Origin of the sequence: Streptomyces umbrinus (assembly GCF_030817415.1) — a bacterium.
Taxonomy (GTDB): Bacteria; Actinomycetota; Actinomycetes; order Streptomycetales; family Streptomycetaceae; genus Streptomyces; species Streptomyces umbrinus_A.
Genome location: NZ_JAUSZI010000002.1, coordinates 5,847,505 through 5,960,098, shown reverse-complemented (window position 1 = coordinate 5,960,098; position 112,594 = coordinate 5,847,505). Strand labels below are relative to the sequence as shown.

Below are 112,594 nucleotides of genomic sequence, written 5' to 3'. Positions count from 1 at the left end.
AAGGAGCTTCGGGCCGGTCTGGTGGCCGCGGTGCCCGCGGGCGGCGAGGGAAAGGCGACTCGGCTCCCGGAGGGGCGGGAGCCTGAGGCCCGAGAAGGCGTACTGGCGCGGGTGCGTGCCATGGCCGGGCCTCGGCGCGGGCGGCTGGTGCTTGCCCTCCTGCTCGGCAGTCTCGCGCTCGGCAGTGCCGTCGGCCTCATGGCCACCTCCGGCTGGCTGATCTCCAGGGCCTCCCAGCAGCCGCCCGTGCTCTATCTGATGGTCGCCGTGACGGCCACGAGGGCGTTCGGAATCGGGCGGGCCGTCTTCCGGTACGCCGAGCGGCTCGTGTCGCACGACGCGGTGCTGCGGATGCTCGCCGACACCCGGGTCGCCGTGTACCGGCGGCTCGAACGGCTCGCGCCCGCCGGGCTGCGTACCGCTCGCCGCGGTGATCTGCTCTCGCGGCTCGTCGCCGATGTCGACGCGTTGCAGGACTACTGGCTCCGCTGGCTGCTGCCCGCCGCGGCCGCAGCTGTCGTGTCCGCGGGCTCCGTCGGGTTCACGGCCTGGCTGCTGCCGGAGGCCGGGGCCGCCCTCGCGCTCGGGCTGCTGGCAGCAGGAGTGGGCGTCCCGCTGGTGACCGGTGCCGTCGCACGCCGTGCGGAGCGCCGGCTGGCCCCGGCACGCGGGGTGCTGGCGACCCGGGTGGCTGATCTCCTCACGGGCACGGCCGAGTTGACGGTCGCGGGTGCGCTGCCCGCGCGTACCGCCGAGGTACGGCGGGCCGACGGCGAGCTGACCCGTATCGCCTCGCGCGCCGCCACCGCCACCGCGCTCGGCGACGGGCTCATCGCGCTGGTCTCAGGACTCACCGTCGCGGCCACCTCCCTCGTCGGCGCCCAGGCGGTCCTCGACGGGCGGCTCAGCGGCGTGGCGATGGCCGTCGTCGTCCTCACCCCGCTCGCCGCCTTCGAGGCCGTCCTGGGGCTGCCGCTCGCGGTCCAGTACCGCCAGCGGGTGCGCAAGAGCGCGGAGCGCGTGTACGAGGTGCTGGACGCGCCCGAGCCCGTACGCGAACCGGAGCGGCCGCTCGAGGCGCCCGGGTCGCCGTTCCCCGTCGTGGTGAAGGGGCCTGGCCGCCCGGCACGCCGGACAGGAGCGGGATGCCCTTGCCGGGGTGGACCTGATGCTCGAACGCGGACGCCGGACCGCAGTCGTGGGGACGTCCGGGGCGGGCAAGACGACCCTCGCCCAGGTATTGCTTCGGTTCCTGGACGCGGATGCGGGGACGTACACGCTGGGCGGCGTCGACGCGTTCGGCATGGACGGTGACGACGTACGGCGGCTGGTCGGGCTGTGCGCGCAGGACGCCCATCTCTTCGACAGTTCGGTACGGGAGAACCTGCTGCTCGCTCGGAAGGACGCCACTGAATCGGCGCTGCGGGACGTGCTGGGGCGGGTGCGGTTGCTCGACTGGGTCGACGGGCTGCCCGACGGGCTGGACACGTTGATCGGGGAGCACGGGGCGCGGATGTCAGGGGGGCAGCGGCAGCGGCTCGCTCTGGCGCGGGCGTTGCTCGCGGACTTTCCCGTGCTCGTGCTCGACGAGCCCGCGGAGCATCTCGATCTGGCGACCGCCGATGCGCTCACCGCTGATCTGCTGGCCGCGACCGAGGGGCGTACGACGTTGTTGATCACGCATCGGCTGGCCGGCCTTGAGGCGGTCGACGAGGTGATCGTGCTGGACGGTGGGTGTGTGGTGGAGCGGGGGGCCTACGGGGAGTTGGTGCGTGGGGAGGGGGCGTTGCGGGGGATGTTCGAGCGGGAGAGTCGGGCGGAGCGGTTGGTTGGTGTGCGGTGAGGGTTGGTGCGGTGGTGGGTCGGCCGCGGGTTGTGGGGGCTGGTCGCGCCCACGCGGCGGAGCCGCAGATGTCACAGCCCCGCGCCCCTAAAAGCGGGCGGTCGTGCCCGTTGTAAGTGAGCCCGATGGCCCCTCGAAGCGGATGGCCGTGGTCCTTGGCCCGAAGGGTTCGGCTTTCCTTCGCAAATGGGACTAATTAGGCTCTGTGTATGCCAGTCGTGTCGAGCCCCGGTGGTGCCCCGGATTCTGATGATGTGCCGCGGCTGCTGGAGGCGATGCGGTCGGTGGGGAGTGGGCATGAGCTGCGGTCCACGCTGGAGCAGATCTGTGGGACCGCGGCGGAGCTGGCGAACGCGCGGTACGCGGCGATCGGCGTGGCGGCGGAGGACGGGAACGGGCTCGCCGAGTTCGTGTTCCAGGGGGTCGACGGGGAGACGGCCCGGCTGATCGGGCGGCTGCCGGACGGGCACGAGGGGCTCCTGGGGGCGCTCCTCCGCGAGCCCGAACCCGTATGGCTCGCGGAGCCGACGGAGGATCCCCGGTCGTGCGGGTTCCCGGAGCACCATCCCCGGATGCGCGGCTTCCTGGGGGTCCCCATCCGTGTGCAGGGGGAGATCTTCGGCAACCTCTACCTGGCCGAGAAGAGCGGCGGAGAGCCGTTCGACGACCACGACCTCGACATGGTGCGGGTGCTGGCCGGGGAGGCGGGCATCGCCATCGGGAACGCGCGTCTGTACGAGGCCGCCAAGCAGCGCGAGCGCTGGATCGACGGATCCGTGGCCGTCACGACCGCGCTCCTGTCCGGAGGGGACGCCGACGAGGCGCTGCAGGTGGTCGCCGAACAGGCCCGCCGGCTGTCCGACTCGGCCGCCGGACTCGTACTGCTGCCCGCGGCCGAGGGCGGTCTGGAGATCGTCGCCGTGGCGTCCGAGCGGCCGTCGAAGGCGCTGGGTCTCGTCGTGCCGGCCGAGAACGAGGTCGTGGGCGAACTCCTCGCGGGAGAAGCCGTGTTCGTCGAGGACGCGGCAACCGACCCGCGCATGCTCAGCGACCTCTCCCACGGCTACGGGCCGACGATGCTCCTGCCCCTCCAGAGCGGCGGCCGCGTCCTGGGAACCCTCGTCATGGCGCGCGCGGAGGGCGCTCAGCCGTTCTCGGAGACCGAGCGCAACCTGGCGACGCGGTTCGCTTCGCAGGCCGCTCTGGCGCTGATGATGGCGGAGGTGCAGCGCGACCGGGAGCGGCTCGCGGTCTACGAGGACCGCGACCGGATCGCCCGTGACCTGCACGACCTCGTCATCCAGCGGCTGTTCGCCACCGGGATGATGCTGGAGAGCGCCCAGCGGAGGTCCGCCGTGCCCGAGGTGCGGCAGGGCGTCGGCAAGGCGGTCGACGAACTCGACGTCACCATCCAGGAGATCCGCACCGCCATCTTCGCGCTTCAGCAGGAACCGGCCGAGGTGCCGACAGGGCTGCGGACACGCGCGCTGCGCGAGATCAACATGGCCGCCGTGCCGCTGGGCTTCAAGCCGTCGCACCACTTCGTCGGTCCCGTCGACATGGTGGTCGGCGAACTCACGGCCAAGAACCTCATCGCGGCCCTCCGCGAGGCCCTGTCCAACGCCTTCCGGCACGCGGGGGCGTCCCGTATCGACGTCACCGTGGACGCGACCGTACGACTGCCGGACGGGCGCCCCGGCGTACGGCTGACCGTCACGGACGACGGTGTCGGCATTCCCGAGGGCGGGCGGCGCAGCGGGCTGAAGAATCTGGCGCGACGGGCGGAGTCGCTGGGTGGGGACAGCTGGTACGGGCCGGGCAGCGGGGAGGAGAGCCGTGGCGCGTCGGTGGTGTGGGAGGCGCCGCACTGAAGGAACCCGGGCGCGATCGGCCGGTCCGGGCAGCCGCGGCAAGGTGACCCGCCGAAGTTCCCTGAACCAGGCCCCTGTTCGGCTCAGTGGAGTGGTCCATCCGTGACAACCGGTCCCCCAGGTGTACGACTTGAACAGGACCGGAGCCGCCTGAGCGCGACACGATCCTTGTCATGCGCTCACGTCGTCGCCATCCCCTGCTCGTCCCCGTACTGCTGTGCGCGCTGGCCGTCCTGGTGGCCCGGCCCACGTCCGCTGCAGGAGACGCCGACACCTCGGGCGGTCTGAACGCCGAGGTGGTGCGGCTGTACGACGAGGCGTCCCTGGCGACGCGGCAGTACGAGGCGGGCCGCCGGGCGGCCGAGGTGCAGCGGGGCCGGGCGCAGCGGCTGGAGCGGCTCCTCGTGCGTGAGCGGCAGGACATCGCCGCGCTGCACGGGGACCTCGGCCGGATCGCGCGCGCCCAGTACCGCAGCGGCGGCGGGCTCCCGCACACCGCGCAGATGCTGCTCGCGGACAGCCCCGAGGAACTGATGCGCGGTCAGCGTGCCGTCTGGCAGGCGGATCTGGCGGTCAACAACGCCGTCACCAAGAGCCGCAGGGCCGAGGCTCGGCTCGCCGCCGACGAGGAGAAGGCGGCGTCGGCCTGGCAGGTGCTGGATCGGCGCAACGGTGAACTCGCCGAGATCAAGCGGGGGATCGAGAAGAAGCTGGAAGAGGCCCAGTGGGCGCTCCAGGGGCAGGCGGACGCCTCGGTCGCCGCCGGTGCGTGCCGGGGTGCCGTCCGGCTCGACCAGCCGCGAACGGGCTTCGCCCAGCCGTGGGTCGCGCCGGTGGAGACGTACGAACTCTCCTCGGGCTTCGGCAACGGCGGTGATCGCTGGGCGAGCCGGCACACCGGGCAGGACTTCGCGGTGGACATCGGCACGCCGGTGAGGTCGGTGGGCGCGGGACGGGTGGTGAAGGTGTCGTGCGGCGGCGCGTTCGGCATCGAGGTCGTGGTGAAGCACGCGGGGGGCTACTACACGCAGTACGCCCACCTGGCCGCCGTCACCGTGGAACAGGGAGAGCGGGTCGCCGCGGGGCAGTGGGTCGGCCAGTCGGGCACGACCGGCAACTCGACCGGGCCGCATCTGCACTTCGAGGTGCGCCTGACGCCTCAGCTGGGCTCGGGAGTGGATCCACGGGAGTGGCTGGCCACGCGCGGCGTTCGGCTGTAGATCGACGTTCAGGAGAGGGCCGGTAGGAGAGTTGGTAAGGGGCGGGCGCCAGGACGCCGTCCCTTACCAGCGCTTCGCGCGTACTCGCTCGACTACCGGCGTTCCGCGAGTATCCGCTCGATCACGACGGCCACGCCGTCCTCGTTGTTGGCGACCGTACGACCTGAGGCTGCCGCGATCACGTCCGGGTGGGCGTTGCCCATCGCGTACGACGTGCCCGCCCAGGTGAGCATCTCCACGTCGTTGGGCATGTCACCGAAGGCGACGACCTCCTCGTGCGAGATGCCGCGCTCGGCGCAGCACAGCGCGAGCGTGCTGGCCTTGGAGACGCCGGGGCCACTGATCTCCAGGAGCGCGCTCGGGCTGGAGCGGGTGACGTTGGCCCGGTCGCCGATGGCCAGGCGGGCGGTCATGAGGAAGTCGTCCGGGGCGATCTCGTGGTGGAAGGCGAGGATCTTGAGCACGGGCTCATCGGCACCGGGCGCGTCCGGCGCCAGGAGTTTCTCGGCGGGCGCGAGGGTGTCGGGGGTCTCCATGTGCAGCTTCGGATACGCCGGCTCCTGGTAGAAGCCGTACGTCTGCTCGATGGCGAACACGGTCCCGGGCGCGGCGTCACGGAGCAGCCGAACCGCGTCGAGCGCGTTCTCCCGCTCCAGCTCCCGGACCTTGACGAAGCGGTGGGCGCCCGGGCCGCCGTGCAGGTCGACCACGGCGGCGCCGTTCCCGCAGATGGCGAGGCCGTGACCGTGGACATGGTCGCTGACGACGTCCATCCAGCGGGCGGGGCGTCCGGTCACGAAGAAGACCTCGATGCCGGCCTCCTCGGCGGCGGCCAGGGCGGCGATCGTGCGCGGCGAGACGGACTTGTCGTCGCGCAGCAGGGTGCCGTCGAGATCTGTGGCGATCAGCCGGGGCGGGAGAGTGGAGGCCGGGTTCCCGGGCCGTCGGGTCGCTGAGGTCACTTCCTCATTCTCCCGCATATGCGTGCACGGGCGTGCGGCGGTCCGCACATGTGAGTGCGGCGTGCCCTCACCTGCGGTGATGCCAACCCGGGCTGAGGCGGGGCCTCCTTGGGGGACACCTGCGGAGGACCGTCGAAGTGGCCGCCGCATCGGTCACAGGAGCGGGCCTCCAGGACCTGTCCGGCGACGCCGGCCCACCAGCGTCCGCGCGCCGGAGCCGGCCCACCAGCGTCCGTCCGCCGGGAGCCCGCCCATCGGAGTACGTCCGCCGGAGCCGGCGGCCGAAACCCGGGCACCGGAGCGAACCGCGCCGAGCCAGGTGCCCGAGCGAGCTGCAGCCAGGTGCCCGAGCCAGGAGCTGGAGCCAGGCGCCGGACAGAGCCTCAGCCGAGTTGCCCGACCGCCTCCATCGCGATGTGCTCGAAGACCTTCTCGTCCGCGGCGAAGTCCGGGTAGTCGGCGACGGGCCAGTGGATCACGATGTCGGTGAAGCCCAGCTCCATGTGCCGGCCCGCGAAGTCGACGAACGCGTCGAGGGACTCCAGCGGACGCGCGCGGTCCGGGGTGAAGCCGGTGAGCAGGACCTTGTCGAGCTCGTTCACGTCACGGCCGACCGTCTCGCACGCGGTGGCCAGCTTCTCGACCTGTCCGCGAAGGGCCTGAACCGACTGCTCGGGCGTGCCCGTCTCGAACAGCTTCGGGTCGCCCGTCGTCACCCACGCCTGCCCGTACCCGGCGGCGAGCTTCAGCCCGCGCGGCCCGGTGGCGGCCACCGCGAAGGGCAGCCGGGGGCGCTGGACGCACCCGGGGATGTTGTACGCCTCGCGCGCCGAGTAGAAGGTCCCGTCGTACGAGACGGAGTCCTCGGTGAGCAGCCGGTCGAGCAGCGGTACGAACTCGCCGAAGCGGTCGGCCCGCTCGCGCGGCGTCCACGGCTCCTCGCCGCTCTTCAGCAGTGTCGTGGCGTCGAAGCCGGAGCCGCCCGCGCCGATGCCCAGCGTGATCCGGCCACCGGAGATGTCGTCCAGCGCGATCAGTTCCTTGGCGAGCGTCACCGGATGCCGGAAGTTCGGGGAGGTCACCAACGTGCCCAAGCGCAGCCGGTCGGTCGCTCCCGCGGCGGCGGTGAGCGTCGGTACGGCCCCGTACCAGGGCCCCTCGCGGAACGTCCGCCACGACAGATGGTCGTAGGTGAAAGCGGTGTGGAACCCGAGCTGCTCGGCGCGCTGCCATGCGGAACGCCCTCCCTCGTGCCAGCGGAGGTACGGCAGGATCACGGTGCTCAGGCGCAGACTCATGCCTCAGAGCCTAAGCGGAGCCGCGCGGCACACCCCAAACGTCCGGTGGGCGGGACCCATGCAAGCCCACGGGGACGGGCCCCGGACAAGCCCGTGGCGATGGCCCCGGCAAGCCCGCTGCGATGGGTCTGGGCAAGCCCGCAGAACGGGACCGGGCAAGCCCGCAGAACGGGACCGGGCCGTCAGTGCGGGGCGGGAAACCTCAGGTAGCGCGGGGGCACGGCGGCCGTGAGCCAGACCCCGTTGGCGCTCACCCTGAACTCGTGGCCGTCGCGGTGCATGGCGGCCGCGTCCACGGAGAGCACGACGGGACGGCCGCGGCGGGCGGCGACGCGGGTCGCGGTCTCGCGGTCGGGCGAGAGGTGCACGTCGTGCCGGTTCATCGGACGCAGTCCCTCGGCGCGGATCGCGTCCAGGCTGTGGTCGACGGTCCCGTGGTAGAGGTGCGCGGGCGGGGTCGCCGCCGCCAGGCCCAGGTCGACCTCGACGGAGTGGCCCTGGCTGGCGCGGATCCGCGAGCCCTCGATCGCGAAGCGCCGCTTGTCGTTGTTCGCGACCACGTGGTCGAGCTCGTCCCGGGTGAACCGGAAGCCGTGCGCCTCCGCCGCGGCCATCAGCGTTTCGATCTCGACCCAGCCGCCCTCGTCGAGCGTCAGCCCGATCCGCTCGGGCTGATGCCGCAGATGCTTCGAGAGGTACTTCGACACCTTCACGGTGCGTCTTTCGTCCATCCCGCCAGAGTGCCTGGCGAGACGCTCGTCACGCATTTGATTTTGACCCGGAGGTTTGATCCACAGCCAAATGCGTTATCCACAGGGCCAGTTGGAGAATCTGTGGACAACTCGCCGACACTTTACGACGGTTCGTCAACTTTACTGAGGTCGGCATGATTTGCGGCGAGCGCGTCCAAGGCACGGGCTCTGACCTCCCGTTCGGCCGCCACGGCGATGAACTCGGCCGCCTTCTCCGCGCCGACGAGCCGCTCCACAGCGGCCATTGTCTCTGCGGGCACGGCCACGGAACGCGCCTCGTCCGAAGGGGCCGCGGGCTGCTCAGCGCCGAGGTGTCGGCGCAGATGCCGGTTGGCGAACAGCCGCATGGCCCGGGCGAGTTCGGCGTCCACCGTCTGGCGTGCGAGCGGCCTTAGCCGTCGTACGAGAGCGGCCGCTTCGGCGGCGTCCGCGTCGGTCGGCGGGTGCTCGCCGAGATACCGGGCGAAGACGTGCTCGCTCGTGAACTCCAGGAAGCGCGAGGCGATGTGCTCCACCTGGCCCCTCAACTCCCGCAGATGGGCCGAGATCGCGGACAGCGGAACGCCCGCCTCGTACAACTCGGCGGCCACGGCCAGCTCTTGGGGGCTCGGTACGAGGAACGTGTCCTCGTCTCCCGGAACGCGTTCGAGCACCCCGAGCTCGACGGCGTCGGCCACCGCCGTGTCGTCCGGGTGACCGCCGAACCGCTCGTCGAGCTCGGCCCGGGAGATACGGACCGCCTCCTCGTCCGTCCACGGCCCGTCCACCTCCGCGACCAGCCCGAGCACACCGCCGAGGCCCCGGCCCGCGTCCCAGGCCTCCAGGAGCTCCTTGATCGAGGCCAGCGTGTAGCCGCGGTCCAGGAGGTCGGCGATCTGCCGCAGCCGGGCCAGATGGGCGTCCGAGTACACATTGGCGCGGCCGCGCCTTTCGGGCCGGGGGAGCAGCCCGCGGTCCTGGTAGGCACGGATCGTCCGGACCGTGGCACCGCTGTGGTGTGCCAGGTCCTCGATCCGGTACGCGACGCCGGCCGGCTCGTCGTCCACGGTCCCTGCCTTCCCGAGTCCTCGTCGCTACCCGATGCCGCTACCCGGGGCCACTACCCGATCGCGGCTCTGCCGATCGCCCCCGCCGCCGTCCGGGCCGCGGGTGACTGCGCCAGATACTCGACCGCCCTGCGCATCGAGCCCTCCTGCGAGGGATGGTACGAGCGCCGCAGATAGCGCGGCACGGCGGAGCCGAGCTCCTTCCACCTGGGCAACAGCCCCTTGCGCACCGCCCGGTTGTGCTCCCCGAGCGAGTAGCGCGGCCGCCCGGCCGGCGGCGGGTCGTGTCGTATGAGGTAGGCGGCGCCCCCGCGCCCGTAGGCATAGCCTGAAGGACGCGGGGACCGCCGTGCCCGTGTTCCGCCGGGCGTACGGGGGCATCTCTACCCTGTTGGGGCCTCCTGGCCCATGAACCGTTCCTGGGCAGTGGCTGGCGAGAACCTGACCTCTGGCGCACCCCGAACGGTCTTGGGTGCACTGGTCGCCCGCTTTCGCAGTCGAGCGGCGACACGGATCCTGTCCGTGCTCCGGTCTCGGCCGGGCGGGGTCCCTCACGACCCGGCCCGGTGAATGCGGCAAGCGGCGCTTGGGAAGCCCTGAACCATCTCTCCGGTGGAGCAGGGGCCCGCGCGCTGACGCCCCGTTCGGCTGACCAGATCGCACGAGCGACGTTACCGGGGGAGGGCTCGTCCCTTGCAAGCCGATGGTCCGATCATCACCCGATCGGGGGACGGCGCGGTTCGCTAGCAGCGGCAGGCCCTCCTTGAAGACCTTCACGAACCACCGCTCCCCCGCCGGCAGCAGCAGATGCAGCACATTGATGACGTGGGTCGCGGTCGGCTCGTCCGGTATCCAGTGGAGCGGGGTCTCCTCCCAGTCGAAGGACACCCGCCGCGGTGTGATCGGGTAGTGGTCGCTCACGGTGGTGCCTTCATCGGTCACAGGGGTGGCTCCATTCGTGCGATCGCGCGCAGCGCTCTCGGCGTGAAGCGGGACATGAGGCGGCCGCCGCGCGCCTCCGCGGTCACGGGGACCACGGCCTGGTTGCGGACGACCGCGCGAAGTACGGCCTCGGCGACCTTCTCCGGCGGGTAGTTGCGCAGCCCGTACAGCCGCGCGGACTTCTTCTGGCGCCGCTTCTCCTCGTCGGCGTCGACCCCCGTGAAACGCGCGGTCGACGTGATGTTCGTGTTGATGAAGCCCGGGCAGATCGCCGAGACCCCGATGCCCTGCCCGGCCAGCTCGGCGCGCAGGCACTCGCTGAGCATCAGCACCGCCGCCTTCGAGGTGCTGTAGGCGGGCAGTGTCCTGGAGGGCAGATACGCGGCCGCGGACGCGGTGTTGACGATGTGGCCGCCCTGTCCGCGCTCGGCCATCTGCTTCCCGAAGAGCCGGCAGCCGTGGATAACGCCCCACAGGTTGACGCCGAGGACGTTGCGCCAGTCCTCCGCGGTGGTGTCGAGGAACGAGCCGGACAGCCCGATCCCGGCGTTGTTGACCAGGACGTCGACCACCCCGTACTCGGCGGCGACCTTCTCGGCGAGCTTCTCCATGGCCTGCTCGTCGGAGACGTCGACCGTCTCGGCCCAGGCCTGAGGGGCGCCGATGAGCCGGGACAGCTCCGCGGTGCGGGCCGCGCTCTCCGCGTCCCGGTCGACGGCCACCACGCGCGCGCAGGCCTCGGCGAACGCGAAGGCGGTGGCCCGCCCGATACCGCTGCCCGCACCGGTGACCAGCACCAACTGCCCGCCGAAGCGGTCGGCGTACGGGCCGGTCGCCGCGGATGCGGTCCTCCCGCCCTCGGTGGTCGTCACGAACTCGGTGATCCAGGCGGCCAGTTGGTCCGGCCGGGTGCGCGGGATCCAGTGCTTCGCCGGGAGCGTGCGGCGCGTCAACTGCGGGGCCCACAGCTCCAGCTCGTCGTAGAGCTTCTCCGAGAGGAACACGTCCCCGAGCGGCGTGATGAGCTGCACGGGCGCGTGTGCGTACGCGTCGGCGCGTGGCCTACGCAGCCGGGCCCGTACGTTGTCCCGGTACAGCCAGGCGCCGTGCGCGGCGTCCGTGGGCAGTGAGGGGGTCGGATAGTCGCTCCCGGGGACCTTCTCCAGGCGCCGCAGGATCTTGGGCCACTGCTTGCCGAGGGGGCCGCGCCAGGCGAGCTCGGGCAGCACCGGGGTGTGCAGCAGGTACACGTACCAGGACTTGGCGCCCTGGCCGAGCAGTTGACCGACCCTGCGGGGCGTCGGGCGGGACACGCGCTTCTTGATCCAGTGCCCGAAGTGGTCGAGGGACGGCCCCGACATCGACGTGAAGGAGGCGATCCGCCCCTCGGTGCGCTTGACCGTGGTGAACTCCCAGGCCTGGACCGAGCCCCAGTCGTGGCCCACCAGGTGGACCGGACGGTCCGGGCTGACCGCGTCCGCGACGGCCAGGAAGTCGTCCGTCAGCTTCTCCAGCGTGAACCCGCCGCGCAGCGGCTGCGGTGCCGTCGACCGGCCGTGGCCGCGCACGTCGTACAGCACGACATGGAAGCGCCCTGCCAGGCGCGCGGCGACCTCGGACCACACCTCCTTGGAGTCCGGATAACCGTGTACGAGCATCACCGTGGGCTGTGCCGGGTCGCCCAGTTCGGCGACACACAGCTCGACCCCGCCCGTACGCACCCAGCGCTCGCGCGCACCCTCAAGCGTCACTTGCCCTCCGCCCAGCGCCGCACGTGCGGCAGATCGTCGTCCAGCCAGGAGGCGCTCTGCTCGGGATCCTCGGAGTCGGTGACCACCAGGATCTCCTCGAACTTCGCGCCCGTGCCCCGGAATCCGAGGTGCGGCTCGACCGCCCACAGACCGGGCCGGGGAGGGTGGTCGGAGAACCTGTACGGCGACCACAGCGGGGACCAGCCGTCACGGTGGCCGTGGATCGCGTCGCTCGCCAGGCCCTTGAGCGACTGCGTGCCGAACCCGAACAGCTTCGGTGACCAGCGCCGCTCCCTGACCCGGTCGACCTTGTGCGCGATCACCCCGAAGGGATACGCCCGGTGCCGGTTCGCGTAGCCCTGGCGGACCATGAGCCGGTCCACGTCCTGGTAGATCTCGCGCAGCGGGCGCCGCTCGCGCACCTCGCGCAGGATCAGCTCGCGGTGCGCCTCCAGGTCGGCGAGGAGCTTGTCCTGCAGCGGGTTGGGCCCCAGCGAACCGGAGTACCCGATGTCCGCGGTGAAGCCCTTGTGGACGGGTGCCAGGTCGAGGATGAACGGCATCCCCGCCTCCAGGCGCCGGTTGGTGGGGAAGAACTGCAGCGGGATCCGGAAGTCGACGAACGCCGTACGGTCCCCGAACCAGGCGAAGGGCAGATGGAACCAGTCCCGCACGCCGCGCTCGCGCAGCCACTCGCGCTGCATCCGCGCCGCCTCGCGCTCGGTCACGCCCGGCTTCAGCTGCGCCGCTACCGCCTCCGCGCACTCGTACGCGAGCCGCTGTACCTCTCTGAACCCTCGCAGTTCCGCGCCGAGTCCGCCGCCCTTCCCCGAAGAAGTCCCTGGTGAAGCCGCTGCCGAGGTCATGCCACCGTCCGTCCCAAGCCGACTGCCGTACCCGCCCGCAACTTGACACTGATGAATGTGACAATTGTTGGAGGCTGCGTCAATAGGCGTGCACGCGACCTGTGGGCAACCGGGCCGATGTGGACAACCGGCCCAGATGGCCAACCTGATGACGCCTGACAGCCGGCCGGATGATCGGCCCTATGCGGACAATCGGGCCGAGACGGGCCTCGCGCGATGCCGTCCGTCCGCCGCCGGTTGTTCGACCTCAGGGGGACCCCTACGGGCCCGTAATACCCGAGAGGGACGCCGATACAGCTCCCAGGGTTGACGACCGGTGTGGTCTGCGCCACTACCTTCGAAATGTGACTGTGATCGCGACCGAAAGCCTGAGCAAGCGGTTCCCGAGGGTGACCGCTCTTGACCGGCTCTCCGTGGACGTCGGACCCGGTGTGACCGGACTCGTCGGAGCCAACGGAGCCGGCAAGTCCACACTGATCAAGATCCTGCTGGGTCTGTCCCCCGCCACCGAGGGCCGGGCCGAAGTGCTCGGACTCGATGTCGCCACCAAGGGCGGCGACATCCGTGAGCGCGTCGGGTACATGCCGGAGCACGACTGTCTGCCGCCCGACGTCTCGGCCACCGAGTTCGTCGTCCACATGGCGCGCATGTCCGGCCTGCCCCCGACGGCGGCCCGCGAGCGCACCGCGGACACGCTGCGCCACGTCGGCCTCTACGAGGAGCGCTACCGCCCCATCGGGGGTTACTCGACGGGCATGAAGCAGCGCGTGAAGCTCGCCCAGGCGCTGGTCCACGACCCGCAGCTGGTCTTCCTGGACGAGCCGACCAACGGCCTGGACCCGGTCGGCCGTGACGAGATGCTCGGCCTGATCCGCCGTATTTACACCGACTTCGGCATCTCCGTCCTGGTCACCTCGCACCTCCTGGGCGAGCTGGAGCGCACCTGCGACCACGTCGTGGTCGTCGACGGCGGCAAGCTCCTGCGGTCCAGCTCCACCACGGACTTCACGCAGAGCACGGCGATCCTCGCGATCGAGGTCACCGACACCGACGAGCATCCGGACGGCACCCGCGCGGTGCGCGACGTGCTCCACGCGCGCGGGATCGACACCCACGACGGCAGCGGACTGCCCGGCGCGGGCCACATCCTCCTGCTCACGGCGGAGGGCGAGGAGACGTACGACGTCGTACGGGACGTCGTCGCCGACCTGGGCCTCGGTCTGGTGCGCATGGAGCAGCGCAGGCACCACATCTCGGAGGTCTTCAAGGACAGCGACGAGCAGGCTCTCCAAGGCGGCGACGAACAGCGGAAGGAGGCGGTCGGCCATGGCGGTTGAGCAGCCCCCGGCACAGACCTCGGCCCAGGCCACGGCCCCGGCCCCGGCCCGCCCGGGCGAGCAGACCCGGATCCACAACATCGGCTACCGCAACTACGACGGCCCGCGCCTGGGCCGCGCGTACGCCCGCCGGTCGCTCTACTCGCAGTCCCTGCGCGGCGCCTACGGCCTCGGCCGCTCGGTGAAGTCCAAGGTGCTGCCGATGCTGCTCTTCGTGGTGATGTGCGTCCCCGCGCTGATCATGGTCGCGGTCGCCGTCGCCACCAAGGCGAAGGACCTGCCCGTCGACTACACGAGTTACGCGGTCATCATGCAGGCCGTCATCGGCCTGTACGTCGCCTCCCAGGGACCGCAGTCCGTCTCCCGGGACCTGCGCTTCAAGACCGTTCCGCTGTACTTCTCCCGCCCCATCGAGACCGCCGACTACGTCCGCGCCAAGTACGCGGCGCTGGCCTCGGCGCTGTTCATGCTCACCGCCGCACCGCTGCTCGTGCTGTACGTGGGCGCGCTGCTGGCCAAGCTCGACTTCTCCGACCAGACCAAGGGTCTCGCACAAGGGCTCGTCTCCGTGGCACTGCTCTCTCTCCTCTTCGCCGGCATCGGCCTGGTGATCTCGGCGGTCACGCCCCGGCGCGGCTTCGGCATCGCCGCCGTCATCGCCGTACTGACCATCTCCTACGGAGCCGTCTCCACCGTCCAGGCCATCGCCCACGAGCAGGGCAGCGCCTCGGCGGTCCCCTGGCTCGGCCTCTTCTCACCCATCACGCTCATCGACGGCGTACAGACCGCCTTCCTCGGCGCGTCGTCCGCGTACCCCGGCGAGGTGGGGCCCTCGTCCGGACAGGGCGTCGTCTTCCTCCTCGTCACCCTGGGACTCATCGCCGGTTGCTACGGCCTGCTGATGCGCCGCTACCGAAAGGTCGGACTGTGACCACGCTCACCATCGACCACGTGTCGCGCTGGTTCGGCAACGTGGTGGCCGTCAACGACGTCACCATGACGATCGGCCCCGGCGTCACCGGCCTGCTCGGTCCGAACGGCGCGGGAAAGTCGACCCTCATCAACATGATGGGCGGCTTCCTGGCCCCCTCCACGGGCAGCGTCACGCTCGACGGCCAGGCGACCTGGCGGAACGAACAGATCTACAAGCAGATCGGCATCGTCCCCGAGCGCGAGGCGATGTACGACTTCCTCACGGGCCGCGAATTCGTCGTCGCCAACGCCGAGTTGCACGGCCTCGGCGACAAGGCCGCCCAGCGGGCCCTCGCCACGGTCCAGATGGAGTACGCGCAGGACCGCAAGATCTCCACGTACTCCAAGGGCATGCGCCAGCGCGTGAAGATGGCCTCGGCGCTCGTCCACAACCCGTCCCTGCTGCTCCTCGACGAGCCCTTCAACGGCATGGACCCGCGCCAGCGCATGCAGCTCATGGACCTGCTGCGGCGCATGGGCGACGAGGGCCGTACGGTCCTCTTCTCGTCCCACATCCTCGAAGAGGTCGAGCAACTCGCCTCGCACATCGAGGTGATCGTCGCCGGACGGCACGCGGCGAGCGGCGACTTCCGCCGGATCCGCCGCCTGATGACCGACCGGCCGCACCGCTACCTGGTGCGTTCCAGCGACGACCGTGCCCTCGCGGCCGCGCTCATCGCCGACCCGTCGACGTCCGGCATCGAAGTGGACCTCCAGGAGGGCGCGTTGCGCATCCAGGCGGTCGACTTCCCACGCTTCACGGCACTGCTGCCGCGGGTGGCCCGTGACCACGGCATCCGGCTGCTCACGGTCTCGCCGTCCGACGAGTCCCTCGAGTCCGTCTTCTCGTATCTCGTCGCGGCGTAGGAGGCCAAGATGTACGACCCCACAGTCGCCCGGCTCACCTACCGCGGCCTGCTCGGCCGCCGCCGGGCCCTCATCCTGGGCGCCCTGCCCGCCCTGCTGATCGTCATCTCCGTGGCCGTACGCGCCTTCACGGGCACCGACGACCAGGTGGCCTCGGACGTCCTCGGCGGGTTCGCGCTCGCCACGATGGTGCCCATCATCGGCGTCATCGCGGGCACCGGCGCGATCGGCCCCGAGATCGACGACGGATCGGTCGTCTACCTGCTCGCCAAGCCGGTCAAACGCCCCACGATCATCTTCACCAAGTTGATCGTCGCCATCGCCGTCACCATGGCGTTCTCGGCAATCCCGACGTTCCTCGCGGGAATGATCCTCAACGGCAACGGCCAGCAGATCGCCGTCGCCTACACGGTCGCCGCGCTGGTCGCCTCCATCGCGTACGCCGCGATGTTCCTGCTCCTGGGCACCATCACGCGGCACGCGGTCGTCTTCGGACTCGTCTACGCCCTCGTGTGGGAGACCCTCTTCGGGTCGCTGGTCTCCGGGGCACGCACGCTGAGCGTCCAGCAGTGGTCCCTCGCCGTGGCCCAGAAGGTGTCCGGCGGCGACCTCGTCACGTCGGACGTGGGGCTGACCACGGGGACGGTGCTGCTGGTCGTGGTGACCGTCGCCGCCACCTGGTTCGCCGGACAGAAGCTGCGGACGCTGACGCTGGCCGGCGAGGAGTAACCGCTCCGTGGAGCCTCTTTTGATCTTGAGATCGGCTTTACACGCAGAACGGCACACTTGCTCAAGGGGATGCACAGCGAGGAGGAACGGGGATGGCAGCGCAGGCACCGCGGAGCGAAGGACAGGGCCCGGGCGACGGCCAGGGCCCGGGGGCGTCCGAGGACGTCTGGGACGAGCTGGTCCTGGACGACGACTTCATACGGTCCGCCGACACGGCGGAGCCGTCCGCGCGCGCCCGGATGCTCGCGGCCCGCTGGCGCGACGGCGGACCCGACCCGCAGCCGTGGCGTTCCGACGAGCCGCCCGCGGGCTGGTTCTTCAGCAAGGCACGGCGCCGCAGGTGGCGTCGCCGGTAGCCCGCCTCCCGGTCGCCCCCGGCTGCCGTTCGCCGAACGGCATGCTCGGCCGGTGATTTATTCGGTGGCGTCCAACTCGGCGTACGGGCACAGTGGTTATGTCCAAGTCGCCGGGTTCCTCCGGTGCCACGATCTGGGAGAGGAGCACGACGATGCCCGTCAGTAGCAGTTCGTCGAGCTCCCAGCAGGGCAGCCGACGGGCTCCGGAGTAGTTACCCCTCCGTCGAGTCCGTCCCACACGGGGAGCTGCCCGGGGCGGCCGCTTCGAGCGCGCACATTGGCGCGGGCCGCCCACCCGGAGGATTGGCCGAGCGGTAAGGCACCGGCTTGCTAAGCCGTGGTCGGGGTTGACCCCCCGCGCGTGTTCGATCCACGCATCCTCCGCGAGACGCTGTCGCTGTGACTCGGCGGAGTTCGAGACGCCGCTTCGCGGCGAGATTCCCCGCCGCCCGCCCCCCCTTCTATTTCTTTTGGGGCTGATCGCGTGCTGCCGTCGACTTCTCCGGCAGCTTCTTCGGCAGCGCCGGTGGGTGGGCGGTGGCGCTAGCCCAGCAACCTCTCCAGCACCACCGCGATGCCGTCCTCATCGTTCGACGACGTCATCTCGTCCGCCACGGCCTTGAGCTCCTCATGGGCGTTGGCCATTGCCACGCCATGGGCCGACCACGTGAACATCGGGATGTCGTTCGGCATGTCGCCGAAGGCGATCGTGTCGGCGGCCTTCACGCCCAGGCGGCGGGCCGCCAGGGAGAGGCCCGTGGCCTTGGACAGGCCCAGGGGGAGGATCTCGACGATGCCCTCGCCCGCCATCACGACGCTCACCAGACCGCCGGCCGCCGCTCGTGCCGCGGCCGCCAGCTCGTCGTCGGTGAGCTCGGGATGCTGGATGTACATCTTGGTCAGGGGCGCGGCCCAGAGCTCCGCGACATCGGTGAACGGGACGGCCTCCAGCTTGCCCAGCACCCGGTAGCCGGGGCCGATCAGGACATCCCCGTCGATGCCGTCGCGGCTTGCGGCGACGGCCAGCGGGCCGACCTCCGCCTCGATCTTGGCGAGCGCGAGGCCGGCCACCTGCCGGTCGAGGGTCACCGATGTGAGCAGGCGGTGCGCCCCGGCGTCGTACAGCTGCGCGCCCTGACCGCACACCGCGAGTCCCTCGTATCCGAGTTCGTCGAGGATGTGGCGTGTCCAGGGCACCGCGCGGCCGGTGACGACGAGGTGTGCGGCGCCCGCCACGGTGGTCGCGGCGAGCGCCTCACGCGTGCGCTCCGAGACCGTGTCGTCGGAACGCAGCAACGTTCCGTCGAGATCGGTCGCGACGAGCTTGTAGGGGAACGCCCCGGCCTCCTCGGTCGAAGAGGTCGAGCCGGTCGAGGCCGTAGACCCAGTGGCGCCGGTCACTTGGAGATCGGCTCCAGCACCTCACGGCCGCCCAGATACGGACGCAGCACCTCGGGCACCCGTACGGAACCGTCGGCCAGCTGGTGGTTCTCCAGGATCGCCACGATCGTGCGCGGTACGGCGCACAGCGTGCCGTTCAGCGTCGCGAGCGGCTGCACCTTCTTGCCGTCACGCATACGCACCGACAGACGGCGGGCCTGGAAACCGTCGCAGTTCGAGGCCGACGTCAGCTCGCGGTACTTGCCCTGGGTCGGGATCCACGCCTCGCAGTCGAACTTGCGCGAGGCGGACGAGCCCAGGTCGCCCGACGCCACGTCGATGACCTGGAAGGGCAGCTCAAGCCCGGTGAGCCACTGCTTCTCCCACTCCAGGAGCCGCTGGTGCTCGTTCTCGGCGTCCTCGGGGTTGACGTACGAGAACATCTCTACCTTGTCGAACTGGTGCACGCGGAAGATGCCCCGCGTGTCCTTGCCGTACGTGCCGGCCTCGCGTCGGAAGCACGGCGAGAAGCCCGCGTAGCGCAGGGGCAGCTTGTCGGCGTCGAGGATCTCGTCCATGTGGTACGCCGCGAGCGGGACCTCGGAGGTGCCGACCAGGTAGTAGTCGTCCTTCTCCAGGTGGTACACGTTCTCCGCGGCCTGGCCGAGGAAGCCGGTGCCCTCCATGGCCCGCGGGCGGACCAGCGCCGGGGTCAGCATGGGGATGAAGCCGGCCTCGGTGGCCTGCGCGATCGCCGCGTTGACGAGGGCGAGCTCGAGCAGCGCGCCGACACCCGTCAGGTAGTAGAAGCGCGAGCCGGACACCTTGGCGCCGCGCTCGACGTCGATGGCCCCCAGTGCCTCGCCGAGCTCCAGGTGGTCCTTGGGCTCGAAGCCCTCGGCGCCGAAGTCGCGGATGGTCCCGTGCGTCTCCAGGACGACGAAGTCCTCCTCGCCGCCGACCGGGACGTCGGGGTGCACGAGGTTGCCGAGCTGGAGGAGGAGGCGCTTGGTCTCCTCGTCCGCCTCGTGCTGCTCGGCGTCGGCCGCTTTGACGTCGGCGGCGAGCCGGCCCGTCTTCTTGAGCAGCTCGGCCTTCTCGTCGGCGGAGGCCTTGGAGATGAGCTTGCCGATGCTCTTCTGCTCGGAACGCAGCTCGTCGAAGCGGACGCCGGACGACCTGCGCCGCTCGTCGGCGGAGAGGAGGGCGTCGACAAGGGCGACGTCCTCTCCACGGGCGCGCTGGGAGGCGCGAACACGGTCGGGGTCCTCACGAAGCAGGCGAAGGTCAATCACCCCACAAGGCTACCGGTGCGGGGTTCCGACTCACGACCCGGTATTCCGTTCTGTCGCTTCTGTCACGTTTTGCGGGAATTGGTGAGGCGCTTCAATAGACGTCAATGAAAGGGGAGTCGATCCCTGGAACGGGGCAGGTGGGATTCGGTCGGTTGACTCGATTCCCTTGTGGGGAGCGGGACTTGAGAGCTGGGTTGTCCACAGAAATCCACACCCCGGAAAAGTTATCCACAGGCTGTGCGAAAGATCTGTGGACATCGGAAGTGATCGTTCCCAAAGCTGTGTGCAGAGCCAAGAATTCCCGGACCAAACCCTCCCTACACGCACTTTCGAGTGGAAATGGTTCGCTCTATGGGATTGGTCAACAGAAACGGGTGGACGAAGGGTGACCGATGGGGCTGTGGACGGACTTGTGGGCTGTAGGCCGATTTGTCGACTGAGTCGCGCTTCGTTGTCGACTTGTCCCCAGGTCGAGAAGCGTGCCTGTGGATAACTTCTGTGGACAGAGACAATCTGCAGGTAGGACTGGCCGAAACGGGCGGGCGGAGCCGACGGCTCCGCCCGGGAAACCGCACGGAAGACGGCCAGTGGCTGCCGGGTTGCCAACGGGTGTCCGCTCGGCGGCCGTGAGAGAAGCCCGCTCAGCAAGCCGCGGCCAGAAAGCCGCGGCCAGCGAACCCCGTTCAGCGAACTCCGCCCAGAAAGTCGCGCTTGGCAAAGCTCGCCCAGCAAGCCCTGCTCGGCGAGCCCGCTCAGCAAGGCCTGCTCGGCAAAGCCCGTTCAGTAAGCCGAGCAGAGCAAGCTCCGCCCGGTAACCCGCTGGGCACAGCCCGCCTAGAACCGGCCGTCCTGGCAGCGCGCCAGCCAGTCCGAGGCCGCCGCGAACTCGGTGTCGGACGTACCGGCCCGCGGCGCACGTACGTCCTTGGGGTCGACGTCGGCCTGCGGATAGGAACCGAGGAACCGTACCTGCGGACAGATCCGCTTGAGGCCCATCAGCGCCTCGCCGACGCGGCGGTCCGCGATGTGTCCCTCGGCGTCGATGGCGAAGCAGTAGTTGCCGATGCCCTCGCCGGTCGGCCGGGACTGCAGCAGCATCAGGTTGACCCCGCGGACGGCGAACTCCTGGAGGAGTTCGAGCAGCGCACCCGGGTGGTCGTCGCGCTGCCAGATGACCACGGAGGTCTTGTCCGCGCCGGTCGGCGCCGCGGGCCGGGCGGGCCTGCCCACCAGGACGAACCGGGTCTGCGCGTTCTCCGCGTCGTGGATCCCGGTCTCCAGGGCCTTGAGGCCGTACCGTTCCGCCGCGAACTCGCCCGCGAAGGCCGCGTCGTAGCGCCCCTCCTGCACCAGGCGGGCGCCGTCCGCGTTGGAGGCCGCCGACTCCCAGATGACGTCCGGGAGGTTGTTCTTCATCCAGTTGCGGACCTGCGGCTGCGCGGCCGGATGTGCGCTGACCGTCTTGATCTCCGAGAGCTTCGTGCCCGGGCGGACCAGCAGCGCGAAGGTGATCGAGAGAAGGACCTCGCGGTAGATCATCAGCGGTTCGCCGACGGCCAGTTCGTCGACGGTGGTGGTGATGCCGCCCTCGACGGAGTTCTCGATCGGTACGAACGCGGCCTCGGCCTCGCCGGCCCGGACCGCGTCGAGCGCGGCGGGCACGGACACCATCGGGATGAGCTGCCGGGTGGCCGACTCCGGAAGAGTCCGCAGGGCGACTTCGGTGAAGGTGCCCTCGGGGCCGAGATACGCGTAGCTGGCTGGCATGGCCTCACCCTAATGGGCCTTGCGCGGCAGGGCCCCCGCTTCCGGCCTCTGCCACCTCAGCCGTCCCAGCCGCCTCAGCGAGCTGATCTCACCCCTCCAGCAACTTCTGCCCCACGTACTCCCCTTCCGCCGCCCCGCCCGGCACCGCGAACAGGCCGCTCGACTCGTGCCGGATGAACGTGGACAGCGCGTCACCGCGGTCGAGCTTGCGCTGCACCGGTACGAAGCCGCGCAGCGGGTCGGCCTGCCAGCAGACGAAGAGCAGGCCCGCGTCCGGGACCCCGTCCGCGTCGATGCCGTCGTGGAAGGAGAACGGCCTGCGCAGCATCGCGGCACCGCCGTTCTCGTCGGGCCGGGTGATACGGGAATGGGCGTTGATGGGGACGACGAGCCCGCCAGCGGCGTCGGTCTTCTCCAGGTCCATCTCGGACGTCTCGGTGCCGCCGGAGAGCGGCGCCCCGGTGGTCTTCCGCCGCCCGATCACGTCCTCCTGCGCCTTGACCGAGAGCTGCTCCCAGTCGTCGAGGAGCATGCGGATACGGCGTACGACAGCGTACGAGCCGCCTGCCATCCACGACGGGTCGCCCGCGTCGGGCACGAAGATCCGCCGGTCGAAGTCGGACTCCGACGGCTTGGGATTGCGTGTGCCGTCGATCTGCCCCATCAGGTTGCGGGCCGTCATGGGCTGGGAGGTGGCTCCCGGCGAGCGGTTGAAGCCGTTCATCTGCCAGCGCACCTTCGCCGCCTGTCCCGCGTCCTTCTGGATCGCGCGCAGGGCATGGAAGGCGACGAGGGCGTCGTTCGAGCCGATCTGCACCCACAGGTCGCCGTTGCTGCGCGCCTTGTCCAGGTGGTCCGAGGAGAAGTCGGGCAGCGGGTCGAGGGCGATCGGCCGCTGCTTCTCCAGTCCCGTACGGGCGAAGAAGCTGTGGCCGAAGCCGAAGGTGACCGTGAGGGACGAGGGTCCGGCGTCGCGCGCCACGTCCGTGTCGGCGCTCGCGGACGCTTCGCCCGCCATCAGCCGCTGGGTCGTCGTCGACCAGCGCCGCAGCAGGGCGGCCGCCTCCTTGCGGCCCGCGCCCGCCGCGAGATCGAACGCGACGAGGTGGCCGCGGGCCTGCAGGGCGGTCGTGATGCCGGGCTGATGTTTCCCGTGAAACATCACCTCGTCCGCGCCGAGCGAGTTGAGGAGCGCGGTCTGGTCGGCGGAGGGCGCGGCGGCGTATCCGGCGGCCCCGCCCGCGGCGCCGAGCGCGAGGCCGGTGGCACCGGCGGTACCGAGCAGGCGGCGCCGCGAAATGACGCCCTTGGAGGGGGCCTTTTGGGAATCGGCCTCCCTAGGAGGGGCATTTTCGGAAGAGGCCCCCTTGGGAGCGGCCTTCGGGGCAGTGGCCTTCTGGGGGACGCCTCCCTGACCGGGTGCCCCTTCGGCGGGGGCACCCGGGGAGGACGTCTCCGGAGTGGACTGTTCAGCCATGGTGTCGTTCAGCCGATCTGCGCGTTCTTGTCCACGGTCACCTGGTCGATGTCGGAGGTCCGCACCGTCACCGCGATCGCCCAGTTGCCCGCCATCGGGATCTGTACCCCGGTCGCCGTCCAGTGTCCGGTGGCGATCCGGTCGGGGACCACGGGCAGCGGCCCGATGTCCTTCGCCTTCAGGGTGAAGGAGACCTTGACCTCGGGGATGTCGAAGGCCTTGCCGTTCGGCCGCTGTACGTAGACGTGCATGTCGTTGCCGCCGACGCGGGCCGGGTCGATCTCGACGCGCGCGAGGCCCTTGCCGTCCTTGCCTCCGGTGTCGAACGGGATGTCCACGGCCAGTGCTCCGGTGGCCTCCTGCGAGCTGGCGGCGGTGGCGGCCTCGGCCTCCTCCACCGTGCGTCCGGGTTCGGTGGACGTCAGCACGGTGGTGACGGCCAGCAGGACCACCGCGACGCCCGCCTCGGCGAGCACCGAGCGGCGCAGACCCGAGCGGAGCGGATCGGCGTCACGCCGGCGCTTCTCGCGCGCGGTGGCCACCGCTGCCCGCTGCCGGGCCAGTTGGGTGGCCCGCTTGCCGTCGCCGCTGCCCGCGGGCGTGGCGGCCGACTCCTTCTCGTCCTCGGTCTCGCGGTTCTCGTCCTCCGACCGCTCCGAGGTCGGGGCGGAGGTCTTCGCCGATGTCTTCGCTGCAGCCTTTGCCGAAGTCTTGGCCGAGACCTTGGCAGGCGTCTTCGCGGTGGCCTTCGCCGGCGTGGCCGCCGAGCTCTTCACAGCCTTCGCGGCCGGTGCCTGCGACAGCTGCGCCGTCCAGCGCCGCGATATCCACGCGATGCCGACGAGGACGACCACCAGGCCGATCTTGACGAGCAGCAGCTGCCCGTACGAGGTCCCGGTGAACGCGGACCAGGAGCCGAGCTGCCGCCACGACTGGTAGATGCCCGTCGCGGCCAGCACGGCCACGCTGCCGAACGCGATGCGGGAGAAGCGGCGTACTACGGCCGGCTCGATGGACGGCGCGCGGTAGAGCGCCACGAGCAGCGTCGACAGGCCGCCCAGCCAGACGGCGGCGGCAAGCAGGTGCAGCACGTCGACGGGCATCGAGATCCCGGTCTGGATACCGGTCGAGGCGTGCTCGGCCATGGCCCAGGTCGCGGCCAGACCCGCCGCCACGACGAACCCGCCGATGGCGAGCCCGAAGGTCAGATCGCCCTTCTCCTCGTCGTCCTCGCGCTTTTCGTACGCTCCGAAGAGCACGGCGATGAACAGGGCGCCCGCCGCGAGCAGCAGCAGGCGCGAGACCAGCGCCGCGCCCGTCTTGGTCTGCAGCACATCGCTGAGCAGGCTCAGGTCGAAGATGTCCCCGACCTTCCCGGAGCCGGTGTACGAGCCGCGCAGCAGCAGCATGGCGAGCGTGGCCCCGGTCAGCGCGAGCCACCCGGAGACGACCAGCCGCTGCACCGACCGCTCCCCGGTGCCCCGCTGCCAGCAGGCCAGCACGAAGGCCGCGCCGCCGACGAGGAGGATGAAGCCCGCGTACGAGAGATAGCGCGCGAAGCCGTAGAGCCCGCCCACCACTCCGCCGCCGGCCTCCTGGTCGGACACGGAGACGGAGGTCGTCGAGGGGGCCCCGATGGAGAAGGTGAAGGCGCCGGAGACGGGGTGGCTGTCCGCCGACACCACCTGGTAGGTGACGGTGAACGTGCCGTCCGGCAGGCCCGAGTGCAGCTTCACGGAGTACGTGTTCGTGCCCTGCTCGCTGGTCTTCCCGGTGTCGACGCGCTTGCCCTTGGGGTCGAGCACGCGCACCGATCCGTCGGACATCGCGACACCCTCGGAGAAGGTGAGCGACACCTGGGCCGGCGCCTCCTTGACCACCGATCCCTGCTGGGGGTCGCTCGCCGTCAGGGCGGCGTGCGCGGAGACGGGCGCGGACCCGGCGAGGAGCGCGCCGGTGACGGCGAGGAGCAGCAACAGCAGCGTCCGGACTCGGGGAGCGATGGTCTGGCTCACGGTTGGTCCCTCCCTCAGTGGTGAGACGTCGAGGACGACTGCATGGACGATTTGGTGGTCGCCGTGGGCCGGTAGGTGGGGGACTTCACCGGCATCTCGACCTTCATCGGCCCGGACTTGGTGAAGTGCAGCTCCAGGGACACCTTGTCGCCCTCCTTCGGCTTGCGCTTCAGCTTCTCGAACATGAGGTGGTTGCCGCCGCTCTCCAGGACGAGCTTCCCGTGACCGGGGACGTCGAGGTTCTTGACCTCGGTCATCGACTGCCCGGACGTCGTGTGGAGGGTGACCTCGCCGGCGACGTCGCTGGTGACGGAGGACAGCCTGTCGTCGGCTCCGCCGGCGTTGGCGACGATCAGGAAACCGGCCGCCATGGAGTCCGAGACCGGCTGCGGCATGTAGATCGCGGCGACGGACAGTTCGGGTTCCGAGGAGTCCGAGTCCGAGTCGCCGCAGCCCGCCAGGGCCAGGGCGGCGGCCACGACGAGGGCAGCCGCCGAGGCCCCCGTGGACGTGGACACCCTCCTGGCCGCCGTACGACGCGTCACGGCTTCTCGCCCTTGATCAGCTTGGGGAGGTCCTTGGTGTAGTCGTCGACGGTGGCGTCCTCGCCGTACAGCACGTAACCGCCGTCGGTCTTCGGGGAGAAGGCGATGACCTGGGTGCCGTGCATCGAGACGACCTTGCCGGTCTTGTCCTTCTTCGGCGCCTCGATGGAGATGCCGAGCGTCCGGGCGCCGCCCTGGATCGTGGCGAAGGAGCCGGTCAGGCCGACGACATCGGGGTCGATGCCCTTGAGCCACTTGCCGAGCGCGGCGGAGGTGTCCCGCTCGGGGTCGGTGGTGACGAACACGATGCGGAGCGAGTCCTTCTCGGCCTGCGTCACCTGTTTGTTCTGGGCGAGCTGCTTCTCGGCGACGGCGATGTTGTTCATCGTCAGCGGGCAGACGTCGGGGCAGTTGGTGTAGCCGAAGTAGATCAGTGTCGGCTTGCCCTTGGTCTCCTTGCGGAGGTCGTACTGCTTGCCGTGGGTGTCGGTGAGGACGAGGTCCGGCTTTTCGAACGGTTTGTCGAGGACCGTCGCGGCCTTGTCGGAGCCTGCCTCCTCGGAGACCTCGGCGACCGCGTTGTCGGCGTCGTCACCGCTGCCGCAGGCGGAAAGGGTCAGGGCGGCCGCGGCGAACAGCGCGGCCGCGGCGTACGTCTTCTTGCGCATAGTGCATTCTCCGGGGGGACGCCACCGCCGATCGCCGCTGTGCGGCGGGCCGGACCCCCGGCCGGAAAACGGATTCGGCCGGGGATCCCGGTGGGGCGTCCGAGGTTTCGATGGGTGGGACTTGGCTTACGCGGTGGTACGCCGACGACCGGCGAGCACGCCGAACGCCACGCCCGCCACGCCGACGACGATGCCCACGACGCCCAGTACACGGGCCGTGGTGTCGCTGCTGTCGGAGGAGGCGGCCTCGGTGGTCGAGGTGTTGGCGGCGGCCTTCGCGTCGTCGGCCTCCGCAGAGTCGTCGGAGGCGGAGGAGGCGGATCCGTGGTGGTCGCCCTCGGCGGCGGACAGGGCGAGCACCGGAGCCGGCGACTCGGGCTCCTCCGCGCCCTTCGTCGAGGTCTCGATCCAGCGCACGACCTCCTTGTTGGAGTACGTCTGGATCGCCTTGAACACCAGCTCGTCGGTGTCCTCGGGCAGCGCGCCGATGGAGAGCGGGAACTTCTGGAAGTAGCCGGGCTGGATGCCCTTGCCGTCGGCGGTCCAGGTGACCTTGGTGACGGCCTCGTTGATCTTCTCGCCGTGCAGTTCGAGCGGCTTGTCGAGCTTGGACTTGGTGACCTTGACGGTCCAGCCGTCGACGGCCTGCGGCATCACCGAGGCGAGCGGGTGGTCGGCCGGGAAGTTCACTTCGAGCTTGGTGGTCGAGGCCTTGTCGCGCTCGTTCGGCACCTTGAAGTTGACGGTCGCGTAGCCACCCTTGGCGGCCGTGCCCTCGGGCTGCACGCTGACGTGCGCGAACGCGGGGCCGGACAGGACTAGGACGGCGGAGGCGGCGACGGCACCGGTCGCGGCGATACGGGAAGCCTTCATGGCAGGGACACTCCACTTTCAGCACTGGTTCGGTGGCAGAACGGGGTTGCGCGTGCGAAAGAGCGGGCACGCGCGCGTGCCGCACGACGGTCCCCCGGGAGTGATACGTCCAGAAGTGGTGCGTCGCGTCAGGCGGCGAGGGTGAGAACCCTGTGGGCCGGCGGACCGCGCCGGACGACCGAGTGCTGAAGAGCGGTCGCTGGTACGGCCGGTGGCACGTACTCCGTGGCCCGCGGTACGCGCGGCGCCTCGGGGGACGTGCCCGGGAGACCCGCCAGCAGGGCGCGTACGAGCGCCAGGGCCCCGCGCAGGGAGACGAGCGCCCCTTCGGCCACTCCGTGCGCCGAGAGGCGCAGGAGGCGCCGCAGCGCGACGTCCCCGCGGCGCAGCAGCCATCCGGTGGCGGCGGCCGCGAGAACGTGGCCGAGCAACATGGACAGCGACGGCAGCGCCGACATCGGGGTCCCGGCGGCGGCCGACGCCATGGCGCCCGCCTGTTCGTGGGCCGCGTGAGCCGTGCCCGTGCCGCCCGCCCCGCCCGTACCGATCGCGTCCAGCCGGGCGTTGGCGAGGATCCGTTGCGCCTGGGCGGGGCTGAGCGTCGCGACGGACGCCCCGCACACCAGCCGGGCGGCCCGGGCCACGAGCGAGGCGTCCACACCCGCTGACGCCATCGCCGCCGTGCCGTGCTGGCCGAGCCCGAAGAGCGTGTGCAGTACGGCCTGGCCGACCGCCAGCAGCACGACGATGCCCGGCAGGGAGCGCTCACGCCCGGCGAGCGGCGCCGCGACGGCGAAGACGGCGAGGAATCCGGCGCCCAGCGACCACAGGGGAACCGTGGCGCAGGAGACGATCGCATGACCGGCCGCGGCCAGCACGACACAGACCGCGGTGAACACCGCGGCCCTCAGGACCCGGAGTTCACCTCCGGTGCACGCGCGCTGGTGGGGGGCAGTCATGGCGGGCTCATCATCGCACTGGGCTCACCCGCGCCACACGGCAGGTCCACAAGGTGACGTACGTTCCGGAAGGTCACGTTCTGACACCGGTAGTACGCACGTACACCGGCGGATGGCGCCGGCACATCCCCCGAATGGGCGGCATCACGTCAACGGCACGCTTACACCCGGCCCTGTGCGGCAATACGTATCGGTATGTCGAGCCGCGGCCAGGAGGCTGGAGCATGAGCATCTGGTGGTCCCTCCATCTCCGGCGTGAAGCGGCGAGCGTGCCGCTCGCCCGGCGCCTGCTGCTCGGCACGATGGAGTCGGCAGGGGTGGATCCCGACATCTCCTACGACCTCTCCGTCGCGCTGAGCGAGGCCTGCGCCAACGCCGTCGAGCACGGGGGCGAGTCCGTCCACGGGGAGTCCGGCGAGGCCTACCGGGTCACGGCCTACCTGGACGGCGAGACGTGCCGCATCGAAGTGGCCGACTCCGGACCGGGGTTCCCCTCGGGACGGGGACGCGCCCCGGTCCGCCCCGCCCACAGCGACGCCGAGAACGGCCGGGGCCTCTGTCTGATCCAGGAGCTCGCCGACCACGTCCACATCGGCAACAAGCCGGGCCGGGGCGGCGCGGTGGTCAGCTTCGACAAGATGCTCAAGTGGCGCGAGGACACGCCGCTGATGGCCACCCCCTAGGGAGGGTTGTTTTCCCGCCGACTTCGGCCTCCCCGGCATTCTCAGCGTCCTCACAGCCGCCCCCCATGTTCCTGACGGACGGCGTCCCTAGCTTTCCCGGCATGACGGGAACACACAAAGACACGACGATCACCCGGCGCCGCGCGATCGCGGTCACCGGTGGCACGGTCGCGGCCGGCGGGCTCGCGATCGCGGGATACCAGTCCGCCTTCGCCGACGAGACGACCGCCACGGCCACGGAGACGACGGCCACGGAGACGGTCGCCGCGAGCGCGTCCGCCGGTTCGAGCAGCGGCACCTGTGTCCTCATGTCCAGTGTCACGGAGGGCCCGTACTACCTGGACGGCGCTCTCGTGCGGAAGGACATCACCGAGGGCAAGAGCGGTGTCCCGCTGACGCTGCGCATCACCGTGCAGGACACCACCGAGTCGTGCGCCCCGGTGGCCGGCGCGGCCGTGGAGATCTGGCACTGCGACGCCTGGGGCTACTACTCCGGCTACACGACCGCCAACCCCGGCGGCTCGGCGCCCGCCGAGAGCGAGGACGGCTCGACAGCCGACGACAAGACGTACCTGCGCGGCTACCAGGTCGCCAACGCCAACGGGGTCGTCAAGTTCGAGACGATCGTCCCCGGCTGGTACACGCCGCGGACCTGCCACATCCACGTGAAGGTGCACACCGGCGGCGAGAAGGAGGACGGCACCTACGAGGGCGGCAAGGTCAACTTCACCGGCCAGCTCTTCTTCGACGACGCCGTCGCCGAGCAGATCTTCGAGCTGGAGCCGTACTCGCGGCACACCGGCACCTGGACCAAGCTCGACGACGACATGGTCTACGACGGCGGAGGCGCCTCCAGCGGCCTGCTCACCCTGAAGCCCGTCCACAAGAAGGACCCCTCCAAGGGCTACAAGGGATCCATCACCCTCGGCATCGACCCGGACACCGAGAACACGGGCGCGGGCAGCGGTGGTGGTGGCGGGACGCCCCCGAGCGGCGCGCCCGGCGATGCGCCGAGCGACGCCCCGAGCGCGTCGGCCTCCTCCACCGAATCCTCCTCGTAAGCGTTTACGTCGATGAGAGGCCGTGAGGTTTCGATGAGCAGCCGTGAGGACGAGACGCTGGCCCACGCCGCCGTGACCGCCCTGACCGGGCACCTGGCGCTGGCCCCCAAGCCCGGACTGCCCGACCCGCGTGACCTCGCCGCCCGCGCGACCGGCGAGGACCACTGCTCGCTGCGCTGGTCGGCCAAGGCGCTGGCCCCGGGCCTCGCGGCCATGGCGGCGGCCGCCCGCCGCACCGGCTCGGCGACACCGGAACTGAGGGCGGAGCTCGGCGCGATAGGGCGCTCCACCGAGCACTCGGTGACCCTGGCGGGCGGTGGCCACCGCGGAGCCCTGTGGGTGCTCGGCCTGCTGGTCGCCGCGGCGGCCCTGGAACCCCGCGCCACCGGGCGCGACCTGGCCGCGACCGCCAAGCGGATCGCGGCGCACCCCGACCGGCGGGCGCCGCGCCGCCCCTCCCGCGGCTCGTCGGTCTCCGCCCAGTACGGCGCGGCCGGCGCGAGGGGCGAGGCCAGGGCCGGATTCCCGCACGTAAGGCGGGCGTTGGACGCACTGGCCACGGCCCGCTCGGCCGGCGTCCCCGAGCCGTACGCCCGGCTCGACGCCCTGATGACCGTGATGTCGACGCTCCAGGACACGGAGTTGCTCTACACAGCGGGCCCGCACGGCCTGCGGCACGTCCAGGCGGGCGCCCGCGGGGTCCTGGCTGCGGGGAGCACGTCCACGGAGGCGGGCCGCGCGGCGCTGGCCGCCTTCGACGACGACCTCCACGCGCGCGCGTGGAGCCCCCGCGGAAGCAGCGGGCTGCTCGCGGGGGCCCTGTTCGTGGACTCGCTGCCGGTGACGGTCAGTTCACCGGTACTGGCCGCCTGACCATCGGTGCGGCGGCGGGCCGGCTGTCCGTCGCCCACCGCACGGCAGGACCCATCGCGTACGAGGCCGCCAGCATCAGGCCGCCGAGGAGCAGCCACCCGGGCGTCCCCCACCCCACGAGCAGCGACGTCAGGACCAGCGGCCCCGCGGTCCGCGCCACCGTCACGCCCGTACCGAAGAAGCCCTGGTACTCGCCCACCCGGTCGGCGGGGGCGAGGTCGAACGACAGCTGCCAGGAACCCGCCGACTGCTGCATCTCGGCGACGACCTGGAGCACCGCGCCGACCGTCAGCACGCCCACCGCCATCCAGGGCGAGACCCCCGCCGACAGCGCGAACACCGCGCACGACGCCAGCATCACGAGCCCCGAACGCCGCACCGCGCGCGTGGCCGACGCCGGCCCCCGAACCCCGCGTGCCATCCGTACCTGGAAGAGCATCACCGCACCGGTGTTGAGCACGAACAGCGCGGACACCAGCCAGGTCGGGGCTTCGGTCCGCTCGGAGATCCACAGCGGGATGCCCAGGCTCAGCAGCGGCATCCGCAGCAACAGCACGGTGTTGAGGAGCGTCACCAGGGCGTACGGGCGATCGCGCAGCACTCCGAGGGCGTCGCCGCGCCCCTTTTCGTCGGCCACGCGCGCGGACACCGCCTTCACGACGGGCAGCCGCAGCAGCACCGCCGCGCACAGCAGGAAGCTCACCGAGTCCAGCGCGAACACCCCGAGGTAGGCCTCCCGCGTGCCCAGGTGCAGCGCGAGTCCGCCGAGCCCCGCCCCCACCGCGAGACCGGCGTTGAGCGTCGACTGGAGGTGCGCGAGCAGCCCCGTCCGCTCCTCCCGGGACACCAGCCCGGCCAGCAGCGCCTGCCGGGCCGCCGCGAGCCCCGACTGCGCGGAGGCGTACACGCACGCCGCCAGCACGAACGGCACGAAGCCGCGTACGACGAGGAAGGACGCCACCGCGACGCTCGTCGCGAGCGCCAGCAGTACCGCCGTGCCGCGCGGCCCGCGCCGGTCGGTGAGCCGCCCAAGGGGCACGCCCACCAGCGAACCGACCGCCCACGCGACCGTGAGTCCGAGCCCCACGCGCGCGGGGGCGAGCCCGACGACGTGGGTGAAGTAGAGGGCGGACGTGACGTAGTAGGCACCGTCCCCGACGGAGTTGCTCAACTGGGCCAGGGCCAGAACGCGCTGCGGACCCGCGGGCGGGATCACGCGGCTCGTCTTCGCGGGGGCTCCGGCGGGTGCGACTCGGTTCGTCATGACTACGACGCTACGGATGGAATGGGGCTCTAAATAGGCCCAAAATTCATGTGCTTTCTTGGCCCAATCCAACCGGCTCCCGAGCCACCGCCCGGCGCGCTCAGCTCCGGCCCTCAGGCCCCTCCAGCACCCGCCCCAGCACCTCCAGCGCCTTCGGATAGACCCGCTCCCGAGGCGTCCCGTACCCCACCACGAGCCCCTGCGGCCGTCCGTCGTCCGCCGTGTGCCAGTGTTCCCCGAGGTGTCCCACCGCGAGCCCCTCCTCGGCGGCCCGCGCCAGCACCGCGGCCTCGTCGCTCACGTCGATCAGCGCGTGCAGACCCGCCGCGATGCCCCGGACCCCGCGCCGCGTCCCCACCCGGTCCAGCAACTGGTCCCGTCGCCGCCGGTACCGCAGGCGGCCCGCGCGTACGTGCCGGTCGTAGGCGTGGCTGTTGATCATTTCGGCGAGGGCCAGCTGGCCGATCGACTCCGTGTGGTGGTCGGTGTGCAGCTTGGCGTCGGCGATCGCGTCCACGAGGTGCGGCGGCAGCACCATCCAGCCGAGCCGCAGCGCGGGCCCGAGCGTCTTGGACGCCGTCCCCAGGTAGACGACATGTCCGGGCGCCATCCCCTGAAGGGCGCCCACGGGCTGCCGGTCGTAGCGGAACTCCCCGTCGTAGTCGTCCTCGACGATCAGCCCTCCACGCGCGCGTGCCCAGTCGGTGAGGGCCCGCCGCCGCTCCGGGTGCAGGGTCACCCCGGTCGGGTACTGGTGCGCGGGCGTGAGGACGACGGCCGCCGCATCGTCCAACCCCCTTACCGAAGCGCCCCGTTCATCGACCTCCACAGGGGCCACGGTTCCGCCGTTGTGCCGCACCACGTCCCGGTGGAAGGGGAGGCCGGGGTCCTCCATGGCGATCACTCCGGCGTCCAGCACGCGCGTGAGGAGCGCGAGCCCCTGCACGTACCCGGAGGTCACGACGATCCGCTCGGGCGGCGCGATCACCCCGCGCGCCCGCCCCAGGTACCCCGACAACGCCGTCCGCAGTTCGATCCGGCCGCGCGGGTCCCCGTAGTCGTAGGCCAGGGAGGGCGCGCTCGCGATGGCCCTGCGCAGCGCGCGCAGCCAGGCCGCCGCCGGGAACGTACCGACGTCGGGACTGCCGGGCCGCAGATCGAAACGGGGTGCACGCGCGCCTGCCGTCGCCTCCGGCGCGTCCGCGGCCGGGGATTGCAGCGGGGCGACCTGTGTGCCGGACCCCTGCCGCGCGGTCAGATATCCCTCGGCGATCAGCTGGTCGTACGCCGACTTGGCCGTGCCGCGCGAGATCCCGAGCTCGGCCGCGAGCCGGCGCGTCGCGGGCAACCGTGTCCCGGGTGCCAGCCGCCCGTCCCGTACGGCATCGCGCAACGCCCGTTCGAGCCCGGCCCGGCGCCCGTCGGCGGCATCGGGTTCGAGGTGCAGATCGACACCGACGCCGGACCAGAACGCGTCCACAGACAAGTCCTCCTCAGTGAAACGCGTCCCTTCTTTCAGGGGCGCGGGGCCGTGACATGGTGCGGCTGCGCCGCGGGGCCCGAGCGACCACCGGCCGCCGGGGCACGGCCAGCCACCGACCGCGCGCAGACGTATGGCCGGGCACCACACTGGTACCCGGCCATTCATGTCATGTCAGCCCATGTCGTGTCAGCCCTTGAGGGATGCCATCCACGCCTCGACCTCGTCCGACCGGCGAGGCAGCCCGGCGGACAGGTTCCGGTTCCCATCCTCCGTGACGAGGATGTCGTCCTCGATGCGGACGCCGATGCCCCGGTACTCCTCGGGCACGGTCAGGTCGTCCGCCTGGAAGTACAGGCCCGGCTCGACGGTCAGGCACATGCCCGGCTCCAGCGTGCCGTCCACGTATGTCTCCGTCCGCGCGGCCGCGCAGTCGTGGACGTCCATGCCGAGCATGTGACCGGTGCCGTGCAGCGTCCAGCGACGCTGCAGCCCCAGCTCCAGAACGCGCTCCACGGGGCCCTCGACGAGCCCCCACTCGACCAGCTTCTGGGCCAGCACCCGCTGCGAGGCGTCGTGGAAGTCGCGGTACTTGCCGCCCGGCTGCACGGCCGCGATACCGGCCTCCTGGGCCTCGTACACGGCGTCGTAGATCTTCTTCTGGATCTCGCTGTACGTGCCGTTGATCGGCAGCGTGCGCGTGACGTCGGCGGTGTAGAGCGTGTGGGTCTCCACGCCCGCGTCGAGCAGGAGCAGATCCCCCGAGCGCACGGGGCCGTCGTTGCGCACCCAGTGCAGCGTGCACGCGTGCGGCCCGGCGGCGCAGATGGAGCCGTACCCGACGTCGTTGCCCTCGACCCGCGCGCGCAGGAAGAACGTGCCCTCGATGTAGCGCTCGGACGTGGCCTCCGCCTTGTCGAGGACCTTCACCACGTCCTCGAAACCGCGGACCGTCGAGTCGACGGCCTTCTGCAGCTCGCCGGCCTCGAACTCGTCCTTGACCAGCCGTGCCTCGGAGAGGAAGACGCGCAGCTCCTCGTCGCGCTCGGCGGTCACCTTGTCGGTGAGAGCCGCCTCGACGCCGACGTCGTAGCCGCGCACGACCCGCACCGGGCCGGTCGACTCGCGCAGCGCGTCGGCGAGCTCACGGACATCGGAGGCAGGGATGCCGTGCAGCTGCTCGGCCTCGGCCAGGGAGTGGCGGCGGCCGACCCACAGCTCGCCCTGGCCGGAGAGCCAGAACTCGCCGTTCTCGCGGTCGGAGCGCGGCAGCAGGTAGATCGTGGCCTTGTGGCCGCCCGACGTCGGCTCCAGGACCAGGACGCCGTCCTCGGTCAGGTTGCCGGTCAGGTACGCGTACTCGACCGAGGCACGGAAGGGGTACTCCGTGTCGTTCGAGCGGGTCTTCAGGTTGCCCGCCGGGATCACCAGGCGCTCGCCCGGGAAGCGCGCGGAGAGCGCGGCACGGCGGGCGGCGGTGTACGCGGCCTGCGGGATCGGCTCCAGGCCGTGCAGCTCGGTGTCGGCCCAGCCGGACTTCATGCTCTCGGCCAGCTCGTCGGACACGCCCGGGTACAGGCCGTTCTTGCGCTGCTTGAGCGGCTTCTCTTCATCCGCCTGGTCGGCGTCATCGTCAAGCACAGCTTCCGGGGTCTCCGGGTTGAGCGCCTCCGACACGGTCTGCCTCCTCGATACGACTCTGGACGCCCTCCATCGTACGGTCGTACGGAAGGACGCCCAGGGCCGGAAGACCTGTCACGCGGGGCTCGCCCGAAGGGATCGGACGCTCACTCGAAGCATGCCGCCAGGAGCACCACGTCCTCGTCGCTGTCGGCGACGTCGAGTCCGTCCGGCAGCACACTCCGAAGGACGTGATCGGCGACCGCGCCCGGGTCGGTGCGCAGCGCCCTGGGCACGGACGCGGCGGCCGCGTGCAGCCGCGAGAAGGCACGGTCCATGGGGTCGCCGGTGCGGTGCAGCAGCCCGTCCGTGTAGAGCAGAACCGTCTCTCCGGCCTCGGCCTGGAACTCCACGCTCGGCGCCTCCCAGCAGGCGAGCATCCCCAGGGGCGCCGACAGGGACGTCTCCACGTACTCCGTGCGCCGCTCGCTGATCACCAGCGGCGGGCTGTGCCCGGCCCCGGCGAGCGTGATCCTGCGCAGCGCGGGCTCGCAGTACGCGAACAGGGCGGTGGCGGAACGGGCGGGCTCGGTCAGCCGCAGCAGCAGTTCGAGGTCGGACAGGACGGCGACCGGGTCCTCGCCCTCCATCACCGCGTACGCCCTCAGGGAGGCCCTCAGCCGGCCCATCGCGGCGACCGCGCTGGGCCCCGACCCGGTGACCGACCCGACCGCGAGGCCGAGCGCGGCGTCGGGCAGCGGCAGTGCGTCGTACCAGTCGCCGCCGCCGCGTGGTCCCGTGCGGTGCCGGGCGGCGAGCTGGACGCCGGAGACCCGGGGCAGCCGCGAGGGGAGCAGCTCCTCGGAGATGGTCGCCATGCACGCGCGCGTGCGGTCCAGTTCCACCAGCCGGGCCAGGTGCTCGGCCGCGTAGCGCGCGTACAGGCCCACCAGGTGCCGCTGGCGCTCCATGGGCTCGGCGGGCTCGTCGTACAGCCACACGGCTGCGCCCAGTCGGCCCGCCTCCTCCGTGGACAGCGGGAGCGCGTAGCTCGCGGCGTAGCCGAGGCGGGCGGCGACCTCGCGGTGGCGGGGGTCGAGGCCGTCCTCGGAGAGGAGGTCGGGCTGGGCGATCTCGCCCTCGCCCCCGGGAAGACCGTCGAGGATCTTGCCGTACGACATGGCGCTGCGCGGGACGGTCTCGATGTGGCCGAGATCGGCGCGGGCGAGACCCAGGCCGATCGTGGTGTCGGGGCCGAGTCCGTCGCCCGGTTCCAGGACCACGAGACCGCGCCGGGCGCCCACGAGGGCGGCTCCGGCGCGCAGCAGCTCCTGCAGCGCGTCCGGCAGTGCGGCGGTGCGCGCCAGGCGCTCGGTCAGTTCGTGCAGAGTGGTGAGATCAGAGACCCAACCTGCGAGTCTGTCCTGAAGAACGGCCCCGGGGGCGTGTGGAGAAGTGGTCGAAGAGGTACCCGGGGCGGCAGGCGCGGGCGCGACAGTGTGTGTGGGCGATGGAACCGTTGAATCGATTCCGGCCACTTTCGGGAGGTGAGGGGCGTTCATGGCGTCCGGCTTTCCGACCGGTGCGTATTGCTCAATAGCATCGCAAACCCCCATGTCATTCTGCGCCGCTAGCAGTGTCTCCACATGTACACGCACTCGTGAGGGGATGTCCAGCATTGTCCTGCCGGGATTCCTGGTGTCCGTGGGACCGTTGCGGAAATGCAAAGTTGGCTTAAAACTGACTCGAGTCTCGGCGTATTGAGGTCGACTGGCCTTGTTCGACGGAGCGTCACAGCGGTCGTGATGGGTACGTACTCGGTGAAGGCCAGGGGTGGTTGGGATCGTCCCGGAACCTGGCGACGGACCCGGGCGTCTTAACCACCGACGACCGTGCCCCATCCTCCCGTGGCGGAGGCGGCGAGAAATACGCGCGACGGCAAACGCCAGGCGCCGCCACCCCACGCCATGCCCGTGCTTTTGCCAGACGCAGTATGGACGCGGACGCAGCCCAACGCTCGGCCCATAGGGGTTCCCCTTGTCTCTGACGGGGGTGTGATGCGCCAGTAGGTACGCACAGTGAAGTGATCGACACATGGTGTGATGTGGTCCTCGGTGTTGCCAGGCGTGCAACGGAAAGGAACGAGCGCTCATGCGCGAGATCCTCGGAAAGCGACGCAGGCTCCTGTCCAAGCGAAACGGCGGACAGCCTGAGATGCTCGGCGCGGCCCTGACCTTCGCGACCGCATGGCAGTGGCCCGTACTCCCGGGAGTGGCGGCGGACCCGCAGGGGCGGGCCCGATGCGCGTGCCCCGACCCGGAATGCACAGTGCCCGGTGCCCATCCCTTCGACCCCGGCCTTCTTGCGGCCACCACCGATGAGCGGATGGTGCGCTGGTGGTGGACGAACCGTCCTGCGGCGCCGATCATCCTGGCCACCGGGGACAAGGCCCCGTGCGCGGTGAGCCTGCCGGCGCTCGCCGCGTCCCGCGCGCTCCTCGCGCTCGACCACATGGGGATGCGCCTCGGCCCCGTGATCGCGTCCCCGACGCGCTGGGCGCTGCTCGTGAAGCCGTACTCCCTGGAGCAGCTCGGCGAGTTGCTCTACGCCCAGGACCACGTTCCGGGCTCGCTGCGCTTCCACGGTGAGGGCGGCTATGTGGCGCTGCCCCCGTCCGAGACCGGCCAGGGCCAGCTCCGCTGGGAGCGGGCTCCGCTCCCCGGTTCGGCCGCCCCCTGGGTGCCCGATGTCGAGGCGGTCGTGGACGCCGTGGTGGAGGCCCTCACCCGTACGGGTGTGAGCGCCCCCGAGTTGTAGGGAAACCGGGCGCGCGGCGAGCCGCGCGCCCGCCCTCGCTCGTTATGTTCCTTTCATGCTGCGTCACTCCCGGGGACGACGAGCCCCAGGCCCTCGAAGAGTCCGCCCGATCGCGCTGGCGGGCGTGGTAGCGCTCATGGCCGCGCTGCCACTGGCCGTGGCCTCCGCGGGACCTGTGGGTGACATGGATTCCGCGACCACACGGACCTCCGACGACGGCTCCGTACGTGCCTCGGGCGCCCGTGTCTCCGACGACGCCCCCGCTGCCGCCGCCGGTCGCGCCGGCGCACCACAGGCGCCCGAACCCCGCTCCGCGCCCTCCGAGAGCTCCCTGACGCTCGGCCTGGGCCTTGCCACCGCCGCCCGCTGCGGTCCCGAACTCGCCTCCCCCGACGGCATCGAGGCACAGACCTGCGTGCTGACCCAGGGGCAGGACACCTGGGCGCGTACGTACTACCGCAACGCGACCGGCGACGATCTCACGTCCGTACTGACCCTCATGGGGCCCGCGGACCGCACCGTACGGATGCACTGCGCCGTGGGCGCGGACGACGAGCCGGGGGTGTGCGAGACACCGCGGGAGCGCACGGCGGGGGGCGCGGGTGCGTACACGGCGGTCGTGGAGTTCGCGAAGGGGGCCGAGGGGCCGCTGTTGTTGCGCTCGGGGAGCAACTCACCTGCGCAGACTGCGCGTTGAGGCTTCTGCCGACAGGGGGCCCGAATCCGGGAATGAGAAGACCCGGTTGCTGGCGACGGGGGATGCACCAGCAACCGGGCTAATGGAACGGTAACAAGAGATCGGCGGTTCGCAAATTCGATCTCGGCTATTCGGACACCGACTTCCCTGCCACAACGGGGAGTTGTGACAGGAGTCACCCGGTCGACGACCCTGTCGGCCGACTGACCGGTCGGCCAGTCCCAGCTGGGTGTCGGCTGTGTCTCAGCTGAGCGTGACCTGCCGGTTGGTGAGACCGCCGCGCGCCCGGCGCTCGTCCGCGGTCAGCGGTGCGTCCGAGGCCAGCGCGCCGGCGAGCCGCTCGGCGAACTCGGCCGCCGGCTTCTCGACATCCTCCGACGTGACGCCGGTCGGCAGGTCCCAGACCGGCACCGTGAGGCCGTGGGCACGGAAGGAGCCCACGAGACGGGTGCCGTCGCCGAGGCTCGACCGGCCCGCGGCGTGCAGCCGGGCGAGCGCGTCCAGAAGCTGCTCCTCCGGGTGCGGCATGACCCAGCGCAGGTGGTTCTTGTCGGGCGTCTCGCACCAGTACGCGGCGTCGACACCCGCGAGCTTCACGGTCGGGATGGCGGCGGCGTTGGCCCGCTCCAGGGAGGCGGTCACCTCCGTGGTCGCGTTCTGAGCGTCCGGAACCCAGAATTCGAACCCCGGGTGCACAACTGGCTCGAACGCGCCTTCGGGGTCGAGGAGGTCCTGCAGCCGCGGTCCGTCGGCCGGGGCGCGGCGGCCCTGGACCGGAGTGCCGGGCTCCGCGGTGAGCGCGCGCTGGAGCGTGTCGGCCAGGTCGCGGCTGATGTCACCGGACGCCGTGTCGTTCTGCAGGCCGATCAGGACCGAGCCGTCTTCGCGGCGCAGCGCGGGCCACGCCATCGGCAGCACCGTCGCGAGTGTGACCGACGGGACGCCCTCCGGGAGCGCCTCCTTCAGATGCAGCTCGACGGTGGCCGCGGGCACCAGCTCGCGCAGCGCGATCCAGTCCGCTTCGCCCGCCAGTGCTTCGAAGGGGCGGTGCACCAGCTCGGTCACGGCGTGCGCGGCGGCCCGTCCGTGACAGGCCTTGTAACGGCGGCCGCTGTTGCATGGGCAGGGCTCGCGCGCCCCGACGACCGGGATCTCTCCATCCGTCAGCTGAGGCTGCTTGGCCTTCGTCTGGGGTCGCTTCTTGGCCATCGTGGATGTCTCCCGGTTACGGCTCGACTCGTACGGGCGCGAGCCTAGCCGCTCGTACGGGGAGCCACGGGACCCTGTGGCCAACGTGCCGAGTCGTCCCGGAAGCGGTGATTCGGTTCGTCCTCGAACCAGTGCTTCCGTCTGCTTCGGGTTGCTTCGGCCCAGGTCGTCCTGGGTTCGGGCCGTCCGGGCTTCGGGTCGTCCTGGGGGTGAGGTGATTCTCGGCTCGGGTCGCCCTCGGCTCGGGCCGCTGTCGGTTCAGGCGTTCCCCGGCTCGGGCCGCCGTCGGCCCGGGTCGTTCTCAGTCCAGGCTGTCGAAAGCGTTCCCGAAGTCGAGGTCGGGTATCGCGGACACCGACGGGGCCGTGACCCGCGCGGCGAAGTCGTCGCGGCGATGTCCGGCGTGTGCGTCCTTGTGCACGACCACCCACACCGTGACCTCACCGCGGGCGTCGTCCCGGACGCCCCAGTCGTCGGCCAGCGCCGTGATGATGTTGAGCCCGCGGCCGCCGCGCGCGGTGACCGAGGGTGTGGCCGGAACCGGACGGGTCGGACCGCCGCCGTCCGTCACCTCGACGGTGAGCCTGCCGGTCGGTTCGACGCGCCACGCGGCCCGGACGTCGCCATCCCCTGCCAGTGCGTCACCCAACGGCCTGCCGTGTCGGCAGGCGTTGCTCAATAGTTCGGAAAGGATCAATACGGCATCGTCGATGACCGTTTCCGCCACACCGCCGGTGCGCAGCTGAGCCCGCATCCGGTGTCTTGCTTCCCCCACGCCCGCAGGGCCATGGGGTACGGCCATGCTCGACGACGTGGGCACCTCCTGTGCCACCACCAACGCCACCCCCGAGACCTCCTTTGCCCCACGCCACGGTGTGAATGCCCCTCTGGACTGGACCGGAAACCGGCCAATGCACGTGCAGTGACGCACTCGTAACGATCGAATACGGATCGAACGCGCCGGTGCACTCCCTGTAATCGCGTGGCCAGAATTCGACGATGTGGCCGAGGTGCGAGGGGTGGCTGAGCGAGGGCCCCACAGGGCCCCAGGTCAGCGGCCCAACTGGTGGAGCACCGCGCGCGGGCGGTTGGTGATGATGGCGTCGACGCCCAGCTCGACACAGAGATCGACATCCTCGGGCTCGTTCACCGTCCATACGTGAACGTGATGTCCGGCACGCTTCAGGCGCTCGATGTACGCCGGGTGATTGCGGACGATGCGCATCGAGGGACCCGCGATCCGCACCCCTGCGGGCAGTCGACCGTCGCGCAGCCGGGGCGAGACGAACTGCATGAGATAGACGGTCGGCAGGGTCGGGGACGCGGCGCGGACGCGGTGCAGCGAGCGCGCCGAGAAACTCATGACGCGTACGGGCGACTCGGCGGCCGAGGGCGGAGCGTCCAGGCCGAAGCGCTTCAGCAGTACGAGCAGGCGCTCCTCGACCTGGCCCGCCCAGCGCGTGGGGTGCTTCGTCTCGATGGCGAGCTGTACGGGACGGCCGGCGTCGGCGACGAGTTCGAGCAGCCGCTCCAGGGTGAGGACGGACTGCTGCTCCCAGGACGGGGGCCGCTGCTGTTCCCAGTCGGGCGCTTCGTCGCGGTTCTTCCAGGAGCCGAAGTCCAGGGTGGCGAGGTCGGCGAGCTCCAGGGCGGAGACGGCGCCGCGGCCGTTGGAAGTGCGGTTGACGCGGCGGTCGTGGACGCAGACGAGATGTCCGTCCGCGGTCAGCCGTACATCGCACTCCAGGGCGTCCGCCCCGTCCTCGATCGCCTTCTCGTACGCGGCCAGGGTGTGCTCCGGGGCCTCTTCGGAGGCCCCGCGGTGGGCGACGACCTGGTTCAGGTGCTGTCGTGCGTGGGTCACCGCGTCATGGTGCCATCGCGAGTGGGTAGGCGTGAGGTCGATGGCGTGGTGCATGCGATGGTTTTGTCGGACCTGTCCGATATAAATGAAGATCCCGGAGTCACAGGCACCGCTTATGGTGCCCTGACGGCCCATGGGAAAAGCTGACGGCATACAAAAGCACATGCACAGCTGAATCGCGCCGGTTCCTGAACACATGCGGGTGGAGTCATGAACACACGTGAGTGATCGTGACCGAGTGCGACCTGACTGAACAGCCGTGGATCGAGAGGAAGAGCTGTGAGCACCGAGAACGAGGGCACTGCGGTACCCCCGGCCCCGTCTGCACCTCCCGTGCCGGTGGACACTCCTGCTGCTTCCGTGCCGCCGGAGCAGGGGGTGTCGCCGGGACCGGATCCCGTGGACCCCCATCGGGGCACGGCTCCGTCCCAGGGACCGGCCTACCCCCAGGAGTCGGGCGTTCCCCAGGAAGGCGCGCCGACGGCCACGTTGCCCCCGGTTCCCTCCGGGGCGCCCGAGGCCGCGGGCCCGGCACCGGAAGCGGGCGCCTGGCCGCCTCCGCCGCCGGCCACACCGTCGTACGCGAGCGGGGGCGAGGGCGGTTCGGGCGATGTCTGGGGCTCCTCGTACCAACAGCCGGCGCCCAAGCCCAAGTCGGGCGGGCGCGGCGGTCTGGTCGCCGCGGTCCTGGTGGCCGCGCTGGTCGCGGGCGGCGTGGGCGGTGGCATCGGCTACTGGGCGGCCGACCGGAACGACGACTCCACGGGCTCGACGACGGTTGCCGCCTCCCAGAGCGGCGGCGACCTCAAGCGTGACCCGGGCACGGTCGCGACCGTGGCCGCCACCGCGCTGCCGAGTACGGTCACCATCGAGGCCGAGGGGAGCAACGGCGAGGGCGGCACGGGCACCGGCTTCGTCTTCGACACCCAGGGCCACATCCTCACCAACAACCACGTGGTGGCGGAGGCGGTCGACAGCGGCAAGCTCTCGGCGACCTTCTCGAACGGCAAGAAGTACGACGCCGAGGTGGTCGGCCACGCTCAGGGCTACGACGTCGCGGTCATCAAGCTCAAGAACGCACCGAGCGACCTCAAGCCGCTGCACCTGGGCAACTCCGACGAGATCGCAGTCGGCGACTCGACGATCGCGATCGGCGCGCCCTTCGGTCTGTCGAACACGGTGACCACGGGCATCATCAGCGCCAAGAACCGCCCGGTGGCCTCCAGCGACGGCAGCGCCCAGAGCAAGGCCTCGTACATGAGCGCCCTGCAGACTGATGCCTCGATCAACCCGGGCAACTCCGGCGGCCCGCTGCTGGACGCGAACGGCTCGGTCATCGGCATCAACTCCGCCATCCAGTCCTCCAGCGGCGGCGGCCTGGGCGGCACGAGCCAGTCCGGTTCCATCGGCCTGGGCTTCGCGATCCCGATCAACCAGGCGAAGACCGTCGCCCAGCAGCTGATCAAGACCGGCAAGCCCGTCTACCCGGTGATCGGCGCCTCGGTCTCCCTGGAGGAGGGCACGGGCGCGAAGATCACCGAGCAGGGCGCCAGCGGCTCGGACGCGGTCACGCCGAACGGCCCCGCCGCCAAGGCCGGCCTCAAGCCCGGCGACGTCATCACCAAGCTCGACGACCGGGTGATCGACAGCGGCCCCACCCTCATCGGCGAGATCTGGACCCACAAGCCCGGCGACACCGTCAAACTCACCTACACCCGCGACGGCAAGCAGCAGACGGCCGAAGTCACCCTGGGCCAGCGCGAGGGCGACAGCTGACCCGTTAGTCTTGTCCCCGCGCCGATCTCTCAGCGGCGCGGGGTGGGTTGCCCGAGCGGCCTAAGGGAACGGTCTTGAAAACCGTCGTCGCAGCGATGTGACCGTGGGTTCAAATCCCACACCCACCGCAGTGCGAGAAGCAGGGGCGTCCGGAACCGAGAGGTTCCGGACGCCCCTGCTTGTTCTTGGTGGTGTGCAGGCGTTTTTGGTGTGCACGCGCGCGCGAGTGGTCGTTTTTCGGTTTGTCTCGGTTTTCTGGGCACCTGGAGGGGACTTTTTCGGTTGTGGCGGGGCTACGGGCGGTGCCTCGTCATGCGGGATGCCGAGGTGATGGTGGAGCGGGCCTCGCGTTCGGTGAGGCCGGTCCGGACGGCGGCGTCGACCAGGGCTTCGGTGAGGTCCGGGCCGAGGCCGTTCTCGTAGGCGCGGCAGGCGGCCCAGAAGAGGCGGGTGTTGCGCTGGCCCTCATGGGCGGCGAGGACGAACTGGACGAGGCCCTGGCCGTGTTGGCCCGCCGAGGCGGGTCCGGCGTGGCGGCCGGTGCGGGGCGGGGGCAGGAGGAGCTGCAGAAGGGACGGCGGGCAGGCGGCGGGTGCCAGGTGGGCGGTGCCCGGGGCCGTGCTGTAGGCGCCGTGTTCGGTTCGTGAGCCGGGGCCCACGAGGTAGCCGCCCGCGCCGCGGATGTCGATTCCCGGGGCCAGGCGGCCCGCCGAGTTGGGGACGACGACGTCGGGCGGGCCGCTCAGCCAGACGTGGCGGCCGCCGCTGGGGGTCAGCACGACGACCGTCTCGGGGATCGTGAACAGGTGGCGCAGGGCCAGTTCCCGGAGTGCCGCGGACGAGTCCGTACCCGATTTGGTGTCGAGGTCGATGCCGATCAGGCGATGGGGGTCCAGCCCGCAGGCGATGCCGTAGCCGGTGGCCCAGGGGGCGGCGGCGAAGAGCTCTCGGATACGCAGCGGGTCGATCGAGGCGTCGTACACACCGTGCCCGAAGCGGCCGCACTCGCCGTGACAGAGCGGTGCCGTCGGGTCGTCGCGGTGCGGGGAGCGCAGTGCCGGAAGTTTGGTTCGGGACAGCGGGATGACGGCCAGTCCGCGTTCGGCGGCTGACAGGGCGTGTGCGAGGGCCAGCGTCGTGGCCTGCCGGTCGATGGTGGCCATGACTCCATGCTCGTACGAGTGTTCGAAAAAAGGAAGAGGCGCTCCGGGGGTTGGGCGAAGGAGCGCCGGGCCAGGGGGGTGGAAACCGGCCCCGTGGGATTGGCTGAAAACGTGCCGGAACGCTTCGTCCCTTGCGGCGTATGGGATTGAGTCGCCCGCACCGCCCTGATCTGCGGTTTTGGTCGCGCGAAGGGGGTTTATCGACATGTCCTCACGCTTGCGAGCGAATAGTGCCTTCCGGGGTGGTTCGCCGGGGATTCGGAGGGCAATTCTGATCTCGCGACGTTGTGACAGACATCGAGGCGGTCGGCCAACTGCCTTGGAACAAGCCGTACTCAGCCGGTCCTGGCCGGTGCGAACTTCCGCTTCTGGAGGAAAAGACATGGCAAGCATCCGTACCGTCCGCCTTCTCGCCGCCGCGGCAGCCCTGCCGCTCGCCGCCGCCCTCTTCACGGGCGTTGCGGCGGCCGACAACGGCGCCTTCGCGGACAACGGATCGAACGCGGCCGTGGCGAACGTCGTCGGCAGCGGCGTCGGTGGCGACAACTACGGGACCTCGTCCACGACGCAGCAGCAGGCCGTCGGCTCCGGTGCCTCGAACCAGAGCAACACGGCCCAGGTGAACGGTTCCGCGTTCACGGCCATCGACCAGTCGAACGAGAACACCGCCGTCAACTTCACCAAGCTCTGGTGAGCCGGCGGCTGTCGGGGACTGGAGACCCCCGGCGGTCGTACACCTCCTCAGTGGGGTGCTTTGTGGGGTGGTAACACGTCTGCGCGGCGGCACTTGGGTGCTGCCGCGCAGACGTTTCCCGCATGTGTGCCGGGCTGGCGATCGCGACCCCGGCGGTCGAGGTCCGTGACCTTGACAGACACACATATCTGACGGACAGTCAGAAACCCTTGTTCGTACGAGGTCCGGGAGGGCCGTCGTCGTGCATCTCGCCACCACCGAGCGCCAGCGACGACTGCGCGCCGAACTCCGTACGTACTTCCGGGACCTGATGCCGGACGGACCGCCGCCGCCCGGGGACCTTGTTGCGCCGGGTGTCCCGGAACAGCAGCGGGCGCTGTTGCGCCGGATCGGTGCCGACGGGTGGCTGGGGCTCGGCTGGCCCGTCGCGTACGGGGGGCAGGGGCGCGGCGCCGACGAGCAGTTCGTCTTTTTCGACGAGGCATACCGGGCGGGCGCTCCGGTCTCCATGGTCACGCTCAACACGGTCGGGCCGACGCTCATGAAGTACGGGACCGAGGAACAGAAGGGCTACTTTCTGCCGCGGATCCTGCGCGGGGAACTCGTGTTCGCCATCGGGTACAGCGAGCCGTCCGCGGGGACGGACCTGGCGTCGCTGCGGACCCGGGCCGTGCGGGTGGGCGGCGACGGACACGAGGACAGCGAGAAGGGCCCTGGGAGCGCCGGGAGCGGCGGTGAGTGGCTTGTCGACGGGCAGAAGGTGTTCACCTCCAACGCCCAGCAGGCCGACTGGATCTGGCTCGCCTGCCGTACGGACCCCGACGCGCCGAAGCACAAGGGGATCTCGATCCTGCTCGTGCCCACCGACGCCCCCGGGTTCTCGTGGACGCCGATCGCGACGGTGGGCGGGCTGACCACGACAGCCACGTACTACGACGGCATCCGGGTCCCGGCGGCCAACCTCGTCGGTGAGGAGAACGGCGGCTGGGGGCTCATCACCAACCAGCTCAACCACGAGCGGGTCGCGCTCGCGGCGATCGGCATGCAGGCAGAGGACTTCTACGCGGCCGCCCTGGCCGCCGCCCGTACCCCCGATCCGGTGACTGGGCGGCGCAGGGTTGACGAGCCGTGGGTGCGGTCGAGGCTGGCCGAAGTACATGCCCGGCTGGCGGCAACACGCCTGCTCAACTGGCGTTTGGTGGGTGATGTGGGGGCCGGCCGGCTGGCACCCGGCGATGCGAGCGGCGTGAAAGTCGTGGGAACCGAATCGGCGGTCGCGGTGTACCGAATGTGTCAGGAAATCGTCGGATCGGATGCGCTGGTCCGTTCCGGTTCGCCGGGTGTGTTCGGGGACGGCGAACTGGAGCGGATGAACAGGGCGGCACAGATCAACACGTTCGGGGGCGGGGTGAGCGAGGTGCAGCGGGAGATCGTGGCGACGATGCGGCTCGGGATGACCAGGGGGCGGCGGTGAGCGAGCGGGAGGCTCCGGGCGGAGAGGGGGCGGCGGCCTTGGGCGGGGGCGGCGGGTACGAGGACGTGTTCGAGCGGGTGAAGGTGTACGAGGGGCAGGCCGCCGCGGTCGGCGGGGTGGGCAAGGACCTGGTCAACGAACCGATGATCCGGCACTGGTGCGAGGCAATGGGAGACACGAATCCGGCGTACGCGGGGGCGGACGCCACAGCGCCGCCCACCATGCTCCAGGCGTGGACGATGGGAGGTCTCTCCGGGCACGCGGGGCGTTCCGAGGCGTACGACGAACTGCTCGGGCTGTTCGACGACGCCGGGTACACCTCCGTGGTCGCCACCGACTGCGAGCAGGAGTATCTGCGGCCGCTGCGGCCCGGGGACGCGATCACCTTCGACGCGGTGATCGAGTCGGTCTCCGAGCGCAAGACGACCAAGCTGGGCACGGGGTATTTCGTCACGACGCGGATGGATGTCCGGGTGGCCGGCCGGCCGGTGGGGACACATCGGTTCCGGATCCTGAAGTACGTGCCCGCGGCTCGGAGAAGGAGCGCTCCGAGGGCGGAGGGGGCAGGCGTGGTTGCGAAGACCGTGGTGGCCGCCGAGGTCTCACGGCCCGAGCGGTCCGAGCAGCCCAAGCGGCCCCGCCCCGTCGTCAATCGCGACAACGCCGGCTTCTGGGAGGGCGTTTCCCGGCACCGTCTGCTCATACAGCGCTGCGACGGATGCAGGACGCTGCGGTTCCCCTGGCTGCCGGGGTGCAACGCGTGCGGTTGCCCGGACTGGGACACGGTCGAGGCGGGCGGCGACGGGACCGTCTACTCGTACGTGGTGATGCACCACCCGCCCTTCCCTGCCTTCGATCCGCCGTACGCGGTGGGGCTGATCGAACTCGCGGAGGGCGTGCGGATGATCAGCAACGTGGTAGGGGTGCCGCACGACCGGGTGCGGATCGGGATGCCGGTCAGGCTGGAGTTCGAGCAGGTGGACGAGGAGTTGGAGCTGCCGGTCTTCCGGGCCGTCGAGAGGAGCGGGGGCTGACATGGACTTCACGCCCACGGAGGAGCAGGCGGCGGCCCGCGATCTGGCCGCGCGGATCTTCGGCGACCTGTCCACCCATGAGCGGCTGACAGCGGCGGGCACCGGCAGCGACGCCGAGCTGTGGAAGGCGTTGTGCGAGGCCGGGTTGCCGGCCGCAGTCGAGGACATAGGGCTCCTCGGGCTGGTGCTCCTGCTGGAGGAGCAGGGGCGGACCACGGCCCAGGTGCCGTTCGCGGCGAGCTGTGTGTACGGGCTGCTGGCAGTGTCGGCCCATGGCTCGGCGGAGCAGCGGGAGCGGCTGCTGCCCGCGATCGGGGACGGCACAGTGGTCGTGACCGGCGCCCTGCCCGAGGCGGCCGTATGGGTGGGCGGATCCGGGGAGTTGAGCGGTGCGGTCCCCGTGGTGCCGTGGCTCCGCGACGCCACGCATGTCCTCGTCGCCGACGACGAGCACGGCCTGTGGCTCGTACGGACCGTCGACGCGCGCTGCGAGCCCGTCGAGCTGACGGCGCCCTGGTCGGCGGGACGGCTGACGCTGGACGGGACACCGGGCGAGCGGCTGGGCGAGCGGGTTGGTGGTTCCGGCGCGGAGGTGGCGGGCCAGGAAGCGTACGACGACGTGCTGGCCACCGCGCGTACCGCCTTCGCGGGGCTGCAGGCCGGGGTGTGCGCGGGTTCGGTGGCCCGGGCGGTCGACCACACCAACACCCGCGAGCAGTTCGGGAGACCGCTCGCGACCAAGCAGGGGGTCCAACTCCGGGCGGCCGACGCGTACATGGACACCGAGGCGATACGGGTCACGGCCTACGAAGCGGCCTGGCGGCGGGACGAGGGGCTGGACTACGCGACGCACGCGCTGACTGCGGCCTGGTGGGCGTCGGAGGCGGGGCAGCGCGTGGTGCACGCGGGACAGCATCTGCACGGCGGTATGGGGGCCGACCTCGACCATCCCGTGCACCGGCACTTTCTGTGGGGTCGGCAACTGGACGCGTATCTGGGGTGCGGAAGCGAAGTGCTCCAGGAGTTGGGGGCGTTGATCGTGCATGGAGAGGGGGACGCATGAACACCGAGGTCGGGGCGGTGCGGGTCGGGGACGTCCTGCCGCCGCTGGAGATCGAGATCACCCGCACGCTCATCGTCGCCGGGGCGATCGCGTCGAGGGACTACCAGGACGTGCACCACGACGCGGAGCTCGCCCGGCAGAAGGGTTCGCCGGACATCTTCATGAACATCCTGACGACGAACGGGCTGGTCGGGCGCTACATCACCGACCGGTTCGGACCCCGGTCCGTGCTGCGGAGGGTCGCGATCAGACTGGGTGCGCCCAACTACCCCGGCGACACGATGGTGTTGACCGGCTCGGTGGAGGCGGTCGAGGGCGACACGGCGACGGTCAGGGTGGTGGGGGCCAACGGGATCGGCAGACATGTCACCGGGACGGTCACGGTCACGGTCCCCGGAGCCGCCGGAGCCGAAGGTGCTGAGGGCGCCGAGGGCATTGAGGGAGCCGAGGGTGCCGCGATCCACGAGGCGGGGAGTCGGCCATGAGCGTGCGGACGAAGGACACGCTCGGCGGGCGGGCGGCGATCGTCGGGATCGGGGCCACCGAGTTCTCCAAGGACTCTGGGCGCAGCGAACTGCGGCTGGCCGTCGAGGCGGTGCGGGCCGCGCTCGACGACGCCGGTCTCACACCGGCCGACGTGGACGGGATGGTGACGTTCACGATGGACACCAGCCCGGAGATCACCGTCGCCCAGGCGGTCGGCATGGGCGAGCTGTCCTTCTTCTCGCGGATCCACTACGGCGGAGGCGCGGCCTGCGCGACCGTCCAGCAGGCGGCTCTCGCCGTGGCCACGGGCGTGGCCGAGGTGGTGGTCTGCTACCGGGCGTTCAACGAGCGGTCGGGCCGGAGATTCGGTTCCGGGGTGCAGCGGCGTGAGCCGTCGGCCGAGGGCGCCGCGCTCGGCTGGTCGCTTCCGTTCGGACTGCTCACGCCCGCGTCCTGGGTGGCGATGGCGGCCCAGCGCTATCTGCACACGTACGGACTGACACCCGAGGCGTTCGGCCAGGTCGCGGTCGTCGACCGGAAGTACGCGGCGACCAACCCGGCGGCGTACTTCCACGGCAAACCGATCACACTCGCCGACCATGCAGCGTCGCGGTGGATCGTCGAGCCGTTGCGGCTGCTGGACTGCTGTCAGGAGACCGACGGCGGCCAGGCCCTGGTCGTCACCTCGGTGGAGCGGGCGCGAGACCTGCCGCATCCGCCCGCCGTGATCACCGCGGCCGCCCAGGGCGCGGGGCGCGCGCAGGAGCAGATGACCAGCTACTACCGGGACGACCTGACGGGGCTGCCGGAGATGGGCGTGGTGGCGCGGCAGCTGTGGCGCACGTCCGGGCTGACGCCGGCCGGAATAGACGTGGGGATCCTGTACGACCACTTCACACCGTTCGTGCTGACGCAGTTGGAGGAGTTCGGTTTCTGCAAGCCGGGCGAGGCCGCGGACTTCGTCGCCGAGGAGCGGTTGCCGTTGAACACGCACGGAGGGCAGCTCGGGGAGGCGTATCTGCACGGGATGAACGGTGTGGCCGAAGGCGTACGACAACTCCGGGGCACATCCGTGAACCAGATACCCGGGGCCGGCCGGGTGCTGGTGACGGCGGGTACGGGGGTCCCCACCTCGGGGTTGATCCTGGGCTCGGACGATCGGGGCTGATGGCGGAGGCGGGGTGGATGACTGCGGTGCGCGTCCGGGCGGGGCGGGGTGCCTGTCCAGGCCGGGCCGGAGTACGTGTCCGGGTCGAGGCCCAGCGCAGCCCAAGGCGCTCGTTTTCGCGCTCGGTGGGCGCCCGGCGTACCCTCCGGGAGAGCCCACGGAGTGCGGACGTACTACTCCCGCATGATTCCCGGGTCCGGGCTACTGCCAGGGGAGCGGTCCTCAGGGGTGAACCCTCAGGGGGCCGGGGCCCGGCGTCCACCTTCAGTAGGTGGGGCCAGCCCCCCTCCTACAACCTGAGGCGGACACGGCTTCGGGACCTGCGGCCGATCCGCTGGAGTAGGGGGCGCTCCTAGCGTGGAGCCATGACCACAACCGTCTGCACCAGCGCTTCGAATGCGGCGACGCGGACCCTTGCGTACCCGTCGTTCTCCTCGTACGTCAAGGCCCGCCAACCCGTGCTGCTGCGTACTGCTCGCTCGCTGACCGCGAACCCGAGCGACGCGGAGGACCTGCTGCAGACCGCACTCACGAAGACGTATGTCGCGTGGGAGCGGATCGAGGACCACCGGGCCCTCGACGGCTATGTACGGCGCGCCCTGCTGAACACGCGGACGTCGCAGTGGCGGAAGCGGAAGGTCGACGAGTTCGCGTGCGACGAGCTGCCGGAGCCGGAGGCTCCGCCGGCCGGGGACCCGGCGGAACAGCAGGCGCTGCACGACGCGATGTGGCGCGCGATCATGAAGTTGCCTGCGCGGCAGCGGGCGATGGTCGTCCTGCGGTACTACGAGGACCTCAGCGAGGCGCAGACGGCGGACGTGCTGGGAGTGTCGATCGGTACGGTCAAGTCGGCCGTGTCGCGTGCGCTGGGCAAGCTTCGTGAGGACCCCGAGCTGGGTCCCGTGCGCTGATCAGAGCTGGGCAAGCGCACTGTTCACGCCGGGGCAAGGAATCCTGTCGTGACGTGATCGATCATCCCGGAGTAGTGACATACCGCGCGGTATGTGAGCAGAATCAGCCCAACCCTTACTACCGCGTAGGCAATGTCGCCCCCGGGAGGACGCCGTGCTGAGCACGATGCAGGACGTACCGCTGCTGATCTCGAGGATCCTGACCCACGGGTCGACGATCCACGGTTCGTCTCAGGTGATCACCTGGACCGGTGAGGGGGAGCCGCAGAGGCGCTCGTTCGCCGAGATCGGGGGCCGGGCGGCACGGCTGGCGCACGCGCTGCGTGACGACCTCGGAGTCCGGGACGACGACCGGGTCGCGACGCTGATGTGGAACAACGCCGAGCACGTAGAGGCGTACTACGCGATCCCCGCCATGGGCGCGATCCTCCACACACTCAACCTCCGGCTGCCTCCCGAGCAGCTCGTCTGGATCGTCAACCACGCCGCCGACCGCGTGGTCGTCGCCAACGGTTCGCTGCTTCCGCTGCTCGCGCCGCTGCTGCCCCACCTCAAGACCATCGAGCACGTGGTGGTCTCCGGCCCCGGCGACCGTTCGCTGCTGGACGGGGCGTCGGTCCAGGTGCACGAGTACGAGGACCTGATCGCCGACAAGCCGGACAGCTACGACTGGCCGGAGCTGGACGAGCGCCAGGCCGCGGCGATGTGCTACACCTCCGGCACGACCGGCGACCCCAAGGGCGTCATCTACTCCCACCGGTCGATTTACCTGCACTCGATGCAGGTCAACATGGCGCAGTCCATGGGCCTCACCGACGCGGACACCTCCCTCGTCGTCGTCCCGCAGTTCCATGTGAACGCCTGGGGCCTGCCGCACGCGATGTTCATGACCGGCGTGAACGTGCTGATGCCGGACCGTTTCCTCCAGCCCGCCCCGCTCGCCGAGATGATCGAGAGCCAGCGCCCGACGCACGCGGCCGCCGTCCCGACCATCTGGCAGGGCCTGCTCGCGGAGCTCAAGGCCAAGCCCCGTGACGTGAGTTCGCTGACCCAGGTCACCATCGGCGGCTCCGCCTGTCCGCCCGCCCTCATGAAGGCCTTCGACGAGCTCGGCATGCGCGTCTGTCACGCCTGGGGCATGACGGAGACCTCCCCGCTCGGCACGATCGCGCGTCCGCCGGCCCAAGTGGTGGGCACGGACGAGGAGTTCGCGTACCGCCTCACGCAGGGCCGTTTCCCGGCGAGCGTCGAGGCCCGGCTGACCGGCCCGGGCGGCGAGCGGCTGCCGTGGGACGGCGAGTCGGCGGGTGAGCTGGAGGTGCGCGGTCCCTGGATCGCGGGCGCGTACTACGGCGGCCAGGGCGCCGAAGTCCTGCGCCCCGCCGACAAGTTCAGCGAGGACGGCTGGCTCAAGACCGGCGATGTCGGCACGATCAGCCCCGACGGCTTCCTGACCCTCACCGACCGCGCCAAGGACGTCATCAAGTCCGGCGGAGAGTGGATCTCCTCGGTCGACCTGGAGAACGCGCTCATGGCCCACCCTGACGTCGCCGAGGCCGCGGTCGTCGCCGTCCCGGACGACAAGTGGGGTGAACGTCCGCTCGCCACTGTCGTGTTGAAGGAAGGCGCCGGCGTCGACTTCGAGTCCCTGCGGTCGTTCCTCGCAGGCGAGGGCAAGATCGCCAAGTGGCAGCTTCCCGAGCGCTGGACGATCATCGAGTCGGTACCGAAGACGAGCGTGGGCAAGTTCGACAAGAAGGTGCTGCGCAGGCAGTACGCGGCGGGCGAGCTGGACGTCACCCAGCTCTGACGGTCATGGCAGGGCGGACGAAAGCCTTCTGACCGCATTTAGGTCGATGTATGAGTTGGGGCGTTGTTTCACGTGAAACAACGCCCCAACTCACGTATGCGCACGTCCACTTCTCACGGAACTGACGGCGCTGCCGATTCTGCCTGTGCTGCCGTGCTGCCTGCGCTGCCCGGGCCGCCGGTACGAAGGGCGCTCAGTTCGTGCCGATGCGCGCCAGCAGGTCCACGATCCGGCCCTGTACCTCGGTACTCGTCGACCGCTCCGCGAGGAACAGCACCGTCTCCCCCGCCGCGAGGCGCGGCAGTTCGGTCGGGTCGACGGCGGCGGTGTAGACGACGAGCGGGGTGCGGTTGAGCTGGCCGTTCGCCCGCAGCCAGTCGACGATTCCGGCACGTCGGCGGCGTACCTGCATCAGGTCCATCACGACCAGGTTCGGCCGCATCTGCGAGGCCAGTGTGACGGCGTCCTCGTCCGACGTGGCCCGCGCGACCTGCATGCCGCGCCGTTCCAGCGTCGAGGTCAGCGCCAGTGCGATCTCCGCGTGCTCCTCGATGAGCAGGACGCGCGGCGGGTGCTGTTCGCTGTCGCGCGGGGCGAGGGCCTTGAGGAGTACGGCAGGGTCGGCGCCGTACGCCGCCTCACGTGTCGCCTGGCCGAGTCCCGCCGTCACCAGGACCGGGACCTCGGCTGCGACGGCGGCCTGACGCAGCGACTGGAGCGCCGTGCGCGTGATCGGGCCGGTGAGCGGGTCCACGAAGAGCGCGGCCGGGAAGGCGGCGATCTGCGCGTCGACCTCCTCGCGCGAGTGCACGATGACGGGCCGGTAGCCGCGGTCGCTCAGCGCCTGCTGGGTGGTGATGTCCGGCGCGGGCCAGACCAGCAGCCGACGCGGGTTGTCGAGCGGCTCCGGGGGCAGCTCGTCGTCCATCGGCTGCGGATGGGGCTGGTTCGCGACCTCGACCGCACCGCCGGGGCCGTCGAGCGGCTCGGGGCCCTCGTCGGCGTTCTCGTCGGGGGCTCCTATGGCGTACGAACGGCCGGTTCCCTCGGTGGTGTTGGCCATCCGGGACTGGGGGCCGCCGCCCTGCGGGTGCGGGCGGGCCGCCGTGTCCGTCTGCTCGGCGACGTCGGCAACGGGCTCGGGGCGGGTGCCGAGCTTACGACGCCGCCCGGAGCCGTTGGTCGCGTGCGGGGGAGGCGTGGGCGCCTGGGGCTGTGGAGCGGTCTGGGCCTGAGCCTGGGCTTGGACCGGGGCTTGAGCCTGCGCCTGGGCCTGCTGAGGAAGCGGCTGGGGCGTCGGCGACGCGGGCCGGCTCTGCCGGGGCTGCTGCGCGTCCGTCATACGGCGGCCGAACGGAACGCCCTGCCCCAGCGTGCGGACGCTGAACGCGCGGCCCTGCGTCGAGTTGGGGTCGACGGGCGGCGAAGGCGCCGCGGCCTCGGCAGGGAGCGGCTGGGCGGCACGGGGCTGCTCCGCGACGGGCGCAGGCGCGGGCTCCGGTTCCGCCGGGCCGTCGGCCGTACCCGGCCAGGGCTGGGCCGCCGCATCGGCCTCCTGCTGTACGGGGACCCCGGCGCCGGAAGTGTCGGCCGCACCGCTCCAGGGCTGCTGCGCCGAAGCGGCGTCCGCGGGCGTCTGGGGCGGCTGCTGCTGGGCGTTCTGCGCGGGGGCTTGGGCGGGCGCAGCGGCCACCGGCACTCCACCGGTGCCGACGGCTCCCGCGGGACCAGCCGCACCTGCCTGCGTGACCTGGCCTGGTACGGCCTGCGGCGGAAGGGCCTGTCCCGGGGCGCCCGGTTGGGGCATGCCCTGCGGAGGAACAGCCTGCCCGGGAACCGGACCGGCCTGGGCAGGGGCGCCCTGACCGGGATTTCCCTGGGCGGGTACGGCTACGGGCATGGGCTGCCCGGAAGCAGCCTGCGGCGCCATGCCCTCACCCGGTACGCCCTGCGCCTGGGGCAGTTGTCCGGGCAGGGGCATTGCCTGCCCGGGAACGCCTTGTACGGGGCCCAGTTGCGCGGGCATCTCCTGTCCAGGCACCCCTTGCCCAGCAACCGCCTGCCCAGGAACTCCCTGCCCCGGAAGCGCCACGGCCTGCCCGGGCGCGACGGGCGCCCCCTGCACACCCGGAGCCTGGGGAGCGCCCTGTGCCGGAGCCATCTGCCCGGGAACTCCCGGCGCCCCGGTGGCGGTGGCCGCGTCGAGTTCGCCCGCCGCCTGCCGGGCCCGTCGACGCCCGCTGGGCGCCTGCAACGGATGAGGCTGAGGCGGGGTGTGATCGTCGCCCGCGTTGTGCGACGCCACGTCGTGGCGCCCGTCGTCGGCCTGGGCGGGAGCGTGCCCGAGAGCCGCCTGACTGAGAGCCGGCTGACCGGCGGGCGCTTGGGCGAGGGCTGCCTGGCCGTGGGCCTCGGCCTGCTGGGCGGCGTACTCGGGAGAACGGTCCGCCTCGGCCGGCGGGAGCGCGAACACCGCGCGCGGCCCCGCCTCCTGCGCCGCCGCACGCTCGGCCGCGGCGGCCAGCGCACGCCGACGCCGTCCTGTCGGCTGAGGCGCGCCACCACGGGCGTCCGCGGCGGCACTCGCGTCCGGAGCGGGCGAAGGCGCCGCGGGCAGTGCCGCCGGCAGCGCCTGCTGCTGGCCGTCCCGTCGCGCGCGCCGTCCACCGGCAGGTACGGGCACGCCCTGCGGAGGCACGGTCTCCCCGAGCCCAGTGGCAGCGGCACCGGCGGCGTGCTCGGCGGCGGTCACGACCGCGCCCTCGGAGACACCGTCGCCCTCGGCCGGACTGGGCCGCCCTCGCCGACGTCCGGTGCCACCGGAACCCTCGGCGCCGCCCTCGTCGGCCGAAGCCTGAGCGGGAAGCGCAAGCTGAGCCCCGCCCCCGCCGCTCCCGTCCCCGGCGGCGCGCCTGCGCCGCCCGGTGGGCACGGCCGTCTCCGTGGAGGGCCCGACCTCGCTCTCCAGGAAGGCGTCGACGGAAGCCCGCCGGGCCCGCCGTCGTCCCCCGCCCTGCGGCGAGGCCTGCTCGGGCAGCGCGACCGCGGAGCCGACGCCGCCACCGTTCGGAGCCGAGCCCGGATCCACACCCGTGTCCGTACCCGTACCCGCGCTCACGGCCAAAGCCGTTCCGGCGTCCGCACCGGGAGCCGGAACCGCCCCGGCTCCGCCCCCGATCGGCACCTCGAGAACGAAGGCGCTGCCGCTCATCCCGGGAACCTCGTGCGTCTGCAGCACTCCGCCGTGCGCGCGCACGATCCCCCGCACGATCGGCTCGTGCACCGGGTCTCCCCCGGTGTACGGCCCGCGTACCTCGATCCGTACGACCTCGCCGCGCTGCGCGGCCGCCACGACGACCGTGTTGTCCATGTAGCCGCCGGCCGAGACCGGTGCGTTGCCCGTGGAGTCGACGCCCGCGACGTCCGCGACGAGATGCGCGAGCGCGGTCGCGAGCCGCTGCGGGTCGACCTCGGCCTCGATGGGCGGCGCGTGCACGGCGAACTGCACCCGACCGGGCCCGATCAGCTCGACCGCCCCGTTGACACCGGCCGCGACGACCGCGTCCAGCATCACTTTCGTACGGGTGACCTCTTCGGTCCCGGAGTCGAGGCGCTGGTAGGCGAGGACGTTGTCGACGAGCGTGGTGATGCGCGAGTAGCCGGCCGAGAGGTGGTGCAGCACCTGGTTGGCCTCGGGCCACAACTGCCCGGCGTCGTCCGCGGCGAGGACCGACAGCTCGGTCCGCAGCTGGTCCAGCGGCCCGCGCAGGGAGCGCCCCAGCACGGCGAGCAGTTGCTCGTGCCGCGCGGACAGCGCCTCGTACCGGTCCTTCTCGCGCTCGGCGAGTGCCGCGTACCGGTCGTCGCCGGCGGCCAGCTCCTCCTCGTGCCGCTCACTCAGCTCGGCGAGCCGAGTGCCGTGCTCCTCCCGGAGCGCCGCGAGCTCCTTCGCGTGCTCCTCGGTGGCCCGTTCGAGCTCTTCCTGGTGCCGCTGGGCCTCGGCGTCCTTCTCCTCGGCGAGCGAGTCGTACGGCCGGCGGTCCGTGAAGGTCATCACGGCCCCGACGAGCTGGTCGCCGTCCCGTACGGGCGCGGTGGTCAGGTCGACCGGCACCTTGTCACCGCTCTTGGACCACAGGACCTGCCCGCGCACCCGGTGCTTGCGCCCGGAGCGCAGGGTGTCGGCGAGCGGCGACTCCTCGTACGGGAAGGGCTCGCCGTCGGCGCGCGAGTGCAGCATCAGCGGGTGCAGTTCCTGCCCGCCCAGGTCGCTGGCCCGGAAACCCAGTATCTGCGCGGCGGCCGGATTGACGAGAACGACCCGTCCCTCGGTGTCCGTTCCCACGACACCCTCGGCGGCGGCCCGCAGGATCATCTCCGTCTGCCGCTGCGAACGGGCGAGCTCCGCCTCGGTGTCGACGGTGCCGGAGAGATCACGTACGACGAGCATCAGCAGCTCATCGCTGGTGTAGCCGTAACCGTCGTAGGCCTGCTGGCCGTTCTCCAGGTTCGCGCTCGTGACCTCGACCGGGAACTCGCTGCCGTCGGTGCGGCGGGCGATCATCCGGGTGGGCCTGGTGCGGCCGCTCTCGTCGACGGTGTCGGGCCGCCGCATCGTGCCGGGGATGAGCCGGGAGTCGAACTGCGGCAGCAGATCGAGCAGTCCGCGACCGACGAGAGCCGTACCCGGGGCCTCGAAGGCCTCCAGGGCGATGGTGTTGGCGTTGACGACCGTCCCATTGGCGTTGACCAGCACCAACGCATCGGGAAGCGCGTCGAGTATGGCTGCGAGGCGAGCAGCGCCTCGGGATGGCCTGCTGCTCACGAGACGCTTCCTCCCTGTTACCGCACCTTGCCGACCGCGGGTGCCATCTTGCCAACCGGTCCGCGACGTGTCACGCGAGGGAGTCTACGGGCAGTGGTTGCGCTCGCGGCGCCGGATGAGAGGGAGGTCGCACGTAGAGGGGACGCAGAACGGACGCAGAAGACACGGAGAACCTGTGACCGTGGGTTTCGCCCCCTCGGCCCATGAGCCCGCTGTGCGATTCCTGTCCACCCCGCTCCTCCGCTCCGCCCTTCATGCTCCACGAACCGAGCTCCTGAAGACTTCCGAAGACTCCTGGAAGGGCGGATTCCTACGCCCCGAACCCCGGAAGCACCGGCACGAGCGCGTCCCAGCGCGCGATCTCGCACCCGTCGGCACGCGCGTACGTCGCGTCGACGGGCCGTCCGGCCCAGGTCCCCGTGACGTGCGCGGTGGCCGGACCGCCGTACTGCATCGTGCACATCCCGCCCGGCGCGGCCGGCGCGAACGGGTCCTTGCCCCAGGTGGTCCTCCGGTCCAACTGATCGCAGGCGGCCCGGGCGGCGGGGTGGCTGCCGCCCACCGGGTGACAGTCCAGTTCGAACGTCCCGTCCTTGCCGTCGCCCGCCTTGCTCACGGTCACGGTGAGCCGGTCGCCGTCGTCCGCGCCGTTCACCGGCGGCGGCATGACGGGAAGCGACGCGGCGTACGCGGCCGGGGGCGCCGCGGACAGCGCGGCGAGGGACGCCGCGGCGGAGGTGGCGACGGTGAGGGCGAGGCGGCGCAGCATGAGGGCTCCAGTGGGTGAGGCGGATCGGCGGGGACCGGATCGGCGGGGGCCGGATCGGTGGGGACCCGAGGGACGACCTCCGCGTTGGCTCCGGTGTCTCGCAGGTCCCGTAGGTCTCGCAGGCCCCGTAGGTCTCGTAGGTCTCGCCGTACGGCGTCGGTCGGCGTCGCCGGGGGCGTGCGCCCCACTCCTCTAACGCCGTCCGTGCCGTGACGTTGCGCCGCGGGATGGGCTTTGCCCTCTGACCTTTCCGCCTAGTACCGTGGGGGGCGATTGGTGACAGCCCGCTCGGCTGTGTCATCATCTGCACGCACCATTCGCGCTCGCGCGGACGGTTGTGCTGGAGGCGTCGCCTAGTCCGGTCTATGGCGCCGCACTGCTAATGCGGTTTGGGACTTAAATCCCATCGAGGGTTCAAATCCCTCCGCCTCCGCCGAAGATCCCGAAAGCCCCGGTCATCACTGACCGGGGCTTCGGTCGTCCCTTGATCGTTTCGGTGCGTCCCGTGGGCCTCGCCGGGGGCCGCTTCAGGGTTGTTTGCGCAGGTCAGGCCGGGTCCGACAAACGGATTTCGCCTCACGCCGCCAGTCATGTAATGTTGTTCCCGCAACGCCGACCGGGAAGAAAAGCCCGGAAGGAAGAGCGAACACAACAGAACACACAAGCACTCGTAGCTTAACGGATAGAGCATCTGACTACGGATCAGAAGGTTGCAGGTTCGAATCCTGCCGAGTGCACACAGGTCAAAGGCCCCGGAGAGATCCGGGGCCTTTGGCGTTTCAGGGGCGTACAGCAGCGAAGTACAGCAACCGCGTCAACCGGTACCGCCCATGGCGTCGGACAGCTGGCCGATCGCGGCACGCACCTGCTCTTCGCTCGCTTCGGCGTAGACCTCCATCGTCATGGCGATCTGTGAGTGCCGGAGGATGCGCTGTGCCACCTTCGGGTGCACCTTCAACGCCACCAGCAGCGAGCTGCACGTGTGCCGGGTGTTCCGCAACGGGATGGCCCGGAGCCCGGCACGGCGAGCACGCAGCGCGAACATGCGGGTCATGTTGCCCGGCTCGATCGGCGTTCCGTACTTCGTGGTGAAGATCAGCCCGTGCCTGTCCTGCCAGACCTCCCCGGCGGCTTTCCTGTCACCGGTCTGCTGGGCGCGACGCATCCGCAACGCCTTGAGGCAGAGCGCCGGCAGCGGCAAGAAGTCGTCGGAATCCTCGGTCTTGGTCTCACGGTGCAGGATCTGCCGCCCCGCACGCTGAATCTGGTGATCGACGTACAGCTCTCCCCTCTCGAAGTCGACGGACTTCCACGTCAGACCCAGGACCTCACCACGGCGGAGCCCGAGGCACAGCACGAGGACCCAGGCCGCGAAGAGGCGATCGTCCCGAGCGGCGGCATCGGCAAGGAACCGGCCCGCCTCAGCAACGGACCACGGCTTGATCCGGCGACGACGAGGTTTGGGCACCTTCACGAACGACGCCACGTTCTTGCTGATCTCCTCTTCGGTGACCGCATGGGTGAGTGCGGCCCGCAGAGCGTCGCGGGAACCCTGGATCACTCGCCGGGACGGGTACGACTCGCAGCAGTCACTGACCGCGCAGCACTTCCGGCGGGGAGCTTCCCGCTTGGCGTCCTTCCCCTGCGCGCAGCACTGACAGACGGTCGCCAGCTTGGTAAGCCACTCGCGCACGTCCCGCACGGTCAGCTTGTCCAGCCGCTTCGAACCCAGGTGCGGGGCGATGTAGAGGCGCACGTACCCCTCGTACGAGACGTACGACAAGGGGGCGAGATTGGGCTTCACGATCGAGTCGAGCCAGTACGCGAGGAAGGCGGAGAGCGTCCGGTGACGGGTGGCGACCGGGCCCTTCTTCGCCTCCGCATGCAGCGCGAGCCACTTCTCGTGGACCTCTTCGCGGGTCTTGCCGTACGCGTACTTGCGAGCCCGCTTGCCGTCCGGCTTGGTCACCCAGACGTAGGCCGCGTACCCGTTCTTGTACGGGTAGATGGAGCCTTCGCCGTTGCCACGCTTGCCGCTCATGACGCCCACCTTTCGGCGTCGGCGGTGACACGCTGGACGTACTCGTCCACCCAGGCCGGGAGGATGCGCCGGTTGCGGCCGACCTTCACGGAGCGGATCTCCCCGGTGAGCACCAGCATCTTGGTCTTGGACAGGCCGAAACCAAGCATGTCGGCGACCTCGGTAGTGGTGTGCCACTTCCGCTCGATCACGGTGGTCGTCATGCGGCCACTCCTTCCATGGCCAGTTGGTCGCGTACGGCTTCGCGGGCGGTTTCGCGGTTGTGCTGGAGGTCGCGGGCGATGGTGGCGGCGAGGGCGGATTCGCCGGGGGTGTGGCCGTGTCCGGCGTACTGCCAGTCGGTGAGGACGAGGACGGTGTTCGGCTCGCGGTCCTCCAGGCCGAGGGCTTCGCGTTCCTGGGCGGCGCGGAAGTCGGCGCGGGCCTGGCGGAGTTCGCCGAGGGTGGTGGAGTAGCGGCGGGACTTGGAGGAGAAGTGGCCGCGGAAGCCGAGCATGTGCGCCCAGGCCCAGAGCCGTCGGTCCGGGTACAGGGGGTCGAGGTCCTTGCAGGCCCTGATGAGTCGGCGGGTGTGGTCGGGGACCTGGTGGCGGTCGAGTTCGGAGAGTTCGCCGATGCGGCGGTCGAGGGTGCCGGTGTTCTCGGCGGCCTTGGTGGCGTACTTGGCGACGTAGGAGGCGACGGCCTGTTCGGTGATGTCGGAGCCGTCGCCGAAGGCCTTGACCGGGCGGACGTCGAGCTGGGTGCCCCACCGGAAGGTGTGGGCGGGCTGGTCGTCGGCAGCGGGCACGGAGACCGAGGTGTAGGAGTGCGTGGCGGTGGCGTGGATCGCGTCGGCGAGCAGGTCGACCGTTGCCCAGGACGGGGGCGGGGTGTCGGGGCCTTCCGGGCCGTCGATGCGGATCACGGCGTGGAAGTGCAGGGCGCCGCGCTTCTGGAACTCGGCGACCTTGCCGTACGAGAGGCGGACGTGTTTGGCGAGTTCGCGGCGGGTGAGTCCGGCGCGGGCGGCGATCTCGCGGCGTAGGCGGGTGGTGAAGCGCTGCCACAGGTCGCCCGCGTGGTTGTTGAAGAGGACGGCGGCGGCGTAGTCGTACGTCTCCGGATCGAGTGCCGTGCCGAGCATCCGGTCGTCGGAGGGGTGGCGGGTGCCGCAGCGGCAGGTGCCTCGGTCGGGGCGGTTGTGGACCGGGCCGAAGGACGGGGCGGTGAGGGTGGCGAAGACGCGGGGGTGATCGCGGACTGTGGCGGGGATGTCGCGGCGGTCGTCTCCGGCCAGGCCCGCGCGGATGAGGTGGTAGGTGTCTCCGGCGTACGTCCAGGCGCAGGAGGGGCAGCGGGAGGCGCGGCGGTTTCCGCAGGCGAGGCGGAGGCGTCCGCCGGGCTCGTTCTCGGTGGAGTAGTGGTGCAGGGTCTCGCCGGTGGTCTTGTCCTTGGCGAGGGTCCAGCCGGTGAGGTGGATGGGGTCGGCGCAGCCGCCGGTGTGGCGGATCTGGTCCTGCCAGCGGTCGAAGTCGGAGGCCGAGGCCACCCTCAGCAGGTCGCCGAGGGTGGTCGGGTCGAGGAGGGTGTCAGGCACGGGCGCCCTTCCGGACGGGCGTACGGCGGGTGGTGCCGGTGCCGTGGCAGGCCGGGCAGTTGGCGGTGATGGTCCGCAGGTGGCCGTGCCGGTCGCGTCCGCCGAGGGTGACGGCGACGGAGGCGAAGCCGTTGCAGTTCGGGCAGATGCAGGACGGAAGTCGGGTGCGGGGGGTCATGCTGGGTGTTCCTTCCGGTTGCGAGATCGGAGAGGGGCACGGCTCCCGGGCGACGGAGACTTGGCGGTTGAGGCCGCCCGGGGGCCGGTCAGCGTCGATTTGCCTCGCTGTTGATGAGCGAGCGGATGACCAGGGCGCAGATGGCGACGGATGCGCCGGTGATGGCGACCGCGAGGAGCATCGAGACGAGGACGGCGCCGACGACCAGGACCACGGCCGTGCCACCGCCGACGAGGGCGACTACGGCGCCGGGGGTGAGCTGGACGGTCAGCCTGGCCGGAGCGGGCGCCATGGGTTCAGGGGCCGCCGGGGTGTGCTGGATGACGGCGGTCGGCTCGACGACAGCGGGCGGGGTGACGAGGCCGGTCGGCTGAGGCATGGTCGGGACCTTGGGACGGAACATGGCCGAACTCCCTTCTGTGACGGGTTACTTGACGGTGGTGTCGATGACGGGGAGAGCAGGCTGTCGGCGAGGAGGTAGCCGCCGAGGAGGAGCACGGCCACGAGCCACCAGGGCGGGCGGATGAGCTTGATGCCGAGGTAGCCGACGACGGCGAGGGCGAGCCAGAGCGGGACGTCCATGGCGATGGCCTCCTAGCGGATCTTGCAGCGGTGGGTGCGGGCCGCGAGCTGGGCGGCGGTCTGGCTCGTGAAGTCGGATGACCAGCCGCAGCGGTCGGCGGTGCACACGGCGGCGTGCTCGGTCTGGCCGTGCCGGTCGCGGTGGGTGCCGATCTGCACCGGGCCGATTTGCATCAGCGAGTGGAAGTGGTCGCGGGCAGGCATGTCGGTCTCCTTCCTGATCAGGTGAGTTGGGCGGCGATAGTGTCGGCGAGCTGGGGCGGGACGCCGAGACGGGCGCGCAGGGTGTCGACGTCGATCCGGGACCCGGTTCGGGCCTGGTGGTCGTCGGCGACCTTGCGGGCGTGGTCGACCAGGGCGGCCGGGACAGCCGGAGCCGTCGGGGTTGGGTCGGCGGCGGGCAGGGCTGGGGGTGCTTCAGCCGCGGGAATCTCGGAGGGCTCCGGGTCCAGGGCGGAGGCCGCAGGTTCCGGGAGCTCCGGAGCGGACTCGGGGGCTGCGGGTGCCGGCGGATCCGGCATCCGGTCTTCGGCCGTGGGCGAGTGGGCGAGGAGCGTGCCGCCCATGAAGGCCAGCGCGGGCCAGGCGGCGACCAGGATGCGCAGCCAGTCCGGAACGTCGTTCAGGTCGAGGAGTCCGGCTGTGGCGACGTTGGCGCCGAGCGAGGCCACGAGCGCGATCAGGAACCAGCACCAGGCCAGCCGCGACGGACCATCGGTACGCAGCCGACACCACGCGGCGACCAGGAGCAGGTCAACGCTGATCGGGTAGGCCCAGGCTTTCCATCCGTCTTGTCCGGCAGCGGCGGCGAGGTCGTGCAGGTGGGCGAAGGACAGCGCTCCGGCGATCACGGCTTGTACGAGGACGGCGTCCGGGCGGATCGAGCGGGTCATGGAGTCACCTCCTGTTTTGGGCATGGGGCGGGTAGGGACCCGGCGCGAGAAGGTCACGCCGACCGTGGGATGAGAAGGTCAGGCCGTGGCGGGGGCTGTCTTGGACAGCGGCACGCGGGCCGAGGGCAGCAGGGCGACGGCGGGCCGGAAGGCTGCGAGTGCGGGCAGGTCCGGGGTGCGGTCGGCGTGCCGGTTGCAGGTGTTCACGGCCTGGCGCAGCGAGGTGTGTGGGGCGCGGATGCGGGCCCAGCCGCCGGAGGAGTCGCCGGTGACGGCGATGCCGGGGGTCTCGGTGGGGATCTGGATGGCGGCGAGGACGGCGTCCGGGGCGATGTCGCCGAAGGCCATGTTCGCGGAGGCTTCGTCGTTGACGCGGTGGGCGGTGCGGCCGGTGAGCTGAGCGCGGAGCATGGTGATGCCCTTGCCGAGTTCGGAGCCGAAGCGCTGCCCGCAGATCTCCAGGTAGATCCCGGAAGCGCGGCCGAGCTGGGCGAGGCGGATCAGGGCTGTGATGATGCGGTCCCGGCGCTTCTCTTCGTCCTTGGTGGCGAACAGGGCGAGTTCGGCGACCTCGTCGACCAGGACGACGACCGGCACCGGGCGCATGTCGGCGGGCAGGTCCCAGATGTCGGCGGCGATCTCCGCGTCCGGGACGTCGACGCTGATGCGCTGCTGGGCGCGGATGAGCTGGTAGACGTCCTGCATGTGGGAGACGAGTGCGTCGAGGAGTTCGAGGGCTGTGTCGGGGTTGTCGGCGAGGGCGGAGAAGCGGCGGGCGAGCGGGAAGAGTTCCACGCCCTGCTTGCAGTCGATGCCGACCAGGGCGACGTCCTGCGCGGCGAGTCCGGCGACCAGGTTGCGCTGATACACGGACTTGCCCGACTCGGTGGCGCCGAGCGTGAGCCCGTGCGGAACGGTCCGGTAGTCGCGGTAGTGGATCGCACCGTCCTCGCGCAGCGCGACCGGGATGCGCATCGGGGCACGGTTGGCCTTGGCGGGCATCTGCACCCGCTGGAGGACGTCATAGCCGGTCATCCTCAACTCGACGACGCCGGAACGCAGTTCGCGCGAGGTGACGCCGTACATCGCGAAGGAGTGGCGCAGCCGGTCGGTTGCGGCCGAGACGTCGAAGGCGTCCTGTCCGGGGCGGAGCTTGAGCCGCAGCACCAGGCCGGTCCGGGTGGGCCGTAACCGCAGGATGCGCGGTGCGCGGGACTCGGGGACCGGGCGGTTGGCGACCCGGGCGAGGGCGAGGCGCCAACGCGAAGGCGGGACGGTCAGTCCGCAGGCGTCCATGACGGAGGCGTAGCGGAAGGCGACCCGCAGTGCGGCGAGGATGACGCCGAAGGTCAGCCAGTACCAGGCGGGGCGCCGCCACCGCAGAACACCTGCGGCAGCGACGACCAGCACCAGAGCGACCGTGAAGGCGGTCATGATCAGGCCGCCTTGGCGTTCGAGGCAGCGGCGGCGAGGGAGGTGACAGCGACCGCACGGAACGCGATGCCGTGGCGCTTCTGCCCGTTGAACTCGTTCTCCCACGCCGAGGCGACCAGGCCGGTCAGCGCGACCGGGGTGCCCATGGTCAGGTCCTCGGAGACGCCGGGCTGCGGAACGGTGAGCTTGAGGATCTCCACCTCCTCGGGCGTGGAGAACATGACCTCCACCGTCATCAGGGTCACGCCGTCCTTGTCGAGGGCGATCTCGCCGGTACGGCGGTCCTTCACCTTGGGCTGCGGGGTCTTGGCGACCATCACGGTGGCGTTGGCGGTGTCGACGGGAATCTGACGCACAGCAGTTCACTCCTCTATAGGGGCTGGACTCCGTCACTCATGTACATGAGTGACATGAAGAAGAGTGCATGACTCCTGTACATGAGTCAACCCGCCGCGAAGAAGAACTCGCGACGGGCTGCGGAGAGTTGAGTGCGCGTCAGTCGGCGGCAGGGATCCGGTACTCGAAAACGAACTGGTCAGCGGCCATGAGTGTGTCGCAGACCTCGACGACACGGCCCTCGGTCGTACGCGCTTCCCGGACCAGGTGAACCACCGGGGCACCGGGGCTGAGCGCCAGCTCGGATGACTCCGCCTTGGAGGCCGGGCGCGCTTGCAGCGTCTCGACGAACTCCGCGAACTCGTGCCCATGGTCTTCGAGTCGGGCGTAGATGCCACCACCACCGGGGTTCTCGGCGAACAGCTCGGGGATCTCCTTCACGACGTCCCACGGGAGGTACGAGGACGCGGTCTCGACCGGGGTGCCGTTGCGGAAGTAGAGACGTCGCCGGGCGAGCACCTGAGTGCCGGCGGATACGCCCAACCGCCGGGCCGCATCCTCGGGGGCTTCCATCGGGCCGATGTAGAGGACGCTCACCTTGGCCGTGGCGCCGGACTGCGCGGACTCGGCGAGGTACGCGGCTTGGCCGCCTTGCCGGAGCGTGCGCCTGAAGCGATCGGAGGAGCGATGCCGTACAGGCGGCCGATCCTTCACGATCGAGCCCTTGCCGTGCCGGGTCTCGACGAGCCCGCTCGCGCGCACTTCGACCATGGCCTTGCGAATCGTCCCGCCCGAGACGTTGTAGCGGTCGACGAGTTCAGACTCGCTCGGCACCATCTCACCAGGCTTGAGGACACCTGCCCGGATCTGTTGCACGATCTCTTCGGCGATCTGCACGTACCGAGGTACGGACCTCTCCCCTCCTACCGCAGTTCCCATGGTCCTTATCTTCCTCCTATGCTCCTGTACATGAGTACATCACGGGAAGCAATCTCCACACCACCGCTGCACTCGGTGTCCGTGGCCGGAGTGGTAGTGCGCGAAGATGGCCGCCTCCTGGCGATCCGCCGCGCCGACAACGGCACTTGGGAGCTCCCGGGCGGAGTACTCGAACTCAGCGAGGCCCCGGAGACTGGCGTGGCCCGCGAAGTCTTCGAGGAGACGGGCATCCACGTCGCGGTGAACGAGCTGACCGGGGTCTACAAGAACACGACCCGGGGGATTGTGGCCCTGGTCTTCCGCTGCAAGCCGTCCGGCGGGGTGGAGCGTACGTCGAGCGAATCGACCGCGGTTGCGTGGCTCACGCCCGAAGAGGTCGCGGAGTGCATGTCCGAGGTTTTCGCGATCCGCCTCCTGGATGCCTTGGACGGCAACGGCCCGCACGTGCGTAGCCACGACGGCAAGCAGCTCATCGGCGGGAGCATGTGAAGAACAGACTGCCGGTGGAGAACGCGGGTGACACAGACGTCTGCCTGTCCATCGAGCCGTATGGCGAGGACTTCTGGCTGAGGCCCCGAGAAGCCTTCACCGTGGTGCCGATGAGCGATGGCAACGCACAGTTCACGGTGGTCGTCGCGACGGGTGTCATCACGGTGTGGCTCTACGAGGACGGTAACCCGCACAAAGTGATGCTCGACTACGAGGTGGTCGACGCCAATGGCGAAAAGCTGGAGTGCGGGCACCAGCGACCAACTGACTCTGACAGCAGCTGAGCCCTGGCGTTCTGGTTGCCGCAGCGTCAAGCATCAACCGAGACAAGACACAAGCGCCTCATCCCAGCGGGATAGAACTTTCCCTACTTCATCAAGGCGGCTCGCTCCGCTCCCCGCGCGCGGCACGGGCGCCGGCCGTGCCTGCGCTCCTGTCTGCGCCCCGCTCCAGCCCGGCCGGCGCCCGTGCCGCGCTCAGAGCAGTCAGCCACCTGATGTCAGAGAAGGGGTACGTCGTGGCTGGGGCGGTCGGCTCCACGGCTTTAGGCAGCCACTTTGGCGCGAGCCTCGAAGATCATGGCCCCAACGTCGTGCTTTAGCGGACAGGTCCACAGACTGCCCGACGCGCCGGAAGCTTACGGGGCCATGATCACTCGCGCCAAAGCAGCTCCAGCCCAAAGCCGCTACGCCGACCTCCTGAGAGGACCCTCAGAGGTGAGGGGCACGCGGTCAAGCACCATCGTGCTCGCGAGCCGCCTCCAGTGCCCAACGAAGGGCCGTCCCCAAGATCGATCCGCCAACTACGCGGGAGAGCCACTTGCCCGTGCACTGCTCCTTGTGATCCTTTTCCGGGAGAGTCGCCTTCCCGACCTGCGACTCTTCTCCGGAACACGCACACTCGGTGTGCAGAGTCTCACTGCCCTGCGATGCAGAACCGGTTCGGTGAGCCCGATTATTCTCCCGCCTGGCCAGTGTTCCCACCATCCGCGAGACCCTCGCCCTAAAATGCGCTCCGAACATGCGTGCACTCCTCCTGAATCGATCGCCTCCACGACTTGTGACGCCTAGTGGGCCTTGGACGAGGGAAGGCTGGACTCAACGTCGAACAACCTCGTAGGACGTCGAAGTTGGGGTCGCTGATGCAGGGAAATCCGGAAGAGATCACTCCGGAAGCGGCGCGGAGCCAGCTCGCTGCCGCACTACGACGCGCAATGGCTAGTAAGGGGTGGGCACCTGCCAAGCTGGCCGAGGAATCCTCCCTGAAACCAAGCACGATCTCTGACGCCCTCAGTGAACGTCACACACCATCCACAGGGACACTTCAAGCAATCCTGGAAGCCCTCTTTCCGGAAACAAACGGCGGAACAAAGCCGCGCCGGAAACACGACCCTCAAGTTATAAGGTGCATTGAGTTCAACCAGTTGAGGGACCAAGCGGCACGCCGTCGCCAACCCGGCAAGATTATCCACACGCCGAATTCAGAATCGCAGGCAGGTACGCTCACAACCCGTCGACCGGATAAGCGAGTCCGGCCATTCCGGGAAACGCGGATGGAAGCGCAATGGACCTTTAATGTCGGCCGAATCCCTGAGATTGCTCGCACTTTAGCAGCCACTGAGAGGACGCTTTTCGTTAGTAACCAGGAAGGACTGTGGGCGCTGAATGTTCGCACAGGAGCGGAAGAGTGGCGGGGAAATTTCTCCGGACACGGGTACGTTTCATCGTCCCCTGCATTGATTGATGAATCCGTCTTCGTGGGCAGCCAACACCACCTCTACGCCCTGCGCGCAGACTCAGGAGAGGTGATATGGAAAGCGCCAACGCGAAATGTCCCAGAGGTCGTCGCTGCAGGGCCCAACGGAATGGTCCTGGCAGCGAGGGACAAGTATCTAATGGCTTTCGATGCCGCTACTGGTAAGGAGCTTTGGGGTGGAGGCCGCCGCTTCACCAGTGGAATCTATCGACCTCCGGCCGTCCACAAGGACTCGACGTATGTCAACGTTGCCAGAGTGGGGGTCTATGCCCTAAATGCGGAAGACGGATCTACTAAGTGGGCCTACGAGACAGACCTCCCCGGACTTAGCCAAATTGTCGCTACCGACGACTTGGTATTTGCGACGAGTCAGCATCTACATGCATTAAACGCGGAGACCGGGGAAGAAGAATGGACTATTGAAGGCGCATGGTCTCCCAGTATCGAAAACGACATCCTCTATCTTGGTGGTAGCGAACAGGTCGTTGCACTGGACGTCAAGGATGGCTACAAGGAGAAGTGGGTGTCGCGCAGCCCTGGTGGCACTCCGAGAATTTTCGGCGGCGTCGTGTATCTCGCATTTCGTGACGAACTTTGGGCAATCGACGCGGCTACTGGCGAGGGGATTTGGCGGTTCAAGCTAAGTGACTACATTTGGTGGGCTCCGCTGGTAGCATGCGGCTTCGTATATGCGGGTGACCATGACGGCATCATATATGCCGTACCAGCCTGATTGAAGAAGATACTGACAGGCTGCTCCTCTCTCCAGAGGAGACCCTTTTCTCACTTGCCCTGACGGTGGAGCTGGGTCGACCGATCAGCACGATCGAACTCCTAGAGTGGATGTCGTAAATTCAAAACCTGCCGAGCCGCCAGCCAAAAGGCCTCGGATCGACCACGATTGGGGCCAGCGGAATCAGCGACGCGGGTGAAGGAGCACAAGCACGCGGGTGCTCAGCTCCATCGGACGCATCGTCGCCGCCGTCCACACCCTCCTGATCTGCGGATACAGAGGATGAAAGAGGTTCAATGGCGCTGGCACCATAGCTTCGAGAACACGGCGCCTCTAAAACCACGTCCCGAAAATGGAGCCCTGCGAGACGCTAGTTCCTGATAGTCGCTCATACAAATTGATCGCCTGATCTTCTGTTAGAGCGCAAATATAGTCACACACCGCCCTCGCTCGACGCTCTTCGTCGCTTCGAGCAAAACCACTTACCCTCTCATGACTCTCCATGCCGTCATAGATGTCATCCAAGAGAGTGGGAACGGGATGATCCGGATTCCTAATACCGTTGCGATGCCTTGCAAACATATCCATCAGGTCGTCAAAAAGTCTTTCAATGACCTTTTTCTGACCTCGCTGCACCATAGCCAAACCAGGGCGCCTGATCACATAGAAGAACGTGAGCTCCTTAATAACCTCGACCTGATACTCGGCAATCGGATCAATCTGAATCCGCCATCCATTGCCGCTGTCATCCACGGTGACAGCACTAAAGAAGAGTCCGAGCAATTCGTGCTGGAATTTGTCCAGCATTTTTCGATCCTCGCGCGTGTCACGCCATCCTCGATCAGGCATCAACCGTTTCAGCTCACGATATTGCTGCCTAAATGTGTCCTCCCTGAAAACTTTGTATCCTTCTTTCTTCCTTCGCGCGCGAGCGAAGTCCAAGAACTCATCTGAGCATTCACTATGGAGAGCGTGAAGGGGCATCAACCCGCCTCGGAAGTAGTCGTATAGATCATGCGTAACGTAGGAGACATCGTCTGCCCAGTCCATTAGCACTGCAGCTAGGCTGCGCATACCAGGATGAGCCTCGCCCTCACGCGCGAAGTTGAAGTCTTGCTCTTCGCTCCTGTAGACGCCCCACTTGCTCCCTCGATTCCTGAACGGCCAACTGTGATCCGCGGATTCGGATACCTCTTCGCCTCCGTATCTAGGATATTTCAGCACGGCATTCAGTGTCGCCCGAGTGAGATTCAGGCCGTGATCGACGTGGGCGTGAACGGCGAGTTTAGTAAGTGCCCGAAAGGTTTGAGCGTTGCCTTCGAAACCACCGTATTTCGACATACTTTTATGCAGGACAGTTTCGGCGGTGTGCCCAAACGGTGGATGTCCGATGTCATGCGCGAGGCCAGCAGATTCGACAATGTCAGAAAACCCAGCCTTGCCTCCCGGGACATCATCAGCGAACTCGGGGTTATCTTTGCATAGGCGCTGCGCCATACGACGGCCCACTTGGGCGACTTTCAGGCTATGCGTGAGTCGATTGTGAAGAAGATGATGTTCCCTGACTGCTGCTACCTGAGTTACTCCAGCTAGGCGCCGAAATGAAGAGGAGTACAAGATTCGGTCGCGATCTCGCTCAAATGGGGAGCGCGGATCGGAGTCCAAGGGCTGCCCGAACCGACGCGCAGCATGAAATTTATGCTTCTTTTTGCTGGACATTTTTGTCTCCTCACCTCAATTTTCATGATTTCGTCCTGGGCGGGAGTGAGCAAACCGTGCCGCATCTATTTGGCCCATCTGGGTGATGGCCACTTCGGACGTGGCAACGCAACCTGCGGATGAGCAAGCGTGTGCACAAGTGACTCAACATGCAAGGCAAGGAGGGGGCCTGGTACGGCTGACCATCCGACGGAGTGATGCCGCACCCCCACCTCAGCATGCTGGGCGGCCCTACCGGCCGCCTGAAGGCCGCATGGTGGCCTCTATGCCCCTCGTTGGCCGATCCATTTTGAGCTTACGGACCAGAAGATCTTTGGCACCCACGGGCTTACGCCAACGACTCCGGATGGAGGCGTACACCAGCACCGCCTTTTTATGCTTACTTGGGGTTAGCTCACCAAATCAATGTTTCCGGCTCCTCTGTAACTCGATATCTGTGGCGACTGCTCAAGCCCCTGCGTCCGTTGGATAGAAAAGCCACAGCGCGAACGTCACAGTTCTCCCCATCTTTGCCGATCCCTTTTTGATCGACTGTTAGAAGGTATTTGTTTCCACTTAGTGCGTCGACCTTGAGAGGCTCTTCAAACCGCTCACCCTTGATTAGGTCCACATGGGAATCGTCTCCATGCGGCTGTCCAAGAAACTTCACCCGTGGATCGGACGGTGCGGACCAGTGAAGCAAGGCCGCCGGCCTCAGTGCAGGGAACCAAAAGCGCGGCCACTGACATCCATCGCTGACATCAACGAGCCCGGACAACGGCAGATCCCGGTGGCCAAGCGCAGACGCTTCACCGAGCCGCGACGAGGCGTCGCGCGGGCCACGATCGAACTCCTAAGACGTCATCTCATTTGGCTGGGTAAGCTGCCGGTCGTGACGAGGATCGTTGAGCGGCTGGTGCCGGACGAGTTGTGGGAGCTGTTCCAGCGGGTGGTGCCCGACGCGCCGTCGCGGCCCCAGGGCGGTGGCCGGCGTAGGCACGGCGACCGGGAGGTGCTGGCCGCGATCGTCTTTGTGGCGACCTCGGGCTGCACCTGGCAGCAGTTGCCGACCGCGTCGTTCGGGCCGTCCGGAGCGACGGCCCACCGGCGTTTCACCGAGTGGTCGAAGGCCCGCGTGTGGGCCAAGCTCCACCGCCTGGTCCTCGACGAACTCGGATCCCGCGGCGAGCTGGACTGGTCGCGGTGCGCGATCGACTCGGTGAACATGCGGGCCCTGAAAAGGGGGAACTGACAGGCCCGAATCCTGTAGACCGGGGCAAGTACGGGTCAAAGATCCACTTGATCACGGAGCGGACCGGACTGCCCCTGTCCATCGGCATCTCGGGCGCCAACACGCACGACAGCCAGGCACTGATCCCACTGGTGAAAGGCATACCGCCGATCCGCTCCCGCCGAGGACGCCGACGGCGCAGGCCCCACAAACTCCACGCCGACAAGGGCTACGACTACAACCACCTGCGACGATGGTTAACCAGCAGGGGCATCCGGCACCGCATCGCCCGCAGGGGAATCGAGACCTCGCAGCGACTCGGCCGTCACCGTTGGACCATCGAACGCACCATGTCCTGGCTCGCCGGATGCCGACGTCTGCACCGTCGCTACGAGCGCAAAGCCGACCACTTCCTCGCCTTCACCAGCATCGCCTGCACCTTGATCTGCTACCGCAGACTCACCAAATGAGATGACTTCTAAAGCGGATGTCATCGGTTCTCCTTCAGGAGCGGCAGCACACGAAAAACCGGCCTGCACGAGAGCAAGGGCCGGTCGTTCGCAGTCCCGGATAGAGTCGAAGCTCAGCGCGCCGTGCTCCGTGTCCTTCGTAGCCGGGCCCAACGGTGCTGATGGATACGACATCCGAGCAGTAGGCCGCGTGCATTGTTCCGGCATCGCGCGCCATCACGAGTCGCAGCACCGCAGTAAGTTGGTACCTGAAAGGCGAAGTACAAGATGCTCACGCCCGCAAGAGCTAGGGCTAGCGCCCCTGAGTTGCTCTCGGTGATCCAAACTGTCGGCGACAGCGCAGACGTTGCGTAGCCCCAGTACAAGCGAAGCCCACCAAGACTGTCCGGAAACGCCAGCCGCATGTGAAGACGGGGCCTCCGCCTGCGCCCCCTCGTGCCAGCTTCTGCGTCCGCTGTGCGGTAGATGTCTCTCATCCGCCAGGACGCTCCGACGACGATGGAGATCGCGGAGATCAGTTGCAGCAGCTTCCCAGGGCGATCTTCGAGGCCTGCAAGCCACTCCTCTTCGTACCGCTGGGCCATCGAAGTATCAGTGATGCGCCGCGCAGACCAACGCACCAGCTTACGGGCCAGCCAGGGACAGACGTCAATTGCCTCGTTGACGACTGCTCCCAGCACGAGAGGAACGAGTATCTCGAACGCGCTCACCAGGCATTCCCCCAACGGGGCATCAGCCGTAGGGCAGGTCGCAGTCTGCCGCTACTCCACGCGGAGGGCAGTTCGCCTCGTCTCTCCAGCACAGTGGCTCGACTTGCTGCAGCCCCGTCGCTGGTGAGGGAGTAGAAGCGCCTCCGAGGGCGACCTTCCTCAGGGTGCTCATCTTCCCAACGGCTCTCCAGCCACCCGGCCTGCTCCAGGCGGGCAAGGATGGGATACACGCTGCCAGTAGGCCGTCCTGCGGCTCTGGCCACAGCGAAACCATGCAGCTCAGCGGAGGAGGTCAGAAAGGCCTCCATGACGTCGAGCATCGCCGACGTGATCCGAAAGGGTTGCTCCATAGGCCAACTCTACATATACGGCACAAGAGTTGGCGCCACACTTTCGGACTCTCGTGGCTCGCGCCCCAGCACGGCAGCACGGACACGGCCTTGGAGTAGGCCGCAGGCCATATGTCAGATCCTGCGGGGAACCACGGGAAGCACCAGGCAGCAAGGAGGCGCCCATCCACGCGCCGGCGCCGCTCCACCGCAGGTCAGCCGAACGATCACCCATAGATCACCTCAGCTTCCCAAGATGAGAGCTTCGAGGGGTGCATTCCCCCGCGTACCTTCGCGGGCCAGCCGCCGCGGCTTGCTCTGGTCGACGACACCAACAGCGTGGTTGAGGTCGGTGGGGGTGCAGCGAGGCACACGCGCGCCTGGTCGGTCGACTGACGCGCCGTCGTGGCGGGCTTTCGTCGGCTGAGGCTCAGACGGGCCGCGACGAAGGTGCCGGCCGTCAGCCGAACGAGGCCCCGCACCGGGCAAGGCTGGGCCGTCCCTGGGCCGTCCGAGGCCACTCAACAGTGGCTAAGGACGACCAACAATGACCACCAGGGGCACGAGCCCACCACCCCTGACCAGCAAAAACCCAGCTCACCAGGATCCCCGGCAAGACCCAGGGCAAGAAGACAGTTCTTGACTAGCCCATGGGCTCGGTGAGCTGGCACGTCTGGCGGAGACGGTCGGCCCAGCTGTTTCGCGGCAGTCCTATCAGCCACTGCGCTTCTGGCGAGCAATGATTTGGTCAGCTCGCAGGTGCCAGCCTGCACCGAGGTATTCGTTAAGCTGCTGAACAGCTCGATGGCCATCGAGCAGAATCATGCGGTGTCGCACAGAAGATTCCATAACCAGTTTTTCCGCAGTCTCCGGTCCTCTCTCTGTGAAGCCAGAAACCGAAACAAGAACTCCCGACGTCACATTCTTATCCATTACAACAAACCCGAAGCTACGAACAGTGTTGACGTCAACCTTCTGCTCCCAATTCTTGCACTCAATATAAATTTTCTCGTTGCCGCGCTCCGCCTCAATATCTTTTCCCCCATCCTTCTGTCGAGGAGTAACGCGCACCGCATAGCCCATGGCTCGATAGAGGTCAGCGATCAGAAACTCAAGATCCCTTGGATCAAGGCTTCGTAGTAGTTTGATCTTCCGTTCGCGTTCCGTTCGCCCTTGCGTGATGTACCGATGACGGATCAGCGCAATAGCATCAGAGAGGCCCACTTCCCTCCAGTCAGACAGCACCTGAAAGTGAGCCATGAAGTAGGCTGACACCGCACCAAGCGCGTCACGTGGGGAATCCGGGAGGAGATCCAGCACCCATGAAATACCCTGCCAAACTGGCTCCGAACTCCTGCCAGCTGCTGCAAGTATGGCCCGGCCTTCATACTCGCTAAAATGACGCTCGTCTGGCGAATCCGGATCCAACGATCGCGACGGACCCTTCGCCTTCAGAACTTGCAAGTGGATCTGATCAAGAATAGACAGATGAGATGGCCCGCCGAGCATGTTCCTGAGGATCGCTCGAACTTCCATCTCCGGCCACGAAGAAACCTGACTCAGATAGGCGGTTCGTAGCTCATCATCCGGAAAGGCAACTACGATGTAGTCGTCCGATGGTTGAGGATTCTCGCCGCGCATAATGGCGCGCCATTCGTCTAATGCATATTCAGGCATTACTCGCTCCCGACGCTCCGATATCCCCGAGATTGCTTAGCGAGTCTACTGTAGACGGAAGAACCATTAAGCCTTTACCGCGAGCGCTCCCCTTTCCGGAGGAGACGAGTTGTATTCTAGTCCTCAAAAAGACGCCCCTGTCCATGACTTACGCCAAACGCAAGAAGAGGGCGGCCATCCCAGGAGGCGGATGGCGCGCGAGTTGGAAGGGCGAGAGACCGGAGAACCGGCCGCTGACCGAGCAGGTGCTTGCATGGCTGGTCACGTCCCTGGGACGAGCACCCCGACCACCGTCGGCGCCCGCGGACACGTGGACGACGCCGAGAGTGCGGATCGCCCCATCCCACCCGTAGTGGAGCGAGACAGCTTCCCCACGCACCGCCGTCTCAGTTTCCGTCTCATTCACCCCCGTTCACGGCCGTTCAGCGGAGTCCGCCAGTCAGGCTCGCCGCATGGGACAGTCGCCCATGAACCCAGGTGAACGCCCCCGCACCAGCCCGTCACCTCACCACCACAGTTGGAAAGCGTGTTGGAGCACCGAGCCCGAGGCTCCGGTGCCGAACGTCGACTGGCCCGCAGTCGTGGTTACAGAGTGGTGCATTCGGTAGGTGCCCCTCACAATGCCTGATCATGGAGTGGCTCTCACTTACGATCACCCTCGTCACGGCGTCGGTTGCCTCGGGGCTCGCGATCTGGCAGGTGCGGACGCAGCGTGTGCGCCAGGTCGAGGATTTCTACGTTGCTCGCTACTGGTCGTTGCTGGACAGGCTGTCACCCCGCACTCTTCGCGGCATAGACACACCCTCATTGAATGAGCAGGAAGAAATGGCGATCCGTCTCTACTTCCGTCTCAGTGAGGACGAAGCTGACCTGCGGGCTCAGGGGTGGGTCTCCGACGACACGTGGCGTGACTGGAGCGGTGCCATCTCTTCGCAGATGCGCCGACCGCCGTTCGACCGCATTTGGGCTGAAACTTGTGAGGACTCGGCGGCTGGGCGCGACTACGAGTTCAGACACCTACGCCAGCTGTGGGACGACGCCAGTTACGACCCCATGCCGACTGGAACCTTCCGAAGGCGCTTGCGTCGGACTCCATGGCGACGACCCCGGCCGACAGCGGCAGCACCCCAACGGTCGGCGCTGTAGCTTTGCCCTCTCGCACCAGAAGCGCACCAGATAGAGCGGGGAACTACGGTGAAAGCGGCCAAGGGCGATGCCACCTCATCTCAAACGTTCGCCCAGGTCAACGCCCGAAGTTGGTGCCGGTGATTGCAGCTTCCCAAGCTGACAGCGCGACCGTGTTCGTGGGTTGCCAGCGTCAGCTTTCCCAGTGCTCCTCACCGCCAGGCCCGACCGTGACAGGGGTGATGCCGCGACCGATCAAGTGCCATGACTCAAACTGCGGGTCGGGGCCGACACGCAAGCCGACACCATCGAGAAAGTCGATGGTCAGGGCGCCACGGCCTTGAACGTCAACGGCTGTGATCAACTGCCCGAAGAGATCGAGCACCGGGGCAAGATGTACGCCCGTCCCCGGCTTCAGTTCGCGCCATTCGCCGTCTGCGTCTCGGAGCAGAAACGACGTCTCCACGATCAACTCCGCATCCACACCGCGCCCCTCACCCTCAACGGACGTCCGCAGGCTGAGCCGCACCTGGTGATCGAACGCCGTGCGCTCCACAACAGACCCAATTAGGGACGTGGGCACCTTCACTCCGGCTCCCGGGCGACAGCGCCCAGTTCGGCCAGCCGCTGACTGGCATACCGCTTCAGATCGTTTTTGATGGCCATGACGTCTTTGACGGGTATCCGTATCGGGGCGCAGTGCTGTGCGTCGCACGAGTGCGGGAAGGTACCGTCAATCAGCGAGATGCCGCTGAGGACCACGCCGCCGTCATCGTCGATCTCTGTGCACAGGACCGGGTGGAAGGAGCAGTCCTCGTAGATCTCTCCCACCCGGATCCTGGCAGGGTTGCGTGGGTCCGTCGCGTTGTCCATGCGACCCAACATGCCACGGTAGATCGCATGACGCCGCTGCGATTCCGGTGCCCGCCGTGTCACTGGCCGTCTCATTCAGCCCCGTTCACCGTCGTTCAGGCGGGTCCCGAGGCAGGGCCGCCTCGCCAGTGTCGCTGTAGTGAACCCAGGTGCACGCCCCCGCGTACCGCCCAACGCTCCACCAACAGACTTGGACAGCGTGTCGGCGGTGCAGAGCTTCGGCAGGTGTCTGGTCGTGGCGGACCCAGTTGGGTCTGCCGGACGCCGGTGCATGCCACCAGCGTGATGCCGTCCTGGTCGAGGAACAGCATGAAGACCCACGGTCTGTCGGCAGTCGCGGCTTCTCGGTTCCCTTCCTCTCAACAGTGAGACTCGGGAGGCGCCAGGCGACGGCCGCGGCTGGTCGCTACGCGGAGCGCGTCCCGCAAGGCTCCAGTCAGCTTCGTCGTCAGAAGCCGCAGCTCCTCCGCCTCCGTATCCCTGCCGTCGAGCAGCTCTTGAGCCTGCTCCAGCAGTTCAGCAGCCATCCCGAGTTGGACCGCTTCCATGTTGTCCGCCAGGCGGGACATGTAGCCGTCGCTGTCGTCCGTGCTGAGAAAGCAGGGCTTGCCGTCCGGCCCCGACCACGGGAGAAGCCTCAACTCGTTTCGGGCTTTCATCCTTGCGTCCCGCTTTCGTCGATCACCTGGTGGGTGGTGAAGACCGCGTCGGCGCGATCCCCGGGGAACACCAAGAGCGCGGCCTCGACCACGCGCTCGGTGATGTCGGCCGTCACGCGTGTAATGGCGAGAACCGCCAAGGCAGAGCTGATCCGAAGGGCCGAGGCTTCGTCCGGTGTCGGGAGGCGAACGCTGACTGTCTCCCGGACTTTGGCCGACGGAGGGCGCAGTACTGCGAATCTCGCTGCGGTCTCCTCGTACGTAGGCAACTCGCCGAGCAGGGCGGCCGGCACCAGGTCGCGAGGGACGTAGATGCGAGCCAGGCTGTGCGGCGACTCCCCCTCATGGCTGAGGCAGAGGAACTCGGTCAGTGGACTACTGGTCGGCACCTTCAGCAGAGCCGTCAGATGTCCGCGCGCCCGGACCTTGGTGGTTCGGACAGTGACGCGGAGAGGTGCCTCAGCCGCGGTCCGGGTGTCCAGTGTGCCCCGTCCGCCGACGTACGTGATTTTGCGGAGGGGATGGCGAACGAAGTTCCCTTTGCCGTGGATCTTTTCGATGAGACCTTCCCTTTGAAGCGCTGCGAGAGCACTCCGCAGCGTCGGGGTGCTCACCACGTACTGAGCGGCTAACTGAGCCTCAGAGGGAAGGCGTTCGCCAGCCTTGATCCGACCTGTGGCGATCCGGTTCCGGAGGTCATCGGCAATACCGTGACAGCGAGAAGGCACGGACTAGATCACCGCCCTCTCAGGACACGCACGGCCACGAGGCGGGTCCGCGTGTGCATGGTCAGGAGTTCGCCCGACTCGAACAGAAGTTGCTTGGAGCCATGGGGCAATTGGACGAGGTCGGTCACCCGGCAGGGTTGGCCGCCGACCTGGATGACGTCGCCGCACTGCACACTGGTCGAGGTGATCTCGACGGTGGCAGCCGACGCACCCTTGGGTGCCCATCCGCTCACCGCGCCACCTCCGCAGACGGGTCCCGATTCACGGCCGTGTGGCAGGCGCAATCACACGCTTCGTAGATCACCGGAACGTCGACCGACGCCGCAGTCGGCGAGGACTCCGTGCACGCGTGATGCGTACCGATCCGGCACGAGCCCGACCGGTAGGGGACGGCCTCCACGCGTGTGACGCGCGGCTGTTGGTGAAGAGGCATCAACGGGCCCCCGCCGCGGTGAACCAGGTGTCAGCAGGGAGCGGGTGAGGCCTTGCTGTCGAGGGCTGTCGCGTGCGTTCCTCAATGGCCACCACGTACGGACGGACGAGCGCCGTCTGCTCACCCACGAGAGCTTCCGCGCATTCTCGACGCTGTCCCAGGAACGGCGTCGGCCCGTCGGACGATCCGGGGGGAGCGGCCATTGGCTGGGCGGACGTTAGGGGGCGGCGGTGCCTGCCCTTGCGGAGGTACCGCTCGCTGGTGTGCGAGACGGCACGACGGATACGGTTGAGCACGCTGCTCAGCTCCGATCGCTGATAGCGGGTCCCCCGACATCGCCCGTCGTGGGGACCCTTTTGCGTACGACCGCCCAGAGGGTGCGGCCGTTCAAGTTGGTGGCGATGAGCCCGAATCGATCGGCCTCGGCCACCACCTCCAGGACCTCCCGCCATGACTCGGCGGAGAGCGTTCCCGGCACCTCCGCTTCGATCGACGTGCAGTGGCCGTGCTCCTCCACGCGTGTGGTGAGCCCGGCCGCGGATAACCGAGCGGCGATGGCGTCCGCGCGTACCTCCGAAGCAGGCACAGGGCAGCCTCCGTCACCAGTGATCACTTTGAGTAAAGCTAGTTAACTAGATTAAGGCTAGTGGACTAGATTTTCTACATGCCTGAGCAACCGCCCTATCTCCGCATCGCCGACGAACTCCGGCGGCGGATCTCGGAGCACGAGTGGACACCGGGAGACCGGCTCCCCTCCCGCGCCGAGATCGGCCAGGAGTGCGGCGTGGGCGAGAACGTGGTGCGCCGAGCACAGGAGTTGCTGATCTCCCAGGGTGTTCTGGAGGGGCGCGCCGGTTCTGGCACCTACGTCGCCGAGCCCCGGCGGCGTGTACGGGTTGTTCGTTCGTCGGCGCGCGAGCAGCCCGAGGGCTCACCGTTTCGCGCGGACATGAAGACCGTGGGTAGGCAGGGCGACTGGGAGAGCCGGACCGACGCCAAAGTGCCGGCGCCTGCGGATATCGCGGCGCGTCTCGGTATCGCCGAGGGCGACCTATGCGTCCGTACCGCGTACGAGTTCCTCGCCGACGGCAAGCCGGTGCAGCTGTCGACGAGTTGGGAGCCGTACGACCTCACCGGCGGAACTCTCGTCGTCCTCCCGGAGGGAGGACCGCACGCCGGGGCAGGTGTCGTAAACCGTATGGCCGAGATCGGCGTCACCGTCAGCCACACCGTGGAGCAGCCGGAGCCACGGCAAGCGACCGCCGAGGAGGCGTCACTTCTCGGTATCCAGAAGACCTCGCTGGTCACGCACATTCGCCGGACGTACTACAGCGACGACGGCCAGCCCGTGGAGACGGCAGACATTGTGGTGCCCGCGGCTCTCTGCGAGATCGTCTACGAGGTTCCGATCGGTCGTTAGTCGGCAGCGCTTGGAGCACCGAAGGGACGATCGCCAGACCGGGGCGCTGAGTGTCTAACTGCGTGACAACGCCGACGCACAGCGGCGGACAACCGCGCACACCTGTGGACCATTGCGGCAGGTGAGAGGCACAGTCAAGTCCGCGACTACCCGCGGTCGAGGCAGGGAGCGCACATGCGTATCACGTCGCCATGAGGCAGCCTGGTGAGAGGGCGACTCAGGGAGGTCTCCGATGGCCTATCACGAGGAACATCCCTGGAGAGACAGGCGCCGAACTCACCGGGTACGGCCCACGACGGCGCTTGGCTGTCTGCTGGCGTTGGGGTTCGTGATCGTGATGGCTGTGATCGAGTTCCGGGCCGCAGCGATCATCGTGGGTTTGGCGGTCGTGACCGCTGTTCTCCTGTTCATCAGTAGGCGGGCTGATCGGCGCAGCCGTTAGCGAGAGCGATCCACTGGTAGGAGCCACAGGCCAAACTCTGGGGCTGACGCCTGACATCAACGAGGGCGTACACCAGCACACACGGGCGCCCATCGGCGCCGTACCCGCGGCCCTCGTAGGCAGCCGGTGATCGAACTCCTGAGGCGGTGCTCGCCCTCTCGTCAGCGCAGAACGAGGGCAGGGGCTGGCGAACTGGGTCGGGTGAAATTTCGGCCCAGTCCGCCAGCGGCCAAGGCGCACACAAGTCCTACAAGGTCTGCCTAGTGCGCGAAGTCGCAGCCAAGCCGGCACGGCACCAGCACCGCAGTTTCCCAGGCTGAGAGCACGAGTTCGATTCCTGCCGCCTGCTCCGCCATGAGGGACATGACCTTGCTGGCGCCCTGACTGTCTGCTGGCCGTCGTGCTCAGTTGTCGAGCGCCAGATCTCGACGGGCTGACGGTCCCAGCAGCGCCGCTGATACGGCGGAAATCGGCCTTACTCAGGGCTACTAGCGGTGGACTGTGGCTCAAGAGGCGAGCACTGGCGGAATCTGCTCTCCACAATGCGGCGTTTCCACCAGCATTTTCTCAATGGTGGTCCCGTGAGGTGTAGCCAAACGTTGACAGCGAGAACCCTCATGCCATCTTCGGGTTCCATAGTTCAGGCTCACCCGTTGTTACAGCTCCTCCCGCGAAGAGCCAACCCTCACTGCGCAGGCCTTCTGGCGACATCTGTTCATGCCTGCCAACTGCGAGTTCTTGCTCAAGGTTGAGAGACGGTGGAATCTGCTTTCCCTAAGTCGGTGCCTCGGAAGAGGCCTGCAATAACGTTCTGTGACTGTGTCCAAACGTTGACAGCTGAGAGTCACCGAAGTGGCCTTCAGGGCTGCTCGCTTCAGACTCATCCGTTGCTACGGTCTCGTCCAAGCCAAGGGCCCGCCCAACCGCTCAGACTTCCAGGCGAGAGCAGCGGGGCGGGCAGCGAACCCCATGGAGAGGTCCAGCTATGAGTGTGCCCTTTGCCCCAGAGGCTGTGTCAAACCCTCGTCTGCGCCTGTGGCTGATCACAGTCATCGTCGTGTTGGTGCTCGCATCAGCTCCGTGCGCCCAAATCATCGGTGCCTATTCGGATGTCGCGGTGTTCCTCACCTTGCTGCTCGGTGGAGGCGGTACAGCAGCGATGTACCGCAACCACAGCAACCAACCTTGACCGCCAAGCTCTGTTGGGAGCTCAACGGCGACCTGTATGACCGCCACTGACCGATCTATATAGAGCTACGGATCAGAAGGTTGCAGGTTCGAATCCTGCCGAGTGCACACAGGTAACAGGCCCCGGACGGTGAGTCCGGGGCCTCTTGCGTTGGGGTGGGCGGGCGTTGGGGTGTGTGGCAGAGAAGGCTGGCGGTCAGGTTCCGCGGATCTCTTCGAGATAGTCCCTCATCAACTTGCCGGTTCGGGTGAACCAGTCGTTCAGGACGGCGATTTCGGCGGGGGAGTAGTCGTTGAACTGTTCGGTCAGGCGGGCGTAGTACGGGCCGTAGAGGGCGGTGACTCGGTCGACCGCGGCCTGGACCGGGGCGACGCGTACGCGGCGGCGGTCGGACGGGTCGGGTTGGCGGGTCACATAGCCGGCGCGTTCCAGGCGGTTGACGATGCCGGTGACCGCGCCGGTGGTGACGTGGGCGCGGGTGGCCAGGTCGCCTGCCGTGAGCAGGTCCTCGCCCGCCTCCAGGACGTAGCCGAAGCAGGTCAGGTCCGAGGCGTTCAGGCCCAGGCGCTGGGCCATCTCGTGCTGGGCGACCATGCTCGTGGCGATGACGTGGTCCATCGCCGAGAGGGTCTCCGCCGGGGTGGCCGGCGGGCGCTGACGCGGGCCCGGGCCACTCTCGCTCGCCCTCTTCTCGCTCACCCGCTGCTCCTTCTCTTCTCTTGCTCCTCATTCTCTCCCTGCCCGACCCCTGGAAGATGCCTTAGTTCGTAAGGTAAATTTCTTACTTGCTAAGAGGATTGGCTTCGAGGATCGGGTGGATTCTGGGCGGCCTGTCGGTCAGGCAGTCACGCAGTCAGGAGGTACGTACATGAGCGGGCATCACCATGACGAGGGGCACACCGTCGCCGGGTGGACCGGTTGCGCTGTCGCCGTTGTGGGCACTTCGGTGGCCGGGGTCGGGATGTGTCTGGGGTCCGCGGCCTGGATCTGGCTGGGTATCGGCGTCGTGGGGCTCGGTGTGCTGGTCACCTGGGGGCTGCATCTGGCGGGGTGGGGCAAACCGCCCGGGATCCGGCCGGTGGCGGAGCGGGGTATGCGGGTGCGCGACCGTGCCGCGCGGGCCGGGCACCCCGCGTGTGTCGGGTGCCGGCTGGCCGGGCGGGGGCGCTCGGTGAGCACCACCGACGTGGCTGTCTCCGCCCAGGGGGTGCAGGGGATGCCGGGGGTGCCGGGTGCCCAGGGCGTGCTGCGGCCGGATGCCGCCTCGGGGTCTCGCCCCCTCTGAGTCCGCTTCCTCCGAGTCCGTGGTCTGAGGGACTGACGGTCGTCGTGTTGCCCAAGGGGTGGCGCATTGCCGACGGACGTCGCGTTGTCAGTGGTGCCCTCTACGCTCGTGAGTGATGGCACAGGTGTGGAAATGCACGGGGCTTCGGTGGGGCGGAGAAGGGCCCGTGCTGACGTGGGACGGGGGGCGTCGAAGTGCGTTGCCGTGGGGGAAGCGGGTTGCGTTCGCCGTTGCCGGTGAGGGCGGGCGGACATGTGTGGGGGCGCGGGGGAACAGCTGTCCTTCGGGGGCCGCGGTGTCCGGGCGGAGTGTCGGGGCCCGGTGTGAGGAGTGCGGGCGGCTGGACCGGGCCCACTCCGTCGCCGCGGACACCATCGCCGACGATCCACGGCCCTACTCCGTCTATCTGGCGTGGTTCGGACCCGGGTTGGTCAAGGTCGGGATCACGGCCGTCGAACGCGGGTCCGCGCGGCTGCTGGAGCAGGGCGCCGTCGTCTTCACCTGGCTGGGGCGGGGACCGCTGATGGCGGCCCGGCGGAGTGAGGAGTTGCTGCGTACGGCGCTGGGGGTGCCGGACCGGATTCCGTACGACGCCAAGCGGGCCGTGCGGAGCGAGTTGCCGGACGCGGGGGTGCGGGCGGCGGAGGTCCGGGAGCTGCATGCCCGGGCCGTGGGGCTGGGCGGGTGGCCCGAGGCGTTGGAGCGGATGCCGTTCGCGGCCGTCGATCATGCGGAGGTCTTCGGGCTCGGCGGGTTGCCGCCCGCCGCCGGTGTCGTCGGTGAGCTCGTGGCAGGCGGTGTCGTGAGCGGGGAGCTCGTCGCCGCCGCCGGGCCCGATCTGCATCTGCGGACCGGACGTGGGGTCGTCGTGCTCGACACTCGGCTCATGACCGGCTGGGAACTGACCGGGGTCGGCGGAGGTGAGCGGGATGGGCGACGTGAAGTCACCGTGCCTGTGCGGGAGTTCGGTGGGGTTCAGGGCGGGCTCTTCTGAGGGAGGGGTGGAGGCGGGCGGAATGGTCAAGAGATCGATCCCTCGTGGATCCCCTTGGGCAAAGGCCCTGGACGTGGTGCGACGGCGGGGCCGAGAGTGGACGACATGAGCGATCACTTCATTGCGCCTGTCGCCGACGGTGCCTCTGCTGCCTCCGTTGTGCCCGTCGCCGCCTACGAACCGCCGTACTACGCCGTCGTGTTCACCTCGGTGAAGACGGAGGAGGGCGGACGGGAGGGAGTGGCCGGCGGGTACGGCGAGACCAACGAGCGGATGGAGGAGCTGGTGGAGAAGATCCCGGGATACCTCGGGATGGACTACGCGGGTTCCCCCGGCGGGCTGTCCATCACCGTCGGGTACTTCCGCGACGCGGACGCCGTCGAGGAGTGGCGGACCAATGCCGAGCACCGGGCGGCGCAGAAGCGCGGGCGTGCCCAGTGGTACGAGCGCTACACCCTGCACGTCGCCAAGGTCGAGCGAAGCCATGGGTTCGAGCGTGAGCACGGCTGACGGGGCGAGCGGGGCGGACGAGGTGAGCGGGGCGGACGAGGCGGACGGGACCGACCGGCCGGACGGCGACGGCAGGACGGACGGGCACGGCACGTCGGACGGGCACGACGGGCCGGACGGGTACGGCACGTCGGACGAGGCCGCTGAAGTGCGGCTGTTCTGGGAATGGGCTCGGGCTTCCCGGGCTCGTCGACGTCCATACCCACTTCATGCCCGAGCGGGTCCTGAAGAAGGTCTGGGAGTACTTCGACGCGCTCGGGCCGCTGACCGGTGGTGTCGAGTGGCCCATCACCTACCGGGCCGAGGAGCGCGAACGGGTCGGGCTGCTCCGGGAGTTCGGGGTGCGGGCGTTCACCGCCATGCTCTACCCGCACAAGCCGGGCATGGCCGAGTGGCTGAACCAGTGGGCTGTCGAGTTCGCCGGCCGGACCCCCGGCTGTCTCCATACGGCGACCCTCTTCCCGGAGCCGGGCGTGGCGGCGTACGTCCAGAAGGCGGTGGACGAGGGCGCGCGGGTCTTCAAGGCGCACGTCCAGGTGGGGGCGTACGATCCGGCCGACGAACTCCTCGATCCGGCCTGGGGGTTGCTCGCCGAGGCCGGGATGCCCGTCGTGATCCACTGCGGTTCGGGGCCCTCGCCCGGCAAACACACCGGGCCCGACCCGATCGGGCGGGTGCTCGCGCGGCATCCGCGGCTGCGGCTGGTGTTCGCGCACATGGGGATGCCGGAGTACGAGGACTTTCTCGGCCTCGCCGAGCGGTTCGGCGAGGTGCGGCTGGACACGACGATGGCGTTCACGGACTTCAGCGAGCAGTTCGCCCCGTTCCCCCGGCGGGCGTTCCCCCGGCTCGCCGACCTCGGTGACCGGATCCTGCTCGGGACCGACTTCCCCAACATCCCCTATCCGTACGTCCATCAGCTGCGTGTGCTGGAAGGGCTCGGCCTCGGGGACGAGTGGCTCCGGGCGGTCTGTCACGACAACGGGGCGCGGCTGTTCGGGCTGTGAGGAGCTGTAAGGGGAGGCATGGGCGGAGGAAAGAACAGGCGGCGGGGGTCAGTCGGTGATGATGAGTTGCTCGTCCGTCCACAGCTCCCGCCAGGAGAGGCTGAGCGCTCCGTCGGCGACCTGGTGGACGTCGAGCTTCATGAAGTAGACATCGTCGTTGGGCGCGGTCATGGCCGGCAGGCGCAGCGTGTGCAGCGGGCGTCCGGTGTCCGCGTCGAGGACGAGCAACTCGGCCCCCCGGACACGGCGCTTGGCGTCCGCCTTGGTGAGGAGGGGCTGGCGCACGAGGTACACCCGGCTGTCGGCGATCACACCTGAGCCGTACTCCTGGCCGGTCGGCGCCTTCAGCCGCCGGGCGAGGCGGCCGTCCTCGGTGTCGTAGGCGTTCAGGACGGTGTCATGGTTGCCGTCGCCGTCGCCCTGGGCATCGGTGGTCAGCAGCACGGTGCCGCTGCCCGCGCCGACCGGATTCCACGCGGTGGTGTCCAGGTCCGCGCGCGGAGTGGCTCCTTCCCGGCTCATGTCGAGCAGTTGGACGGCCGGTGAGTCGTCCGTGTTTTCGGGGCGGCCAGAGTGTGTGCGTCGCCCCTGACCGTCCCTCTGGGATGGCTGATCCGCCGCTGCCAGAGGGCCTTCCCCGTCCGGTTGTCGACGCCGAGCAGGAGGTAGTACTGCTCGGCGTCCGTGTCGAGACTCGCGACGTTGCACAGCACCGGGACCGCGCTCACGTGGTCCGGCAGGGCGTACACGTCGTAGACGCCCACTTCGGGGCAGGACTTGGGCGTTTTCGCCGTCCACAGGCTCCGGCCGTCGCGCTCGTCGAAGGCGCGCACGGCGCCGGGTACCTCGGTCAGTGCCTGACCAGCGCCGAGGCTCACGCCCCGGAAGGCCTCGCCGTCCCCGAGGTCCTCACGCCACAGCCGCTTGCCGGTGCGCAGATCGACACCGACCAGGGCTTCCCGGTAGGCGATCACCACGGTGCGCTCCGAGACGTCGAACGACATCGCGACGGAGCTCTCGTCCTGTCGCTCGTAGCGCCAGTACTCCTTGCCGGTCCGCAGGTTCACCGCCCGTGCGCCGTCGGTCGTCGACTCCACGGACAGGCCGTGCACCAGGACTCTCTCCCCCGTCTTACGGCGCATGACGTGCTCGGGCGCGACCGGTGCCTCAGCGCCGAAGGCCGCGGGGAACGGGCCCTGCGCGCCGGTGACCAGGTCGCTCTCCCCGGAAGGCTGGAGCCACTGGGCGAACGGCACGAGCAGGAGGGAGACTGCGGTGGCGGCCACGATGATCCACAGGGACCTGCGACCCTCCCGAAGCCTGAGTTCCTCCATCGAAGGCATAGGTCCGTCAGCTCTGTCCCCACCCGCCACGACAGCCCCCCACAGGCCACCCCCTGATCACCATGACCGGCGGCTGACGGATCCTCCCCCACCGCTGTCCGCGGAGGCAAGGAGTTCCCAGAGCGTTGCCTGAGAGGTGCCTGTGCGTTTCTCAGGAAATTCACAGCTTTCAGAAAGCGTGTTCTCAGAGGAGCCCAGCAATGTGTGCGCTATGACCACGACCTCGCCCCAGGGGCGCACCGAACTGCTGAGGCCGGACGGGAGCCCCGTCCGAGTGCTTGTGGTGGACGACGAGCTGTCGATCACCGAGCTGTTGTCCATGGCCCTTCGCTATGAAGGCTGGCAGATCCGCAGCGCGGGTGACGGGACCGGTGCGGTGCAGACCGCGCGCGAGTTCCGGCCCGACGCCGTGGTGCTGGACATGATGCTGCCCGACATGGACGGTCTCGCCGTCCTCGGCCGGCTGCGCCGCGAGCTGCCCGACGTGCCCGTTCTCTTCCTCACCGCCAAGGACGCGGTCGAGGACCGGATCGCGGGCCTGACGGCCGGCGGCGACGACTACGTCACCAAGCCCTTCAGCCTCGAAGAGGTCGTGGCCCGGCTGCGCGGGCTCATCCGCCGCTCCGGTGCCGCCGACCGCCGCTCCGACTCCGTGCTCGTCGTCGGTGACCTCACCCTGGACGAGGACAGCCACGAGGTGTCGCGGGCCGGCGAGGGCATCCACCTCACCGCGACCGAGTTCGAGCTGCTGCGCTTCCTGATGCGCAACCCGCGCCGGGTGCTCAGCAAGGCGCAGATCCTCGACCGCGTGTGGTCGTACGACTTCGGCGGCCAGGCCAACGTCGTCGAGCTCTACATCTCCTATCTGCGCCGCAAGATAGACGCCGGTCGTGAGCCGATGATCCACACCCGGCGTGGTGCGGGGTATCTGATCAAGCCCGCGGTGTCATGAGCGGGCGACGACAGCTGCGGAAGCAGCGGCGCCGACAGCCTCGGACGCTGCGGACGCGGCTCGTCGTCTCGGCGGTCGCGCTCATCGCGGTGGTGTGTGCGGTGATCGGTACGGTGACGACGATCGCGTTGAGCCAGCACCTGTACGACCAGTTGGGCACCTCGCTGAGCGAGGTCGGCGACCGGGCCACGGGCGGACCGGTGAGGCCGGACAGTCCGTCGGAGCTGAAGGACGACCCTCCCGGGGGACCCTTCGGGTTCGTCAACAAGGGCGGCACGGAGGAGAACACGGTCGTCGCCCAGGTGAGTGACGACGGCGGGATCAGCGACGCGGTCGTCGCCAAGGAGAAGAACTCGGACAGCGAGGGCTTCGAGGGCATGGTCACCGACTCGCTCACCGAGGCGCAGAAATCCGCGGTCGGTTCCGTGTCGAAGACCGATGTCCACACCGTGGAGATCCCCGGGCTCGGGGAGTACCGCGTCAAGTACGTCGAGGGCAACAGGGGCGCCTACTACGTCGCCCTGCCCACCGAGTCCGTCACCAGCACCCTCAACACCCTCATCCTCGTCGAGGTGAGCGTCACGGTGGCCGGCCTCGTCGCCGCCGGAATCGCCGGGTCCGTCCTCGTCACGGTCGCCCTCCGGCCCCTCCGCAAGGTCGCCTCCACCGCCACCCGCGTCTCCGAACTGCCGCTCCACAGCGGCGAGGTGACGCTCAACGAGCGGGTGCCCGAGTCCGAGACCGACCCGCATACGGAGGTCGGGCAGGTCGGTGCCGCGCTCAACCGCATGCTGGACCACGTCCACGGGGCCCTGCACGCGCGCCAGGAGAGCGAGACGCGCGTACGGCAGTTCGTCGCGGACGCGAGCCATGAGCTGCGTACGCCGCTGGCGTCCATTCGCGGATACGCCGAGCTGACCAGACGCGGACGGGAAGAGACCGGGCCCGACACGAGACACGCTCTCGGCCGGATCGAGTCCGAGGCCGGGCGGATGACCGGGCTCGTCGAGGACCTGCTGCTGCTCGCGCGCCTCGACGCCGGTCGGCCCCTGAGTTACGAGCACACCGACCTCTCCCCGCTGGTCGTGGATGCCGTGAGCGACGCCCGCGCCGCCGGTCGCGAACACAACTGGCGCCTTGAGCTGCCCGACGAACCCGCGCTCGTGCTGGCGGACGCCGCCCGCGTCCAGCAGGTCATGGTGAATCTGTTTGCGAATGCGCGAACGCACACACCTCCGGGAACGACGGTGACCGCACGCGTGCGCCGTCAGGGAGCCTGGGTGTGCGTGGACGTCCAGGACGACGGTCAGGGCATTCCGCCGGACCTGCTCCCGCATGTCTTCGAGCGGTTCGCGCGAGGCGACTCGTCCCGGTCACGTGCCTCCGGGTCCACCGGACTCGGGCTCGCCATCGTGCAGGCCGTCGCCGCCGCGCACGGTGGCGCGGTGACCGTCGACAGCGTGCCCGGACGCACCGTCTTTACCGTGCATCTGCCCGCGCTGGCGCCCGAAGCCGCGCATTCTCATGAGGCCTTCATTTCCTCATCGAATTCGCAATCGTACTCACAGGCACAGCACAGCACGACCACATGGGTGCAACAGGGCGCCTGACGAGAGTCTTCGTCATGCGAACCGAACCTTCTCCCGGCAACCTGCCGGCGCGGGAGCACCTCCCGGCCGGAAATGCCGGTACGCCTGTCCTGGACGTAGTGATCCCCGTCTACAACGAGGAGAAGGACCTCCAGCCGTGTGTGCTCAGACTGCATGAGCACCTTGCCCGCACCTTCCCGTACGCGTTCCGCATCACCATCGCGGACAACGCGTCCACGGACACCACTCCCCTGGTGGCGGCGCGGCTGGAGGCGGAGATACCCGAGGTCAGGGCGTTCCGGCTGGAGCAGAAAGGGCGCGGCCGAGCACTGCGCACCGTCTGGTCCGCCTCGGACGCCCCGGTCCTCGCCTATATGGACGTCGACCTCTCCACCGACCTCAACGCGCTTCTCCCGCTGGTCGCCCCGCTGATCTCCGGTCACTCGGACCTGGCGATCGGCTCGCGGCTCGCCCGCAGCTCGCGGGTGGTGCGGGGCGCCAAGCGGGAGTTCATCTCCCGCACGTACAACCTGATCCTGCGGGGCTCGTTGCAGGCCCGCTTCTCCGACGCCCAGTGCGGTTTCAAGGCGATCCGGCGCGATGTCGCGCAGGTGCTGCTGCCGCTGGTCGAGGACACCGGATGGTTCTTCGACACCGAGATGCTGGTCCTCGCCGAGCGGGCCGGGCTGCGGATCCACGAGGTGCCGGTCGACTGGGTCGACGACCCGGACTCGACCGTGCACATCGTGAAGACCGCGACCGACGACCTCAAGGGTGTCTGGCGGGTGGGGCGCGCCCTGGCCACCGGTTCGCTGGCGCTGGACCGGCTCGCCCGTCCCTTCGGGGACGATCCGCGCGACCGTGAGATCAGCGGCGTGCCGAAGGGCCTGGCCCGCCAGCTCGTCGGGTTCTGTGTCGTGGGCGGTCTGTCCACGCTGTTCTATCTGCTGCTCTACAGCGGCTTCCGTACGTTCTCGGGGTCGCAGGTCGCCAACGCGCTCGCCCTGCTCGTCTCGGCGGTCGCCAACACCGCGGCCAACCGGCGTCTCACCTTCGGGGTGCGCGGCCGGGGCGGCGCGGTGAAGCACCAGGCGCAGGGCCTGGTCGTCTTCGGCATCGGGCTCGCCCTGACCAGTGGTTCGCTCGCCGCCCTGAACGCGGCGACGAACGACCCCGCGCACTCCACCGAACTGGCGGTGCTCATCGCCGCCAACCTCGCGGCCACCGTGCTGCGGTTCCTGCTCTTCCGGGCCTGGGTGTTCCCGGACCGGCGCGACGAGTCACCGTCGACCGTCGTCGCCTCGCACACGCCCGCCGTGCCGGTCGGACCCGCGTCGCCCGTCTACGCGACGGCGCCGCGGTCCCCGTACGGATCGGCTCCTGCGCCCCACGAGACGACCGCGTACGGGACGACCGCGTACGGCACGACCCACTCTCCGCACGACCACCAGACCTGGGGGGACGCGACCATGCAGCTCCAGCCGGTGCGTCCGAACGATCACGATCCGAGGGACGCACGATGACGACGACTCAGCCCGATACGAGCTATCAGGGGGGCGTCGGCCCCTCCGGGGGCGCGAGCCCCGACTGGGGACCGCCGGGCCCGACCGGGGCAACCGCCGTGCAGGAGCCCGTGGTTGCTCCGCCGACCGCCCCCGAGGACGGCAGTCCCAAGCAGCCCTTCGTACGACGTCTGTGGCGCGGGCGGCCCGAGGACCACCGCTGGACGCGTCCCGCCTTCCTCGGCACGCTGCTGCTGATCGGCGCGCTCTACACCTGGAACCTCACGGCCTCCGGGTACGCCAACTCCTTCTACTCCGCGGCCGTCCAGGCCGGCAGCCAGTCCTGGAAGGCCTTCTTCTTCGGCTCGCTCGACTCGGCCAACGCCATCACCGTCGACAAGCCCCCGGCCTCCCTGTGGCCGATGGCGCTGTCGGTGCGGCTCTTCGGCCTGAATTCCTTCGCGATCCTGTTCCCGCAGGTCCTCATGGCCGTCGCCACGGCCGGAGTGCTCTACGGGGCCCTGCGCCGCCGGTTCAGCGCCGCGGCCGGCTTCATCGCGATGGCGGTCTTCGCGCTCACGCCCGTCGCCGCGCTGATGTTCCGCTTCAACAACCCGGACGCGGCCCTCGCGCTCCTGATGGCCGTCACGGTCTACTGCGTGCTGCGCGCCATGGAGAAGGCCCAGACGAAGTGGCTGGTGTGGGCGGGTGCCGCGGTCGGTCTCGCCTTCCTGGTGAAGACCCTCCAGGCCTTCCTGATCCTGCCTCCGCTGGCCCTGATCTACGTGGTCTTCGCGCCGACGACCCTGCGCAGGCGCATCGGGCAGGTGCTCCTCGCGGGCCTGTCGATGATCGTCGCGGGCGGCTGGTGGGTGGCCGTCGTCGAGCTGTGGCCCGCGTCCTCCCGCCCCTACATCGGCGGCTCGCAGAACAACTCCTTCCTTGAACTGACCTTCGGATACAACGGACTCGGCCGTATCAACGGCGAGGAGACCGGCAGTGTCGGAGGCGGCGGAGGCGGCGGGGGTGGCTCCTGGGGCGAGACCGGCTGGGACCGGATGTTCAGCTCCTCCATCGGCGGCCAGATCTCCTGGCTGATCCCGGCCGCGCTGATCGTGCTCGCCGCGGGCATCGCCCTCACCTGGAAGGCCCGGCGGACCGACACGGCCCGCGCCGCGTTCCTCGCCTGGGGCGGCTCGCTGCTGATCACCATGGTGATCTTCAGCTTCATGCAGGGCATCTTCCACGAGTACTACACCGTGGCCCTCGCCCCGTACGTCGCCGCCGTGATCGGCATGGGCGCGAGCGTGCTGTGGGAAGAGCGCGGCAAGATGTGGGTCTCGCTCACCATGGCGGCCGGGGTGACGGCCACCGCGGTCTGGGGGTACGTCCTCCTGAACCGTTCCTCCGACTACCTGCCCTGGCTGAAGTGGCTGGTCCTGGTGGGCGGTCTGGTCGCCGCGCTCGGCCTGGTCTTCGTCTCGCGGCTCGGGCGCCGACTGGCCCTCGGGGTCGTCGGGCTGAGCTTCGTCGCGGCCCTGGCGGGTCCGACGGCGTACACCCTCACCACGCTGAACGAGGGTCACACCGGTTCGATCGTGACGGCCGGTCCGGCGGTCTCGGGCGGCCGTGGCGGCCCGGGTGGCGGCGGTGGCGGCATGGGCGGCGGCCCCGGTGGCGGTATGCCGGGCCAGAACCAGCAGGGCGGCACCGGCCAGAACCAGCAGGGCGGCGGCATGGGCCAGCCCCCGACCGGCGGAATGCCGGGCGGCGGCCAGAACGGCCAGGGCCAGCAGAACGGCAACGGCCAGACCGGCAACGGTCAGACGGGCCAGAACGGCCAGACCCAGCGCGGTGGCGGCACCGGCGACGGCGGCGGTATGGGCGGCGGTGGCGGCATGGGCGGTCTGCTCAACGGCGCGACCGTCAGCTCCGAGGCCAAGGCCCTCCTGGAGAAGAACTCCGGCGACTACACCTGGGCCGCTGCGGCCATCGGCGCCCAGAACGCCGCGAGCTACCAGCTCTCCACCGGTGACCCGGTCATGGCGATCGGAGGCTTCAACGGCAGCGACCCGTCGCCGACGCTGGCCCAGTTCAAGAAGTACGTGGAGGACGGGAAGATCCACTACTTCATCTCCTCCGGCTCCATGGGCGGCGGTGGCGGCAGCAGCTCCGGCACCGGGACCCAGATCAGCGAGTGGGTGCAGGAGAACTTCAAGGAGGTGACGGTGGGTTCGTCCACCTTCTACGACCTGACGCAGCCGACGAGCTAGTCCGAAGGACGGCTGCAGAAGGACGGCTGCAGAGGGGTGGTGGCCGGGGCGGGAGTGCCTCGGCCACCACCCCTCTCCTTTTGTGTTGTACAGCGTATGGGAGTTGTTCTACGGTGTATAGCATGCCAACCTCGCAAGGCCAAGCCCATCCCCAGCGCTGGCTGATCCTCGGTGTCATCTCCGTCGCCCAGCTCACCGTGCTGCTCGACAACACCGTGCTGAACGTCGCGATCCCCTCCCTCACCGAGGAGCTGGACGCCGGCACCGCGGACATCCAGTGGATGATCAACGCGTACTCGCTCGTACAGTCGGGCCTGCTGCTCACCGCGGGCAGCGCGGCCGACCGCTACGGCCGCAAGAAGATGCTGGTCTGCGGACTCGTCCTGTTCGGCATCGGCTCGCTGGCCGCCGGACTCGCCGACACCACCGGGCAGTTGATCGCCGCCCGCGCGGGCATGGGCGTCGGAGGCGCGCTCCTGGTCACCACCACGCTCGCAGTCGTGATGCAGATCTTCACGACGGAGGAGCAGCCGAAGGCGATCGCCATCTGGAGCGCGGTCGCCGCGCTCGGCTTCGCGACCGGTCCGCTGCTCGGCGGTTTCATGCTCGACCACTTCTGGTGGGGCGCGATCTTCCTGATCAATCTGCCGGTGGTGGCGCTGGCACTCTTCGCGGTGATCTCCCTCGTGCCCGAGTCCAGGAACCGGCGCGGCGACCGCCCCGACCTCCTGGGTGCCCTGCTCTCCACGATCGGCATGGCCTCCCTCGTGTACGCGATCATCTCGGGCCCGGAACACGGCTGGACCTCCGGCCGGGTGCTCGCCCCGGCGGCCGCCGCGCTGGTGGTCCTCGCCCTGTTCGCGTACTGGGAGAGCCGGATCCCGTATCCGATGCTGGACCTGCACTTCTTCCGGGACCAGCGGTTCACGGGCGCGGTCTCCGGTGCCGTACTGATCGCCTTCGGCATGGGCGGCTCGCTGTTCCTGCTGACCCAGCACCTCCAGTTCGTCCTGGGGTACGGGCCGTTGGAGGCGGGGCTGCGCACCGCGCCGCTCGCGCTGACCATCGTGGCCCTCAACTTCACCGGTCTGTCGGCCAGGTGGACGGCGAAGCTGGGCAATCCGGTGTCGATCGCGCTCGGCATGACGCTGATGTCGGGCGGCCTGGTGTCGATCGCGACCCTCGCGGCGAGCGGGTACGCGGGCACGCTGCTCGGGCTGGTGCTCATCGGCGCGGGCTCCGCGGTCGCCGGCCCGGCCATGGCGCACGCCATCATGAGCGCGATCCCGCGGGAGAAGGCCGGGGTGGGCGCGGGCGTCAACGGCACACTCAACGAATTCGGCATCGGGCTCGGTGTGGCGGTGCTCGGCGCCGTCCTCAACGCCCGCTTCGCCGCGCTGATCCCGGTCGCCGCGTCCTCCCTGCCCGCGGCGCTGGCGTCCGCGGAGTCGGCGGACGAGCGCGCACGGATCACGGACGCGTTCGCCTCGGGTCTGGAGACCAGTCAGCTGGTGGGCGCGGCGGCGGTGTTCCTCGGCGGACTGCTGGCCGCGGCGTTGCTCCGGAGGGCCGAACGGGCAGACTCCGCGGTGACGATGGCGGCGTAGGGCCCGCTTAGCATCAGGGAGGGGGCGGACCTCGGTGTTCCGGGTCGCCCTCTCCGTAAGAGTTCCGAGGAAGGTGCGCCATGGTGAGGGCAGCCGACCGGGCCAAGCGTCCGGCGCGGACCAGCGTCTGGTTGGAGGGCAAGGCTCCGCGGGGCGGCAGTGCCCGGGGCGGGCAGCCGTCGTCGCTCGACCGGGACCGGATCACCGAGGTCACGGTACGGCTGCTCGACGCGGAGGGGCTGGCCAAGTTCTCGATGCGTCGGCTGGCCGCCGAGCTGAACGTGACCGCGATGTCCGTCTACTGGTACGTCGACACCAAGGACGATCTTCTCGAGCTGGCCCTCGACGCGGTGTTCGGCGAACTGGAGCTGCCCGACCCGGAGTCGGGCGAGGACTGGCGCGAGCAGCTCCGGGCGCTGGCCGTCGGGTACCGGGCCCTGCTCGTACGGCATCCCTGGGTGTCGCCGCTCGTCGGCACGTTCCTCAACATCGGGCCGCACTCCATGGCGTTCTCGCTTCGGGTGCAGGAGGTCGTGCGCAACACGGGGCTGTCGTTGCGGCGGCAGAGCGGGGCGATCTCTGCTGTTTTCCAGTGGGTCTACGGGTTCGGGACGATCGAGGGGCACTTCGTGCAGCGGTGCGCGTCCGCGGGGATGACGCAGGACGAGTACTTCCACCAGGCCATGAGTACGTTCAGTGGGCATCCTCAGTTCGCGGAGAACTATGAGAGTGCGGCGGGGCTCATGGAGGCGCGTGGGGGTGACACGGTCGAGGAGATGCGGGAGCGGGACTTCTCTGTGGCGTTCGAGTTGCTGGTCGCGGGGATCGAGAGCGTCGTCGCCCGCGAGGCGCTCCGCGAGGCCGACGGGTGAGTGGCTGCCGCCGGCTCGTGTGTGATCTGCGGGTGGGTGGGGGCTGGTCGCGCAGTTCCCCGCGCCCCTGAAAGCTTGCGGTGCCCCCAGCCCGAAAAGGTGCCTACTCCTGCGGAGCCAGCCTTGCCGGGAAGCCCCCCGTGGCCACCGGGCCCCACTTCTCAGGGGTGATCCTGATGATGGACTTGGCCTGCTTGAGCATGGCCTCTCGGTACTCGTCCCAGTCGGGGTGTTCGCCCGCGATGTTGCGGTAGTACTCGACGAGGGGCTCGACGGAGTCGGGGGAGTCGATCACCTCGGCCGTGCCGTCGATCTGGACCCAGGGGCCGTTCCACTCGTCGCTCAGGACGATGAGGCTGACGCGGTCGTCGCGCTTGGCGTTGCGGGTCTTGGCGCGCTCCGGGTAGGTCGAGACGACGATGCGGCCCGAGTCGTCCACTCCGCAGGTCAGCGGGGAACCCTGGGGACCGCCGTCCGACCTGCGCGTCAGCAGGATGGCGCGGTGGCGGGGGCGTACGAAGTCCAGCAGATCGTCGAGGGAGACAGAGGTGTTCGTCGCGATGTTCGATGCCATGGCCCCAGCCTAGAACCCGCCCGGCCCGGGAGGCGGTCCAGGACTCGGCCCAAGAGGCGGCCTAGGACTCGATCGCCTCCGCGAGGTTGTCGTACACCGGTACGTCGCGGCGCATCCCCGTCAGCTCCAGGACACGGCTCGCCACCCCGTTCGGCCGTGCCGCCACGCGCAGTTGGGCGGGCCGGGGCAGGCGGCCGCGGACACCGGCGACCACACGGACGCCCTGGGAGTCCATGAAGTGCGTACGGGTGAGGTCCAGGACCAGCAGCCGCAGCCGGTCCCTCCTGGCGTCCACGACGTCCAGGGCGCCGACGAGGACGACATCGGCGTTGCTCAGGTCGATCTCCGAAGGAAACCCGAGCAGGGTGCATTCCGGCAGGTCATAGGGGTTCGGGAAGAAGGTCATCGCACTCACCTGGCAGACGTTCGTCCGGATTCCGACGAGGCCGCTTCCTGACCCGCACGTCCATTGCACCACGCGTGCGGGCGAGATCGGATGCACGTACGAAGAGCCGCGCGCTCACCCCAACAGAGCAGCTAAAGTGGCTCTTCGTCCTGTGCTCGCAGTCGGGAATGTGCTGCGGAGCTCTCCTGCGCACAGCCGCCGGGGTCTGTCGTCCATCCGACGACGGGATCCGGGGCCGTGCATGCCGAAGAGGTTCGTGGTGGCTGCGTCTGAGTTTTCCGAATTGCCCCGTTTTTCCGGGGGTCCTGAGCTGGCCGAGACACTGACGGTCGCGGCTCAGCAGCTGCACGAGACGTCCAGCCCCCGCGGCACCCTGCGCACCGCCGTCCGCCTCGCAGTGCACATCCTCCCCGGCGCCGAGCACGCCGGCATCTCCGTCATCGAGCGCAAGGCCCACCGCCAGACCCTCGCCTGGACCGACGAGATCGTCCGCTCCGCCGAGGCCCTGGCCTCGGGCGGGGACCACCGGCACTGGACCCGGCTGTGGACCTCCCCGGTCGCCCGTATCGAGGACAGCGCCTCCGGCGACGACGACGGCGAACCAGCCCTCTCCGACCTCGGACTCCGCTCGGTGCTCTCGCTCCGGCTGCGCGCCGAACGCCAGCGGCTCACCGTCCTCACGGCGTACGCGACCAAGCCGCGGGCCTTCGACGACTCGGCCACCCGGATCGGCCGGCTGTTCACCGCGCACGTCAGCATCGCGTTCGACTCGGCGACCGCCCGCGAACAGCTCACCGAGGCCATGCGCACCCGGGACCTGATCGGCCAGGCGACGGGCATCCTCATGGAACGCCTCGACATCGACGCGGCGGAGGCCTTCGACAGCCTCGTACGGACCTCCCAGCGGGAGAACGTCAAGCTGCGTGACCTGGCCAGACGGATCGTCGACGCCAGGAGCAGCGAGTGACCGGGCACCGACGGGATACCCGAGCCCGATGAGACCCTCAGCCGATTCCGTCGATTCCGTCGATTCCGTCGATTCCGTCGATTCCGTCGATTCCGTCGATTCCGTCGATCCCGACCATCACGACGAGCAGCAGCCGCGTGCCACCGCCCCCGAGTCCGCCACGCTGCACCAGGCGCTGGCCGGCACCGGCGGCCTCGACACACTGCTGCGCGATCTCACGGACCGCGCCGTGCTCGCCGTGGCGGGCGCCGAGGCGTGCAGCATCACCGTGCGCCGCGACGGGCGCCTGCTGACGGTGGCCGGCACCGGCGGTCTGCCCAGCGGGCTCGACCAGCGCCAGTACGAGAACGGCGACGGGCCCTGCGTCCGGGCGGCGGACTCGGACGCGGAGCAGCACGCGCCCGACCTCTCCGAGGAGGACCGCTGGCCCACGTACGCCGCGTACGCGCTCTCCAAGGGGGTCCGTTCGGTGCTGGCCGTGCCGCTCGCGGTCGACGGTGAGACCGATGCCGCCCTCAATCTCTACGCCACGACGGAGGGCGCCTTCCACGGGAGCCGCGAGGATGCCAGGGCCTTCGCGGCGAATGCCTCGGGTGCCATCAACGCCGCCCTGCGCATCGAGCGCGAGCGGGCGTCGGCGGGAGACGTCCGCACGGCGCTGCTCTCGCGCAGCGTGATCGACCAGGCGATCGGCATCCTCATGGCCCAGGAGCGCTGCACCGCGCAGACGGCACTCGACACCCTGCGCCGCGTCTCCCAGGACGCGAACATCAAACTCCGTGACCTGTGCGGCGACTTGGTGGCCCGCACGACGGACGGGGCGCCGGACCGGACATCGAACGGCGCGTCGCACGGGCGCGGCAGCGGTACCTCGGGCCGCCGGGCGTCACAGCGACGGTAGCGTCCCGCCCTGCACGGCCTGGATGTCCAGCTCCACCTTCAGCGTCGTACCGACCGCCGCGATGCCCGCCTGGAGCACCTGGTTGTAGTTCATCGCGAAGTCCTCGCGGCGCAGTTCGGTGGTGGCGCGGAAGGCCGCGCGCGTACCGCCCCAGGGGTCGGCGCCCGTGCCCAGGTAGGCCAGGTCCAGGTCGACCGGCCGTACGACCCCGTGCATGGTCAGTTCGCCGTGGACCGTCCAGCGGTCGGTGCCGGTGGCCGGGGTCAGGCCCGTCGAGGCGTACGTGATCCGCGGGTGGCGCTCGACGTCGAGGAAGTCCGGGGACTTCAGGTGGCCGTCGCGCATGGCGTTGCCCGTGTCGATGGAGGCCGCTGAGATCACCGCCTCCACCCGGGACTTGGCCACCTCGTCCGGCGCGATGTCGATCGAGCCCGCGAACTCCGTGAACCGCCCGTGCACGCTGGAGATGCCCAGGTGCTGGGCGACCGCGCCCACGGACGAGTGGGCCGGGTCGACGGTCCAGGGTCCGGGCGGCGGCAGTTCGGTACCGCCCTGCCGGGCAAGGGTGACGGTGCCGATCGCTGCCCGGCCGCTCGCCGTCACGATCGCGCTGGACGCGGCGGGCGCGTACCCGACGGCCGTGACGATCACGGTGTACGCCCCGGGCGCGAGCTCCGTCGTATCCCGTACGCCGCCCTCCTCGTCCGCCTCGGCGCGCACCACCTGCGTGCCCGCCCCGTCGGTCACCGTGACGACCGCGTGCGACACGGCCCAGCCGTCCCGCGTACGGATCCGCGCGGTCAGTCCCATTGCAAGCAACCTCATCTCATGAAACCGGCCCGTGGTGCGTGCCTCCGCTAAGAGCACGTGCCACGGGCCGGGGTTCTCAACTGGTTCTCAACTACTCGCCGGGGTGGGCGAGTTCGACGTCGTGGCCGTCCACGCCGCCGCCGTTCACGGTCAGCGCCGTGGCCACCGGCGGGTAGCCGGTCGCGATGACCGTGTACTCGCCGCTGTCCAGGTCGGCGAAGGCGTACGCCCCGTCGGCCCCGGTGGTGGCGGTGCCGACCACGTTGCCCGCCGCGTCGACGAGCGTGACCCGGGCGTCGCCCAGCGGTCCGCCGGGTGCCCGTACGACGCCCTGGAGCTGCGCGCCCGCGGTGAGTGCGACCTCGATCCGGGTGACCCCGGTGCCGCCGACCTCGACGGGCAGGGCCCGCGGCCGGTGTCCGGCGGCGTTCACCGCGACGGTCACGGCGCCCGGCACCAGCTCGGCGAAGGCGAACTCGCCCTGCTCACCGGTGGTCCCGGTGGCCAGCACGTCACCGCGCACGTCGGTCACGATGACCATCGCGCCCACGACCGGCTTCCCGCCCTCGTCGGACTTCACCGTGCCGGACAGCCCGCTCGTGCCGCTCAGCAGGATGTCGTACGCGAGCGGCTCACCGTTCACGACGATCGTCGAGGCCTGCGGCTGGAACCCGTCCGCGGAGGCGATCAGCACGTACGAACCCGTGCCGGGCGCGTCCACCGCGTAGGCGCCGTCGGCCTGTGCGACCGAGCGGCCCAGCTGACGGCCCGCGAGGGAGATCAGCGTGACGGCGGCCCGGGGGACGGGCGCGCTCTCGGCACCGCGGACGTATCCGCGCACCGCGACCCCGCCCGAGCCGTTGCCGGGGGCGGCGCCCGACCCGGCGGCCACGGTGGCGACGGCCGCGAGCCGCTGGGTGCCCGCCGGCCCGGCTTCGGCGCCGGAGCCGTTGTCGCTTCCGGTTCCGGTGTCCGCGACGGCCCAGCTCGGGACACGCTCGTCGGCCTCGGCCGAGACCGTCGGGGCGGGGGCGGCCTCCGCGACGGCCGTGACGTCCGGCTGCGCCTCGGCGGCCTGCGCCAGCGCGCCCGACGTACGCAGCGGAACCTCCTTGATGAACAGCGTGACGAAGAAGGCGATCAGCGCCAGCGCGCCCGCGATCAGGAAGACGTCCGCGATGCCGTGCCCGTACGCGCTCTCCATGACCGTGCGCAGCGGCACGGGCAGCGTGTCCATGTCCGGGATGCTGCTGTTGTGCGAACCGCCCGCAGCGGCCGCGTACTTGGGGTCGATCCCGGTCAGACCGTCCTTGACGTAGTCGGTGATCCGGTTGGCCATCACCGCACCCAGCGCGGAGACGCCGATCGCGCCGCCGAGGGAGCGGAAGAAGGTCACCGTGGAGCTGGCCGAGCCGAGGTCCTCGGGCGCCACCTGGTTCTGCGTGGACAGCACCAGGTTCTGCATCATCATGCCGATGCCGAGACCCAGCAGCGCCATGAAGACGGCGACCCGCCAGTAGTCCGTGTCGTACCGGATGGTGCCCAGCAGTCCGAGCCCCGCAGTGATGAGGACACCACCGCTGACCAGCCAGACCTTCCACTTGCCCGTCTTGGTGATGATCTGCCCGGAGACGGTGGAGGAGATGAACAGGCCACCGATCATGGGGATCGTCATGACACCCGACATGGTCGGGGACTTGTCCCGCGCCAGCTGGAAGTACTGGCTGAAGAAGACCGTGCCGGAGAACATCGCGACACCCACGAAGAGCGAGGCGAGGGAGGAGAGGGTGATGGTCCGGTTGCGGAAGAGCCGCAGCGGGATGATCGGTTCCTTGGCCTTCGACTCGACGAGCACGAACAGCAGCCCCAGGGCGACGGCGCCACCGACCATGGCGTACGTCTGCCACGACACCCACTCGTACTTGTCACCCGCGAAGGTGACCCAGACCAGCAGCAGCGAGACCGCGGCGGAGATCAGGAACGCGCCGCCCCAGTCGACCTTCACGTCCCGCTTCACGACGGGCAGGTGCAGGGTCTTCTGCAGCACGATCAGCGCGATGACCGCGAAGGGCACACCGACGTAGAAGCACCAGCGCCAGCCGAGCCAGCTCGTGTCGGTGATGACACCGCCGAGCAGCGGGCCGCCGACGGTCGCGACCGCGAACGTGGCGCCGAGGTAGCCGGAGTACCGGCCGCGCTCGCGCGGGGAGATCATCGCCGCCATCACGATCTGCGCGAGGGCGGACAGACCGCCCACGCCGATGCCCTGCACCACGCGGCAGGCGATCAGCATGCCGGGGTTCTGCGACAGGCCCGCGGCGGCCGATCCCAGGACATAGATGACGAGGGCTATCTGGACGAGCGCCTTCTTGCTGTACAGGTCGGCGAGCTTGCCCCACAGGGGCGTCGCGGCGGTCATCGACAGCAGCGCGGCGGTGACGACCCAGGTGTAGGCGGACTGGCCGCCGCCCAGGTCGCCGATGATCTCGGGCAGGGCGTTGGTGACGATCGTCGACGACAGGATCGCGACGAACATGCCGAGCAGCAGTCCGGAGAGGGCCTCCATGATCTGCCGGTGCGTCATCGGGGCGCCGTCGGCGCCTCCGTGCGGTGGGGGTCCCCCCGTTCGAGCGAAGTCGAGAATGGGGGAGTGTGAGCCCCGCACACCGGCTGGTGTGGTCGTTGCCATGGGCTTCCTTTTCTTGTGATGCGTCATGCGGGTGTACGGGTGGTCTGCTCGACGAGGGGTGAGGGGGGTGGTGCGGGCGGTATGGGGGGTGCGGCAGGTGCGGCCGCCGGTACTGGCCTGCAGTCGCCGAAGCCGGTGCGGAGGCGGGCGAGCAGAGTGTTGAGCTGGTCGACCTCGTCGTCCGACCAGTCCGCCAGGTAGTGGACGAGCGCGTTCATGTAGCGCTCGGAGAGCTCGGCGAGCATGTCGCGTCCCGCGGGGGTGAGCCGCAGGATGCGTGAGCGTTTGTCGGCGGGGTCGGGGGAACGGTCGATCCAGCCGCGTTCCGCCACGTGTGCCACGTGGCGGCTCGTCACCGACATGTCGATGGCGAGCAGCTCCGCGAGCCGGCTCATCCGCATCTCGCCGTGCCGGTCGAGCAGGGTGAGCACGGCGGCGGACCCTGCCGGGCACTCGTGCGGGAGGACTCGGCCCAGGCCGCGCTTCACAGCGCCGATGGCGCTGAGTTGCCGGGCCAGCTCCTCGTACTGACGTCGAGCAGCCATCGCACCTCCCTTGTTTGTTGCTTCAGGCAACCATAAGAACTGTTGGTTGCTGCAGGCAAATGAAAGTGGGGGTGCTGGTCTAAAACCTTGGCAAAGGCAAGTATTGCCAAACGTAAACGTGCAGGTGGGGTGGCTTTCGTGGGTTCGTATTCGGCTGCGGGTGGGTGGGGGCTGATCGCGCAGTTCCCCGCGCCCCTGGGTGGGTGGGGTGTCGGCTCGTCGTTCGCGTGCGGGGCCGCGTCGGCATGTCCGTCCGCAGCGCAAGACGCACCGCCCGCCGCCACCCGGTGACCGAACACCGGTGTCCTCGTGAGCTGCGGCCACACATCCCGCCACGTCCCCTCCGGCCGTGCCCCGTAAGGGGCGCGGGGAACGGCGCGAGCAACGGTGGCGGACCGGCACATGTCGAACCGACCTCAGCCACCGGTGTCTTTAGGGGCGCGGGGAACTGCGCGAGTAACCACGACGGACCGGCACGTGGTGATCCGGCCTGGGCCACGGGCTTTTCTGGGGGCGCGGGGAACTGCGCGAACAACCACGACGGCCCGCGGTCAACGAATCACCCCACCCCACACCCACCACCCGAGCCGCCCCAAAGGGGCACCCGGGTGGACGTTCACCCGAAGCGCCACCTAGAGTCCAGGCCCATGGCAAACACCCAGGGCCCCGAGGGCAACTACGACCCCGCGGGTAGCACCCAGATGTTCCGAGCGTTCGTCGACGACCCGCAGAGCAGCCAGCAGCAGGCGGCCCCCGCAGGCCCCCGCATCGGCTTGATCGTCGGCGTGATCGTGGCCGTCGCGGTCGTGGCCGTCGTCGCCTGGCTCGCGCTCAAGTAGGACTCACGCAGGCGTTCACGTAGGCCGGGGCACCGCAAGGCGCCCTCCGCGTGCGCCTACTCGAACCGGACGGACACGTCCCGCGTCTCGATGTGCATACCCAGCGGTACGCGCCACGCGTCGACGCACACCGTCCAGGTCTTCTCTTCCCGCGTGCCCGGAGTGATCGGCGCGGGAAGCTTCTCGGCCGACTCGACGGTCGCCCAGTCGATCCCGAGCGCCCCGATGATGTGCGTCCCGAGAGTCACCGTGCCCGAACGCACCGCGGTGCCCCCGGTGTTGTGGAAGCCGACGGTGACCTTCTCGCACCAGCGCTTGTCGGCGGGCTCCCGCTCGGGGTCGCCGATGTCGAGCACGGCGGGCCCGGGCTTCGCAGGACTCGCAGGGCTCGCGGGGCTTTCCGCGCCGCCGCTCGGCGCTCCGGTGCCGGAACTCCCGTTCGCGGAACCGGAGTCCGAGCCGGAGTTGCTGCCGCCCGTCGACGGAGTCGTACGGTCGGCACCGTCGGATCCCGACGCGGCCGAGCCTCTTTCGCCCGCGCTTCCGCTTCCGGGGCTGGCCGGAGACCCCGAACTCCCGTACCCAGAGCCGGATCCGGGCCCGCCCGGCGCCGAACTGCCCCCGCCCATCGCCCCGTCGGACGCCGCAGCGCCGTCCAGCGGCACCAACTCCACATCCCCGGTGGGCGCCACCGCCTCGCCGGAGGACGCGGGGCGCTGCACGGCGACGTAACCCTCACTGCCGTTGCCGGTCCCGCAGGCGGCGAGAAGCGTACCCAGACAGACGACAGCCGCCGAGGCACCCACAAGGGCACCTCGGCGACCACGAATCGACTCCTGACCCATCCGTCGGCGCATCGCGCCAGTGTGACTGACGGGTCGTCAATTATGAACCCTCGGTCGGGATCTCAGTCGGAGATCAGGCCTTCCCGCAGATGCGACAGCGTCCGCGTGAGCAGCCGGGAGACGTGCATCTGCGAGATGCCGACCTCCTCGCCGATCTGCGACTGCGTCATGTTCGCGAAGAAGCGGAGCATGATGATCCGCCGCTCGCGGGGCGGGAGTTTGGCGAGCAGGGGCTTCAGGGACTCGCGGTACTCGACGCCCTCCAGCGCCGTGTCCTCGTAGCCGAGGCGGTCCGCGAGGGAACCCTCGCCGCCGTCGTCCTCGGGGGCCGGCGAGTCGAGCGACGACGCCGTGTACGCGTTGCCGACCGCGAGGCCGTCGACCACGTCCTCCTCGGACACGCCGAGGACGGTGGCGAGTTCGGCCACGGTCGGCGAGCGGTCCAGCTTCTGGGAGAGCTCGTCACTGGCCTTGGTGAGGGCCAGCCGCAGCTCCTGGAGGCGGCGCGGCACCCGCACCGACCACGAGGTGTCCCGGAAGAAGCGCTTGATCTCGCCCACGACCGTCGGCATCGCGAACGTCGGGAACTCGACCCCGCGTTCGCAGTCGAAGCGGTCGATCGCCTTGATCAGGCCGATCGTGCCGACCTGGACGATGTCCTCCATCGGCTCGTTGCGCGACCGGAAACGCGCGGCCGCGTAACGCACCAGCGGGAGGTTGAGCTCGATGAGCGTGTCCCGTACGTAGGCACGCTCGGGGCTGTTCTCGTCGAGTGCGGCGAGCCGCAGGAACAGGGAGCGGGACAGGGTGCGGGTGTCGATGGCTTCCGAGGTCGGGGGAAAGGCCGGGGCTTCCACGGCCGGGACGGCCGGAACATCGGCAACGACACTGTGAAGCGCGTCGGGCGCCGGTTCGCTCTTCGTGAGCGTGAGCACCTTCGAGCTGCCCTGGTCTGCGGACATGCCACCCCCTTTGGGTCGCGGACGGTCGCGGCGGACGCTCCCGTCGAAGGAACGCAGCCTCCACCTGAATACCGGAGGTGGGGCTGCGGCAAACGCGTCACCGGAAGAATGTCACATGTCGGCAACACGCTGTAGTGACATGTCGACACAGGAGGGGTGAATAGGCCCTGGAAAAGTGGGGTCTGACGCTTTTTAGGCGCAGAAATGTCACGAAAAGGCCTTTGGGGCGATTCGCTCTTGAGGGTTACGCCTCGATCCTGTTTGCGGATCGCAGTCTGGCGAAGCTGCGGGCGAGCAGCCTTGACACATGCATCTGCGAAACGCCCAGTTCGGCACTGATCTGTGACTGCGTCAGATTGCTGTAGTAGCGCAGGAGAAGGATCCGCTGCTCCCGCTCGGGGAGCTGGACGAGGAGGTGCCGTACGAGGTCGCGGTGTTCGACCCCGTCGAGCGCGGGGTCCTCGTAGCCGAGCCGGTCCAGGAGCCCCGGCAGTCCGTCGCCCTCCTGGGCGGCCTCCAGCGAGGTCGCGTGGTACGAGCGTCCGGCCTCGATGCAGGCCAGGACCTCGTCCTCGGTGATCCGCAGCCGCTCGGCGATCTCACGGGTCGTGGGCGTGCGCCCGAAGGCCGTCGTGAGGTCCTCGGTCGCGCTGTTCACCTGGACCCACAACTCGTGCAGCCGGCGCGGTACGTGGACCGTGCGGACGTTGTCGCGGAAGTACCGCTTGATCTCGCCGACCACCGTGGGCATCGCGAAGGTCGGGAACTGCACGCCCCGGTCGGGGTCGAAGCGGTCGATGGCGTTGATCAGGCCGATGGTGCCGACCTGGACGACGTCCTCCATGGGCTCGTTGCGCGACCGGAACCGGGCGGCGGCGTACCGCACCAGCGGGAGGTTCGCCTCGATCAGCGCGGCCCGCACCCGGCCGTGGTCGGGGCTTCCGGGCTCAAGGTTCTTGAGCTCGCCGAAGAGGACCTGGGTCAGGGCCCGGGTGTCGGCCCCGCGGCGGCGCTGCGGGCCTTCCTCGGGGGTGTCGGGAAGGCGCTCCTGGGCTGGGGCCGAGGGTGGAGCCGGGGGCTCATGGGGCGGTGCTTGAGGCGCAGTACTGGCCGGCACGGTCAACTCCACCTCTGGGTCGGTCAACATCCGTCAACTCATCCGTCAAAAGCGGTCATAGCATCACAAGACATGTGCACCGTGTGCAAGCACCGCATAACTCCGTGTTGAGCGTCAGTTGGGGCCCGGGGAGGGTTCCCGGCGGGTTCCCGAGCGGGGCCGGAGACGCGAAACGGCCCCCCGCCGTTCAGGTGGGGGGCCGGGGGCGTGCGCCGGGCGCGCTTCAGAACTCGTAGTCGGCGATCACCCACGTGGCGAACTCCCGCCACAGTGCGACGCCCGCCTGGTGCGCGGGGTGCTCGATGTACCGCTTGAGCGCGTCCGTGTCCTCGACCGCCGAGTTGATCGCGAAGTCGTACGCGATGGGCCGGTCGGTGATGTTCCACTCGCACTCCCAGAACTTCAGTTCGGGGATCTGTCCGCCGAGGGCGCGGAAGGCGGCGACGCCCTCGACGACGCGCGGGTCGTCGCGCTCCACACCCTCGTTGAGCTTGAAGAGGACCAGATGGCGGATCACGGGGACTCCTAGTTCTTGGCCCCGTCGGCGATCCACGTCATGAAGTCCCCGACGGCCTGAGCGGCATTCGAAATGCCCTCGAACCCTATCTGGACGTAGTCGGCGGCCTTGGCGGGGTCGGTGATGATCACGTACAGCGCGAACACGATGAGCACGTAGACGGCGATCTTCTTCGAATTCACCGCCATCGCGGCCTCCCCGTGTGCCTGCTGCCTGCTGTCTTGTCGGCTGCGCCTGTTGGGACCCCTGTTGCCGGCGGTGAGTGTAACCCGGGCAGTTGATATGACGATCTTTCACGTCGTGCCGAGTGTTGTGCCGAGTGTTGTGCCGGGTTCGGAAAGCACGAAGGGCCCCGTCTTTCGACGGGGCCCTTCAGAAGCGGTAGCGGAGGGATTTGAACCCTCGGTGACTTGCGCCACACTCGCTTTCGAGGCGAGCTCCTTCGGCCGCTCGGACACGCTACCGAGAGAGATCCTAGCCCACGTTGGGCCGTGCTCCGAAATCGGTATTCGGCCCCCGGCCGGGCGTCTGCGCCGGCGGCCGGATCAGCGGTCGCGGAAGAAGTCGGTGAGCAGCCGGGCGCACTCCTCGTCGAGTACGCCGGCGATCACTTCGGGCCGGTGGTTGAGCCGCCGGTCGCGTACGACGTCCCAGAGGGAGCCGGCCGCGCCCGCCTTCTCGTCGCGGGCGCCGTAGACCACGCGGTCCACGCGGGACTGCACGATCGCGCCCGCGCACATCGTGCAGGGTTCGAGGGTCACGACGAGCGTGCAGCCGCCGAGCCGCCATTCTCCGAGCTTCGCGGCGGCCCGCCGGATGGCGAGCACCTCGGCGTGGGCGGTCGGATCGCCGGTCGCCTCACGTTCGTTGTGGCCGGTGGCGAGGACCGTCGTGCCGTCCGGGGACAGCACGACGGCGCCGACGGGGACGTCCCCGCCCCGGACGGCCGACCCGGCCTCGTCCAGGGCGAGCCGCATCGCCGCCCGCCAGCGGTCGCGTACGGGGTCCTGTTCCTCCTGAGCGCTCGGGGGAGTCAGCGGACGGTCTCCAGGACCTCCGCCGCGCCGAGCCGCTCGGCGATCTCACCGAGCGCGTCCGTGCTGTCCAGGGCCAGCAGCTCCTTCTCGTTCACGCCGAGGTCCGTGAGGACCTCGCGGTCTCCGATGGGTCCGGACGGCACGGTCTCACCCTTGGCGGTGACGCCGACGTCGTCCTCATCGTCGTCGTCGGCCTCGTTCTCGGGTTCACCGTCCTCCGTACCGTCGAGGTCGAGGGAGTCCAGGTCGGCGACATCGTCGTCGCCGGGATCCCTTCCGAGTAGTTCGTCGGTGAGGAGGATCTCGCCGTACGAACTGCGGGCAGCGGCCGCTGCGTCCGAGACGTAGATACGAGGGTCCTCCTCGCCGTCCACACGGACGACTCCGAACCACGCGTCCTCCTGCTCGATGTAGACGAGCACCGTGTCGTCGTCGACCGAGGCTTCGCGGGCCAGGTCGCTCAGATCCGACAGGGTCTCCACATCGTCGAGCTCTGTGTCGCTCGCTTCCCACCCGTCTTCGGTGCGCGCGAGCAGTGCGGCGAAGTACACCGTGACTCTCCCACTGGTCATAGACGTGCCGGTTGGGGGTCCCCCCGGCGGAGGCTGTGGGCGGGGAGTGCGTATGCCGAGCCCCGCCCACTCGGAATCGTGGCAGAAACGGAGCGTTCAGGAGAGGTCTTCGGCTCGCTGTGTCCCGGTCGCGTCTCAGCGCCCGTTCGCGTGTCGCGTGCGTCACGCCGCCGTACGGCCTCACCTGGGCGCCCAGCACCCACCGACAGCGGGATCGTACGCCGACACGGCCTCCGCTTCGCACGCGGCTTCCCGAGTGATCGTCGGGCGGGTCGCCGGCGGACGGTCCCGGGGGCGGGCGGTCTGCCCGCGCCACGGCGGGACCTGCGCGGGCGTGGCTACCGGCGGCCTACCAGCGGAATGTGCGCATACGCATGGCGTGGCGCAGCCGGGCCGTCTTGGCCCGCCGGGGCTGCACCCGGTCGCGCAGCTCGCGCGCCTCCGTGAGCTCACGCAGGAACTGGGCGCGGCGCCTGCGTCGCGCGGCCTCGCTCACCGGGTCCTCGCGTTCCTCACGGCTCCGCTGCTCCGGGTCGGACATGGGCAACACCCCCAGTCGGTCCTTCCCACTTTCCCTCCGACGGGCGGTTTGATGCCAGCTGGGGTTTACAGGTGGTTCAAGGCGGGGCGAGGTATCGGACGAGTCGGTGGCGGGCCAGGGGCGGGAGGCGGGCGCCCGGATACCCTTGTGGGCATGCGTCTCCACGTCGTCGACCACCCTCTGGTCGCTCACAAGCTCACCACGCTGCGCGACCGTCGCACCGATTCCCCGACCTTCCGGCGGCTCGCCGACGAGCTGGTCACCCTGCTCGCCTACGAGGCCACCCGGGACGTGCGCACCGAGCAGGTCGACATCGTGACCCCGGTGTCCCCGACCACGGGCGTCAAGCTGTCCCACCCGCGCCCCCTCGTCGTGCCGATCCTGCGGGCCGGTCTCGGCATGCTCGACGGCATGGTGCGCCTGCTGCCGACCGCCGAGGTGGGCTTCCTGGGCATGGTGCGCGACGAGGAGACGCTCCAGGCGTCCACGTACGCGACCCGCATGCCGGACGACCTCTCCGGCCGCCAGGTGTACGTCCTCGACCCGATGCTCGCCACCGGCGGCACGCTCGTCGCGGCGATCCAGGAGCTCATGAAGCGCGGCGCCGACGATGTGACGGCCGTGGTCCTCCTCGCCGCCCCCGAGGGCGTCGAGGTCATGGAGCGCGAGCTCGCGGGCACGCCCGTGACGGTCGTGACCGCGTCGGTCGACGAGCGCCTGAACGAGCACGGCTACATCGTCCCGGGACTGGGCGACGCGGGCGACCGGATGTACGGCGCTGCCGAATAGCGGGCCCGCGCTCATGCAGGGCGCGGGCCCGTACGGGACTTGCTAGCAGCTCTTCTTCGTCGCCGAGGGCGTCGGTGCGGGCTTGGCCAACGTGGTCAGGGCCTTGTCGGCGTCCTCTTTCTTCGTCAGGGCCTTGAAGGCCGTGCCGAGGATCAGGTCGACCTCCGCGGGTTTCGCGCGGGTGTCGGTCTTCAGCTCGGCGCCGGTGAGCTGCGTCGCGAGGACGGGGAGCGCTGCGTCGGAGGCCGCCTTGGCACCGAGGACTATCCCGGCGCCCTTGACCTTCTTGTCGTACGTCTTCGTCGCGTTGCCGACGTCACCGATCTTGAAGCCGCGTTTCTTCAGCTCGTCGGCGGTGTCCTTCGCGAGGCCGCCGCGGGGGGTGGCGTTGAAGACGTTCACGGTGATCTGGCCGGGCTTGGGGAGGGCCTTGACCGGGCTTGCGGAGGGCGAGGGGGATGCCGTGCAGTCGGCGGCCGGTCCTGCCGCGGAAGCCTCGTCGCCGCCGCCTGCGAAGACGTCGATGAGCTGCAGCGTTCCCCAGCCGATCAGTCCGAGCGCGGCGACGGAGGCGACTACCGCGAGCGCGATTCTGCGGCGCCCTCGGTTTCTGCGCATCCGCGGGTACTTGTCCCCCGTGATTTTGTACTGGCCGCCCATGCCAGGGGGAGTCAGCATGCTCATGGGCGCAGCGTAGTGCGCGTTGGCGGTGATGCCTACTAGATGATCATTGACCGGGGGTCAGTCCAACCCGAAAGGGCCAATTCGCTCCGCGGGGGCGGGGCGGGGGGCTTTTGGCTGCGGGCCGGTGGGGGCTGGTCGCGCAGTTCCCCGCGCCCCTGGTGGGTGGGCGCACCCGTAGGACGGTCGGTGCGGGCCGTCCGTGGCTGGGCGCGCAGTTCCCCGCGCCCCTTACGGGGCCCGGGTCAGTCCAGTTCCAGGACTCGGGCGTGGAGGACCTGGCGTTGTTGGAGGGCGGCTCGGACGGCTCTGTGGAGGCCGTCTTCGAGGTAGAGGTCGCCCTGCCACTTCACGACGTGCGCGAAGAGGTCGCCGTAGAACGTGGAGTCCTCGGCGAGCAGAGTTTCCAGGTCGAGCTGGCCCTTGGTCGTCACCAGTTGGTCGAGGCGGACCGGGCGTGGCGCGACGTCCGCCCACTGCCGGGTGCTTTCCCGGCCGTGGTCGGGGTACGGCCGGCCGTTTCCGATGCGCTTGAAGATCACACGGAAAGCCTACCGGTCAAGAGCTTCCGGGCGCAGCCATGGTGGCGGAGTGCGACGCTGGAAATGACGCCGTAAATAGGGGCAAACCGGTAATTCTCCTAGATCACCCTTTCAAGATCGGTTCGGATGCGGGCCGAGGACAGTCTTGGGTAAACCGGGAAACAGGGGTCTGAAATGACTGACAGTGAAGCGCCGCCGGCAAAGGCACCCGAAGGCGTGAGTGGTGCTCCCGCGCTTCCCCGGCCGGTCCTCGAAATCGCTTCCGGATACGCCTTCACGGGCCCCGCGCTCGATCTGGGCGCCCTGCTGTGGGACGGGCGGTGCCTGCCGGACGTACAGATCCGGATCCCCCTGCCGATGCTCAACCGGCACGGGCTGGTCGCCGGGGCCACCGGTACGGGCAAAACGAAGACCCTGCAGCTCATCGCGGAGCAGCTGTCCGCGCAGGGCGTGCCGGTGTTCCTCGCCGATGTGAAGGGTGACGTCTCCGGGATCTCGGCGCCGGGACAGGAGAACGACAAGGTGCGGACGCGGGCCGGGGAGGTCCGTCAGGAGTGGACGCCTGCCGGATTCCCCTGCGAGTTCTACGCCCTCGGGGGCATGGGGCACGGCATCCCCGTACGCGCGACCGTCACCAGCTTCGGGCCGGTCCTGCTGTCCAAGGTGCTTCAGCTCAACCAGACCCAGGAGCAGTCGCTCGGCCTGATCTTCCACTACGCCGACCAGAAGGGCCTGGAGCTGGTCGACGTGAAGGACCTGCGGGCCGTGGTGACCTTCCTGACCTCCGACGAGGGGAAGTCCGAGCTCAAGGGCATCGGCGGGCTCTCCACGGCCACGGCCGGAGTGATCCT

106 protein-coding genes, 5 tRNA genes and 2 pseudogenes (2 of these 113 running past the window's edge) are annotated in these 112,594 nt (G+C 69.4%); 49 read left to right on the top strand and 64 right to left on the bottom strand.

What is annotated here, in order from left to right; genetic code table 11:
• The 4 genes from cydD to QF035_RS26110 all read left to right on the top strand — a co-directional run.
• A protein-coding gene (gene cydD, locus QF035_RS26120) for a thiol reductant ABC exporter subunit CydD (RefSeq protein ID WP_373466721.1) crosses the window boundary here: on the top strand, positions 1-1,314 show its final stretch. 1,674 nt of this gene lie to the left of the window's left edge; only the last 1,314 of its 2,988 coding nucleotides appear in the window; its start codon lies beyond the left edge, outside the window; it ends in the stop codon at positions 1,312-1,314.
• The gene (locus QF035_RS55850; protein WP_373466720.1) at positions 1,199-1,843 is read left to right on the top strand and encodes an ATP-binding cassette domain-containing protein; all 645 of its coding nucleotides are present in this window, start codon (positions 1,199-1,201) and stop codon (positions 1,841-1,843) included. The genes cydD and QF035_RS55850 overlap by 116 nt, the downstream gene beginning before the upstream one ends.
• A gap of 209 nt (positions 1,844-2,052) precedes the next feature.
• Positions 2,053-3,714 carry a GAF domain-containing sensor histidine kinase gene (locus QF035_RS26115; RefSeq protein WP_307523029.1) on the top strand — a complete coding sequence of 554 codons (1,662 nt, stop codon included), beginning with the start codon at positions 2,053-2,055 and terminating at the stop codon, positions 3,712-3,714.
• A 173-nt stretch (positions 3,715-3,887) separates the two neighbouring features.
• Positions 3,888-4,934: a M23 family metallopeptidase gene (locus QF035_RS26110; protein ID WP_307523028.1), complete on the top strand. Its 1,047-nt coding sequence runs from the start codon at positions 3,888-3,890 to the stop codon at positions 4,932-4,934.
• A 92-nt stretch (positions 4,935-5,026) separates the two neighbouring features.
• On the opposite strand, the gene QF035_RS26105 is transcribed toward QF035_RS26110, so the two are convergent.
• The 7 genes and pseudogenes from QF035_RS26105 to QF035_RS26070 all read right to left on the bottom strand — a co-directional run bounded on the left by QF035_RS26105 (position 5,027) and on the right by QF035_RS26070 (position 12,551).
• Positions 5,027-5,914 carry a Cof-type HAD-IIB family hydrolase gene (locus tag QF035_RS26105; protein ID WP_307523027.1) on the bottom strand — a complete coding sequence of 296 codons (888 nt, stop codon included), beginning with the start codon at positions 5,912-5,914 and terminating at the stop codon, positions 5,027-5,029.
• A gap of 365 nt (positions 5,915-6,279) precedes the next feature.
• The gene (locus QF035_RS26100) at positions 6,280-7,194 is read right to left on the bottom strand and encodes an LLM class flavin-dependent oxidoreductase (RefSeq protein WP_307523026.1); all 915 of its coding nucleotides are present in this window, start codon (positions 7,192-7,194) and stop codon (positions 6,280-6,282) included.
• Positions 7,195-7,376: 182 nt separating this feature from the next.
• Positions 7,377-7,925 carry an RNA 2'-phosphotransferase gene (locus tag QF035_RS26095; protein ID WP_307523025.1) on the bottom strand — a complete coding sequence of 183 codons (549 nt, stop codon included), beginning with the start codon at positions 7,923-7,925 and terminating at the stop codon, positions 7,377-7,379.
• A 122-nt stretch (positions 7,926-8,047) separates the two neighbouring features.
• Entirely contained in the window at positions 8,048-8,992 is a 945-nt protein-coding gene (locus QF035_RS26090) for a MerR family transcriptional regulator (RefSeq protein ID WP_307523024.1), read from the bottom strand.
• 53 nt (positions 8,993-9,045) lie between these two features.
• Positions 9,046-9,934 (bottom strand): annotated as a pseudogene (locus QF035_RS55845) (metal-dependent hydrolase).
• Positions 9,931-11,685 carry an SDR family oxidoreductase gene (locus tag QF035_RS26075; RefSeq protein WP_307523023.1) on the bottom strand — a complete coding sequence of 585 codons (1,755 nt, stop codon included), beginning with the start codon at positions 11,683-11,685 and terminating at the stop codon, positions 9,931-9,933. Before QF035_RS26075 ends, QF035_RS55845 begins: the two are co-directional and overlap by 4 nt.
• Positions 11,682-12,551: a M24 family metallopeptidase gene (locus tag QF035_RS26070; RefSeq protein WP_307523021.1), complete on the bottom strand. Its 870-nt coding sequence runs from the start codon at positions 12,549-12,551 to the stop codon at positions 11,682-11,684. Before QF035_RS26070 ends, QF035_RS26075 begins: the two co-directional genes overlap by 4 nt.
• 350 nt (positions 12,552-12,901) lie before the next feature.
• Here QF035_RS26070 and QF035_RS26065 point away from each other — a divergent pair, with 350 nt between their 5' ends.
• The 6 genes from QF035_RS26065 to QF035_RS26040 all read left to right on the top strand — a co-directional run bounded on the left by QF035_RS26065 (position 12,902) and on the right by QF035_RS26040 (position 17,196).
• Entirely contained in the window at positions 12,902-13,888 is a 987-nt protein-coding gene (locus QF035_RS26065; protein ID WP_307531426.1) for an ABC transporter ATP-binding protein, read from the top strand.
• On the top strand, positions 13,878-14,819 hold the full coding sequence (locus tag QF035_RS26060; protein WP_307523020.1) for an ABC transporter permease: 942 nt from the start codon (positions 13,878-13,880) through the stop codon (positions 14,817-14,819). Before QF035_RS26065 ends, QF035_RS26060 begins: the two co-directional genes overlap by 11 nt.
• A complete protein-coding gene (locus tag QF035_RS26055) occupies positions 14,816-15,727 on the top strand; it encodes an ABC transporter ATP-binding protein (RefSeq protein WP_189841576.1) in 912 nt (303 codons plus the stop codon). Before QF035_RS26060 ends, QF035_RS26055 begins: the two co-directional genes overlap by 4 nt.
• Before the next feature lie 9 nt (positions 15,728-15,736).
• Positions 15,737-16,456: an ABC transporter permease gene (locus QF035_RS26050; protein WP_307523019.1), complete on the top strand. Its 720-nt coding sequence runs from the start codon at positions 15,737-15,739 to the stop codon at positions 16,454-16,456.
• 92 nt (positions 16,457-16,548) lie between these two features.
• On the top strand, positions 16,549-16,812 hold the full coding sequence (locus tag QF035_RS26045; RefSeq protein WP_307523018.1) for an SGM_3592 family protein: 264 nt from the start codon (positions 16,549-16,551) through the stop codon (positions 16,810-16,812).
• Positions 16,813-17,109: 297 nt separating this feature from the next.
• Positions 17,110-17,196 (top strand) — tRNA-Ser (locus QF035_RS26040).
• A 159-nt stretch (positions 17,197-17,355) separates the two neighbouring features.
• Here the strand turns inward: QF035_RS26040 and QF035_RS26035 are convergent.
• The 9 genes from QF035_RS26035 to QF035_RS25995 form a co-directional block, all read right to left on the bottom strand.
• Positions 17,356-18,213: an HAD family hydrolase gene (locus QF035_RS26035; protein ID WP_307523017.1), complete on the bottom strand. Its 858-nt coding sequence runs from the start codon at positions 18,211-18,213 to the stop codon at positions 17,356-17,358.
• Positions 18,210-19,487, bottom strand: coding sequence for a serine--tRNA ligase (gene serS / locus QF035_RS26030; protein ID WP_307523016.1), 1,278 nt, complete (start codon positions 19,485-19,487; stop codon positions 18,210-18,212). The genes QF035_RS26035 and serS overlap by 4 nt, the downstream gene beginning before the upstream one ends.
• A gap of 834 nt (positions 19,488-20,321) precedes the next feature.
• On the bottom strand, positions 20,322-21,254 hold the full coding sequence (pheA, locus tag QF035_RS26025) for a prephenate dehydratase (protein WP_307523015.1): 933 nt from the start codon (positions 21,252-21,254) through the stop codon (positions 20,322-20,324).
• Positions 21,255-21,342: 88 nt separating this feature from the next.
• Positions 21,343-22,731, bottom strand: coding sequence for an iron uptake transporter deferrochelatase/peroxidase subunit (efeB, locus tag QF035_RS26020; protein WP_307523013.1), 1,389 nt, complete (start codon positions 22,729-22,731; stop codon positions 21,343-21,345).
• 8 nt (positions 22,732-22,739) lie between these two features.
• Positions 22,740-24,746: a copper resistance CopC/CopD family protein gene (locus tag QF035_RS26015; RefSeq protein WP_307523012.1), complete on the bottom strand. Its 2,007-nt coding sequence runs from the start codon at positions 24,744-24,746 to the stop codon at positions 22,740-22,742.
• Positions 24,747-24,760: 14 nt separating this feature from the next.
• Positions 24,761-25,264: a copper chaperone PCu(A)C gene (locus QF035_RS26010; RefSeq protein WP_307523011.1), complete on the bottom strand. Its 504-nt coding sequence runs from the start codon at positions 25,262-25,264 to the stop codon at positions 24,761-24,763.
• Positions 25,265-25,287: 23 nt separating this feature from the next.
• Complete coding sequence (locus QF035_RS26005) at positions 25,288-25,959, bottom strand: SCO family protein (protein WP_189841584.1); 672 nt, start codon at positions 25,957-25,959, stop codon at positions 25,288-25,290.
• Positions 25,960-26,085: 126 nt separating this feature from the next.
• Positions 26,086-26,832, bottom strand: a complete 747-nt coding sequence (locus QF035_RS26000; protein ID WP_307523010.1) for a YcnI family copper-binding membrane protein — start codon at positions 26,830-26,832, stop codon at positions 26,086-26,088.
• A 128-nt stretch (positions 26,833-26,960) separates the two neighbouring features.
• A complete protein-coding gene (locus tag QF035_RS25995; protein ID WP_307523009.1) occupies positions 26,961-27,791 on the bottom strand; it encodes a hypothetical protein in 831 nt (276 codons plus the stop codon).
• Positions 27,792-28,015: 224 nt separating this feature from the next.
• Between QF035_RS25995 and QF035_RS25990 the strand changes: the two genes are divergently transcribed.
• The 3 genes from QF035_RS25990 to QF035_RS25980 all read left to right on the top strand — a co-directional run bounded on the left by QF035_RS25990 (position 28,016) and on the right by QF035_RS25980 (position 30,408).
• On the top strand, positions 28,016-28,474 hold the full coding sequence (locus QF035_RS25990) for an ATP-binding protein (protein ID WP_307523007.1): 459 nt from the start codon (positions 28,016-28,018) through the stop codon (positions 28,472-28,474).
• 101 nt (positions 28,475-28,575) lie between these two features.
• The gene (locus tag QF035_RS25985) at positions 28,576-29,535 is read left to right on the top strand and encodes an intradiol ring-cleavage dioxygenase (protein WP_307523005.1); all 960 of its coding nucleotides are present in this window, start codon (positions 28,576-28,578) and stop codon (positions 29,533-29,535) included.
• A gap of 33 nt (positions 29,536-29,568) precedes the next feature.
• Entirely contained in the window at positions 29,569-30,408 is an 840-nt protein-coding gene (locus QF035_RS25980; RefSeq protein WP_307523004.1) for a triphosphoribosyl-dephospho-CoA synthase, read from the top strand.
• Here QF035_RS25980 and QF035_RS25975 read toward each other — a convergent pair.
• The 4 genes from QF035_RS25975 to QF035_RS25960 all read right to left on the bottom strand — a co-directional run bounded on the left by QF035_RS25975 (position 30,383) and on the right by QF035_RS25960 (position 36,451).
• Positions 30,383-31,672, bottom strand: coding sequence for an MFS transporter (locus QF035_RS25975; protein ID WP_307523002.1), 1,290 nt, complete (start codon positions 31,670-31,672; stop codon positions 30,383-30,385). The two genes, QF035_RS25980 and QF035_RS25975, sit on opposite strands and share 26 nt — an antisense overlap.
• Before the next feature lie 100 nt (positions 31,673-31,772).
• Entirely contained in the window at positions 31,773-33,152 is a 1,380-nt protein-coding gene (gene pdxR / locus QF035_RS25970; protein ID WP_307523001.1) for a MocR-like pyridoxine biosynthesis transcription factor PdxR, read from the bottom strand.
• Between the two features lie 189 nt (positions 33,153-33,341).
• Positions 33,342-34,829, bottom strand: coding sequence for an aminopeptidase P family protein (locus QF035_RS25965; protein ID WP_373466719.1), 1,488 nt, complete (start codon positions 34,827-34,829; stop codon positions 33,342-33,344).
• A gap of 110 nt (positions 34,830-34,939) precedes the next feature.
• Positions 34,940-36,451 carry a PP2C family protein-serine/threonine phosphatase gene (locus tag QF035_RS25960; protein ID WP_307523000.1) on the bottom strand — a complete coding sequence of 504 codons (1,512 nt, stop codon included), beginning with the start codon at positions 36,449-36,451 and terminating at the stop codon, positions 34,940-34,942.
• Positions 36,452-36,923: 472 nt separating this feature from the next.
• On the opposite strand from QF035_RS25960, the gene QF035_RS25955 reads away from it, so the two are divergent.
• Together QF035_RS25955 and QF035_RS25950 are read left to right on the top strand one after the other, a co-directional pair.
• Entirely contained in the window at positions 36,924-37,589 is a 666-nt protein-coding gene (locus QF035_RS25955) for a bifunctional DNA primase/polymerase (protein WP_307522999.1), read from the top strand.
• 55 nt (positions 37,590-37,644) lie between these two features.
• The gene (locus QF035_RS25950) at positions 37,645-38,286 is read left to right on the top strand and encodes a hypothetical protein (RefSeq protein ID WP_444968436.1); all 642 of its coding nucleotides are present in this window, start codon (positions 37,645-37,647) and stop codon (positions 38,284-38,286) included.
• Between the two features lie 243 nt (positions 38,287-38,529).
• Here the strand turns inward: QF035_RS25950 and QF035_RS25945 are convergent, their stop codons facing one another.
• The 3 genes from QF035_RS25945 to QF035_RS25935 all read right to left on the bottom strand — a co-directional run bounded on the left by QF035_RS25945 (position 38,530) and on the right by QF035_RS25935 (position 41,359).
• Entirely contained in the window at positions 38,530-39,495 is a 966-nt protein-coding gene (locus QF035_RS25945; RefSeq protein ID WP_307522996.1) for a DUF5926 family protein, read from the bottom strand.
• A 301-nt stretch (positions 39,496-39,796) separates the two neighbouring features.
• The gene (locus QF035_RS25940) at positions 39,797-40,426 is read right to left on the bottom strand and encodes an ATP-binding protein (protein ID WP_269648275.1); all 630 of its coding nucleotides are present in this window, start codon (positions 40,424-40,426) and stop codon (positions 39,797-39,799) included.
• Positions 40,427-40,546: 120 nt separating this feature from the next.
• Positions 40,547-41,359: a glycerophosphodiester phosphodiesterase gene (locus QF035_RS25935; protein WP_055613982.1), complete on the bottom strand. Its 813-nt coding sequence runs from the start codon at positions 41,357-41,359 to the stop codon at positions 40,547-40,549.
• Between the two features lie 279 nt (positions 41,360-41,638).
• On the opposite strand from QF035_RS25935, the gene QF035_RS25930 reads away from it, so the two are divergent.
• Entirely contained in the window at positions 41,639-43,135 is a 1,497-nt protein-coding gene (locus tag QF035_RS25930; protein WP_307522995.1) for a S1C family serine protease, read from the top strand.
• Between the two features lie 41 nt (positions 43,136-43,176).
• Positions 43,177-43,263: transfer RNA gene (locus QF035_RS25925), tRNA-Ser, on the top strand.
• 165 nt (positions 43,264-43,428) lie between these two features.
• Here QF035_RS25925 and QF035_RS25920 read toward each other — a convergent pair.
• Complete coding sequence (locus tag QF035_RS25920; RefSeq protein WP_307522993.1) at positions 43,429-44,298, bottom strand: bifunctional DNA primase/polymerase; 870 nt, start codon at positions 44,296-44,298, stop codon at positions 43,429-43,431.
• A gap of 382 nt (positions 44,299-44,680) precedes the next feature.
• Here QF035_RS25920 and QF035_RS25915 point away from each other — a divergent pair, with 382 nt between their 5' ends.
• From QF035_RS25915 to QF035_RS25880, 8 genes are all read left to right on the top strand, one after another.
• Complete coding sequence (locus tag QF035_RS25915; protein ID WP_307522992.1) at positions 44,681-44,992, top strand: hypothetical protein; 312 nt, start codon at positions 44,681-44,683, stop codon at positions 44,990-44,992.
• Positions 44,993-45,233: 241 nt separating this feature from the next.
• The gene (locus QF035_RS25910) at positions 45,234-46,466 is read left to right on the top strand and encodes an acyl-CoA dehydrogenase family protein (protein ID WP_307522991.1); all 1,233 of its coding nucleotides are present in this window, start codon (positions 45,234-45,236) and stop codon (positions 46,464-46,466) included.
• Positions 46,463-47,500 carry a bifunctional MaoC family dehydratase N-terminal/OB-fold nucleic acid binding domain-containing protein gene (locus QF035_RS25905; protein WP_373466718.1) on the top strand — a complete coding sequence of 346 codons (1,038 nt, stop codon included), beginning with the start codon at positions 46,463-46,465 and terminating at the stop codon, positions 47,498-47,500. The genes QF035_RS25910 and QF035_RS25905 overlap by 4 nt, the downstream gene beginning before the upstream one ends.
• A gap of 1 nt (position 47,501) precedes the next feature.
• Positions 47,502-48,563, top strand: a complete 1,062-nt coding sequence (locus QF035_RS25900) for an acyl-CoA dehydrogenase family protein (RefSeq protein ID WP_307522990.1) — start codon at positions 47,502-47,504, stop codon at positions 48,561-48,563.
• Positions 48,564-48,580: 17 nt separating this feature from the next.
• Complete coding sequence (locus tag QF035_RS25895) at positions 48,581-49,048, top strand: MaoC family dehydratase (RefSeq protein WP_307531420.1); 468 nt, start codon at positions 48,581-48,583, stop codon at positions 49,046-49,048.
• Positions 49,045-50,217: a lipid-transfer protein gene (locus QF035_RS25890; RefSeq protein WP_307522989.1), complete on the top strand. Its 1,173-nt coding sequence runs from the start codon at positions 49,045-49,047 to the stop codon at positions 50,215-50,217. Before QF035_RS25895 ends, QF035_RS25890 begins: the two co-directional genes overlap by 4 nt.
• Before the next feature lie 365 nt (positions 50,218-50,582).
• The gene (locus tag QF035_RS25885; protein ID WP_143643394.1) at positions 50,583-51,128 is read left to right on the top strand and encodes a SigE family RNA polymerase sigma factor; all 546 of its coding nucleotides are present in this window, start codon (positions 50,583-50,585) and stop codon (positions 51,126-51,128) included.
• A gap of 154 nt (positions 51,129-51,282) precedes the next feature.
• The gene (locus tag QF035_RS25880; protein WP_307522988.1) at positions 51,283-52,938 is read left to right on the top strand and encodes a long-chain fatty acid--CoA ligase; all 1,656 of its coding nucleotides are present in this window, start codon (positions 51,283-51,285) and stop codon (positions 52,936-52,938) included.
• Between the two features lie 193 nt (positions 52,939-53,131).
• On the opposite strand, the gene QF035_RS25875 is transcribed toward QF035_RS25880, so the two are convergent.
• Positions 53,132-57,763 (bottom strand): PAS domain-containing protein, encoded by a 4,632-nt coding sequence (locus QF035_RS25875; RefSeq protein WP_307522986.1) that lies wholly within the window; start codon positions 57,761-57,763, stop codon positions 53,132-53,134.
• Positions 57,764-58,073: 310 nt separating this feature from the next.
• Positions 58,074-58,532 (bottom strand): SSI family serine proteinase inhibitor, encoded by a 459-nt coding sequence (locus tag QF035_RS25870; RefSeq protein ID WP_307522985.1) that lies wholly within the window; start codon positions 58,530-58,532, stop codon positions 58,074-58,076.
• A gap of 342 nt (positions 58,533-58,874) precedes the next feature.
• Here QF035_RS25870 and QF035_RS25865 point away from each other — a divergent pair.
• Together QF035_RS25865 and QF035_RS25860 are read left to right on the top strand one after the other, a co-directional pair.
• Positions 58,875-58,965, top strand: a tRNA-Ser gene (locus tag QF035_RS25865).
• A gap of 231 nt (positions 58,966-59,196) precedes the next feature.
• A tRNA-Arg gene (locus QF035_RS25860) sits at positions 59,197-59,269 on the top strand.
• Positions 59,270-59,346: 77 nt separating this feature from the next.
• Here the strand turns inward: QF035_RS25860 and QF035_RS25855 are convergent.
• From QF035_RS25855 to QF035_RS25810, 10 genes are all read right to left on the bottom strand, one after another.
• Positions 59,347-60,573: a site-specific integrase gene (locus QF035_RS25855; RefSeq protein ID WP_373466717.1), complete on the bottom strand. Its 1,227-nt coding sequence runs from the start codon at positions 60,571-60,573 to the stop codon at positions 59,347-59,349.
• Complete coding sequence (locus QF035_RS25850) at positions 60,570-60,776, bottom strand: excisionase family DNA-binding protein (RefSeq protein ID WP_307522983.1); 207 nt, start codon at positions 60,774-60,776, stop codon at positions 60,570-60,572. The genes QF035_RS25855 and QF035_RS25850 overlap by 4 nt, the downstream gene beginning before the upstream one ends.
• Positions 60,773-62,152 (bottom strand): replication initiator protein RepSA, encoded by a 1,380-nt coding sequence (gene repSA, locus QF035_RS25845; RefSeq protein ID WP_307522982.1) that lies wholly within the window; start codon positions 62,150-62,152, stop codon positions 60,773-60,775. The genes QF035_RS25850 and repSA overlap by 4 nt, the downstream gene beginning before the upstream one ends.
• A complete protein-coding gene (locus tag QF035_RS25840) occupies positions 62,145-62,330 on the bottom strand; it encodes a hypothetical protein (protein ID WP_307522981.1) in 186 nt (61 codons plus the stop codon). The genes repSA and QF035_RS25840 overlap by 8 nt, the downstream gene beginning before the upstream one ends.
• 88 nt (positions 62,331-62,418) lie before the next feature.
• The gene (locus tag QF035_RS25835; RefSeq protein ID WP_307522979.1) at positions 62,419-62,733 is read right to left on the bottom strand and encodes a SpdD-like protein; all 315 of its coding nucleotides are present in this window, start codon (positions 62,731-62,733) and stop codon (positions 62,419-62,421) included.
• Between the two features lie 191 nt (positions 62,734-62,924).
• Positions 62,925-63,116: a mobile element transfer protein gene (locus QF035_RS25830; protein WP_307522978.1), complete on the bottom strand. Its 192-nt coding sequence runs from the start codon at positions 63,114-63,116 to the stop codon at positions 62,925-62,927.
• 17 nt (positions 63,117-63,133) lie between these two features.
• Positions 63,134-63,805, bottom strand: coding sequence for a DUF2637 domain-containing protein (locus QF035_RS25825; RefSeq protein WP_307522977.1), 672 nt, complete (start codon positions 63,803-63,805; stop codon positions 63,134-63,136).
• 78 nt (positions 63,806-63,883) lie between these two features.
• The gene (locus tag QF035_RS25820; RefSeq protein ID WP_307522976.1) at positions 63,884-65,239 is read right to left on the bottom strand and encodes an FtsK/SpoIIIE domain-containing protein; all 1,356 of its coding nucleotides are present in this window, start codon (positions 65,237-65,239) and stop codon (positions 63,884-63,886) included.
• Between the two features lie 2 nt (positions 65,240-65,241).
• Entirely contained in the window at positions 65,242-65,595 is a 354-nt protein-coding gene (locus QF035_RS25815; RefSeq protein ID WP_307522974.1) for an SCO3933 family regulatory protein, read from the bottom strand.
• Positions 65,596-65,734: 139 nt separating this feature from the next.
• Positions 65,735-66,514 (bottom strand): GntR family transcriptional regulator, encoded by a 780-nt coding sequence (locus tag QF035_RS25810; protein ID WP_307522973.1) that lies wholly within the window; start codon positions 66,512-66,514, stop codon positions 65,735-65,737.
• A gap of 18 nt (positions 66,515-66,532) precedes the next feature.
• On the opposite strand from QF035_RS25810, the gene QF035_RS25805 reads away from it, so the two are divergent.
• The 3 genes from QF035_RS25805 (at position 66,533) to QF035_RS25795 (ending at position 69,491) form a co-directional block, all read left to right on the top strand.
• Entirely contained in the window at positions 66,533-67,003 is a 471-nt protein-coding gene (locus QF035_RS25805) for an NUDIX hydrolase (RefSeq protein WP_307522972.1), read from the top strand.
• On the top strand, positions 67,000-67,287 hold the full coding sequence (locus tag QF035_RS25800; protein WP_307522971.1) for a hypothetical protein: 288 nt from the start codon (positions 67,000-67,002) through the stop codon (positions 67,285-67,287). The genes QF035_RS25805 and QF035_RS25800 overlap by 4 nt, the downstream gene beginning before the upstream one ends.
• A gap of 857 nt (positions 67,288-68,144) precedes the next feature.
• A complete protein-coding gene (locus QF035_RS25795; RefSeq protein ID WP_307531417.1) occupies positions 68,145-69,491 on the top strand; it encodes an outer membrane protein assembly factor BamB family protein in 1,347 nt (448 codons plus the stop codon).
• Between the two features lie 333 nt (positions 69,492-69,824).
• Here QF035_RS25795 and QF035_RS25790 read toward each other — a convergent pair whose 3' ends face one another.
• The gene (locus QF035_RS25790) at positions 69,825-71,210 is read right to left on the bottom strand and encodes a deoxyguanosinetriphosphate triphosphohydrolase family protein (RefSeq protein ID WP_307522970.1); all 1,386 of its coding nucleotides are present in this window, start codon (positions 71,208-71,210) and stop codon (positions 69,825-69,827) included.
• Between the two features lie 880 nt (positions 71,211-72,090).
• Between QF035_RS25790 and QF035_RS25785 the strand changes: the two genes are divergently transcribed.
• A protein-coding gene (locus tag QF035_RS25785; RefSeq protein WP_307531415.1) for an IS5 family transposase occupies positions 72,091-72,890 on the top strand; the annotation gives its coding sequence in 2 pieces (ribosomal slippage) (positions 72,091-72,426 and positions 72,429-72,890; 798 coding nt in all).
• A 706-nt stretch (positions 72,891-73,596) separates the two neighbouring features.
• Here the strand turns inward: QF035_RS25785 and QF035_RS25780 are convergent.
• The 8 genes from QF035_RS25780 to QF035_RS25745 all read right to left on the bottom strand — a co-directional run bounded on the left by QF035_RS25780 (position 73,597) and on the right by QF035_RS25745 (position 80,010).
• Positions 73,597-73,908, bottom strand: a complete 312-nt coding sequence (locus tag QF035_RS25780) for a PadR family transcriptional regulator (RefSeq protein ID WP_307531414.1) — start codon at positions 73,906-73,908, stop codon at positions 73,597-73,599.
• A 735-nt stretch (positions 73,909-74,643) separates the two neighbouring features.
• Positions 74,644-75,606: a restriction endonuclease gene (locus QF035_RS25775; RefSeq protein ID WP_307522968.1), complete on the bottom strand. Its 963-nt coding sequence runs from the start codon at positions 75,604-75,606 to the stop codon at positions 74,644-74,646.
• A 1,318-nt stretch (positions 75,607-76,924) separates the two neighbouring features.
• Positions 76,925-77,320, bottom strand: a complete 396-nt coding sequence (locus QF035_RS25770) for a DUF6188 family protein (protein ID WP_307522967.1) — start codon at positions 77,318-77,320, stop codon at positions 76,925-76,927.
• A complete protein-coding gene (locus tag QF035_RS25765; protein WP_307522965.1) occupies positions 77,317-77,604 on the bottom strand; it encodes a hypothetical protein in 288 nt (95 codons plus the stop codon). Before QF035_RS25765 ends, QF035_RS25770 begins: the two co-directional genes overlap by 4 nt.
• A gap of 359 nt (positions 77,605-77,963) precedes the next feature.
• Positions 77,964-78,263: a hypothetical protein gene (locus QF035_RS25760; RefSeq protein ID WP_307522963.1), complete on the bottom strand. Its 300-nt coding sequence runs from the start codon at positions 78,261-78,263 to the stop codon at positions 77,964-77,966.
• The gene (locus QF035_RS25755) at positions 78,260-78,991 is read right to left on the bottom strand and encodes a GntR family transcriptional regulator (RefSeq protein ID WP_307522961.1); all 732 of its coding nucleotides are present in this window, start codon (positions 78,989-78,991) and stop codon (positions 78,260-78,262) included. Before QF035_RS25755 ends, QF035_RS25760 begins: the two co-directional genes overlap by 4 nt.
• Before the next feature lie 8 nt (positions 78,992-78,999).
• Positions 79,000-79,224 carry a hypothetical protein gene (locus QF035_RS25750; RefSeq protein ID WP_307522959.1) on the bottom strand — a complete coding sequence of 75 codons (225 nt, stop codon included), beginning with the start codon at positions 79,222-79,224 and terminating at the stop codon, positions 79,000-79,002.
• 501 nt (positions 79,225-79,725) lie between these two features.
• Entirely contained in the window at positions 79,726-80,010 is a 285-nt protein-coding gene (locus QF035_RS25745; RefSeq protein WP_307522958.1) for a hypothetical protein, read from the bottom strand.
• A 78-nt stretch (positions 80,011-80,088) separates the two neighbouring features.
• On the opposite strand from QF035_RS25745, the gene QF035_RS25740 reads away from it, so the two are divergent.
• On the top strand, positions 80,089-80,844 hold the full coding sequence (locus QF035_RS25740; protein WP_307522957.1) for a GntR family transcriptional regulator: 756 nt from the start codon (positions 80,089-80,091) through the stop codon (positions 80,842-80,844).
• Positions 80,845-82,271: 1,427 nt separating this feature from the next.
• Positions 82,272-82,475: a hypothetical protein gene (locus QF035_RS25735; protein ID WP_307522956.1), complete on the top strand. Its 204-nt coding sequence runs from the start codon at positions 82,272-82,274 to the stop codon at positions 82,473-82,475.
• A gap of 195 nt (positions 82,476-82,670) precedes the next feature.
• On the opposite strand, the gene QF035_RS25730 is transcribed toward QF035_RS25735, so the two are convergent.
• Positions 82,671-83,093, bottom strand: a complete 423-nt coding sequence (locus QF035_RS25730) for a MarR family winged helix-turn-helix transcriptional regulator (protein WP_307531413.1) — start codon at positions 83,091-83,093, stop codon at positions 82,671-82,673.
• 250 nt (positions 83,094-83,343) lie between these two features.
• On the opposite strand from QF035_RS25730, the gene QF035_RS25725 reads away from it, so the two are divergent.
• From QF035_RS25725 to QF035_RS25710, 4 genes and pseudogenes are all read left to right on the top strand, one after another.
• A complete protein-coding gene (locus QF035_RS25725; RefSeq protein ID WP_307522954.1) occupies positions 83,344-83,760 on the top strand; it encodes an HGxxPAAW family protein in 417 nt (138 codons plus the stop codon).
• A 115-nt stretch (positions 83,761-83,875) separates the two neighbouring features.
• On the top strand, positions 83,876-84,754 hold the full coding sequence (locus QF035_RS25720; protein WP_307522952.1) for a DUF2797 domain-containing protein: 879 nt from the start codon (positions 83,876-83,878) through the stop codon (positions 84,752-84,754).
• A 105-nt stretch (positions 84,755-84,859) separates the two neighbouring features.
• Positions 84,860-85,264, top strand: a complete 405-nt coding sequence (locus QF035_RS25715; RefSeq protein ID WP_307522951.1) for an antibiotic biosynthesis monooxygenase family protein — start codon at positions 84,860-84,862, stop codon at positions 85,262-85,264.
• Positions 85,265-85,412: 148 nt separating this feature from the next.
• Positions 85,413-86,271, top strand: a pseudogene (locus tag QF035_RS25710) (amidohydrolase family protein).
• A 48-nt stretch (positions 86,272-86,319) separates the two neighbouring features.
• Here the strand turns inward: QF035_RS25710 and QF035_RS25705 are convergent.
• Together QF035_RS25705 and QF035_RS25700 are read right to left on the bottom strand one after the other, a co-directional pair.
• Positions 86,320-86,793: a hypothetical protein gene (locus QF035_RS25705; RefSeq protein WP_307522950.1), complete on the bottom strand. Its 474-nt coding sequence runs from the start codon at positions 86,791-86,793 to the stop codon at positions 86,320-86,322.
• Positions 86,790-87,557, bottom strand: coding sequence for an outer membrane protein assembly factor BamB family protein (locus QF035_RS25700; RefSeq protein ID WP_307522949.1), 768 nt, complete (start codon positions 87,555-87,557; stop codon positions 86,790-86,792). Before QF035_RS25700 ends, QF035_RS25705 begins: the two co-directional genes overlap by 4 nt.
• A gap of 268 nt (positions 87,558-87,825) precedes the next feature.
• On the opposite strand from QF035_RS25700, the gene QF035_RS25695 reads away from it, so the two are divergent.
• From QF035_RS25695 to QF035_RS25670, 6 genes are all read left to right on the top strand, one after another.
• Positions 87,826-88,566, top strand: coding sequence for a response regulator transcription factor (locus tag QF035_RS25695; protein WP_055616400.1), 741 nt, complete (start codon positions 87,826-87,828; stop codon positions 88,564-88,566).
• Entirely contained in the window at positions 88,563-90,176 is a 1,614-nt protein-coding gene (locus QF035_RS25690) for a sensor histidine kinase (RefSeq protein ID WP_307522948.1), read from the top strand. The genes QF035_RS25695 and QF035_RS25690 overlap by 4 nt, the downstream gene beginning before the upstream one ends.
• A 14-nt stretch (positions 90,177-90,190) precedes the next feature.
• Entirely contained in the window at positions 90,191-91,678 is a 1,488-nt protein-coding gene (locus QF035_RS25685; RefSeq protein WP_307522947.1) for a bifunctional glycosyltransferase family 2/GtrA family protein, read from the top strand.
• Positions 91,675-93,930, top strand: coding sequence for an ArnT family glycosyltransferase (locus QF035_RS25680; RefSeq protein WP_307522946.1), 2,256 nt, complete (start codon positions 91,675-91,677; stop codon positions 93,928-93,930). The genes QF035_RS25685 and QF035_RS25680 overlap by 4 nt, the downstream gene beginning before the upstream one ends.
• 122 nt (positions 93,931-94,052) lie before the next feature.
• Positions 94,053-95,537: an MFS transporter gene (locus QF035_RS25675; protein WP_307522944.1), complete on the top strand. Its 1,485-nt coding sequence runs from the start codon at positions 94,053-94,055 to the stop codon at positions 95,535-95,537.
• Positions 95,538-95,617: 80 nt separating this feature from the next.
• Positions 95,618-96,409 (top strand): TetR/AcrR family transcriptional regulator, encoded by a 792-nt coding sequence (locus tag QF035_RS25670; protein WP_307522943.1) that lies wholly within the window; start codon positions 95,618-95,620, stop codon positions 96,407-96,409.
• A 103-nt stretch (positions 96,410-96,512) separates the two neighbouring features.
• Here QF035_RS25670 and QF035_RS25665 read toward each other — a convergent pair whose 3' ends face one another.
• Both QF035_RS25665 and QF035_RS25660 read right to left on the bottom strand, forming a co-directional pair.
• Entirely contained in the window at positions 96,513-96,983 is a 471-nt protein-coding gene (locus QF035_RS25665) for a PPOX class F420-dependent oxidoreductase (protein WP_143643410.1), read from the bottom strand.
• A 61-nt stretch (positions 96,984-97,044) separates the two neighbouring features.
• Positions 97,045-97,389: an STAS domain-containing protein gene (locus QF035_RS25660; protein ID WP_307522941.1), complete on the bottom strand. Its 345-nt coding sequence runs from the start codon at positions 97,387-97,389 to the stop codon at positions 97,045-97,047.
• 241 nt (positions 97,390-97,630) lie between these two features.
• Between QF035_RS25660 and QF035_RS25655 the strand changes: the two genes are divergently transcribed.
• Together QF035_RS25655 and QF035_RS25650 are read left to right on the top strand one after the other, a co-directional pair.
• Positions 97,631-98,356 (top strand): GAF and ANTAR domain-containing protein, encoded by a 726-nt coding sequence (locus tag QF035_RS25655; RefSeq protein WP_307522939.1) that lies wholly within the window; start codon positions 97,631-97,633, stop codon positions 98,354-98,356.
• Positions 98,357-98,384: 28 nt separating this feature from the next.
• Positions 98,385-99,257: a GAF and ANTAR domain-containing protein gene (locus QF035_RS25650; RefSeq protein ID WP_307522938.1), complete on the top strand. Its 873-nt coding sequence runs from the start codon at positions 98,385-98,387 to the stop codon at positions 99,255-99,257.
• On the opposite strand, the gene QF035_RS25645 is transcribed toward QF035_RS25650, so the two are convergent.
• The 3 genes from QF035_RS25645 to QF035_RS25635 all read right to left on the bottom strand — a co-directional run bounded on the left by QF035_RS25645 (position 99,243) and on the right by QF035_RS25635 (position 103,301).
• Positions 99,243-100,067 carry a YceI family protein gene (locus tag QF035_RS25645; protein ID WP_307522936.1) on the bottom strand — a complete coding sequence of 275 codons (825 nt, stop codon included), beginning with the start codon at positions 100,065-100,067 and terminating at the stop codon, positions 99,243-99,245. The two genes, QF035_RS25650 and QF035_RS25645, sit on opposite strands and share 15 nt — an antisense overlap.
• Before the next feature lie 91 nt (positions 100,068-100,158).
• A complete protein-coding gene (locus tag QF035_RS25640; RefSeq protein WP_307522935.1) occupies positions 100,159-102,756 on the bottom strand; it encodes an MFS transporter in 2,598 nt (865 codons plus the stop codon).
• Between the two features lie 23 nt (positions 102,757-102,779).
• Positions 102,780-103,301, bottom strand: coding sequence for a MarR family winged helix-turn-helix transcriptional regulator (locus QF035_RS25635; protein ID WP_307522934.1), 522 nt, complete (start codon positions 103,299-103,301; stop codon positions 102,780-102,782).
• 647 nt (positions 103,302-103,948) lie between these two features.
• On the opposite strand from QF035_RS25635, the gene QF035_RS25630 reads away from it, so the two are divergent.
• Positions 103,949-104,140, top strand: coding sequence for a hypothetical protein (locus tag QF035_RS25630; protein WP_307522933.1), 192 nt, complete (start codon positions 103,949-103,951; stop codon positions 104,138-104,140).
• 56 nt (positions 104,141-104,196) lie between these two features.
• Here the strand turns inward: QF035_RS25630 and QF035_RS25625 are convergent, their stop codons facing one another.
• A complete protein-coding gene (locus QF035_RS25625; RefSeq protein WP_307522932.1) occupies positions 104,197-104,496 on the bottom strand; it encodes a hypothetical protein in 300 nt (99 codons plus the stop codon).
• Between QF035_RS25625 and QF035_RS25620 the strand changes: the two genes are divergently transcribed.
• A complete protein-coding gene (locus tag QF035_RS25620) occupies positions 104,486-104,872 on the top strand; it encodes a hypothetical protein (protein WP_307522931.1) in 387 nt (128 codons plus the stop codon). The genes QF035_RS25625 and QF035_RS25620 overlap by 11 nt on opposite strands.
• Before the next feature lie 175 nt (positions 104,873-105,047).
• On the opposite strand, the gene QF035_RS25615 is transcribed toward QF035_RS25620, so the two are convergent.
• The 8 genes from QF035_RS25615 to QF035_RS25580 form a co-directional block, all read right to left on the bottom strand.
• The gene (locus QF035_RS25615) at positions 105,048-105,947 is read right to left on the bottom strand and encodes an RNA polymerase sigma factor SigF (protein WP_307522930.1); all 900 of its coding nucleotides are present in this window, start codon (positions 105,945-105,947) and stop codon (positions 105,048-105,050) included.
• Between the two features lie 244 nt (positions 105,948-106,191).
• Positions 106,192-107,094 carry an RNA polymerase sigma factor SigF gene (locus tag QF035_RS25610; RefSeq protein WP_307522929.1) on the bottom strand — a complete coding sequence of 301 codons (903 nt, stop codon included), beginning with the start codon at positions 107,092-107,094 and terminating at the stop codon, positions 106,192-106,194.
• Positions 107,095-107,287: 193 nt separating this feature from the next.
• Positions 107,288-107,581, bottom strand: a complete 294-nt coding sequence (locus QF035_RS25605) for a Dabb family protein (RefSeq protein ID WP_055618263.1) — start codon at positions 107,579-107,581, stop codon at positions 107,288-107,290.
• A gap of 8 nt (positions 107,582-107,589) precedes the next feature.
• Positions 107,590-107,769 carry a hypothetical protein gene (locus QF035_RS25600; protein WP_055618264.1) on the bottom strand — a complete coding sequence of 60 codons (180 nt, stop codon included), beginning with the start codon at positions 107,767-107,769 and terminating at the stop codon, positions 107,590-107,592.
• A 191-nt stretch (positions 107,770-107,960) separates the two neighbouring features.
• Positions 107,961-108,045, bottom strand: a tRNA-Ser gene (locus QF035_RS25595).
• Positions 108,046-108,126: 81 nt separating this feature from the next.
• On the bottom strand, positions 108,127-108,558 hold the full coding sequence (gene tadA, locus QF035_RS25590) for a tRNA adenosine(34) deaminase TadA (RefSeq protein WP_269650279.1): 432 nt from the start codon (positions 108,556-108,558) through the stop codon (positions 108,127-108,129).
• Between the two features lie 56 nt (positions 108,559-108,614).
• Positions 108,615-109,169 (bottom strand): tRNA adenosine deaminase-associated protein, encoded by a 555-nt coding sequence (locus QF035_RS25585; protein ID WP_269650292.1) that lies wholly within the window; start codon positions 109,167-109,169, stop codon positions 108,615-108,617.
• Positions 109,170-109,539: 370 nt separating this feature from the next.
• Positions 109,540-109,731, bottom strand: a complete 192-nt coding sequence (locus QF035_RS25580; RefSeq protein WP_269650280.1) for a hypothetical protein — start codon at positions 109,729-109,731, stop codon at positions 109,540-109,542.
• Positions 109,732-109,884: 153 nt separating this feature from the next.
• On the opposite strand from QF035_RS25580, the gene upp reads away from it, so the two are divergent.
• Positions 109,885-110,520, top strand: a complete 636-nt coding sequence (gene upp / locus QF035_RS25575) for a uracil phosphoribosyltransferase (RefSeq protein WP_143643421.1) — start codon at positions 109,885-109,887, stop codon at positions 110,518-110,520.
• Between the two features lie 42 nt (positions 110,521-110,562).
• Here upp and QF035_RS25570 read toward each other — a convergent pair whose 3' ends face one another.
• Positions 110,563-111,180 (bottom strand): LytR C-terminal domain-containing protein, encoded by a 618-nt coding sequence (locus tag QF035_RS25570; RefSeq protein WP_307531411.1) that lies wholly within the window; start codon positions 111,178-111,180, stop codon positions 110,563-110,565.
• A gap of 266 nt (positions 111,181-111,446) precedes the next feature.
• Complete coding sequence (locus tag QF035_RS25565) at positions 111,447-111,743, bottom strand: type II toxin-antitoxin system VapB family antitoxin (protein WP_003999914.1); 297 nt, start codon at positions 111,741-111,743, stop codon at positions 111,447-111,449.
• Positions 111,744-111,917: 174 nt separating this feature from the next.
• Here QF035_RS25565 and QF035_RS25560 point away from each other — a divergent pair, with 174 nt between their 5' ends.
• Positions 111,918-112,594, top strand: the 5' portion of a protein-coding gene (locus tag QF035_RS25560; protein WP_307522927.1) for a helicase HerA-like domain-containing protein. It continues 940 nt past the right edge of the window; the window shows 677 of its 1,617 coding nt (coding positions 1-677); it begins with the start codon at positions 111,918-111,920; its stop codon lies off the right edge, out of view.

Excerpts from the sequence above, each read along its gene's own strand:
- QF035_RS26115 (WP_307523029.1), top strand. The coding sequence starts at position 2,053 with ATGCCAGTCGTGTCGAGCCCCGGTGGTGCCCCGGATTCTGATGATGTG.
- QF035_RS26110 (WP_307523028.1), top strand. The coding sequence starts at position 3,888 with ATGCGCTCACGTCGTCGCCATCCCCTGCTCGTCCCCGTACTGCTGTGC.
- QF035_RS26105 (WP_307523027.1), bottom strand. The coding sequence starts at position 5,914 with ATGCGGGAGAATGAGGAAGTGACCTCAGCGACCCGACGGCCCGGGAAC.
- QF035_RS26100 (WP_307523026.1), bottom strand. The coding sequence starts at position 7,194 with ATGAGTCTGCGCCTGAGCACCGTGATCCTGCCGTACCTCCGCTGGCAC.
- QF035_RS26095 (WP_307523025.1), bottom strand. The coding sequence starts at position 7,925 with ATGGACGAAAGACGCACCGTGAAGGTGTCGAAGTACCTCTCGAAGCAT.
- QF035_RS26070 (WP_307523021.1), bottom strand. The coding sequence starts at position 12,551 with ATGACCTCGGCAGCGGCTTCACCAGGGACTTCTTCGGGGAAGGGCGGC.
- QF035_RS26060 (WP_307523020.1), top strand. The coding sequence starts at position 13,878 with ATGGCGGTTGAGCAGCCCCCGGCACAGACCTCGGCCCAGGCCACGGCC.
- QF035_RS26050 (WP_307523019.1), top strand. The coding sequence starts at position 15,737 with ATGTACGACCCCACAGTCGCCCGGCTCACCTACCGCGGCCTGCTCGGC.
- QF035_RS26045 (WP_307523018.1), top strand. The coding sequence starts at position 16,549 with ATGGCAGCGCAGGCACCGCGGAGCGAAGGACAGGGCCCGGGCGACGGC.
- pheA (WP_307523015.1), bottom strand. The coding sequence starts at position 21,254 with ATGCCAGCCAGCTACGCGTATCTCGGCCCCGAGGGCACCTTCACCGAA.
- efeB (WP_307523013.1), bottom strand. The coding sequence starts at position 22,731 with ATGGCTGAACAGTCCACTCCGGAGACGTCCTCCCCGGGTGCCCCCGCC.
- QF035_RS26005 (WP_189841584.1), bottom strand. The coding sequence starts at position 25,959 with ATGCGCAAGAAGACGTACGCCGCGGCCGCGCTGTTCGCCGCGGCCGCC.
- QF035_RS26000 (WP_307523010.1), bottom strand. The coding sequence starts at position 26,832 with ATGAAGGCTTCCCGTATCGCCGCGACCGGTGCCGTCGCCGCCTCCGCC.
- QF035_RS25995 (WP_307523009.1), bottom strand. The coding sequence starts at position 27,791 with ATGACTGCCCCCCACCAGCGCGCGTGCACCGGAGGTGAACTCCGGGTC.
- QF035_RS25990 (WP_307523007.1), top strand. The coding sequence starts at position 28,016 with ATGAGCATCTGGTGGTCCCTCCATCTCCGGCGTGAAGCGGCGAGCGTG.
- QF035_RS25985 (WP_307523005.1), top strand. The coding sequence starts at position 28,576 with ATGACGGGAACACACAAAGACACGACGATCACCCGGCGCCGCGCGATC.
- QF035_RS25980 (WP_307523004.1), top strand. The coding sequence starts at position 29,569 with ATGAGCAGCCGTGAGGACGAGACGCTGGCCCACGCCGCCGTGACCGCC.
- QF035_RS25975 (WP_307523002.1), bottom strand. The coding sequence starts at position 31,672 with ATGACGAACCGAGTCGCACCCGCCGGAGCCCCCGCGAAGACGAGCCGC.
- QF035_RS25960 (WP_307523000.1), bottom strand. The coding sequence starts at position 36,451 with ATGCTGGACATCCCCTCACGAGTGCGTGTACATGTGGAGACACTGCTA.
- QF035_RS25955 (WP_307522999.1), top strand. The coding sequence starts at position 36,924 with ATGCGCGAGATCCTCGGAAAGCGACGCAGGCTCCTGTCCAAGCGAAAC.
- QF035_RS25950 (WP_444968436.1), top strand. The coding sequence starts at position 37,645 with ATGCTGCGTCACTCCCGGGGACGACGAGCCCCAGGCCCTCGAAGAGTC.
- QF035_RS25945 (WP_307522996.1), bottom strand. The coding sequence starts at position 39,495 with ATGGCCAAGAAGCGACCCCAGACGAAGGCCAAGCAGCCTCAGCTGACG.
- QF035_RS25920 (WP_307522993.1), bottom strand. The coding sequence starts at position 44,298 with ATGGCCACCATCGACCGGCAGGCCACGACGCTGGCCCTCGCACACGCC.
- QF035_RS25915 (WP_307522992.1), top strand. The coding sequence starts at position 44,681 with ATGGCAAGCATCCGTACCGTCCGCCTTCTCGCCGCCGCGGCAGCCCTG.
- QF035_RS25900 (WP_307522990.1), top strand. The coding sequence starts at position 47,502 with ATGGACTTCACGCCCACGGAGGAGCAGGCGGCGGCCCGCGATCTGGCC.
- QF035_RS25890 (WP_307522989.1), top strand. The coding sequence starts at position 49,045 with ATGAGCGTGCGGACGAAGGACACGCTCGGCGGGCGGGCGGCGATCGTC.
- QF035_RS25885 (WP_143643394.1), top strand. The coding sequence starts at position 50,583 with ATGACCACAACCGTCTGCACCAGCGCTTCGAATGCGGCGACGCGGACC.
- QF035_RS25870 (WP_307522985.1), bottom strand. The coding sequence starts at position 58,532 with ATGCTGCGCCGCCTCGCCCTCACCGTCGCCACCTCCGCCGCGGCGTCC.
- QF035_RS25855 (WP_373466717.1), bottom strand. The coding sequence starts at position 60,573 with ATGAGCGGCAAGCGTGGCAACGGCGAAGGCTCCATCTACCCGTACAAG.
- QF035_RS25850 (WP_307522983.1), bottom strand. The coding sequence starts at position 60,776 with ATGACGACCACCGTGATCGAGCGGAAGTGGCACACCACTACCGAGGTC.
- QF035_RS25840 (WP_307522981.1), bottom strand. The coding sequence starts at position 62,330 with ATGACCCCCCGCACCCGACTTCCGTCCTGCATCTGCCCGAACTGCAAC.
- QF035_RS25835 (WP_307522979.1), bottom strand. The coding sequence starts at position 62,733 with ATGTTCCGTCCCAAGGTCCCGACCATGCCTCAGCCGACCGGCCTCGTC.
- QF035_RS25830 (WP_307522978.1), bottom strand. The coding sequence starts at position 63,116 with ATGCCTGCCCGCGACCACTTCCACTCGCTGATGCAAATCGGCCCGGTG.
- QF035_RS25825 (WP_307522977.1), bottom strand. The coding sequence starts at position 63,805 with ATGACCCGCTCGATCCGCCCGGACGCCGTCCTCGTACAAGCCGTGATC.
- QF035_RS25820 (WP_307522976.1), bottom strand. The coding sequence starts at position 65,239 with ATGACCGCCTTCACGGTCGCTCTGGTGCTGGTCGTCGCTGCCGCAGGT.
- QF035_RS25810 (WP_307522973.1), bottom strand. The coding sequence starts at position 66,514 with ATGGGAACTGCGGTAGGAGGGGAGAGGTCCGTACCTCGGTACGTGCAG.
- QF035_RS25805 (WP_307522972.1), top strand. The coding sequence starts at position 66,533 with ATGCTCCTGTACATGAGTACATCACGGGAAGCAATCTCCACACCACCG.
- QF035_RS25795 (WP_307531417.1), top strand. The coding sequence starts at position 68,145 with ATGCAGGGAAATCCGGAAGAGATCACTCCGGAAGCGGCGCGGAGCCAG.
- QF035_RS25790 (WP_307522970.1), bottom strand. The coding sequence starts at position 71,210 with ATGTCCAGCAAAAAGAAGCATAAATTTCATGCTGCGCGTCGGTTCGGG.
- QF035_RS25780 (WP_307531414.1), bottom strand. The coding sequence starts at position 73,908 with ATGGAGGCCTTTCTGACCTCCTCCGCTGAGCTGCATGGTTTCGCTGTG.
- QF035_RS25775 (WP_307522968.1), bottom strand. The coding sequence starts at position 75,606 with ATGCCTGAATATGCATTAGACGAATGGCGCGCCATTATGCGCGGCGAG.
- QF035_RS25765 (WP_307522965.1), bottom strand. The coding sequence starts at position 77,604 with ATGGACAACGCGACGGACCCACGCAACCCTGCCAGGATCCGGGTGGGA.
- QF035_RS25760 (WP_307522963.1), bottom strand. The coding sequence starts at position 78,263 with ATGAAAGCCCGAAACGAGTTGAGGCTTCTCCCGTGGTCGGGGCCGGAC.
- QF035_RS25740 (WP_307522957.1), top strand. The coding sequence starts at position 80,089 with ATGCCTGAGCAACCGCCCTATCTCCGCATCGCCGACGAACTCCGGCGG.
- QF035_RS25735 (WP_307522956.1), top strand. The coding sequence starts at position 82,272 with ATGAGTGTGCCCTTTGCCCCAGAGGCTGTGTCAAACCCTCGTCTGCGC.
- QF035_RS25730 (WP_307531413.1), bottom strand. The coding sequence starts at position 83,093 with ATGGACCACGTCATCGCCACGAGCATGGTCGCCCAGCACGAGATGGCC.
- QF035_RS25725 (WP_307522954.1), top strand. The coding sequence starts at position 83,344 with ATGAGCGGGCATCACCATGACGAGGGGCACACCGTCGCCGGGTGGACC.
- QF035_RS25720 (WP_307522952.1), top strand. The coding sequence starts at position 83,876 with ATGGCACAGGTGTGGAAATGCACGGGGCTTCGGTGGGGCGGAGAAGGG.
- QF035_RS25715 (WP_307522951.1), top strand. The coding sequence starts at position 84,860 with ATGAGCGATCACTTCATTGCGCCTGTCGCCGACGGTGCCTCTGCTGCC.
- QF035_RS25705 (WP_307522950.1), bottom strand. The coding sequence starts at position 86,793 with ATGAGCCGGGAAGGAGCCACTCCGCGCGCGGACCTGGACACCACCGCG.
- QF035_RS25695 (WP_055616400.1), top strand. The coding sequence starts at position 87,826 with ATGACCACGACCTCGCCCCAGGGGCGCACCGAACTGCTGAGGCCGGAC.
- QF035_RS25690 (WP_307522948.1), top strand. The coding sequence starts at position 88,563 with ATGAGCGGGCGACGACAGCTGCGGAAGCAGCGGCGCCGACAGCCTCGG.
- QF035_RS25685 (WP_307522947.1), top strand. The coding sequence starts at position 90,191 with ATGCGAACCGAACCTTCTCCCGGCAACCTGCCGGCGCGGGAGCACCTC.
- QF035_RS25680 (WP_307522946.1), top strand. The coding sequence starts at position 91,675 with ATGACGACGACTCAGCCCGATACGAGCTATCAGGGGGGCGTCGGCCCC.
- QF035_RS25675 (WP_307522944.1), top strand. The coding sequence starts at position 94,053 with ATGCCAACCTCGCAAGGCCAAGCCCATCCCCAGCGCTGGCTGATCCTC.
- QF035_RS25670 (WP_307522943.1), top strand. The coding sequence starts at position 95,618 with ATGGTGAGGGCAGCCGACCGGGCCAAGCGTCCGGCGCGGACCAGCGTC.
- QF035_RS25665 (WP_143643410.1), bottom strand. The coding sequence starts at position 96,983 with ATGGCATCGAACATCGCGACGAACACCTCTGTCTCCCTCGACGATCTG.
- QF035_RS25660 (WP_307522941.1), bottom strand. The coding sequence starts at position 97,389 with ATGACCTTCTTCCCGAACCCCTATGACCTGCCGGAATGCACCCTGCTC.
- QF035_RS25655 (WP_307522939.1), top strand. The coding sequence starts at position 97,631 with ATGCCGAAGAGGTTCGTGGTGGCTGCGTCTGAGTTTTCCGAATTGCCC.
- QF035_RS25650 (WP_307522938.1), top strand. The coding sequence starts at position 98,385 with ATGAGACCCTCAGCCGATTCCGTCGATTCCGTCGATTCCGTCGATTCC.
- QF035_RS25645 (WP_307522936.1), bottom strand. The coding sequence starts at position 100,067 with ATGGGACTGACCGCGCGGATCCGTACGCGGGACGGCTGGGCCGTGTCG.
- QF035_RS25640 (WP_307522935.1), bottom strand. The coding sequence starts at position 102,756 with ATGGCAACGACCACACCAGCCGGTGTGCGGGGCTCACACTCCCCCATT.
- QF035_RS25635 (WP_307522934.1), bottom strand. The coding sequence starts at position 103,301 with ATGGCTGCTCGACGTCAGTACGAGGAGCTGGCCCGGCAACTCAGCGCC.
- QF035_RS25630 (WP_307522933.1), top strand. The coding sequence starts at position 103,949 with ATGGCAAACACCCAGGGCCCCGAGGGCAACTACGACCCCGCGGGTAGC.
- QF035_RS25620 (WP_307522931.1), top strand. The coding sequence starts at position 104,486 with ATGTCGAGCACGGCGGGCCCGGGCTTCGCAGGACTCGCAGGGCTCGCG.
- QF035_RS25615 (WP_307522930.1), bottom strand. The coding sequence starts at position 105,947 with ATGTCCGCAGACCAGGGCAGCTCGAAGGTGCTCACGCTCACGAAGAGC.
- QF035_RS25610 (WP_307522929.1), bottom strand. The coding sequence starts at position 107,094 with ATGTTGACCGACCCAGAGGTGGAGTTGACCGTGCCGGCCAGTACTGCG.
- QF035_RS25600 (WP_055618264.1), bottom strand. The coding sequence starts at position 107,769 with ATGGCGGTGAATTCGAAGAAGATCGCCGTCTACGTGCTCATCGTGTTC.
- tadA (WP_269650279.1), bottom strand. The coding sequence starts at position 108,558 with ATGCGGCTCGCCCTGGACGAGGCCGGGTCGGCCGTCCGGGGCGGGGAC.
- QF035_RS25580 (WP_269650280.1), bottom strand. The coding sequence starts at position 109,731 with ATGTCCGACCCGGAGCAGCGGAGCCGTGAGGAACGCGAGGACCCGGTG.
- upp (WP_143643421.1), top strand. The coding sequence starts at position 109,885 with ATGCGTCTCCACGTCGTCGACCACCCTCTGGTCGCTCACAAGCTCACC.
- QF035_RS25570 (WP_307531411.1), bottom strand. The coding sequence starts at position 111,180 with ATGGGCGGCCAGTACAAAATCACGGGGGACAAGTACCCGCGGATGCGC.